This is a genomic window from Collinsella sp. LCP19S3_B7 (assembly GCF_052121795.1).
Classification (GTDB): domain Bacteria; phylum Actinomycetota; class Coriobacteriia; order Coriobacteriales; family Coriobacteriaceae; genus Collinsella.
Map to the genome: position 1 here is coordinate 1 of NZ_JBQKDO010000004.1, position 115,343 is coordinate 115,343.

Annotated in this window: 96 protein-coding genes and 8 tRNA genes (1 of these 104 running past the window's edge); 79 read left to right on the forward strand and 25 right to left on the reverse strand. The window is 60.8% G+C overall.

What is annotated here, in order from left to right; translation table 11 throughout:
* Positions 1-149: 149 nt before the first annotated feature.
* On the reverse strand, positions 150-635 hold the full coding sequence (locus tag ACTQW0_RS02510; protein WP_441566765.1) for a cob(I)yrinic acid a,c-diamide adenosyltransferase: 486 nt from the start codon (positions 633-635) through the stop codon (positions 150-152).
* A 92-nt stretch (positions 636-727) separates the two neighbouring features.
* Here ACTQW0_RS02510 and ftsH point away from each other — a divergent pair, with 92 nt between their 5' ends.
* Together ftsH and ACTQW0_RS02520 are read left to right on the forward strand one after the other, a co-directional pair.
* The gene (ftsH, locus tag ACTQW0_RS02515) at positions 728-2,620 is read left to right on the forward strand and encodes an ATP-dependent zinc metalloprotease FtsH (RefSeq protein WP_195838531.1); all 1,893 of its coding nucleotides are present in this window, start codon (positions 728-730) and stop codon (positions 2,618-2,620) included.
* A gap of 75 nt (positions 2,621-2,695) precedes the next feature.
* On the forward strand, positions 2,696-3,148 hold the full coding sequence (locus ACTQW0_RS02520; protein ID WP_441055772.1) for a DUF523 domain-containing protein: 453 nt from the start codon (positions 2,696-2,698) through the stop codon (positions 3,146-3,148).
* A 130-nt stretch (positions 3,149-3,278) separates the two neighbouring features.
* Here the strand turns inward: ACTQW0_RS02520 and ACTQW0_RS02525 are convergent, their stop codons facing one another.
* Positions 3,279-4,367, reverse strand: a complete 1,089-nt coding sequence (locus ACTQW0_RS02525) for an iron-containing alcohol dehydrogenase family protein (protein WP_441566767.1) — start codon at positions 4,365-4,367, stop codon at positions 3,279-3,281.
* Between the two features lie 510 nt (positions 4,368-4,877).
* On the opposite strand from ACTQW0_RS02525, the gene ileS reads away from it, so the two are divergent.
* The 25 genes from ileS to ACTQW0_RS02650 all read left to right on the forward strand — a co-directional run bounded on the left by ileS (position 4,878) and on the right by ACTQW0_RS02650 (position 30,813).
* Positions 4,878-7,655, forward strand: coding sequence for an isoleucine--tRNA ligase (gene ileS, locus ACTQW0_RS02530; protein WP_441566903.1), 2,778 nt, complete (start codon positions 4,878-4,880; stop codon positions 7,653-7,655).
* Between the two features lie 401 nt (positions 7,656-8,056).
* The gene (gene lspA / locus ACTQW0_RS02535; RefSeq protein WP_427717279.1) at positions 8,057-8,638 is read left to right on the forward strand and encodes a signal peptidase II; all 582 of its coding nucleotides are present in this window, start codon (positions 8,057-8,059) and stop codon (positions 8,636-8,638) included.
* Complete coding sequence (locus ACTQW0_RS02540) at positions 8,638-9,651, forward strand: RluA family pseudouridine synthase (RefSeq protein WP_441566769.1); 1,014 nt, start codon at positions 8,638-8,640, stop codon at positions 9,649-9,651. Before lspA ends, ACTQW0_RS02540 begins: the two co-directional genes overlap by 1 nt.
* 82 nt (positions 9,652-9,733) lie before the next feature.
* On the forward strand, positions 9,734-11,029 hold the full coding sequence (locus ACTQW0_RS02545) for a glycosyltransferase family 2 protein (protein WP_154515488.1): 1,296 nt from the start codon (positions 9,734-9,736) through the stop codon (positions 11,027-11,029).
* A gap of 77 nt (positions 11,030-11,106) precedes the next feature.
* A complete protein-coding gene (locus ACTQW0_RS02550) occupies positions 11,107-11,529 on the forward strand; it encodes a prepilin peptidase (protein ID WP_441535921.1) in 423 nt (140 codons plus the stop codon).
* 31 nt (positions 11,530-11,560) lie between these two features.
* Positions 11,561-12,808, forward strand: coding sequence for a deoxyguanosinetriphosphate triphosphohydrolase family protein (locus tag ACTQW0_RS02555; protein WP_441548349.1), 1,248 nt, complete (start codon positions 11,561-11,563; stop codon positions 12,806-12,808).
* 60 nt (positions 12,809-12,868) lie between these two features.
* Positions 12,869-14,218, forward strand: a complete 1,350-nt coding sequence (locus tag ACTQW0_RS02560; RefSeq protein WP_441548350.1) for a replication-associated recombination protein A — start codon at positions 12,869-12,871, stop codon at positions 14,216-14,218.
* A gap of 100 nt (positions 14,219-14,318) precedes the next feature.
* Positions 14,319-14,909, forward strand: a complete 591-nt coding sequence (locus ACTQW0_RS02565) for a hypothetical protein (RefSeq protein WP_441548351.1) — start codon at positions 14,319-14,321, stop codon at positions 14,907-14,909.
* A complete protein-coding gene (locus tag ACTQW0_RS02570) occupies positions 14,902-15,279 on the forward strand; it encodes an ATP-binding protein (protein WP_154515503.1) in 378 nt (125 codons plus the stop codon). The genes ACTQW0_RS02565 and ACTQW0_RS02570 overlap by 8 nt, the downstream gene beginning before the upstream one ends.
* Before the next feature lies 1 nt (position 15,280).
* A complete protein-coding gene (locus tag ACTQW0_RS02575) occupies positions 15,281-16,072 on the forward strand; it encodes an RNA polymerase sigma factor SigF (protein ID WP_427717298.1) in 792 nt (263 codons plus the stop codon).
* Positions 16,069-17,478 (forward strand): AI-2E family transporter, encoded by a 1,410-nt coding sequence (locus ACTQW0_RS02580; RefSeq protein WP_441566771.1) that lies wholly within the window; start codon positions 16,069-16,071, stop codon positions 17,476-17,478. The genes ACTQW0_RS02575 and ACTQW0_RS02580 overlap by 4 nt, the downstream gene beginning before the upstream one ends.
* 148 nt (positions 17,479-17,626) lie before the next feature.
* On the forward strand, positions 17,627-20,284 hold the full coding sequence (gene alaS, locus ACTQW0_RS02585) for an alanine--tRNA ligase (RefSeq protein WP_441566773.1): 2,658 nt from the start codon (positions 17,627-17,629) through the stop codon (positions 20,282-20,284).
* Positions 20,285-20,293: 9 nt separating this feature from the next.
* Positions 20,294-20,722, forward strand: coding sequence for a Holliday junction resolvase RuvX (ruvX, locus tag ACTQW0_RS02590; protein WP_035138185.1), 429 nt, complete (start codon positions 20,294-20,296; stop codon positions 20,720-20,722).
* Complete coding sequence (mltG, locus tag ACTQW0_RS02595) at positions 20,715-22,148, forward strand: endolytic transglycosylase MltG (RefSeq protein ID WP_441566775.1); 1,434 nt, start codon at positions 20,715-20,717, stop codon at positions 22,146-22,148. The genes ruvX and mltG overlap by 8 nt, the downstream gene beginning before the upstream one ends.
* Before the next feature lie 2 nt (positions 22,149-22,150).
* On the forward strand, positions 22,151-22,648 hold the full coding sequence (locus ACTQW0_RS02600; RefSeq protein ID WP_441566777.1) for a YqeG family HAD IIIA-type phosphatase: 498 nt from the start codon (positions 22,151-22,153) through the stop codon (positions 22,646-22,648).
* A gap of 8 nt (positions 22,649-22,656) precedes the next feature.
* Positions 22,657-23,190 (forward strand): shikimate kinase, encoded by a 534-nt coding sequence (locus tag ACTQW0_RS02605; RefSeq protein ID WP_154515515.1) that lies wholly within the window; start codon positions 22,657-22,659, stop codon positions 23,188-23,190.
* Positions 23,187-24,296, forward strand: coding sequence for a hypothetical protein (locus tag ACTQW0_RS02610; protein ID WP_441566779.1), 1,110 nt, complete (start codon positions 23,187-23,189; stop codon positions 24,294-24,296). The genes ACTQW0_RS02605 and ACTQW0_RS02610 overlap by 4 nt, the downstream gene beginning before the upstream one ends.
* Positions 24,297-24,428: 132 nt before the next feature.
* A complete protein-coding gene (locus ACTQW0_RS02615) occupies positions 24,429-25,559 on the forward strand; it encodes a M24 family metallopeptidase (RefSeq protein WP_427717316.1) in 1,131 nt (376 codons plus the stop codon).
* A gap of 159 nt (positions 25,560-25,718) precedes the next feature.
* The gene (gene efp, locus ACTQW0_RS02620; protein WP_154515524.1) at positions 25,719-26,282 is read left to right on the forward strand and encodes an elongation factor P; all 564 of its coding nucleotides are present in this window, start codon (positions 25,719-25,721) and stop codon (positions 26,280-26,282) included.
* Between the two features lie 24 nt (positions 26,283-26,306).
* Complete coding sequence (locus ACTQW0_RS02625) at positions 26,307-26,669, forward strand: Asp23/Gls24 family envelope stress response protein (RefSeq protein ID WP_154515527.1); 363 nt, start codon at positions 26,307-26,309, stop codon at positions 26,667-26,669.
* A 3-nt stretch (positions 26,670-26,672) separates the two neighbouring features.
* Entirely contained in the window at positions 26,673-27,257 is a 585-nt protein-coding gene (nusB, locus tag ACTQW0_RS02630; protein ID WP_427717322.1) for a transcription antitermination factor NusB, read from the forward strand.
* 2 nt (positions 27,258-27,259) lie between these two features.
* Positions 27,260-27,526 (forward strand): exodeoxyribonuclease VII small subunit, encoded by a 267-nt coding sequence (locus ACTQW0_RS02635; protein WP_441559259.1) that lies wholly within the window; start codon positions 27,260-27,262, stop codon positions 27,524-27,526.
* A gap of 8 nt (positions 27,527-27,534) precedes the next feature.
* Positions 27,535-28,338 (forward strand): TlyA family RNA methyltransferase, encoded by an 804-nt coding sequence (locus tag ACTQW0_RS02640; RefSeq protein ID WP_441566905.1) that lies wholly within the window; start codon positions 27,535-27,537, stop codon positions 28,336-28,338.
* On the forward strand, positions 28,335-29,195 hold the full coding sequence (locus ACTQW0_RS02645; RefSeq protein WP_441566781.1) for an NAD(+)/NADH kinase: 861 nt from the start codon (positions 28,335-28,337) through the stop codon (positions 29,193-29,195). The genes ACTQW0_RS02640 and ACTQW0_RS02645 overlap by 4 nt, the downstream gene beginning before the upstream one ends.
* Entirely contained in the window at positions 29,185-30,813 is a 1,629-nt protein-coding gene (locus tag ACTQW0_RS02650) for a DNA repair protein RecN (protein ID WP_441566783.1), read from the forward strand. The genes ACTQW0_RS02645 and ACTQW0_RS02650 overlap by 11 nt, the downstream gene beginning before the upstream one ends.
* Positions 30,814-31,033: 220 nt before the next feature.
* Here the strand turns inward: ACTQW0_RS02650 and ACTQW0_RS02655 are convergent, their stop codons facing one another.
* Positions 31,034-31,891, reverse strand: coding sequence for a MurR/RpiR family transcriptional regulator (locus tag ACTQW0_RS02655; protein WP_427795869.1), 858 nt, complete (start codon positions 31,889-31,891; stop codon positions 31,034-31,036).
* Between the two features lie 271 nt (positions 31,892-32,162).
* Here ACTQW0_RS02655 and ACTQW0_RS02660 point away from each other — a divergent pair, with 271 nt between their 5' ends.
* The 10 genes from ACTQW0_RS02660 to ACTQW0_RS02705 all read left to right on the forward strand — a co-directional run bounded on the left by ACTQW0_RS02660 (position 32,163) and on the right by ACTQW0_RS02705 (position 43,125).
* The gene (locus ACTQW0_RS02660; RefSeq protein WP_441048795.1) at positions 32,163-34,172 is read left to right on the forward strand and encodes a fructose-specific PTS transporter subunit EIIC; all 2,010 of its coding nucleotides are present in this window, start codon (positions 32,163-32,165) and stop codon (positions 34,170-34,172) included.
* 506 nt (positions 34,173-34,678) lie between these two features.
* Positions 34,679-34,942 (forward strand): HPr family phosphocarrier protein, encoded by a 264-nt coding sequence (locus ACTQW0_RS02665; RefSeq protein ID WP_022094575.1) that lies wholly within the window; start codon positions 34,679-34,681, stop codon positions 34,940-34,942.
* A 133-nt stretch (positions 34,943-35,075) separates the two neighbouring features.
* Positions 35,076-36,779, forward strand: a complete 1,704-nt coding sequence (ptsP, locus tag ACTQW0_RS02670) for a phosphoenolpyruvate--protein phosphotransferase (protein ID WP_427728175.1) — start codon at positions 35,076-35,078, stop codon at positions 36,777-36,779.
* A gap of 74 nt (positions 36,780-36,853) precedes the next feature.
* Positions 36,854-37,786, forward strand: coding sequence for a 1-phosphofructokinase family hexose kinase (locus tag ACTQW0_RS02675; protein ID WP_441566785.1), 933 nt, complete (start codon positions 36,854-36,856; stop codon positions 37,784-37,786).
* 225 nt (positions 37,787-38,011) lie between these two features.
* Positions 38,012-38,944 (forward strand): 1-phosphofructokinase family hexose kinase, encoded by a 933-nt coding sequence (locus ACTQW0_RS02680; RefSeq protein WP_427717343.1) that lies wholly within the window; start codon positions 38,012-38,014, stop codon positions 38,942-38,944.
* Positions 38,945-39,135: 191 nt separating this feature from the next.
* On the forward strand, positions 39,136-40,530 hold the full coding sequence (locus ACTQW0_RS02685; protein ID WP_441566787.1) for a CCA tRNA nucleotidyltransferase: 1,395 nt from the start codon (positions 39,136-39,138) through the stop codon (positions 40,528-40,530).
* A 226-nt stretch (positions 40,531-40,756) separates the two neighbouring features.
* Positions 40,757-40,833, forward strand: a tRNA-Glu gene (locus tag ACTQW0_RS02690).
* Positions 40,834-40,855: 22 nt separating this feature from the next.
* A tRNA-Glu gene (locus ACTQW0_RS02695) sits at positions 40,856-40,932 on the forward strand.
* A 152-nt stretch (positions 40,933-41,084) separates the two neighbouring features.
* A complete protein-coding gene (locus ACTQW0_RS02700) occupies positions 41,085-42,377 on the forward strand; it encodes a lysylphosphatidylglycerol synthase transmembrane domain-containing protein (protein WP_441566789.1) in 1,293 nt (430 codons plus the stop codon).
* Positions 42,378-42,513: 136 nt separating this feature from the next.
* Positions 42,514-43,125 (forward strand): TetR/AcrR family transcriptional regulator, encoded by a 612-nt coding sequence (locus tag ACTQW0_RS02705; RefSeq protein WP_441041102.1) that lies wholly within the window; start codon positions 42,514-42,516, stop codon positions 43,123-43,125.
* Between the two features lie 106 nt (positions 43,126-43,231).
* Here the strand turns inward: ACTQW0_RS02705 and ACTQW0_RS02710 are convergent, their stop codons facing one another.
* The 6 genes from ACTQW0_RS02710 to metK all read right to left on the reverse strand — a co-directional run bounded on the left by ACTQW0_RS02710 (position 43,232) and on the right by metK (position 51,852).
* Complete coding sequence (locus tag ACTQW0_RS02710; protein ID WP_441566791.1) at positions 43,232-44,446, reverse strand: ABC transporter permease; 1,215 nt, start codon at positions 44,444-44,446, stop codon at positions 43,232-43,234.
* Positions 44,443-45,216, reverse strand: coding sequence for an ABC transporter ATP-binding protein (locus ACTQW0_RS02715; protein WP_441566793.1), 774 nt, complete (start codon positions 45,214-45,216; stop codon positions 44,443-44,445). Before ACTQW0_RS02715 ends, ACTQW0_RS02710 begins: the two co-directional genes overlap by 4 nt.
* Positions 45,216-46,649 (reverse strand): efflux RND transporter periplasmic adaptor subunit, encoded by a 1,434-nt coding sequence (locus ACTQW0_RS02720; RefSeq protein ID WP_441566795.1) that lies wholly within the window; start codon positions 46,647-46,649, stop codon positions 45,216-45,218. Before ACTQW0_RS02720 ends, ACTQW0_RS02715 begins: the two co-directional genes overlap by 1 nt.
* Before the next feature lie 129 nt (positions 46,650-46,778).
* Positions 46,779-48,236 carry a L,D-transpeptidase gene (locus tag ACTQW0_RS02725; protein ID WP_441566797.1) on the reverse strand — a complete coding sequence of 486 codons (1,458 nt, stop codon included), beginning with the start codon at positions 48,234-48,236 and terminating at the stop codon, positions 46,779-46,781.
* 416 nt (positions 48,237-48,652) lie between these two features.
* Positions 48,653-50,260 carry an L-serine ammonia-lyase, iron-sulfur-dependent, subunit alpha gene (sdaAA, locus tag ACTQW0_RS02730; RefSeq protein ID WP_441566799.1) on the reverse strand — a complete coding sequence of 536 codons (1,608 nt, stop codon included), beginning with the start codon at positions 50,258-50,260 and terminating at the stop codon, positions 48,653-48,655.
* Positions 50,261-50,571: 311 nt separating this feature from the next.
* A complete protein-coding gene (metK, locus tag ACTQW0_RS02735) occupies positions 50,572-51,852 on the reverse strand; it encodes a methionine adenosyltransferase (RefSeq protein ID WP_427728191.1) in 1,281 nt (426 codons plus the stop codon).
* Between the two features lie 326 nt (positions 51,853-52,178).
* Between metK and gltX the strand changes: the two genes are divergently transcribed.
* The 5 genes from gltX to ACTQW0_RS02760 all read left to right on the forward strand — a co-directional run bounded on the left by gltX (position 52,179) and on the right by ACTQW0_RS02760 (position 59,431).
* Positions 52,179-53,654: a glutamate--tRNA ligase gene (gene gltX / locus ACTQW0_RS02740; protein ID WP_441566801.1), complete on the forward strand. Its 1,476-nt coding sequence runs from the start codon at positions 52,179-52,181 to the stop codon at positions 53,652-53,654.
* A gap of 88 nt (positions 53,655-53,742) precedes the next feature.
* Entirely contained in the window at positions 53,743-56,196 is a 2,454-nt protein-coding gene (gene priA, locus ACTQW0_RS02745) for a replication restart helicase PriA (RefSeq protein ID WP_441566803.1), read from the forward strand.
* Between the two features lie 18 nt (positions 56,197-56,214).
* Entirely contained in the window at positions 56,215-56,751 is a 537-nt protein-coding gene (def, locus tag ACTQW0_RS02750) for a peptide deformylase (protein ID WP_427717375.1), read from the forward strand.
* Between the two features lie 362 nt (positions 56,752-57,113).
* Positions 57,114-58,034, forward strand: coding sequence for a methionyl-tRNA formyltransferase (gene fmt / locus ACTQW0_RS02755; protein ID WP_441566805.1), 921 nt, complete (start codon positions 57,114-57,116; stop codon positions 58,032-58,034).
* The gene (locus ACTQW0_RS02760; protein ID WP_441566807.1) at positions 58,031-59,431 is read left to right on the forward strand and encodes an RsmB/NOP family class I SAM-dependent RNA methyltransferase; all 1,401 of its coding nucleotides are present in this window, start codon (positions 58,031-58,033) and stop codon (positions 59,429-59,431) included. Before fmt ends, ACTQW0_RS02760 begins: the two co-directional genes overlap by 4 nt.
* A gap of 390 nt (positions 59,432-59,821) precedes the next feature.
* Here the strand turns inward: ACTQW0_RS02760 and ACTQW0_RS02765 are convergent, their stop codons facing one another.
* The 7 genes from ACTQW0_RS02765 to glgB all read right to left on the reverse strand — a co-directional run bounded on the left by ACTQW0_RS02765 (position 59,822) and on the right by glgB (position 73,330).
* Complete coding sequence (locus ACTQW0_RS02765; protein WP_154518065.1) at positions 59,822-60,058, reverse strand: FmdB family zinc ribbon protein; 237 nt, start codon at positions 60,056-60,058, stop codon at positions 59,822-59,824.
* An 88-nt stretch (positions 60,059-60,146) separates the two neighbouring features.
* Positions 60,147-63,443: a 4-alpha-glucanotransferase gene (locus ACTQW0_RS02770; protein WP_441566809.1), complete on the reverse strand. Its 3,297-nt coding sequence runs from the start codon at positions 63,441-63,443 to the stop codon at positions 60,147-60,149.
* A gap of 219 nt (positions 63,444-63,662) precedes the next feature.
* Complete coding sequence (glgA, locus tag ACTQW0_RS02775; protein ID WP_441566811.1) at positions 63,663-66,053, reverse strand: glycogen synthase GlgA; 2,391 nt, start codon at positions 66,051-66,053, stop codon at positions 63,663-63,665.
* Positions 66,054-66,143: 90 nt separating this feature from the next.
* Complete coding sequence (gene glgD / locus ACTQW0_RS02780) at positions 66,144-67,271, reverse strand: glucose-1-phosphate adenylyltransferase subunit GlgD (RefSeq protein ID WP_441566813.1); 1,128 nt, start codon at positions 67,269-67,271, stop codon at positions 66,144-66,146.
* 4 nt (positions 67,272-67,275) lie between these two features.
* Positions 67,276-68,424: a glucose-1-phosphate adenylyltransferase gene (locus ACTQW0_RS02785; protein ID WP_441566815.1), complete on the reverse strand. Its 1,149-nt coding sequence runs from the start codon at positions 68,422-68,424 to the stop codon at positions 67,276-67,278.
* 105 nt (positions 68,425-68,529) lie between these two features.
* Positions 68,530-70,956, reverse strand: coding sequence for a glycogen/starch/alpha-glucan phosphorylase (locus ACTQW0_RS02790; RefSeq protein ID WP_441566817.1), 2,427 nt, complete (start codon positions 70,954-70,956; stop codon positions 68,530-68,532).
* Positions 70,957-71,050: 94 nt separating this feature from the next.
* Complete coding sequence (gene glgB, locus ACTQW0_RS02795; RefSeq protein ID WP_441566907.1) at positions 71,051-73,330, reverse strand: 1,4-alpha-glucan branching protein GlgB; 2,280 nt, start codon at positions 73,328-73,330, stop codon at positions 71,051-71,053.
* A gap of 331 nt (positions 73,331-73,661) precedes the next feature.
* Here glgB and ACTQW0_RS02800 point away from each other — a divergent pair, with 331 nt between their 5' ends.
* From ACTQW0_RS02800 to ACTQW0_RS02925, 26 genes are all read left to right on the forward strand, one after another.
* Positions 73,662-74,351 (forward strand): HAD family hydrolase, encoded by a 690-nt coding sequence (locus tag ACTQW0_RS02800; RefSeq protein ID WP_441566819.1) that lies wholly within the window; start codon positions 73,662-73,664, stop codon positions 74,349-74,351.
* Between the two features lie 9 nt (positions 74,352-74,360).
* Complete coding sequence (locus ACTQW0_RS02805) at positions 74,361-75,002, forward strand: thiamine diphosphokinase (RefSeq protein ID WP_441566821.1); 642 nt, start codon at positions 74,361-74,363, stop codon at positions 75,000-75,002.
* 70 nt (positions 75,003-75,072) lie between these two features.
* Positions 75,073-75,148: transfer RNA gene (locus ACTQW0_RS02810), tRNA-Ala, on the forward strand.
* A gap of 382 nt (positions 75,149-75,530) precedes the next feature.
* Positions 75,531-75,605: transfer RNA gene (locus tag ACTQW0_RS02815), tRNA-Val, on the forward strand.
* Positions 75,606-75,735: 130 nt separating this feature from the next.
* Positions 75,736-75,808, forward strand: a tRNA-Ala gene (locus tag ACTQW0_RS02820).
* A gap of 200 nt (positions 75,809-76,008) precedes the next feature.
* A tRNA-Ile gene (locus ACTQW0_RS02825) sits at positions 76,009-76,084 on the forward strand.
* A 317-nt stretch (positions 76,085-76,401) separates the two neighbouring features.
* Positions 76,402-76,474 (forward strand) — tRNA-Ala (locus ACTQW0_RS02830).
* Positions 76,475-76,549: 75 nt separating this feature from the next.
* Positions 76,550-78,580, forward strand: coding sequence for an ABC-F family ATP-binding cassette domain-containing protein (locus tag ACTQW0_RS02835; RefSeq protein WP_441566823.1), 2,031 nt, complete (start codon positions 76,550-76,552; stop codon positions 78,578-78,580).
* The gene (locus ACTQW0_RS02840; RefSeq protein ID WP_441554308.1) at positions 78,567-78,863 is read left to right on the forward strand and encodes a hypothetical protein; all 297 of its coding nucleotides are present in this window, start codon (positions 78,567-78,569) and stop codon (positions 78,861-78,863) included. Before ACTQW0_RS02835 ends, ACTQW0_RS02840 begins: the two co-directional genes overlap by 14 nt.
* A 9-nt stretch (positions 78,864-78,872) precedes the next feature.
* On the forward strand, positions 78,873-79,556 hold the full coding sequence (locus tag ACTQW0_RS02845) for a site-2 protease family protein (RefSeq protein WP_441566825.1): 684 nt from the start codon (positions 78,873-78,875) through the stop codon (positions 79,554-79,556).
* 84 nt (positions 79,557-79,640) lie between these two features.
* Positions 79,641-80,450 (forward strand): segregation and condensation protein A, encoded by an 810-nt coding sequence (locus tag ACTQW0_RS02850; protein ID WP_427748056.1) that lies wholly within the window; start codon positions 79,641-79,643, stop codon positions 80,448-80,450.
* Positions 80,451-80,461: 11 nt separating this feature from the next.
* Positions 80,462-81,190: an SMC-Scp complex subunit ScpB gene (scpB, locus tag ACTQW0_RS02855; protein ID WP_427748055.1), complete on the forward strand. Its 729-nt coding sequence runs from the start codon at positions 80,462-80,464 to the stop codon at positions 81,188-81,190.
* Entirely contained in the window at positions 81,177-82,163 is a 987-nt protein-coding gene (locus ACTQW0_RS02860) for a pseudouridine synthase (protein WP_441566827.1), read from the forward strand. The genes scpB and ACTQW0_RS02860 overlap by 14 nt, the downstream gene beginning before the upstream one ends.
* A 66-nt stretch (positions 82,164-82,229) precedes the next feature.
* Positions 82,230-82,916, forward strand: a complete 687-nt coding sequence (gene cmk, locus ACTQW0_RS02865) for a (d)CMP kinase (protein ID WP_441566829.1) — start codon at positions 82,230-82,232, stop codon at positions 82,914-82,916.
* Positions 82,917-82,919: 3 nt separating this feature from the next.
* On the forward strand, positions 82,920-83,648 hold the full coding sequence (locus tag ACTQW0_RS02870; protein WP_441566830.1) for a lysophospholipid acyltransferase family protein: 729 nt from the start codon (positions 82,920-82,922) through the stop codon (positions 83,646-83,648).
* 2 nt (positions 83,649-83,650) lie between these two features.
* A complete protein-coding gene (locus tag ACTQW0_RS02875; RefSeq protein WP_441566832.1) occupies positions 83,651-84,547 on the forward strand; it encodes a 4-hydroxy-3-methylbut-2-enyl diphosphate reductase in 897 nt (298 codons plus the stop codon).
* A gap of 2 nt (positions 84,548-84,549) precedes the next feature.
* A complete protein-coding gene (locus tag ACTQW0_RS02880) occupies positions 84,550-85,992 on the forward strand; it encodes a DUF512 domain-containing protein (RefSeq protein ID WP_441030928.1) in 1,443 nt (480 codons plus the stop codon).
* 10 nt (positions 85,993-86,002) lie between these two features.
* Positions 86,003-87,337, forward strand: a complete 1,335-nt coding sequence (gene der / locus ACTQW0_RS02885; protein WP_427748050.1) for a ribosome biogenesis GTPase Der — start codon at positions 86,003-86,005, stop codon at positions 87,335-87,337.
* Positions 87,330-88,013, forward strand: a complete 684-nt coding sequence (gene plsY, locus ACTQW0_RS02890) for a glycerol-3-phosphate 1-O-acyltransferase PlsY (RefSeq protein WP_427748049.1) — start codon at positions 87,330-87,332, stop codon at positions 88,011-88,013. The genes der and plsY overlap by 8 nt, the downstream gene beginning before the upstream one ends.
* 9 nt (positions 88,014-88,022) lie before the next feature.
* The gene (locus ACTQW0_RS02895; RefSeq protein ID WP_441566834.1) at positions 88,023-89,030 is read left to right on the forward strand and encodes an NAD(P)H-dependent glycerol-3-phosphate dehydrogenase; all 1,008 of its coding nucleotides are present in this window, start codon (positions 88,023-88,025) and stop codon (positions 89,028-89,030) included.
* 18 nt (positions 89,031-89,048) lie between these two features.
* Positions 89,049-89,720 carry a ribulose-phosphate 3-epimerase gene (gene rpe / locus ACTQW0_RS02900; RefSeq protein ID WP_441566836.1) on the forward strand — a complete coding sequence of 224 codons (672 nt, stop codon included), beginning with the start codon at positions 89,049-89,051 and terminating at the stop codon, positions 89,718-89,720.
* Between the two features lie 6 nt (positions 89,721-89,726).
* Positions 89,727-90,905, forward strand: a complete 1,179-nt coding sequence (locus tag ACTQW0_RS02905; RefSeq protein WP_441566838.1) for a cysteine desulfurase family protein — start codon at positions 89,727-89,729, stop codon at positions 90,903-90,905.
* Positions 90,902-91,711, forward strand: a complete 810-nt coding sequence (locus ACTQW0_RS02910) for a Nif3-like dinuclear metal center hexameric protein (protein WP_441566840.1) — start codon at positions 90,902-90,904, stop codon at positions 91,709-91,711. Before ACTQW0_RS02905 ends, ACTQW0_RS02910 begins: the two co-directional genes overlap by 4 nt.
* On the forward strand, positions 91,708-92,427 hold the full coding sequence (locus ACTQW0_RS02915; protein ID WP_441566842.1) for a zinc ribbon domain-containing protein: 720 nt from the start codon (positions 91,708-91,710) through the stop codon (positions 92,425-92,427). Before ACTQW0_RS02910 ends, ACTQW0_RS02915 begins: the two co-directional genes overlap by 4 nt.
* A 2-nt stretch (positions 92,428-92,429) precedes the next feature.
* Positions 92,430-93,644, forward strand: a complete 1,215-nt coding sequence (gene coaBC, locus ACTQW0_RS02920; protein ID WP_441566844.1) for a bifunctional phosphopantothenoylcysteine decarboxylase/phosphopantothenate--cysteine ligase CoaBC — start codon at positions 92,430-92,432, stop codon at positions 93,642-93,644.
* 80 nt (positions 93,645-93,724) lie between these two features.
* A tRNA-Pro gene (locus ACTQW0_RS02925) sits at positions 93,725-93,801 on the forward strand.
* Between the two features lie 506 nt (positions 93,802-94,307).
* On the opposite strand, the gene ACTQW0_RS02930 is transcribed toward ACTQW0_RS02925, so the two are convergent.
* Positions 94,308-95,126, reverse strand: a complete 819-nt coding sequence (locus tag ACTQW0_RS02930) for a DUF6273 domain-containing protein (protein ID WP_441566846.1) — start codon at positions 95,124-95,126, stop codon at positions 94,308-94,310.
* Between the two features lie 364 nt (positions 95,127-95,490).
* Between ACTQW0_RS02930 and ACTQW0_RS02935 the strand changes: the two genes are divergently transcribed.
* A complete protein-coding gene (locus ACTQW0_RS02935; RefSeq protein WP_441566848.1) occupies positions 95,491-97,647 on the forward strand; it encodes a hypothetical protein in 2,157 nt (718 codons plus the stop codon).
* Positions 97,648-97,821: 174 nt separating this feature from the next.
* Here ACTQW0_RS02935 and relB read toward each other — a convergent pair whose 3' ends face one another.
* The 4 genes from relB to ACTQW0_RS02955 all read right to left on the reverse strand — a co-directional run bounded on the left by relB (position 97,822) and on the right by ACTQW0_RS02955 (position 100,336).
* Entirely contained in the window at positions 97,822-98,043 is a 222-nt protein-coding gene (relB, locus tag ACTQW0_RS02940) for a type II toxin-antitoxin system RelB family antitoxin (protein ID WP_441566850.1), read from the reverse strand.
* Between the two features lie 112 nt (positions 98,044-98,155).
* A complete protein-coding gene (locus ACTQW0_RS02945; protein ID WP_441566852.1) occupies positions 98,156-98,917 on the reverse strand; it encodes a metallophosphoesterase in 762 nt (253 codons plus the stop codon).
* A gap of 528 nt (positions 98,918-99,445) precedes the next feature.
* Positions 99,446-100,000 carry a hypothetical protein gene (locus ACTQW0_RS02950; RefSeq protein ID WP_441566854.1) on the reverse strand — a complete coding sequence of 185 codons (555 nt, stop codon included), beginning with the start codon at positions 99,998-100,000 and terminating at the stop codon, positions 99,446-99,448.
* 54 nt (positions 100,001-100,054) lie between these two features.
* Complete coding sequence (locus ACTQW0_RS02955) at positions 100,055-100,336, reverse strand: hypothetical protein (RefSeq protein ID WP_147356446.1); 282 nt, start codon at positions 100,334-100,336, stop codon at positions 100,055-100,057.
* Positions 100,337-100,693: 357 nt separating this feature from the next.
* Here ACTQW0_RS02955 and ACTQW0_RS02960 point away from each other — a divergent pair, with 357 nt between their 5' ends.
* Complete coding sequence (locus tag ACTQW0_RS02960; RefSeq protein ID WP_441566856.1) at positions 100,694-101,083, forward strand: hypothetical protein; 390 nt, start codon at positions 100,694-100,696, stop codon at positions 101,081-101,083.
* Between the two features lie 138 nt (positions 101,084-101,221).
* On the opposite strand, the gene ACTQW0_RS02965 is transcribed toward ACTQW0_RS02960, so the two are convergent.
* A complete protein-coding gene (locus ACTQW0_RS02965; RefSeq protein ID WP_441566858.1) occupies positions 101,222-102,085 on the reverse strand; it encodes a DUF6273 domain-containing protein in 864 nt (287 codons plus the stop codon).
* A gap of 276 nt (positions 102,086-102,361) precedes the next feature.
* On the opposite strand from ACTQW0_RS02965, the gene ACTQW0_RS02970 reads away from it, so the two are divergent.
* Entirely contained in the window at positions 102,362-102,664 is a 303-nt protein-coding gene (locus ACTQW0_RS02970) for a hypothetical protein (RefSeq protein WP_441566860.1), read from the forward strand.
* Between the two features lie 12 nt (positions 102,665-102,676).
* On the opposite strand, the gene ACTQW0_RS02975 is transcribed toward ACTQW0_RS02970, so the two are convergent.
* A complete protein-coding gene (locus tag ACTQW0_RS02975; protein WP_441566862.1) occupies positions 102,677-102,862 on the reverse strand; it encodes a hypothetical protein in 186 nt (61 codons plus the stop codon).
* Between the two features lie 226 nt (positions 102,863-103,088).
* Here ACTQW0_RS02975 and ACTQW0_RS02980 point away from each other — a divergent pair, with 226 nt between their 5' ends.
* Genes ACTQW0_RS02980 through ACTQW0_RS03000 form a run of 5 tightly spaced genes read left to right on the forward strand, consistent with a single transcriptional unit; the run spans position 103,089 to position 110,578 of the window.
* Positions 103,089-104,549 carry an ATP-binding protein gene (locus tag ACTQW0_RS02980; protein ID WP_441566863.1) on the forward strand — a complete coding sequence of 487 codons (1,461 nt, stop codon included), beginning with the start codon at positions 103,089-103,091 and terminating at the stop codon, positions 104,547-104,549.
* A 1-nt stretch (position 104,550) separates the two neighbouring features.
* Entirely contained in the window at positions 104,551-105,201 is a 651-nt protein-coding gene (locus tag ACTQW0_RS02985; protein ID WP_441566865.1) for a hypothetical protein, read from the forward strand.
* Positions 105,202-105,204: 3 nt separating this feature from the next.
* Positions 105,205-108,480, forward strand: a complete 3,276-nt coding sequence (locus tag ACTQW0_RS02990) for a helicase-related protein (RefSeq protein WP_441566866.1) — start codon at positions 105,205-105,207, stop codon at positions 108,478-108,480.
* On the forward strand, positions 108,477-109,061 hold the full coding sequence (locus ACTQW0_RS02995) for a hypothetical protein (RefSeq protein WP_441566868.1): 585 nt from the start codon (positions 108,477-108,479) through the stop codon (positions 109,059-109,061). Before ACTQW0_RS02990 ends, ACTQW0_RS02995 begins: the two co-directional genes overlap by 4 nt.
* Before the next feature lie 29 nt (positions 109,062-109,090).
* The gene (locus tag ACTQW0_RS03000) at positions 109,091-110,578 is read left to right on the forward strand and encodes a MutH/Sau3AI family endonuclease (protein ID WP_441566870.1); all 1,488 of its coding nucleotides are present in this window, start codon (positions 109,091-109,093) and stop codon (positions 110,576-110,578) included.
* A gap of 9 nt (positions 110,579-110,587) precedes the next feature.
* On the opposite strand, the gene ACTQW0_RS03005 is transcribed toward ACTQW0_RS03000, so the two are convergent.
* Positions 110,588-111,082, reverse strand: a complete 495-nt coding sequence (locus ACTQW0_RS03005; RefSeq protein ID WP_441566872.1) for a hypothetical protein — start codon at positions 111,080-111,082, stop codon at positions 110,588-110,590.
* Positions 111,083-111,254: 172 nt separating this feature from the next.
* Here ACTQW0_RS03005 and dcm point away from each other — a divergent pair, with 172 nt between their 5' ends.
* The gene (gene dcm, locus ACTQW0_RS03010; RefSeq protein WP_441566874.1) at positions 111,255-112,517 is read left to right on the forward strand and encodes a DNA (cytosine-5-)-methyltransferase; all 1,263 of its coding nucleotides are present in this window, start codon (positions 111,255-111,257) and stop codon (positions 112,515-112,517) included.
* 32 nt (positions 112,518-112,549) lie between these two features.
* Here the strand turns inward: dcm and ACTQW0_RS03015 are convergent, their stop codons facing one another.
* On the reverse strand, positions 112,550-113,182 hold the full coding sequence (locus ACTQW0_RS03015) for a zinc-ribbon domain-containing protein (RefSeq protein WP_441566876.1): 633 nt from the start codon (positions 113,180-113,182) through the stop codon (positions 112,550-112,552).
* 85 nt (positions 113,183-113,267) lie between these two features.
* Between ACTQW0_RS03015 and ACTQW0_RS03020 the strand changes: the two genes are divergently transcribed.
* Positions 113,268-113,963: a hypothetical protein gene (locus ACTQW0_RS03020; protein ID WP_441566878.1), complete on the forward strand. Its 696-nt coding sequence runs from the start codon at positions 113,268-113,270 to the stop codon at positions 113,961-113,963.
* A gap of 532 nt (positions 113,964-114,495) precedes the next feature.
* Positions 114,496-115,343 carry the 5' portion of a restriction endonuclease subunit S gene (locus ACTQW0_RS03025; RefSeq protein WP_441566880.1) on the forward strand. 292 nt of this gene lie beyond the right edge of the window, so only the first 848 of its 1,140 coding nucleotides appear in the window; the start codon lies at positions 114,496-114,498; its stop codon lies beyond the right edge, outside the window.

Genomic DNA, 115,343 nt, shown 5'->3' on the forward strand with positions numbered 1-115,343 from the left:
ACGGTGAGCCCGGCGCCGCGAAGCGCCCTGGCCCTCTCCACCATTCTCCTACTGTATGCCATGCGGACTCCGTTCCGGACCTCAACGGTCCAACTTTTTGTCCGCAGTCCCTGTCGATGATTCGTTTTCCTCCGTCCCCTTTGGATCAATTAGTATTCGATGCCTTGACGGGCTAGGAGGCCTTCGTCGAAGTAGTGTTTGACGGGGCGCATTTCGGTTACGAGGTCGGCAAGGTCGGCGAGGGGCAGCAAGCCGCGGCCAGTGAGCACGAGCTCCGTGGTGGTTGGTTTCATCGCGATCAACGCTTCGACATCTTCGCGCGTCACAAAGCCCCGTCGCATGGCTTCTCCCAGCTCATCCAAGATCAGCACGTCGACTTGGCTAATATGCTCGCGCGCCAGCTCCATGATCTGTGCGGCACAGGCTTCGGGCGTGTCGCGGTCGGCTTGTACGATGCAAAGCCCCAATCGAGGAGCTGCGTCATGTTCGGCGCAGTGCAGCTTCTTGGCAAACTGAAGCATGAGCACGTTAAGTCCATAGCCCGTGGCGCGCAGCGCGAGCCCCAGCGCAGCCGTCGTCTTGCCCTTGCCGTCGCCCGTATAGATTTGAACCTTGCCGACTTCCAGTGATGCCATCTCTGTCCTTTCGTGCCCGGTGTCGGTTTATCGCCGGCCGGGTTGGGTATTCTAGTTAGCATTATCAACCCCAGTAGATGGAGTTCAAGCAGATGGAGATGGATGACAACAAACGTAGACGGAATATGATCCTCTACGTGCTCATCGCCTTCGTCGTCTACCTCGTGCTCTCGACCGTTCTGTTCCCCAACATCGGTCACACGCAGCAGATTACGAAGACCGATTACTCGACGTTTGTCAAAGCGCTCGACAAGAAGAGCGTCGATAAGGTCGAGTACAACACGGACGATTACTCGATTTATTACACCAAGAAGGGCGAGGACGAGAACATCGCCTACAAGACGACCGGTGTGCCGAATGATGCGGGCTTTACCGATCGCGTGCTTGAATCTGGCGCCTCGCTTGAGTCGGTCGTTCCCGATAAGAACTCGGGTCTGATGACTTACTACCTGCTCACCCTCATTCTTCCCATGGCGATTTTCTTCCTGATCGGCTGGTGGCTCAACCGCCGCATGAAGAAGGCCATGGGTGATGACGGCCCGTCGATGAACTTTGGCGGCGGCGGTTTTGGCGGCGGTGGACTGGGCAAGTCCGGCGCGCGTGTGATTGCCTCCAAGGACGTGGGCGTGACCTTTAAGGATGTTGCTGGCCAGGAAGAGGCCAAGGAGTCCCTCAAGGAGGTCGTCGACTTTCTGGAGAAGCCGCAGCGCTACGAGGAGATTGGCGCCAAGCTGCCGCGCGGTGCCCTCCTTGTCGGCCCTCCGGGTACCGGTAAAACCCTGCTTGCCAAGGCTGTGGCCGGCGAGGCTGGTGTGCCGTTCTTTAGTATTTCGGGCTCTGAGTTTGTTGAGATGTTCGTCGGCCGCGGCGCCGCCAAGGTTCGCGATTTGTTTAAGCAGGCCAAGGAAAAGGCCCCGTGCATCGTCTTTATCGATGAGATCGATACTATTGGCAAGAAGCGCGACGGCGGCGGCTTTAGTGGCAACGACGAGCGCGAGCAGACTCTCAACCAGCTGCTGACCGAGATGGACGGCTTCGATAACCACAAGGGTATCGTCGTCCTCGCTGCAACCAACCGTCCCGACAGCCTTGACCCGGCCCTGTTGCGCCCCGGTCGTTTTGATCGCCGCATCCCCGTTGAGCTGCCCGACCTGACCGGCCGTAAGAACATTCTTGAGCTGCACGCCAAGAGCGTGAAGACGCAGCCGCCGATCGATCTGACCGCGATTGCCCGCGCCACGCCCGGTGCCTCGGGCGCCGACCTGGCCAACATTATCAACGAGGGCGCCCTGCGTGCCGTCCGCGAGGGTCGCAAACGCGCCACGCAGGACGATTTTGAGGAGTCGGTGGAGGTCGTCATCGCCGGTCAGCAGCGCAAGTCCACGGTGCTGTCCGACCACGAGAAGCAGGTCGTTTCTTATCACGAGATCGGTCATGCCATCGTTGCTGCTCGCCAGAAGGGCTCTGCGCCGGTCACAAAGATCACCATCGTGCCGCGCACGAGCGGTGCTCTGGGCTACACCATGCAGGTCGAGGAGGACGAGCGCTTCCTGACCACGCGCCAGGAGATCCTGGACAAGCTCGCCGTCTATTGCGGTGGCCGTGCAGCCGAGGAGCTCATCTTTGGCGAGATGACGACCGGCGCCGCCAACGATATCGAGCAGGCCACCAAGCTTGCCCGTAACATGGTGACGCGCTTTGGTATGTCCGATGAGTTTGGCATGATGGCGCTCGGTACCGTGCAGAACGCGTACCTTAACCAGGATACGTCGCTCACCTGCGCCCCCGGTACGGCCGAGCGCGTGGACGCGATTGTCGCCAAGCTGATCGAGGATGCGCACGACCGCGCCCTGCAGATCCTGAAGGAGAATAAGTTTAAGCTCCACGAGCTGGCTCGTTATCTGTACAAGAAGGAGACGATCACGGGCGAGGAGTTTATGAATCTCCTCACGCGTGAGAATCCGTTGATGCCAAAGCAGCAGTAATACTAGTTGCGCAGTGCTTTCGCCCCATTTGAGTGTCCACCTCAAATGGGGCGTTTTGCTTGGGAAGAGTTGTATATGAAGATCGTGGTAAGTGCCTGCTTGATGGGCGAGAGCTGCAAGTATAACGGGCTCGATAATTACCATCGCGAGCTGGTCGAGGCTTGCGAGCGTACGGGAACCGAGGTGCTCCTCGTGTGCCCAGAGGTTTTTGGCGGTCTGCCCACGCCGCGCAAGCCGTCCGAGATTGTGAACGGCGAAGTCCGTTCCTGCGAGGGCGCCTCGGTCGATCGTGAGTTTCGCCTGGGTGCTGAGCGTGCGCTCGACATGTGCGAGCAGGCGGGTGGGCCGGAAGAGATCGCCGCGTGCATCTTACAGGACCGTAGTCCCTCGTGCGGTGCAGGTCGCATCTACGATGGCACCTTTAGCGGCACGCTCACCGCGGGCAACGGCGTTTTCGTCGACCTGCTCCTGCGTCACGGGTACCGTGTGATTCCCGCAAGTGAATTTGACCCGAGCATGTTGGAATAGCAAAAGAATGGGGGCGGCCATCGAGTAGATGGTCGCCCCCTTTACTGGCAAGCTAAACGATTTCAACAGATGTTCAATGGCGTTTGCCCAGATAAAACCTGCCAAAATAAACCTGTCCCTTTTTGGTAGGTTAGGCGAGGAGGGTGTGGCCGTAGGCGTTGGCTGCCTTGATGGCGGCGGCGAACTTCTCGTCGGTGAAGGGCTCGGGGTTACCCTGCTTCCACTCGTTGGTGGCGTGCGCGTACTCGCACAGGGCAGGGATATCGGCCTCGGAAAGCCCGACCTGCTCAAGCGTCACGGGCAGGCCCATCTGCTTGTTAAAGGCGGCATAGCGCTCAAGGTTCTCGGTGTCGCCCGTGTAGGCGAACAACACGAGCACGCCCAAGCTTACGACCTCGCCGTGCAGGTAGGTGCCCTCACGCGGAATGCTGCAAGTGGCGTTGTAGAACGCGTGTGCCACGCTCGAGTTGTAGTAGTAATCGTTCTGGTTGGTCAGGTTCGAGACATATCCCGTGTTGACCACGATGTCGAGCGCGATCTGCTTGACGGCCTCGCTCGACAGGTCCTGGCGCACGTCCTCAAGACCCTGGACGCCATAGGTAAACAGCGGCTCGGAGCAGGTGTGGGCGAGTGCCAGGCCAAGACCGGCGGTGTGCTCCAAATTTCCGGCGCTCGTGGCGTACTCGATCTCGGGCTGCTTGGACAGGGCATCGCCCACGCCGGCCCAGAAGTACTCTGCCGGTGCCTCGGCGATGATCTTGGGGTTGATGAAAATGTGCGCCGGTCGGTTGGGGTACGAATAGCCCTCGAGCGAGCCGTCGTCGTTGTAGACAACGGCAATGGCGGTAGCGGCGGAGCAGTTGGAGCAGATCGTCGGCACCGTAAAGACGATCTTCTTGAGCTCGATAGCTGCGGTCTTCACGGTGTCGAGTGCCTTGCCGCCGCCGCAGGCGATAAGCACGTCGGCTTCCTGGCAGGCGGGGGAGTTTACGACCTTGGCGATATTGGCGCGTGTGCTGTTGGTGCCGTAGACGCGCCTCTCCAGAACCTCGACGCCGGTGCATGCCAGCGCGGCTTCGATGCCGGGAAGTGCTGCAGCCAGTGCTCGCTTGCCACCGATGATTGCGACCTTGGTCGCACCGTATTCGGCCAGCGCGCTGGGCAGCTCGTCGAAGCAGTCCTCGCCGACGGTATAGTCGCTCATTCCGATCGTGCGCATAGCAACCTTCTTTCGTTCGATAAAGTGCTTTCAGGTATTTTGCTCCTAGAGAAGGTCCACAGCCGTGAGAAATTTCGAACGTATAAAACCAGTGTTGAGGGTTTTTCGTCGGCGCGGAACGTGCTAGCATACTCCGCATAAGCGTTGATGGGGACGAGTAGTCGGCCGTCCGCATGCTACAGAGAGCGGGGAGCGCTGAGAACCCGTGCATGCGACCGATGAAAATCACCCCGGAGCTGCGGTCCCAACGGACGTGCCGCGCAGGCACGTCTTAGTAGATATCGCCGAGATGGTCGTCGATACAGGCCAGCCGAGTAACGGATGCGAGCGCGCGGCGACGCGGGCGAGGGCATCTAAGCTGGGTGGTTAAGCGAAGAGCTTTTACGGGCAGACTGCCTGTCTTGTGGCGCTTCGTCCCAGCTTGCAGGGACGGGCGCTTTTTTGGTGCCCAGAGGGCGTGCGCGCCCATGACAAGAAAGGGGTACCGTGGCAAACGAGTACAAGCAGACGATGAATCTGCCCAAGACCGGTTTTCCCATGCGTGCCGGTCTTTCCAAGTCCGAGCCCAAGCGACTCAAGGACTGGCAGGACAACAAGGTCTACGAGCAAGTTCTAAAGAAGAACAAGGGTCACAAGAAGTTCGTGCTGCACGACGGCCCTCCGTATGCCAACGGTCCGATCCACATCGGCCACGCCATGAACAAGATCTCTAAGGACATGATCAACCGTTACTGGATGATGCAGGGCTATGAGGTTCCCTATGTCCCCGGTTGGGACTGCCACGGTCAGCCGATTGAGCACAAGGTCGAGGAGAAGCTCGGCACCGAGAAGTTCAACCAGACCTCCACGGCTAAGATCCGCGAGCTTTGCAATAAGTTCGCTGTCGAGAACATCGAGCTGCAGAAGGCCGGCTTCCGTCGCCTGGGCGTGCTTGGCGACTGGGACAACCCGTATCTGACGCTCTATCACCAGCATGACGCCGCCGACATCGAGGTCTTCAAGGCCATGTTCGACAAGGGCATGATCTATCGCGGTCATAAGCCCGTCCACTGGTGCAAGCACTGCCACACCGCGCTGGCCGAGGCCGAGATCGAGTACTCCGACGAGACGAGCCCGTCCATCTTCGTGCGCTTTGAGATGACCACTAAGCCTGCCGGTCTCGAGAACTTCGACGGCCCGGTTGACTTCATCATCTGGACGACCACGCCGTGGACCATCCCCTCCGACCAGGCCGTTTCCCTTAAGCCCGGCGCCGCCTATGTTGCCGTTGAGCACGATGGCCGTGCCGAGGTTATGCTCGAGGACCTGGCTCCCAAGTGCTGTGAGGAGTTTGGCTGGGAGTACACCCCGGTCATGGTCGACGGTAAGCCCTATGTGGTTCCCGCTGAGACCTTCCACCACATCCACTACAAGCAGCCGATCTTTGACGGTGTCGAGGGCGTGGCGCTGCTGGCCGATTACGTCGGCGTCGATGACGGTACCGGTATCGTCCACAACTCGCCCGGCCATGGCGTTGACGACTACTTCGCCTGCCTCAAGGAGGGCATCACCGATATCTGCATGCCGGTTGATGACGACGGTAAGTTCTACACCGGCGAGGAGTTTGGTACCGGTGGCCCCTTCAGCGGTATGGATACCGACGAGGCCAATCCGCGCATCATCGAGTTCCTGCGCGAGCGCGGCACCCTGGTCCTCGAGAAGAAGATCACGCACAGCTATCCGCACTGCTGGCGCTGCAAGCACCCGGTGCTCTTCCGTGCTACCGACCAGTGGTTTGTCTCGATGGACAAGACCGGTTTGCGCGAGCAGGCTGGCAAAGAGATCCGCGAGAACGTCAAGTGGTATCCGGCCCACGCGGCCAACCGCATCGGTGCCATGGTCGAGCAGCGTCCCGACTGGTGCATCAGCCGTCAGCGCAACTGGGGCGTGCCTATCCCCAGCTACACCTGCGCCGACTGCGGCGAGAAGGTCATGAACGACGCCACGCTCGACGCCGTCATCAAGCTCTTCCACGAGAAGGGCTCCGACGCCTGGTTCACCGACGCTCCCGAGAGCTATCTGGGCGAGGCCTGCGTCTGCCCCAAGTGCGGCGGCCATCACCTCAAGGCCGATAAGGACATCCTCGACGTGTGGTGGGACTCCGGCGTGTCCTGGAAGGCCGTCTGCGAGTATCGCCCCGAGCTTGAGTACCCGGCGGATGTGTACCTCGAGGGCTCCGACCAGCACCGCGGTTGGTTCCAGAGCTCGTTGCTCACCTCGGTGGGTGCCAACGGCCACGCTCCGTACAAGGCGGTCGTCTCGCAGGGCTTCACGCTCGATGGCCAGGGCCGCAAGATGTCCAAGTCGCTCGGCAACGTCATCGACCCCAACAAGGTCTGCGACGAGATGGGCGCCGATATCATCCGCCTGTGGGTCGCCTCGGTCGATACCAGCTCCGACGTCTCCATCGACCACGAGATCCTTGCTCGTACGTCCGATGCCTACCGTCGTTTCCGCAACACGCTGCGCTTCCTGCTCTCCGAGCTCGAGGGTCAGTTTGAGCCCGAGACCGACGGCGTCGCCTTTGCCGACCTGCTGCCGCTCGACAAGCTCATGGTTGCCCGTCTGACCCAGGTCCAGGCCGAGGTCGACGACGCCTACGCCAGCTACGAGTTCCCGCGCGCCTACCGTGCGCTCTACGACTTTGTGGTTACCGAGCTTTCCAACGTGTACCTCGACGCCCTGAAGGACCGCCTGTACTGCGACAAGCCCGGCTCGCTCGAGCGCCGCAGCGCCCAGACCGTGCTGGCCGAGCTCTTCTCGATGCTCATGCGCGACCTGCAGCCGATTCTGTCCTACACGGTCGACGAGGCCATGGCCTATGCGCCCGCCGGCTGCGTCGATCACCAGAAGTACGCCGCGCTGCTCGATTGGTACAAGTCGCCCATCACGTTCGACGAGGCCAATGAGTTCGAGGGCGTGCTCGAGGCCTCGCTCGAGCTCCGTAGCGCTGTGACCAAGGCCCTTGAGGATGCCCGCTCCGCCGGCACCTTCAACAAGAGCCAGCAGGTCCGCGTCAAGGCGGTCGTTCCCGCCGAGATGTATGCGCTGCTGACCGGCGACAAGGCCGTCGATCTGGCCGAGTTCTACATCGTCTCCGATGTTGAGCTGACCCAGGGCGAGGAGCTTTCCGTCGCTATTGAGGCCGCCGAGGGCGAGTGCTGCGACCGTTGCTGGAACTATCGCACCACCGTCGGCGAGTACAACGGTCACGCGCATATCTGCAAGCGCTGCGCGAATGCCTTGTAGTTACGCGGTTTTACCAAACCGCGTAACAGGTTGACGCTGCAAACCCGCCAGAGCGGCAATCTGCCTTTCAGCTTCGGCGGCATGACCAGAAGGTCTATGCCGCCTTGCTTCAAGGCACCTTGCTCGCTCTGGCGGGTTTCGCTGTCGTTAGTCTTTTTGGGACGGGGCTTTTTTAGCTGCCCTACCTCAAATAAGGACTTAATCTTCGAAAGCGCTGGACTGGGTAGCTAAAAAGCCCCGTCCCAAAAAGACTACCCGGTGAAGGGACAAGGGGACAGCCCCTTTGTCGCATTGGTGGATATGTCGTGCGTTCTGCGTATGGCAATATAAGATGGTTATTTGCGTTAAATGGAATTCGACGTTCTTGAGGGTAGGGGATTTCTTTGGGTCGTGGTGCGGATATGACGCCGCCTTTGCGTTGGCGGTTGGGTGTTGCTGGTGGGGTGGCGCTCTTTGTGTTGCTTGTTGACCAGCTGACCAAGCTTGCGGTTCGTGCCGTGGGCGATACCCTGCATATGACTGTTATCCCCGGCGTGATCGATTTTGTGTTTGTCCGCAATATCGGAGCTGCCTTTAGCATGGGCGAGGGCCATGGCATAGCGTTTGCCGTGCTGGCGCTTGCGGCCATTGCCGCCATTGCCGTGTACTTGCTCCGTGCTCCTCAGCTCGCTCGCCTAGAGGTCGTGGGTATGGCCATGGTTGCGGGCGGCGCCATCGGCAACGCGATCGATCGCCTGGCCATGGGCTTTGTGACTGATTTTATTGCCACTACCTTCATTGATTTCCCCGTCTTTAACGTGGCCGATATCGGCATTACCGCCGGTGTCGTTCTGGCGCTCATCGGATACATGTTCTTGAGTCCCGCCGCTCGCGAGGTCGATGCGACCGCCGAGCTCAACGCCCGTGACGAGGCCCGCGCCAAACGTAAAGCTAAGCAGCGTGGGGAGCGTGCCCGCAAGATTCGCGAAAGGAATGAGCGCTAATGGCCGACATCCATATTCTCGTTGCCGACGATTGCGCCGGTCAACGTCTCGACGCCTATCTGGGCGCCAACGATGGCTGCCCCACGCGCTCTGCCTGCGCGCATCTGATCGAGGGAGGCGCCGTTGCCGTCAACGGCGAGACCTGCCTATCTAAAAAGTATGCCGTACGCTCCGGTGACCGCATCTCGGTCGACCTGCCCGAGCCGCATGACCCGACCGACGTGATCCCCGAGGCCATCCCGCTCGACATTCGCTATGAGGACGACTATCTCATGGTGCTCTCCAAGCAGCGCGGCCTGGTGTGCCATCCTGCGCATGGTCATGAGAGCGGCACCCTTGCGAATGCCTTGGTCTATCACTGCGGCATCGACCATCTGGGTACCGTGCAGGGCGAGGACCGCCCCGGCATCGTGCATCGTCTGGATCGCGATACCTCGGGTCTTATGCTCGCGGCTAAAGACGACGACACCCAGCGCGCGCTCCAAAATCTCATCCGCACGCGCACGCTCGACCGTCGCTACATTACGCTCGTTCATGGGCACATCGCCATGGACGAGGGCACTATCAACACCGGTATTGCCCGATCGACGCGCGACCGCGTGAAGATGGCGGTTTCCGATGACCCCTTTGCGCGCCAGGCCATCACGACCTTTAAGGTCCTTGAGCGCTTTGATTCCACGCGTTTCGACGACGGCTACACGCTTGTCGAGTGTCACCTGTTTACCGGCCGCACGCATCAGATTCGCGTTCACATGCGCCATATCAACCACGCCTGCGTGGGCGATCCACTCTATGGTAAGTGCGATGCTCGTGCCGATCAGGGTTTGACCAGGCAGTTCCTGCATTCCTGGCGTGTGGCGTTCGATCATCCCGTGACGGGGGAGCACATCGAGTGCCGTGACGAGCTGCCATGGGATCTTGCGGCGGTTCTGGATGTTCTGGCCCCGCGTTCGCTCGGTCGCACTGCCGCTGGCAACGAAATCGTCCCTCAGCTCGGTCTGCTCGAGGCCTAGCCAGTATTAGGTGGTTTCTTGAACTCCGTAAGCCTGCGGTAAGATATACGGTTGTTTACGTCACGCGTTCCTGGGAGCCTGCATGCTCGCCTTTTTACAAACCAACACACCTATCGTGATCTTCAACCAGATTGTCGTCACGCTGCTTACGGTCTGTTTTCTGTACCAGGTGGTCTTCTTTGTCATCGGCGCTCTTCGTGGTGAGGTCGCGCCTCCCAAGGCCAAGAAGCTCCATCGTTATGCCTTCTTTATCGCGGCGCATAACGAGGAGGCCGTGATCGCCAACCTCGTGCGCTCCATTAAGGACCAAGATTATCCGTCCGAGCTTATCGAGGTCTTCGTGGTCGCCGATGCCTGCACCGACAACACGGCGCAGCTCGCGCGCGAGGCGGGCGCCGTCGTCTATGAGCGCAATGACTTGGCCCGTAAAGGCAAGAGCTGGGTCATGGACTATGGCTTCGACCGCATCCTTAACGAGTATCCCGATACGTTTGAAGGCTACTTTATCTTCGATGCCGATAACGTTATCGCCCGCGATTACGTGTCCAAGATGAACGATGCTTTTGACCAGGGCTTCCATGTTGTTACGAGCTATCGCAATTCCAAGAACTTTGGCAGCTCGTGGATCTCGGCAGCTAATGCCACGTGGTATCTACGCGAGGCACGCTTTCTCAACAACGCGCGCAACATCTGTAAGACGTCTTGCGCCGTTTCGGGTTCGGGCTACCTTATCTCCGCCAGCGTTATCGAGGGTATGCACGGCTGGCAGTTCCACACGCTGACCGAGGATATTCAGTTCACCACGTTCTGTGCCATTCACGGCATTCGCATTGGATATGCGCCGGCGGAGTTCTTTGACGAACAGCCCGTGACGTTTAAGGCATCCTGGAAACAGCGTATGCGTTGGACCAAGGGCTTCTACCAGGTGTTCTTTACGTACGGTAAGCACTTGGTCAAATCGACCTTCCGCTATCATCGCTTTGCCGCCTACGACATGTTTATGACGATCGCACCGGGCATGCTGCTCTCTCTGATCTCGATGCTCGCTAATGCGACGTTCCTCATCGTGGGCGGCCTTTCGCACGGTTTCTTGGCTACCGAAGTCGAGATGCAGGCGTGTGCCGCTTCGCTCATTATGACCTTCGCTATGATGTATCAGACTTTCTTTATCCTGGCGCTGCTCACGACTATCTTTGAATACAAGCATATTCACTGCGCACAAAAGTGGCGTCTGGTAACCAACCTGTTTACCTTCCCGATCTTTATGTTCAGCTATATCCCCATTACGGTGGCAGCGCTGTTCTTGAAGGTCGACTGGGTGCCGACGCAGCACGCCGTAAGCGTTACCCTCGACGAAGTCATGCAGGGTGCCAAATAACCACCATCAAAACCACCACAAAGGGGATAGAACCTTTGCGGTGGTTTTACGTTTGAGCGCTCAGTTGAGGGGTTTCGATGTTCTATATCCCGTTTTGGATTTGCATCTTTGCCGGCGCGGCGATTGATGCCCGCGAGCGGCGGTTTCCCAATGAGCTTGCCGGCGCGTGTGCGGTGGCGGCGTTTGCAGGCGTCTGGCTCGACAAGGGCGTTAACATGGCGCTTGACCACGCCGGTCTTGCGGTCATCGTCTACCTTGCCCTTGTGCTTACTGAGTCACTCTGGCGTCGCCTTCGCCATGCCCCTGGCGTTGGCATGGGGGATGCCAAGGCGCTCTTTGCCCTTTGCACCTTCGATCCCCTGGGCGGCGTCGTCGCGTTTGCGGTTGCGCTCCTGACCCTTGCCGCTGCCTGTCTCATCGTAAAATCGCGCTCGCTGCCTTTGCTGCCGTTTTTGGTGCCAATATTTGCCATAATCGAGTTCGTGGGTAGTACGCTATAACCGTTTGCGCGCCCTTTTTAAGGAGCATGCCATGGCAATCAATCAACAGACAGCCGCCATCAAGGCGCGCCTGGATCGCATTCCCGCGGCGTTGTCGCCCGAGCTGGTCGAGCGCATTGCCGCCGACCGCGCCTCGGGTGTCGTTAATCCCTATCGATGCGGTGACGACCAGGCCATCCGCCGTGTCGATCGAGCCGCAGACGAGGGCACGCTTATGCGTCCGGCCTTTATGCGCGATATCGAAAAGATTCTGCATCTGCCAGCATACACACGTTATGCAGGCAAAACGCAGGTCTTCAGTTTTCGCAGCAACGACGATCTGTCGCGCCGCGGCCTGCACGTGCAGCTTGTCTCGCGCATCGCTCGCGATATCGGGCGTGCTCTGGGGCTCAACTGCGATCTGATCGAGGCGATTGGCTTAGGCCACGACTTGGGCCACACGCCCTTTGGCCATGCCGGTGAGCGTTTCCTCAACGACATCTATCATGAGCGCACGGGGCGTTATTTTTTCCACAATGTGCAGTCGGTCCGCGTGCTCGACGCGCTGTACGGCCGCAACGTGTCGCTCCAGACGCTCGATGGCGTACTGTGCCACAACGGCGAGTACGAACAGCGTGTTTTTGAGCTTTCGGACATGGGTTCCTTTAACCAGTTCGACCGAACCGTCGAGGAATGCATTGCCACGGGTTATAGCGCAATTGAGCACCTGCGCCCCATGACGCTCGAGGGCTGCGTGGTTCGCATCTCGGATATCCTTGCCTACGTTGGGCGCGATCGCCAAGACGCCATTGCGGCGGGCCTGCTGTCACCCGACGCCTTTGACGATGACCTGGGCGGTGCATACAACAGCTGGATCCTTACGCATGCCTCTATCGATATCGTCGAGCACAGCTATGGCAAGCCGCGCATCGAGATGAGCGAGGACCTGTTTGAGGAGATCCGCCGGGCCAAGCGCGAGAACTACGAGAAGATCTATAGCAAGGGCGGCATAGAAGGCGACTCCGAAGCGGAGCTGCGCGAGGCCTTCGAAAAGCTCTATGGCCGTTGCCTGCGGGACATAAACGAAGGCGACGAGTCCTCGTATATCTTTAAGCACCACATTTCGCGCATTGAGCAGCAGCTTTCCTACTACGATCGCACCTATGCCTGGCAGGACGATAAGGACCAGACGGTCGTGGATTACATTGCGAGCATGACGGACGGTTATTTCTGCGAGCTCACGAGCAAACTGTTCCCGGGATTGATGTTTCCGCACCGTACCTATATTAACGAACGGTAGTTCGTATATATTCGGTATACTGTTTATGGAAAACGTTTTTGATTGATGCACGGGATGGCTATGGACGACCTTTTTTCTGCTTCGACGCGTGAGCGTTCCTTTCAGAATGCGCCGCTTGCGGTGCGCATGCGGCCCAATTCGCTCGACGAGTACGTGGGCCAGCAAAAGGCCGTCGGTAAGGGCTCGTGGTTGCGTGCCGCGATTGAGCATGACGTGCTGTCGAGTGTGATTCTGTATGGGCCGGCCGGTACGGGCAAGACGACGCTGGCCCACATTATCGCCAACCATACCAAGAGCGAGTTTGTCGAGGTCAGCGCCGTGACGGGCACTGTGAAGGACCTGCGCCGCGTGATTGACGAGGCCAAGACGCGCCTGAATACGTACGACCGTCGCACCATTCTTTTCATCGACGAGATTCACCGCTTCTCCAAGTCGCAGCAGGATGCCCTGCTGCATGCGGTTGAGAACCGTACCGTCATTATGATTGGCGCCACGACGGAGAATCCGTACTTCGAGGTCAACTCGGCGTTGCTCTCGCGCGGTCGCGTGGTGGAACTTGAACATTTAAAGGACGAGGATATCGCCACGCTTATCGAGCGTGCGCTCGAGGCGCCGCAGGGTTTGAACGGCAAGTTCTCGGCCGATGAGGATACGGTTAAGACCATCTGCACGCTGGCTGCGGGTGACGCCCGCTCGGCACTCACGACGCTCGAGCTTGCGAGCGAGATTGCCGTCACGCGTCCCGATACCGAGGGAACGTCAGCGCCGGCGGCGGGGGAGCGTTATCCCATTACCGTGGATGACGTAAAGATTGCCAATCCGCGCCGTGGTTTTTCGTATGACAAAAACGGCGACATGCACTACGACATCATCAGCGCGTTTATTAAGTCTATGCGCGGCAGCGACCCCGATGCCACGATCTATTGGCTCGCGCGCATGATCGATGCGGGGGAGGATCCTAAGTTTATCGCTCGCCGTATTATGATTCAGGCTTCTGAGGATGTTGGCAACGCCGACCCGCAGGCGCTATTGGTGGCCCATGCCGCGTTTAAGTCTGCCGAGGTTATCGGTTATCCCGAGTGTCGCATTAATCTGGCTCAGGCTGCACTCTATGTGTGCTTGGCGCCAAAATCCAACGCGTGTGAGGCCTCGATTGATGCGGCGTTGGCCGATATTCATTCAAGTGGGCTGCGCGAGGTGCCGAGCTATCTACGCGATCGTCATCGCCCGGGCAGCGACGAATACGGTGTGTATAAGTATCCGCATGATTATCCCGAAGGCTGGGTCGATCAACGCTATTTGCCCGAGGGGCTGGAGCGCGGTGCGTTTTGGCAGCCTGCCGGCCGCGGCTGGGAAGAGTGGCGTGTAGAGCAAAGCGAGCGCGACCGTAGCGGGAATGCACCGAAGTAGCTGCTGGTAATTTTGTCTCACGTTGCTGCTTTTGGCATGTTCGGTCCCCTTTGGGGTACCATGAACAGCGTCTGTATTTCGATTCCTTCGGGAGGCTTGTATGAGTCCCATCCAAATCGCCCTGCTGCTGCTCGCCGTTGCCGGCGTGTGGGCTGTCATCGAGCTCGCGCTCACGCTGCGAAAGACCCGCACTGTCGTTGATTCGCTCGACAAGACGGTGAGCGACCTTAACAACACCATCGCCGAGGCTCAGCCCGTGGTAGCAAAGCTCGATGGCGCCGTCGATGAGCTCACCCCCGCGCTGGCGCAGGTTGAGCCGCTCCTCAAGTCGAGCAAGACCGCCGTCGACGCTCTTACCTCCAATCTCGTAGAGGTCGAAGCCGTGGTTCGCGACATTTCCGAGGTTACGGGCAGCATGGCCGAAGCCAGCAATGCTGTGTCGAGTGTGACCGACTCTGCGGCCGGTGCCGTTCAGAAATTCTTTAACAAGGTGAAGGCCCCCGCGGTCGAGGCCGAGCATAATCTTTCCGCTGCCGCCGAAGCCGAGCAGCCGACCGAGCGTGTCCTGATTGGCGAAGCCGGGGACGATGCCGCTGCTGGTGACGATGATGCACAGAAGCCTGCTGCTAAAGCAGCCCGGTATTACACTTACACGCCCGCCGAGACCTCCGAGGAGTCCTGCGATGAGTAGTGAAGCAACTTGCTCTATCACGCTGACTGTTGCCGGGGATCCGCGTCTTGCACGCCTGGTGCGCATGACGGCGGCTAATGTCGGCGCGCTGTGTTCCATGTCCGTCGATCGCATCGAGGACATTCGTATGGCTGCCGAGGAGGCCTTCATCTTTGGCTGCACGGCCGTTGATTCTGACGTTATCTCGATCAAATTCGATGTCGATGAGTCTCACGTGGGCATGACCTTCACCTTTGGCGACCAGGCGACTGTCGATGAGGATGACCAGGCCGCCGTATATGCCGAGCTCATTCTGGCAAGCGTGTGCGATTCCTACGAAAAGACTGCGGCGCCTCTGACGCTTTCCCTCGATCTCAAGGCGGATATCTAATATGACCGAACGTTCCCGGAGCGGTAAGACCGCTTGGGACAAGGAGAAAACCCGCGAGCTGTTTCGTCGCTACAAAGAGACCGGTGATCCGGACGCCCGCGAGCAGCTCGTCATGTCCCATATGAACCTGGTAAGGTTTCTTGCCAACAAATTTAAGAATCGCGGCGAGCCGCTCGACGACCTCATGCAGGTCGGCTATCTGGGTTTGCTCAAGGCTATCGACCGCTTTGACCCCGAGCGCGGACTTGAGTTCACCACGTTCGCCACGCCCACCATCTTGGGTGAGATCAAGCGTCACTTCCGCGACAAGGGTTGGAGTGTGCGCGTTCCGCGTCGCCTACAGGAGCTCTCTGCCAAGGTTAACCAGGCCACCGACAAGCTCACTAACGAGCTGCAGCGCTCGCCTAAGGTTGAGGAAATCGCTGAGTACCTAGACGTGACCGTTGACGAGGTGCTGGAGGCCATGGAATCGTCCTCGGCCTATACCTCGGTGCCCATCGAGGCCCCCGGTGCGTCCGATTCTGACGACGCGCCTTCAATTCTCGACCGTTACGCCGACGATGACAACGAGCTCGACTTCACCGATGACCGCCTGGTGATTGAGGAGGCCATCCGCGATTTCTCGCCGCGCGAGCGCGAGGTTATCGAGCTGCGTTTCGTAAAGGGCATGACCCAGATCGAGATCGCCAAGAAGCTGGGCATCTCGCAGGTGCAGGTCTCGCGCCTGCTGCGCCGTACCCTTAAGAAGGTTCAGGATAAGATCGACCCCGACGGAGTGATGGTTCGTTCATGAGTGAACACCCCCAACAAACCGATCGCGCGCTGCGCGATACCCGTATTCTGACGCTTCGCATTTGGGCCGTCGTCGGCTGCATTGCCATCGCCGCCGTCATCTTTAACCTTATGGGTATCTTGGCGCCGGTTATCGAGTTTCTAGCTGTTGGTTCCATCATCGCTTTTGTGATGTCGCCGATCACTAACTGGCTCGAGCATCACGGTGTTAACCGTGGCATTGGTTCGCTCATCGCGCTTATTGTGGTCGTTGCTGTGCTCGTCGGTGTCGTTTGCATCTTGTCGCCGATTCTCTTTGGTCAGATCATGGAAGTCCTGAGCCGCCTGCCTGAGCAGCTTCGTGTTGCGGGCGGTGATCTCAACGAGATGGTCTCGCATGCCAAGACGCTCAACAATACGCCGCTCAAAGAGTATCTGGACGATAATCTTTCTTCGCTGGTTACCGTGGCGTCCAAGTATGTATCTCAGATTGCCGCCGAGCTTGGTCGCGGTGTATTCCCGTTCATTACCAATACGGCCTCGCAGCTGTTCGTCATCTTCCTGGGTTTGGTGCTTGCCTATTGGTTGGCCTGCGACTATCCCCGTATGCACCACGAGGTCTGCACCATCATTGGTCAGGAAAGGGAGACCTCCTACCGCTTTATGGTCGCGATTCTTTCGCGCTCGGTCGGCGGTTATATGCGTGGCATGGTCGTGACGTCCATCTGCGGTGGCATCCTGGCCTTTATCGGCTTTACGCTCATTGGCCATCCCTACGCGGCACTCATGGCCATCTTTACGGGCATTATGCACTTGGTTCCTGTTGTTGGCCCCTGGGTGAGCGCGGCGATCGCCACGGTGCTCGGCTTTATGTTCAGCCCGATGCTGGCGTTATGGACTTTGGTCGTGACCATGGTGGCGCAAAATGTCACTGACAACGTCATTTCGCCTAAAGTCATGCAGAGCTCGGTGCAGGTGCATCCCATCATGAGCCTGACGGCCCTCGTTATCGGTTCGGCGCTTATGGGCGCCATCGGCATGGTTATCGCCATTCCGCTGTGCGCGGCCCTCAAGGGCATTTTCGTCTACTACTTTGAGAACGAGACCGGCCGCCAGCTCGTGGCATACGACGGCGCCGTGTTTAAGGGCACGCCCTATCGCGATACCGAGGGCAACCCGGTTGCCGCTTATGACGCGCTTGGAGACGATACGTTCATCTATGAGTCCGAGCTCATCGGTAACGAGACTGCGCCCGAGGCGCAGGCCATGCCCAGGCCCGAGCTCGATAACCCCTGGATCAAGCTCTCGGGCCTTCAGCCCGATGCTACGGGCTTTTTCAAGAATCCCTTCGCCAAAGACGACGATTCCAACTCGGACGACGATACCAATACCGGCATCGACGGTTCCATGGACGATGATGAGCAGTAAGTCATTTCAAGTTCAAGTTCATAGGCAATAACGTGCAAATTCGCTGGAGGGTCGCTGTTTGGCGACCCTCTTTTTTGCACAGGCGCGGTGGGATGGTAATATCGTTACGTTTGAACTGTTTCGATGTGAAACCGAGGAGATTCCCTCTATGAGTGCTGACTACCCGTCAATGACTACGGCTGAGATTCGCTCTAAGTTCCTCAACTTCTTTGAGGAGCGCGGTCTTAAGCTCTATCCTTCTTCGTCCCTCGTCCCCGACGATCCTTCGCTGCTGCTTGCCAACGCCGGCATGAACCAGTTTAAGGAGTATTACCAGGGCAAGAAGACCATGAAGGAGATCGGCGCTATCTCCTGCCAGAAGTGCGTCCGCACCAACGACATCGACTGCATCGGCGAGGATGGCCGTCACCTGTCCTTCTTTGAGATGCTCGGCGACTTCTCCTTTGGCGGCGTCTCCAAGCAGCAGGCTTGTGCCTGGGCCTTTGAGCTCATCACCAAGGAGTTCAAGCTGCCGCTCGACCGCCTGTACTTCACCGTCTTTACCGAGGACGACGAGACCCACGACGTGTGGCGCTCTCTGGGCGTTGCCGAGGATCACATCTCGCGTCTGGGCGAGGACGACAACTTCTGGGCCGCCGGCCCCACCGGCCCCTGCGGTCCGTGCTCCGAGATCTACTTTGACATGGGCGAGGAGGTCGGCTGCGGCAGCCCCGACTGCAAGCCCGGCTGCGACTGCGACCGCTTCCTGGAGTTCTGGAACCTCGTCTTTACCCAGTACGACCGCCAGGAGGACGGCTCCATGCCGGAGCTGCCGCACCGCAACCTCGATACGGGCATGGGCCTGGAGCGCATGGCCGCTATCATGCAGCACAAGACCGCTAACTACGACGGCGATCTGATGCAGCACCTCATCAAGCTGGGCGAGGAGATCAGCGGCAAGACCTATGACGCCGACGATTACTCCGGTGCCAGCCGCTCGCTGCGTATCATCGCCGATCACTCCCGTGCCGTCGACTTTATGATCTCGGATGGCATCCTCCCCGGTAACGAGGGCCGCGAGTACGTCCTTCGCCGCCTGCTCCGCCGCGCCGTGTTCCACGGTCGCCTGCTGGGTATCGAGGGCGCCTTCCTGTCCAAGTTCATCGACGAGGTCAACGCTCAGATGGGCGAGGCCTATCCCGAGCTGCTCAAGAACGTCGCGCTCGTCAAGGGTATCGTCGCCTCCGAGGAGGAGCGCTTCTCCACGACGCTCGACAACGGCCGCGTTTACCTGGACGAGGCCCTGGCCGCGCTCGCCGACGGCGCTGTCCTTCCGGGCGATGTTGCCTTTAAGCTGCACGACACCTTTGGTTTCCCCATCGACCTGACCGTCGAGATCGCCGGCACCGCTGGTCACGACGTCGACATGGACGGCTTTACCGCCTGCATGGAGGACCAGAAGGCCCGCGCCCGCGCCAATGCCAAGGGCGACGCCTGGGGCAGCTTCAACGACGTGTGGGTCGAGCTTTCCGACAAAGTTGCCGCGACCGAGTTCGACGGCTATGACAACGACGTCATCGAGGGTGCCAAGGTTGTCGCCATCGTGCGCAACGGCGAGTCTGTAGAGTCCGCCGCTGCGGGCGAAGATGTCGAGGTTGTGCTCGACCGCACCCCGTTCTATGCCGAGATGGGCGGCCAGCAGGGCGACGCCGGTGAGCTTTCTGCCGAGGGCGTTGCGCTGACGGTTGCTGACACCAAGAACCACAACGGCCTGTATGCCCACGTCGCCCACGTTGCCGAGGGCACGCTGACCGTTGGTGCCACCGTGACCGCCGCGCTCGACGCCGAGCGTCGTGGCTTTCTGCGCCGCAACCACACCGCCACCCACCTGCTCGACGCCGCCCTTAAGCAGGTCTTGGGCGAGCATGTTTCCCAGGCCGGCTCGCTGGTGACGCCCGAGCACCTGCGCTTTGACTTCACGCACTTTGAGGCCCTGTCTTCCGAGCAGCTCAAGGCTGTCGAGGACCTGGTCAATCAGCAGATCTTCGCTTCCAAGCCGGTCGTGACCCGCGTCATGGGCATCGACGAGGCCAAGGCCGCCGGCGCTGTCGCCCTCTTTGGCGAGAAGTACGGCGACGTCGTCCGCGTCGTCTCTGTGGGCGCCGAGGACCAGCCGTTCTCTCGCGAGCTCTGCGGTGGCACCCATGCCGCCAACACTGCCGAGATCGGCCTGTTCAAGATCATTTCCGAGTCCTCTACGGGCTCCAACGTCCGCCGTATCGAGGCCGTGACCTCTAAGGGCGCCCTCGACTACATGGCCGACCGCCTGGCACTCGTCGACACTGCTGCCGCTGCGCTCAAGTGCCGCGTCGACGAGGTTCCCGCCCGCGTTGAGAACCTGCAGGCCGAGCTGCGCGAGACGTCCAATAAGCTCAAGAAGGCCCTGACCGGTGGCTCCTCCGACGCTATCTCCAGCGCCATCGAGGGCGCCGTCGAGCTCGATGGCTACAAGCTCGTCGTCGCTGAGCTTCAGGGTCTCGAGGCCGCCGACCTGCGCAACGTTTGGGATACCGTGCACCAGAAGGTCACCGGCCCTGTCGCCTGCGTTGTTGGCAGCGTGACCGAGAAGGGCACCCCGGCCCTGCTTGCCGCCGGCTCCGATGACGCCGTCAAGGCCGGTTTCCACGCCGGCAACGTGATCAAGCAGATCGCGGGTCTGGTCGACGGTCGCGGTGGCGGCCGTCCCAACATGGCCCAGGCCGGTGGCAAGAATGCTGCCGGTATCGCCGATGCCCTCGCGGCCGCTAAGACCGCGCTCGGCGCCTAGGTTGTCGCTGTGGTCGCGCTCGCGCTCGACATAGGGGAGACCAGGATTGGCATTGCCGTCTCGAGCCGTGATGGCAAGATGGCAATGCCCGTCAAGGTGCTTCCGGCCGCTGAGGTCACCGGTATGGCCAAGACGTTCCGTTACCTGGTTGAGGACTATGAGCCCGACATCCTGGTAAGCGGACGTCCCTTGACCATGGCCGGTGAGCCTGGCCCTCAAGCCGAGCGCGTTGCCGCCGTGGCACAAAAGATCGCCGACGAGCTCGATCTTCCGTTGGAGTTTGAGGACGAGCGTCTGTCCTCGCAAGAGGCAAAGCGTATCCTGCGCGAGCAGGGCCTCAACGAAAAGCAGATGAGGGGCAAGATCGACATGATTGCCGCCAGCCTGTTTTTGCAGACGTGGCTCGATCGTAAAAACGAGGAGGTTTCGCATGCCTAGCGCTTCCGATCCGCGCCAGCCGAATCGTACACGTCAGCCCGAGTCGCGCCCTGCCCAGCCTGGCCAGCGTCCGGCACAGCCGACGCAGCGCGCAGCTCAGCCTGGCGCGCGCCCGGTGCAGTCCTTCGCTCGTTCGGCCCAACCTGCTCAACGGACGGGTCAGCAGCCTTCTGCTCGTTCGGTTCAGCATCCGGCTTCTCGCGCGGCTCAGCAGCCCACTGCTCGTACGGCCCAGCCTGCAGGCGGTACCCGCTTTAAGCAGCAGGCACCTGTCCGGCGAACGCAGGCTACCCAATCTCATTCGCATCATGCTCGCGGTTTGCATGGCGTTGCTCCGGCGACCCGCTCGAGCTACGACACGCGTGCTCGACGCGGTGCTCAAAAGAAGAGTTCTCCGGTTCCCATGATCATCGGCGTTGTGGTGGCGGTGCTCGCGCTTGCTGCGATCGCTTTCTTTGTCGTGCCGGCCGTCAAGGGCTTCTTTGCCGGTGAGGATACGAAGGTTACGGCTGGTCAGCAGGTTACGGTGACCATTCCCGACGGTGCTTCGGGCGACACCATCGCCTCGATCCTCTCCGAGAACCATATCGTCGAAAATCCCAAGGATTACTATGCGGCGGTGAAAAAGCTCAATGCCGATATGTCGCTCAAGCCTGGTACCTATACGTTCACCACATTCATGGATGCGACCAAGGTTGTTCAGCAGCTCATGGAAGGCCCCAATGAGGGCTCCAATGCGCTTACTATTCCCGAGGGTCTAACGGTCGATCAAGTCGCCGACCGTGTGGCCCAGGCCTACGACAGCATCTCTAAGGAAGACTTCCTCAACCAGGCCAAGGCCTCCAACTACGTGGACGACTATAGCTTCCTTAAGGGCGCCGCCAACGATTCGCTCGAGGGTTTTCTGTTCCCCAAGACCTATTCGCTGGGCAAGGACCCGAGCGCCGATGACGTTATCCGTGCCATGCTCGATCAGTTCAACACCGAGTACAAGTCTCTCGATTTTGCCGGTTGCGAGGCCAAGATCAAAGAGCGTTACGGCGTGGAGATGTCCGATTACGACATCATCAATCTCGCTTCCATCGTTGAGCGCGAGGGTCTCAACGCCGAGCAGCGCGCACATGTCGCCTCGGTCTTCTACAACCGCCTTGCCGGCAAGCTCGACGGTCTGCGTTATCTCAACAGCGATGCGACCATGATGTATGTCACCGGTGGCGAGGTTTCCGCCGACGACCTGCAGAGCGATAGTCCGTACAACACCTATAAGCACGAGGGTCTGCCACCCACACCCATCTGCTCCCCGTCGCTCGAGGCACTCAAGGCCACGCTTGAGCCGACCGACTCCGATGACCTGTATTTCTACATTACGCAGGACGAGGAGTACTTCTCGCAAACCTACGAAGAGCACCAACAGTCTTGGAATTAAACATGAGGATTTTCAGCCCCAAACGATATGTTGCATCCGTCGACCGCATCGACCTTGATACCCTGTGGGCCGACGGCAAACGCGCCATTCTGCTCGATCGCGATAACACCCTGGTGCCGCGTGACACCGAGCAGGTTCCCGCCGCGGTTTCCGCTTGGCTCGATGCCGCCCGCGCCAAAGGCTTTAAGCTGTGCATGGTGTCTAACAACTGGCATCGCGACCAGGTCATGAGCTCGGCACGCGAGCTGGGACTCGAGGCCATTAGCCACGCCATGAAGCCGGCTCCGTTTGCCCTCAAGGCGGGTCTTAAGCGCCTCGGCGCCACGGCCGACGAGGCGGTGCTGATCGGTGATCAGCTCTACACGGACGTGTGGAGCGGCAATTTCGCCGGCGTCGATACCATCTTGGTAAAGCCGCAGTCCACTCAGGACCTGTGGTATACGCAGATCTTCCGTATCTTTGAGCGCCGGGCCCTGCGCGACCTTCCCTGCGAGGAATAGGTCTCGCTATGTCCCAGCACACCAAACACGGCTGCGACCATATCTTCTTTATCGGCTTTTTGGGCGCGGGCAAATCGACGCTTGCGCGCAACGTGGGAACTATGTTCAAACGTCGCTTTATCGATACCGACCGCCTTGTCGTGCGTCGTTGCGGTAAATCGGTGACCGAGATTTTTGAGACCGAGGGGGAGGAACGTTTTCGCGAGCTCGAGACCTCGGCGCTCCGTTCGCTCCAAAGCGAGCGCAGCCTGCTGGTTTCCTGCGGCGGAGGTATCGTCGAGACTCCGGTGAATATTGAGCTTATGCACCAGATGGGTATCTGTGTGTATCTCGAAGGCGACTTTGAGGATTCGATTCGCCAGATTCGTCGGTCCGACACGCGTCCCGATTTCCGTTCGCCCGAGCATGCCGCGCGCCTGTTTGAGCATCGCCGTCCGCTATATCGCCAGGCCGCCGATATTACCCTTGATATTCGCAACAAGTCCTTCGAGGACGTTTCCTACCTTTGTGCCGAGATGCTTTTGGAGCGTGGGCTGCTATGATTCGCCGTCAACTGATCAATTTCCAAAACCGCAGTGTCGATGTCCGCGTCGGATTGGGCGCGTTCGAGGAGCTGTCGCGCATGTTTGCCTCGGCTGTGGGCAAGCCTAAGCGCGCGTTGGTGGTTTGGAACGACGCCACGTCAGAGCGTTTTGGCGAGGTCGTCGAGCATGCGCTGGTTGATGCCGGTTTTGTCGTGTCGCAGCTCCCACTCGAGGTTTCGCCTGCTGGTGCCACGCTGGCCGATGCCGATGCCATCTTTGGCGCCCTATCTGCCAACGGCATTACCTGCGACGATCTTGTTGTCGCCGTTGGCGATGCCGCAACCTGCTCGGTTGTTAGCTGGTGTGCTAATCAGTGGTGCGGTCGCACCGAGTGCGCCTTGCTGCCGACAACGTTCGACGCCATGCTCACGGTCGCGACGACCATGAAGCCGCTCGTCGCCTCGTCGTCGAATGCGCTTCCCGCTATCGCGTTCCGTCCCGAATCGGGCTTGGTCGTGTGTGACCTCGACCTTGTTCGCGAGGCGGACCCCGAGGATCTCAAGCTCGGCTATGTGGTGCTTGTTGGCACCATGCTTTCGAGCAGCAAGTCCCGCTGGAATCAGTTTACCGAGACTGTTCCCGAGATTCTTTCCGGCGAGGAGGTCGCGCTCGTCAATGCTGTGCAGTGGTCCCAGACCGCGCGCAAAGATGTGCTCATGGCCACGAACCCCAGTGCTCGCCATGCACTCGATTTTGGTAAGACAGGGGAGCGCACCCTTCGCGCCTGCCTGGGCGAGGCCGCGGCTAACGTTCCCGCATACCAGCTCCTTTCCGAGGGTATGCGCTTTGAGGCGCGCCTAGCACATGATGCCTGCGACTTCGATATCGACAATGTGTTTGATCTCGACGATTGCCTGGAGGACTTTGGCATCGAAGAGCTTGCCTTCGACTTGGAGCCCACCGCGTTTATCGAGGAGTTCCGCAAGCAGCAGTTTGCCCGCTCAAACCGCAGCATGCTGCCGCTGCCCGCGGCGCTCGGCGCCATTCGCCTGACAAATGTCGAGGACGAGATTCTCGAACGCCATGCGCAGGCGTATCTTGCTTCTCGCAAGGAACTTTTTTAACTTTATTGACATCCATCGTCTTTCGTATCATTTTGAGGGACGGGTTTTCAATCGGTTGCGAATCGCTTGTGGTTCGGCTATTTGTTTGAAGCCCGTCCTGCTCTTTTTGAGGACAATAAGAAAGGAATCTGAATGTCTGAGTTTGCTGCCGGTCCTGCCGGTCGTATCGAGCGTGTCCGTGCCCTGATGGTCGAGCGCGGCTACGATGCTATCGTCGTGCGCGATGAGGCCAACCTCCGTTGGCTCACGGGTGTAAAGGGCGTCTTCGATTACACCTTCGAGTTTCCGCACGCCGCATTTATTACGGCCGATCAATGCCTGTTCCATACCGACTCGCGCTATCTCAACAGCTTTGAGGAGAACACGCCCGCCGGCAGCCCCTGGGTCTACGACATGGACGAGGGCACCATCCCCGGTTGGGTTGCCGACAAGATCGCGGCCAACAAGTGTCGTGTCTGCGCCGTCGAGGATGACATGCAGATTAACTTTTACCAGGGTATTCAGCGTGGTCTTGAGGATCGCTCCGTCGCCTGCATGCTGCCGCTGATGCATGACGACATTCGTAAGATGCGCGCCATCAAGGATGCCGAGGAGATCGAGCTCATGCGACACGCGCAGTCGATCACCGATGCCGCCTTCCAGCACATGCTCGGCTTTATTAAGCCCGGTATGACCGAGAAGCAGGTCCGCAACGAGCTCGAGAACTTTATGTTCGCCAACGGTGCCGACAGCTTGGCCTTTGGCTCCATCGTCGCGAGCGGTCCCAACACCGCCAACCCGCATGCCGTCCCGAGCGACCGTGTCATCGAGAAGGGCGATTTCGTCCTCATGGATTATGGCGCGGGCTACTGCGACTATCGCTCCGATATGACGCGTACCGTCGTGATGGGCGAGCCCACGCAGGAACAGCTCGACCTGTACGAGCTCGTGCGCCGCACCCACGAGGAGTGCGTCGCCGCTATCCATCCGGGCGTCGAGGGTAACGATATCTTCAAGCTTTCCAAGAAGATCATCGGCGATGCCGGTTATGGCGATTACTACAACCATGGCCTGGGCCATGGTGTCGGTATCGACATCCACGAGCTGCCCAACTTCAACCGCAGCAAGAACATCATCGAGGTCGGCTCGGTTGTCACCATGGAGCCTGGCGTCTACCTGCCCGGCGTGGGCGGCGTGCGCTTGGAGGATTACGGTGTTGTCACCGAGAACGGCTATGAGCCCTTCACCAAGACCCCGCACGACCTGCACGTCATCGACTGCTAAGCCATTCAGTTCGATTTTGGAAGCGGGGCGTCCGAAATGATTCGGGCGCCCCGCGTTCTCTTTTTATGCGCTCGCCGCAGGCGCCGCCTGCAAGTGTATAATTTCGCTCGTATGTAATTTGGACGCTTGTGCGTTCTACCCATAACAAGAAAGGTCGCTATGCCTACCATTTCTACCGCCGACTTCAAGAACGGCCTCGGTCTCCGCATTAAGGACAAGGTCTACACCATCGTCGAGTTCCAGCACGTCAAGCCGGGCAAGGGCGGTGCTTTTGTGCGCTACAAGACCCGCGATATCAAGAGCGGTCGTGTCGTCGAGAACACCTGCAACGCCGGTACCAAGTTCGAGAGCGTCATGCTCACCACCCGTGAGTTCCAGTACCTCTACAACGACGGCGCCGACTACATCTTCATGGACAACGAGTCCTACGAGCAGGTTCCCGTTCCCGAGGACATGGTGGGCGAGAACTCCAAGTGGCTGCGCGAGAACGACACCTGCCAGTTGCTCTTCGCCGACGACGAGCTCATGGGCGTGACCCCGCCGATGTTCATCGAGACCACCATCGTCCAGACCGACCCGGGCTTTAAGGGCGACACCGTTCAGGGTTCCACCAAGCCGGCCACCATCGACACCGGTGCTGTCATCCAGGTCCCGATGTACCTCAACGAGGGCGAGGTCATTAAGGTTGACACCCGCGACGGCAAGTTCGTCTCCCGCGTCTAGCAACCAACTCTTCTAGGAGGATTCATGCCCCAGGAAATCAAGATTGACGGCATCGGTATTTCGCCCGATGTTCTGACCGCCATCGTCTCGCGCGCCGTCACGGATGTCGAGGGCATCGCCTCCGTGGGCGTCAAGGACCTTGCCACCAACCTTGTCTCCATGATGCTTTCGTCCAAGGCCCCGGCTTCCGAGCCGCCGGTAGAGGCCGAGGTCATCGGCGACAAGCTCGCACTCACCGTGCGCGTCGTGGTGTTCTTTGGCTATCCGTTCAAGAAACTCGCCGAGGCCGTTCGCTCCGCCGTGGTCGCAGCTATCGATGCCCAGGTAGGCGTCGAGGTCGAGCGCGTTGACGTTTGCATCGACGGCCTCGTTTTCCCCAAGGAGTAACCTTTGAGCCTTAAGGTTTATCGCGGGCGTACGCTTGCCCGCAGTCAGGCGCTGCAGCTGCTGTTCCAGGCCGAGGCGACGGACAGCCCGCTCGAGCGCGTCCTCGAGGGCGATTTCCTGATCTCGAAGGGTCCCCTCGACCCCTACGCTCTGGAGCTGTGCCGCGGTGCCTACGAGTATATCGACCGCATCGACTGCGCCCTGCGCTCCATCGCCAAGAACTGGGATCTTATGCGCATGCCCGGCGCCGATCGCAATCTGCTGCGTATCGCCGTCTATGAGATGCGCTTCCTCACCGACGAGGAGGTCTCGGACGCCATCGTGATCAACGAGGCTGTAGAGCTTGCCAAGGCCTATGGCACCGACCAGTCCGCGTCGTTTGTCAATGGCGTGCTGGGCAAGATCGCGCGTAGCGAGGAGCTGCCGGGCGAGGACCTGTATCAGGAGCTGCTGGCCGAGGACCGCGCCCGCGAGGAGGCCCAGGCCGCCGAGGCTGCCGCCAAGGTTGCAGCCGCTCAGGCTGCGGCCGGCGTTCTCGACGAGGGTGCCGAGGTCGCCGAGGTCGAGACCGGTACCGTCGAGGAGTAGCCATGCCAGAGGGTTCCGTTCGCAACTTCGACGAGATCTCGGACCGCTTGGACCAGATCATCGCTACCGTTCGCTCCAAGGATACGTCCTTGGAGCGTTCGCTCGATTTGTTTGACGAGGCGATCGAACTTGGCTCCCGTGCGGTCGATATGGTCGACAAGTTTGAGTTAACGTCTCGTGAGGCCGATAAGCTCGAGCAGGAATACGATGAGGATGCGGCAAACGAATCCCAGGATAGCAAGGCCGCGTCTCCGGATACGAATGGTTGATGGCATTCATGAAACGCGTGCGTCTCGATGACGAACTGATTTCACAGGGCATCTGCGCCGACCGCGCGGATGCCCTTCGCACTCTTATGGCCGGCTCGGTCTCGAGTGGCGGCGAGCGTTTGACCTCGCCGGGCCTTAAGGTGACGCCCGGTCTGCCCCTGCACGTGAAGGGCCGTATTCCCTACGTGGGGCGCGGCGGGCTCAAGCTCGAGGGCGCGCTCGATGCGTTTGGGATCGATCCCATTGGCCTTGCTTGCCTCGATGTGGGCTGCTCCACGGGCGGCTTTACCGATTGCCTGCTCAAGCGTGGCGCCGCAACGGTCGTTTCGGTCGATGTGGGTCGCGCCCAGTTTGATTGGTCGCTGCGCCAAGACGAGCGCGTGAGGCTCCATGAGCGCACCAACGTGACACAACTGCCCGAGCTTGGCTACGGCGGCGCTATCGACTTGGCTGTCTGCGATGTGTCGTTTACGAGTATCGCGAATATCATCGACGCCGTGTTGGCGTGCCTGAAGCCTTTGGGTTCGTTCTGCACGCTCGTAAAGCCGCAGTTTGAGGCGCCGGCTGCGCTGGTGGGCGAGGGCGGTATCGTGACCGACCCCTCCGTCCGCCGCGATACGCTTGTGGCGGCGATTGAGCTCTTTGCCGCCAAGGGCCTGTTCCCGCTCGACGTGTGCGTGTCGCCCATCCATGGCGCCAAGGGCAACGTCGAATTTTTCCTGTACGGCACGAGGTTTGCCTCTGGCGAGCGTGCCGACGATGAGCTGCAATCACAGGTAACGGCTTTGAGCGAGAAAGCTGCAACGCTATGAAGGTCTTTCTGGTTCCCAATTACTACAAGCAAGAGGCGGTCGAGAGCGGCCTGATGCTCGAGCTTTGGCTTTCGCGCCAGGGCTACGAGGTCGCATGGGCTGCCGATCAGCGTTCCAAGATCCAGCGTGCGCCCGATGTTGACGATGCCGACCTGGTCATTACGCTCGGCGGCGACGGCACGCTGTTGCGTGCCGCCCGTATTCTCAACTACCGCGAGATCCCCATTTTGGGCCTTTCCTATGGTCATTTGGGTTTTTTGACGGCCGCGAGCCCCGAGGATCGCGATATTTTGCAGGTCGTGAGCGATGCCCTTTCCGGTGAGCTCCATGTGAGTCGCCGCGCCACCCTCGCCGCGGATATCGTTTCGGTGCGCGAAGATGGCACGAAGGATGTCGTGCGCACGTTTGCCCTTAACGATATGGCGCTTACGCGCGGGCCCCTGTCCGATATGGTTGAGTTCGACATCACGGTGTCCGGCCATCATATCGACCGCCTGCGCGGTGACGGCGTCGTCGTTTCGACAGCGACCGGTTCCACCGGCTACGCGCTTTCCGCCGGCGGCCCCATCGTCAGTCCCGATTACACGGGCATGGTTTGCGTGCCCATCGCCCCACATACCATTCAGGCTCGCGCCTTTTTGACCTCGCCAAGCGACGTCGTCGAGATTTTTATGTCCGATGACCGCCCGAGCGTGCCAGCGATTGCCATCGATGGACGGTTTATTGCCTGCGATGGCACGGTCGAGAGCGTGGCCGTGCGTCGCGGTCCCGGCGATGTACTGCTGCTGGATTACGGCCCCGAGAGCTTCTATAACTCGGTGAGCCGCGTGTTCTACGGAGTGCGTCATGATCGATGAGCTGCAGGTTTCCAACATTGCCCTCATTCGCGAGGCGACGTTGGTTCCGAGCGCGGGCTTAACGGTTCTGACCGGAGAAACCGGCGCCGGTAAGACTGCGTTGCTCTCTGCGCTTAAGCTCATTTTGGGCGAGCGCGCGGATTCGTCGACGGTGCGCGAGGGCGAGACGCTCGCCAACGTCGAGGCGCGCCTGTTTGACGGCCCGCACGACACGGAGGGCTTCACCGTGCAGCGCAGCCTTTCTGCCGAGGGTCGCAGCCGCGTAAAAATTGACGGCCGCATCGCCAGCGTGCGTGAGCTTTCGGAGCGCGTCGGAGTGATGATGGATCTTTGCGGCCAGCACGAGCACCAGCGCCTGCTCGACCCTGCGCATCATGTTGCCATGGTCGATGCGTGGGCGGGGCGCCCGGCGCTCGAGGCGCTCGATCGCTATCGTGCTTGCCTTAAGGCATCGCGCGCGGCTGCCAAAGAGGTCCGTCGCGTCGAAGAGGCCTCGCGTGCGCAGGGGAGTCGTGTCGAGGAGGCGCGCTTCGCTCTGGAGCGCATCGCCGAGGTCGACCCCAAGCCGGGTGAGTATGAGGAGCTCGAGGAGCTGCTGCCACGCTCCGAGCATGCCGAGGTGCTGGTGGCAACGGCCAACGATGCCCATGCGTCGCTTGCTGCCGAAGGGGGAGCACTCGATGCCGTGAACAGTGCCGTCGCGGAGCTTTCGCGTATGGCTACTGTCGATCGCAAGCTGGGTGTTATCGCCGATGCGCTTTCGGATGCCTGCATCTCGCTCGAGGATTGTGCCAACGAGCTGCGTGCCTATCGAGATGGGGTCGCCTTCGACCCGCGCGAGCTGGCTCGTATGCGCGAGCGGTATTCCGACCTTAAGGGACTTTTGCGTCAGTGGGGTCCCACCATGGAAGACGTGTTTGCCATGCGCGATAGCTCGCGAGAGCTGTTGTCGCTGGTAGACGATGGTGATGAGCAGATTAAGAAGGCGCGCGAAGCGCTTGGCGCGGCAGAGCGCGAACTGTTCGCCGCCGCCAAGGCACTTAAGCGCGCACGCAATACGGCAGCCCCGCGCTTTTGCCACGAGGTTGGCCGTCAGATGGCGCGCCTGGAGATGGGCGGCGCCGAGCTCGTTTGGGACTCGCGCGATCTTCCGCGCGCCGAGTGGACGCCGGCGGGCCCTTCGAGCTACGAGCTTTTGTATCGTAGCGGTGCCGGATTGACGCCGCGCCCCCTGCGCCGCATTGCGTCTGGCGGCGAGCTGAGCCGTGTCATGTTGGCGAGCAAGGTTGTTTTGGGTAACGCGGACGGCGTGGATACGTTGGTGTTCGACGAGGTCGATGCCGGTGTTGGCGGCTCTACTGCACGCGCCCTTGCGAGCGTTCTGGCAGATCTTGCCGCAACGCATCAGGTGATTGTCGTAACGCACCTGGCGCAGGTCGCCGTCATGGCCGACAAACATTACGTGGTGAGCAAAGAGCCCGGCGACGTTCCCCAAACCCATCTGGATGAGGTGGCCGGGGACGCCCGTACCGCAGAGATCGCCCGTATGCTGAGCGGCGATCAATCGGAGGCGAGCTTGGCCCACGCAAAGCAGATGCTCGAGGAAGCGCGTGCTTAGGCCGAGCCGTTACATGTATGTTCGACCCGGCCGCCACGAAACCGGCCCATCTACTACGTTTAATAGGCTATCGGCAACCACGCCTTGAATTGCAAAAAGAAAACCGCAGGTAGAACGCCTGCGGTTTTTCTATTTTCGGTATGTGGTTGGGCCATACTGATAAAACGTAGTAGATGGGCCGGTTTCGTGGCGAGTGGCGTTTGTCGGCTCGCCAAAATTTCTATTCCACGACCTTATCCGGCTGGATAAGCTCCTCGTAGTAGCTAATGTGCTCTCGGGCGTCCTCGATTTCGGGCAGCAGGAAGTTGTAGATAACCTCGATGATCATCGTGGCGCTGATCTTGGAGAACGCAAAGTCGCCCGTGGTGAGCAGCGCCTCGTGGTTCACGGTATTAAAGGTGTAGTCGGCTAGGCGAGCAAGCGGAGACTTGCTGTCGCTGCTGATGACGACTACGGTGGCACCACAGCCTCGAGCCGCTTTTGCCATGCGATTCAGTCGACGCGACTTGCCAGAGTTCGAGATCAGCACGATAACGTCGCCGGGGCGCAACGTGAGCGCAAAACCAATCGAGGTTTCACTGATGGTGCTTGACATACAGCGAAGGCCCAGTTGCGAAAACTTAAACGTCGCGTCAAGCGCAACGGCGTTGGTATTACCTACGGCTGCAAACTCGATAGCCCCTGCGTTCTTAAACGCGTGCACGACGGCTGCCAGTGTATCGTGATCAATGCCATCGATGGTCGCATTGAGTTCACTGACCTTTGCGGCGAGGATGTTTTTGAGGCTCTGCTCCATATTATCGAGCGAGACCTCGTCTGTGAGGCCTTCACTGCGCTGACTCTCCAGATCGCGCGCCAGCGAAAACTGAAAGCTGCGAAAGCTTCCAAAGCCCAGCTTGCGGCAGAAGCGCGAGACGGTGGCCTCGGAGGTTGCGGCGGCGCGCGAGAGTTGCGCGGCTGTTAGGAGCGGTGCCTCGGACTGGTGCTCTAGGATATAGTCGACAATGCGCTGCTCGGACTCGCTGTATCCCTTGTGCGTGCTAATAAGGGAGAGTGCGCTCTTGCTGCTATCGGACATGGATGACTCCTAGTTGGCATTAAAAGCTGTCTTGTTGTGTGCCGCTCTAGTATACGGGGAAATCAATTACAAGATACACCTTGCTGTTTCAATAGTTGATGGTAAACTTTCATCGACCGTTTACGGTTGTGAAAGAACCTTTCACCGGAGAAATAGGCTGGATTGCTTCTCATATAAGCGGTGGCTTGGTATCTTTCAGGAGTGGAAAAACGCGCACCGTAGCGCGTGTAGGGGAGCGCCCGCGGGCGCAGTACTCAAGAAGGAGGGACACATGGCTAAGTTTGACATCATCGCCGCCACCGGTTGCCCGACCGGCATCGCGCACACCTTCATGGCGAAGGAGGCGCTGGAGAAGGCAGCTGCCGAGCGCGGTCTGACCATTAAGGTCGAGACTCATGGCCAGGTCGGTGTCGAGAACGAACTCACGAAGGGTGAGATCGCCGGTGCCAAGGCCGTCGTCGTCGCAGCCGATAAGGATGTCCAGGCGGAGCGTTTCGCCGGTAAGCCCATGGTTTCCGTCGGTGTTTCCAAGGCCCTGTCCGTCGAGGCTGCCGGCAAGCTGATCGACCGTGCTCTCGCCGCCAAGGGCGACGACACGGTTGCGGCTGCTGCCGATGTCGAGGATGAGGTCGAGGAGAAGGAGTCCATCGGTCACATCATCTATAAGCACCTCATGAACGGCGTCAGCCACATGCTGGTCTTCGTCGTTGCCGGTGGTGTTCTGACCGCCGTTTCGTTCCTGTGGGGCATCACGTCCTTCGACTCGACGGCTGCCGACTACAACAGCTTTGCCGCTATGCTCAAGATCATCGGCGGCATCGCCATGAACCTCATGGTTCCCGTGCTTTCCGCCTATATCGCCGAGTCCATCGGCAAGCGCCCGGCGCTCGTTCCCGGCTTTGTCGCCGGTATGATCGCCATCCAGGGCCTGCCCGTTAATGCCGAGACCGGCATGATCGATGCCGGCGGTGCCGGCGTGGGCTTCGGCTTCCTGGGCGGCATCGTCGGCGGCTTCCTCTCTGGCTATGTCATCCTGCTGCTCGAGAAGGTTTTTGCCAAGCTGCCCAAGAACCTGGACGGCCTCAAGGCTATCTTCCTGTACCCGCTGTTCTCGACCGCCATCGTCGGTCTGGTCATGCTCGGCATCTCCGGCCCCATGGCTGCCATTAACACCGCCATGATGGACTTCCTCAAGGGTCTGTCTGCCTCTGGCGCTGTTGTCCTGGGTCTTGCCATTGGCTGCATGTGCGCCTTTGATATGGGCGGCCCGGTCAACAAGGCTGCTTACGTCACCGGTACCGCTATGCTCACCGAGGCCCTGGCTGCCGGTGTCGGCACCGACACCTATAACTTCGGCACCAACTTCATGGCTGCCGTCTCCGCCGCCTGCATCGTTCCGCCGCTGATCACCACCTTCGCCGTCATCGTCGGCAAGAAGTACTTCAGCCAGGAGGATCATGACGCCGGTATCGTCAACCTCATCCTTGGTTGCACCCACATCACCGAGGGCGCCATTCCGTTCATGACCAAGAACATCTGGCCCGTCATGCCCATCATGATGCTCGGTTCCTCCATCGCCTCGATCCTGACCATTATGTTCAACGTCCACGATCCGGCGCCTCACGGTGGTTTCCTGGTCCTGCCCGTTGTCGAGAACGGTCCGCTGTGGGTCCTCGCGATCCTCATCGGCGCCGTGGTCGGTGGCATCTTGTTCGTTGCTTTCAAGAAGTATGACTTCGAGAAGAATCAGAAGGCCGCTCCCGCCGCTGCCGCTAAGCCGGTCGAGGCTCCCAAGGCCGCTGCCGTCGAGGCCCCCAAGGCTGAGGCTTCCGACTTCGTGAAGGTCGAGAACGTTTTTGTCGCCGAGGATTTTGCTTCTCGTGACGAGGCCCTGAGCTTTGTCTCCAACCAGGCTGTCAAGGCCGGTATCGCTGACGACGCCGACGCCGTAATGAACGCCTTCCTGGCCCGCGAGGCCGAGGGCACCACGGGCATGATGGAGGGCTTCGCTATTCCGCATGCCAAGTCTGATGCCATTACCGAGGCCGCCGTCATCGTCGTCAAGGACGACTCTGGCGTGACCGGTTGGGACACCATGGACGGCGCTCCTGTCAACGTGGCTATTGCCCTGCTCATCCCCGGTGCCCAGGCCGGCACCACGCACCTCAAGATCCTGTCCAAGGTCGCCGAGGCGCTCATGGACGAGGGCTTCCGTGCCACCGTTAAGGGTTCCACCGACGCTGCCGAGATCGCTAAGACGATCAACGCCCGTCTGGTCTAATCCCGCAGCTTGCGAATAACATCGCCCCCTGTATATAAGGCGGAGACTCCATCAGGGGTCCCCGCCTTTTTTCAAGTAACCCGGTACTGAGGGACATTTCCTTCCTGCCGACAGTTCGGGATACTCCTCAGTTCACAGGAGGGTATAGACAACCGCATCAACCAGATCAACCAGGCGAACAAATTATCAGCCAGAATTTCGTTCGCACGATATTGCTCTGGACCGACCGAGTTTCCGCAGCTCGCCTGCCGGGCGGGGCGGTTAAGTTTGTCGCGAGTTCCGCACGCAAAGGAAAGCACTTAATGTGCTTTCCGTCTTGCGCAGGACTGTAGAGCAGCAAACTTAACCGCCCCGCCCGGCAGGCGAGCATGCAGGAACGACATCTGTCCAACAATTCGTGCGAAACATAATGAAAAACCGTTTGATGTGAGTTAATATAATCAACGTCGTGAATATGGCTCCTGTCGCATTGCTGATAGGGGTTAAACACAAAAAAGGAGTCAATTATGGTTTCTGAGAAGGCTACCCTCGTTAATCCTCAGGGTCTTCACATGCGTCCGGCTGGCCTCTTCGCCTCCACCATGGGCAAGTACGCCTGCGACGTGACGGTCGTCACCCCCGAGAAGGAGGTCAACGGCAAGTCCCCGATGGCCCTCATGGCTGCCGGCATCCCCTGCGGTACCGAGGTCGAGGTCAAGTGCGACGGCGCTGACGAGGCCGAGGCTCTGGCTGCTGCCATCGAGCTCATCAAGAGCGGTCTTGGCGAGTAGAACTCAAACGGGTCGCATGTTGAACAACTAAGTTCATATTTGGGGGCGCAGTGACCTGTTTAAAGGGAACTGCGCTCTTTTGTCATGGATATGGCAAAACGCTTTATCACATGACACGGAGAGAGGAATAGGAATGTATCAGGGAGTCAACGCTTCCGAGGGCATCGGTATCGGCACCGTCATGGTTGCCGTCGAACCCGACTTGACGTTTGAGCCGCACGAGGTTGCTGATTCGGCAGCTGAGAAGGAGCGCTACCAGACCGCCCTTTCGGTCTTCTGCGAGAAGACCCAGGCTCAGGCCGACCACATGAAGGAGACGGTGGGCGAGGCCGAGGCCGAAATCATGAGCGGACACATCGTCCTGGCTCAGGACCCGGGCATGACCGACGCCATCAACGCCGCCATTGACGGCGGCACCTGCGCCGAGCAGGCGCTCATGGACACCTCGACCATGTTTGAGAACATGTTCCTGTCCATGGACGATGAGATGTTCCGCCTGCGCGCGGCAGACATCGCCGACATCCGCACCGGTATTCTGGCCGAGCTTTTGGGCAAGGAGGTCGTCGATCTCTCCGTCTTGCCCGAAAACACTGTCGTTGTCGTGCACGACCTTACGCCGTCCATGACCGCCACGATCGATAAGGCTCACGTTGCCGGTATCGTCACCGAGACCGGTGGCCGCACGTCGCACTCCGCGATCATCGCCCGCGCCCTCGAGATTCCGGCTGTCCTTTCGGTTGCCAACAGCTGCACCGCGCTGCGCAACGGCATGACCGTTGTCGTCGACGGTGGCAAGGGTATCGTCGAGGCCGATCCCGACGAGGAGACGCTTGCCGCCTACACCGCCAAGGCCGAGGCTTTCGCTGCCGAGAAGGCAGCCCTCGAGGCTTTCCGTGGCAAGCCGTCCGTGACTGCCGATGGCATCAAGAAGATCATTGCCTGCAACATCGGTAACCCCGATGACGTGCCCAACGCGCTCGATCACGACGCCGAGGCCATTGGCCTGTTCCGCTCCGAGTTCCTGTTCATGGACTCCGCCGAGCTTCCTTCCGAGGAGGAGCAGTTCAACGCCTATCGCAAGGTTGCCAGCGCGCTCAATGGCGCTCCGGTCATCATCCGCACGCTCGACGTGGGTGGCGACAAAGAGATCCCGTACCTGCATATGGTCAAGGAAGAGAACCCCTTCATGGGTTTCCGTGCCGTGCGTTACTGCCTGGCCAACCCCGACCAGTACAAGGTACAGCTCCGCGCTCTGCTGCGCGCCAGCGCCTTCGGTGATGTCAAGATCATGATCCCGCTCGTCACTTGCGTCGAGGAGGTCTTGGCCGTTAAGGAGCTCGTCGAGGAGTGCAAGTCCGAGCTGACCGAAGAGGGCCGCAAGTTCAACGAGAACATCGAGGTCGGCATTATGGTCGAGACGCCTGCCGCATCGCTGATCGCTGACCGCCTGGCCGAGGTCGCCGACTTCTTCTCGATCGGCACCAACGACCTGATCGGCTACACCATGTGTGCCGACCGTGGTAACGACACCATTTCTAACCTGTACCAGGTGTACTATCCCGCCGTGCTTCGCTCGCTCAAGAACATCATCGAGAGCGGCGTCAAGGCTGGCATCATGGTCGGTATGTGCGGCGAGGCCGCTGCCGATCCGCTGCTTGAGCCGCTGCTGATCAGCTGGGGCCTCGAGGAGTTCTCGATGAGCGCTCCGTCTATCCTTCGCGCCCGCAAGACCATCAGCCAGTGGACCAAGGCCGAGTGCGACGATCTCGCCGAGAAGGCGCTCGCCTGCAACACTGCCGAAGAGGTCAAGGCGCTGCTTGAGGCTGCCGCTCGCTAATTTGGTATCAGAGGTAACCGCGTGGTTGGAATGGGCTGGCCGCGCGGCCCTCAAATATACAGGGGGTACTGTAAATGTTCTACACGCTAACCGCTAACCCGGCTGTCGACATGACGGTTTCGAGCTCTCCGCTCGAGCCCGACGAGAACGTCCGCACCGGCTCGGCCAGCTACACGGCTAACGGCAAGGGCCTCGACGTGTCCTTCGCCTTTAAGAAGATGGGCGTCGACACCGTCGTGCTCGGCTTCTTCGCCGGCTTCACGGGCAAGTTCATCGTCGAGGAGGTCATGAACCTGGGTTGCCTGTGCCGCCCGGTCTGGACCGACGGCATCACGCGTATCAACACCTATGTCAACGATGGCCAGCACGAGTACGGCATCCTTAACCCCGGCGCCCCGATTACGCCGGAGCACCAGAAGGAGCTCTACAACATCCTGGACACCGCGGGCGATCTTGAGTGCCTGATCGTCTCCGGCTCCGTGCCTCCCAAAGCTACGCCCGACTTCCTGGCTCAGGTCATGGATCACGCTCAGGCTCGTGGCGCCGACGTCGTCCTGGACCTGTCTTCCGACAAGCTCAAGGAGCTCGCTCACAAGAAGCCGCTGCTCATCAAGCCGAACCATCACGAGATGAAGGCCATCTTTGGCGTGCCGGTCGACACCGACGACGAGGTCCGCGTTGCCATGAAGATGGCTCACGATGCCGGCGTCCAGAACGTGCTGCTCACCCGTGGTAGCCGCGGCGACGCTTACTTCTCCAACGGCGAGGACATCTGGTACGCTAAGCGTGAGTTCAACATCAAGCTGGTCTCTTCCGTCTGCGCCGGCGACTGTACTCTCGCTGCGTTCCTGCACAAGTGGTACAGGGATCGCGACAACGTCGAGGAGGCCATGAAGCTCGCTATGGCCACCGGCGCCAACGTTGCCGAGTCCGTGGGCATCGGCGACTTCGGTCACGTCGATGAGTATAGCAAGCGTGTTGCTGTCCGCAAGCTCGATCGCAAGTAAGCGAAACGCTACATATTCTTGGCTATATGGCGCCCCGGTTTAAGCCGGGGCGCTTATTTGTAAATTGCAAATGAGCTTCAGGGCAAGCACTCCTGATTTTTGCCCCGCCTTGCTGCTTTTCTGGCGACCTGCACGCGTTCTACACCGTTCGCCGAGTTGCTATGGTTTTTTCACAAGGTGTGGAATATACTTTCATTATCACGTTGCTTTGTGAAAGGAACATTCATGATTTACACGCTCACTGCAAATCCCGCCATTGATTACAACATTTCCTGCGACGGACTTTCCGCCAACACCGTCACCCGCACGCGCAACGCGGTCTATACGCCCAATGGCAAGGGTCTCAACGTCTCGTTCACCCTCGATCACTACGGTGTCGACACCACGATCCTGGGCTTTTTTGCCGGCTTCTCAGGCGAGTATATCGTCAAGGGCGCCGAGGCCCTGGGTGTGCCCGTCAAGCCCGTGTGGACTGACGGGATCACGCGCGTCAACGTTTTCCTCAACGCCGGTCCCGATACCGAGTACAACATGGTCAATGCAGGCGCTGCCATCAATGCTGCCAACGAGCAGGAGATGTTTGAGCTCATCGACTCGCTCGACGACATGACCTGCCTGGTCATTAGCGGCTCGCTGCCCCCCAACACCTCCGAGGGTTTCCTGGCCGAGGTTCTTCGCCGTGTTAAGGCAAAGGGTGCCGAGTTCGTGCTCGATATTTCGAGCCATCAGCTGGCCGATCTCATTGCCATGGAGCCGTTGCTCATTAAGCCCAACGACGACGAGCTGCTCGACATCTTTGGCATTAAGGTGAGCGGTGGCGACGACGAGTCCGTTAAGTGCGCTATGGCTGAGCTGCACGCCAAGGGCGCAAAGAATGTGCTGCTGACCCTTGGTGGCGACGGCGCGTACTTCTCCAACGGCGAGCACATTTGGTTTGCCAAACGCACCTTTGAGGTCAAGCTGCTCTCGACGGTCTGCGCCGGCGATTCCTCGCTTGCCGCCTTCCTGTCCGTGTGGCACGATGCCCCCGAGTGCGTCGAGGACGCCCTGCGCCTCTCGATGGCAACCGGTGCCAACGTGGTCGAGTGCCCTGGTTTGGGCGATTTTGCCAAGGTGGACGAATATAAGAAGCACATCGACGTTCGTCAGGTCTGCTAACCGTTTAGACACATCGTTGCCGAACACCCGCTTTGGATCTCCGAGGCGGGTGTTTTTATCTGTTGGCCGCATGGGCTCTGCTGTCTCGTTCGCGCGAATCGACGATGTGATTTCATGTGCGCTCACGCTTGTTTCTTGCTAGACTGCTTGAGAACCATCGTTAACGCTTGCAAGCGTAGGAGGCCATAGGTATGTGTAATGTTTCGCTCAACGGTACGCAGCCCACAGATGCCTCCCTGCGTGTGCTACGTGCGCTTGAGGACGCCGGTCTCGAGGCCTGGTTCGTAGGCGGTTGGGTGCGTGACGCCCTGATGGGACGTCCCAGCCACGATGTTGACATGTGCTGTAGCGGCCTGTGGCAAGAGTCCAAGGCGGCGCTCGAGGCAGCCGGCATTGCGGTAGTTGAGTCGGGCATAAAATTTGGCGGCATTACCGCCCTTTGTGACGATGAGCGTATTGAGGTCACGACGTATCGCCTGGACGGTTTTTACACCGATGGTCGCCATCCCCAGAGTGTGGAGCGTGCGGCGTCGCTTGAGGACGATCTGGCACGTCGTGACTTTACCGTTAACGCCATGGCTTGGCATCCCCAGCGCGGTCTTGTCGACCGTTATGATGGCCAGGGCGACCTGGAGCGTAAGCTGATTCGTGCCGTTGGAGATCCCAAGCGTCGCTTTAACGAGGATGCGCTTCGCATGCTGCGCGCCGTGCGTTTTGCCTGCCGTCTGGATTTTATGATCGAGCCTAAGACCAAACAGGCGCTTGCCGAGTGCTCGCCGCTGCTCGATGCCGTGGCACGCGAACGCGTGGGCATTGAGCTCGAGGAGATTCTATCGACCGGACATGGGGGAGACGCGATGCTACGCTATCCCGAGCTTGTTTGCGCCGCCGTGCCCGAGCTTGCGCCGGCTCGTGGGTTTGACCAGCGCAGCGTCTACCACGCCTTTAATGTCTACGAGCATATCGCTCGCGTTTTGACGGTAGCGGGGGAGCTGGCGCTGTGTGACGGTGTGGCGCCTTCGTCGAGCTTAATGTGGGCAGCGTTTTTGCACGATGTCTCCAAGCCCGATTGCTTTGCGGTCGATCATGCGGGCAGCGGCCACTTTTACGGTCATCCTGAGCTTGGTGCCAAGAAAGCGCGCGCTATTATGGATCGCTTGGCGCTTTCGCACGATTTGATTCGCGACGTGTGTCTGCTTATCAGGTATCACGATAAGCCGTTGCGCCCCGAGCGCTCCTGTTTGCTCAATATGATGCGCTCGCTTTCGGGTGAGGGCGTCGACACGCCGCGTTTGATTGACGAGCTTATGGACCTTAAGCGTGCCGATACGCTGGGTAAGGCACCGTCGTGCTTCTATTACGTCGAGACGATCGAGGAGATGCGTTCGCTCGCACACGAACTGTTGGAAGCTGGGGAGCCCTATACGCTTAAGATGCTTGGCATCAACGGAGGGGACCTAATTCGCGCCGGCGTCAAACCGGGGCCTGAGCTGGGACAGCTTCTCAACGTTGCCCTCGACGCCGTGATCGAAGACAACGTCCCCAACACCCGCGAGGCCCTTCTTGCTCACCTCAACCTGGGGTAGCTCATTTGGGACGGGGCTTTTTTAGCTACCCCCGCTGTCAATAGGACGAACAATAGTGATTCTGGCAGGGGTAGCTAAAAAAGCCCCGTCCCAAATTAGCTACCAGGTTGACCTGTGTGTTCCATAACCTCACGACAAAATTTGGCCAATTTGGAATTTCTTCTTGCGCTCGCGTTTTTTGTCCCGTAATATATGTCCTCGCAGCACGGCAGTGCAGATGTCATGTGGCCCGTTCGTCTAGCGGTTTAGGACGCCGCCCTCTCAAGGCGGAGATCACCAGTTCGAATCTGGTACGGGCTACCACTTCTTTTCTGCTGAGGCTTATGGCCCGTTCGTCTAGCGGTTTAGGACGCCGCCCTCTCAAGGCGGAGATCACCAGTTCGAATCTGGTACGGGCTACCAAGTTTTGGATACCCGACCTTCTTTTCGAAGGGCGGGTTTTTTTATTACCTGCGGGCTTGTCTGTTAATCCCATTTGCCCCATAGCTTTACGTTTTGCTTGTCTCCCATACGGGTACAATAGGCCAGATACATTGACGGTCAGAAGGAGCCTCATGACGGAGTCCTCTCAGCATACCCCAAAGCCTCAAGTCGATGTTTCGGGCGGCGATGACAACAAGAGCGCACGTCGTGGTGCCATCTTTATTGGCATTGTGCTGGCGGGCTATATTGTCTATTTGGTCGTGACCGGTCAGATGGGTCAGTTCTGGGCCGCCATGGCTAGCGTTCAGGCGCCGTGGCTCGCTGCCGCGTGCTTCTGCATGTTCCTATACTTGTTTTTTGGCATCGTGGCGTACGCGATTGCCGTATGGCTCGATCCCAATTCGCCTGTCGGCATCCGCGACCTCATTTCGGTCGAGGCGAGCGGCATCTTCTTTGGCAATCTGACGCCCATGATGATGGGCTCCACGCCTGCCCAGATTTATCGCCTGACCAAAGCCGGCCAAAATGTGGGCGAAGCGGGTGCCACGCAGTTCACCCGCTTTATCGTGTACCAGTTTGGTTTGGTGGCATGGGGTGCCATTCTGCTGCTCGCCCGCATGCCGTTTTTCGCCGAGCGCTATGGCGACATGACGCTGCTTTGCGTCTTTAGTTTTGGCGGCCACTGCTGCATTCTTCTCGGCATCTTTGCCGTGGCGTTGATGCCCAAGACCGTCACGCGCGTCGCACATTGTATTATCAATTGGCTCGAGCGCATGGGTGTTTCCGCTACTAAGATCGAGGGCTGGCGCACCTTTGTCGATGGCGAGATCTACTCGTTCTCCGAGAAATTCAAACTCTCTGCCGGCCATTTTTCGTCCATGCTGCTCACGGTCGTCATCACCATGTTGCAGCTGGCGTTTTTCTACCTGGTTCCGTATTTTTTGATGCTTGCCTTTGGTCAGTACGATGTTGACTTTTTCTCGGTCATGGCGGCGAGTGCTTTTGTACAGCTGTTGAGTTCCGCCGTTCCGCTGCCTGGCGGCACTGGTGGTGCCGAGGGCGGCTTCGCGCTGTTCCTGGGTCACTTTTTTGGCACGGCAGCGACTGCCGGCTATCTGCTTTGGCGTCTGATCACCTTTATCGCGCCGACCATTTTGGCCGCCCCTCTTTTGGGCCTTAAGAGCGCTCATAACGAGAGTATCCATGCGCGCTGGGACCGAATGATGTGCAAGCTCGGGCGCACTCCTCAGAAGCCTTCTGCGTCCGTTAAGGCACATCCAACCTCTCAGGTTACCGTGGACCCCAATCAGCATGCTCAAAAGACTGCTGCGGCCTCTAAACCGGCACGGAAGACCTATGTTCGTCAGACTGGCGACGGTATCCGCGTTTCCCCTGCGGCGCTCAATAAAAAGAAGCGGCCCTAAAGCCCAGTTGGTGAGTCGTGCGTTCTTAATGATGCTCGTCATTGCGATGCTAGATGTAGGATAATCCTCTTACGTTGATTATCTCCCACTTGTACAGGAGCTATAGGTGGGCAGTTGACATGAAGGGGACACGTCTATGGCCACCACTAAACCGCGCCTTGACCGCCGCATCGTTCGCAGTCGCAATGCTATTCTTTCGGCATTCGAGCGACTGCTGATGGAAAAGCCCCTCGCCGATATTACGGTTAGCGCCATCGCGCGCGAGGCAAATGTCGACCGTAAGACCTTTTACGTGCACTTTGGCACGGTGGACGGCTTGCTCGATGCCATTGCCGTGGATGTGGTCGAGATGATTGTCGACTCAGTCGAGAAGACGCTTTCCTCTATGGGCGGTAACACCAACGAGCGTGCACTCGGAGCGGCGGCGACCTTCTTCAAAACCGTTAACGAGGCGCTGTGCAACAATTTGGTGCTCAATCGCCAGCTGATTGAAAACATTCCGCTCGACGACTTTATGACGCGCTTGCGTGTGCCGCTCGAGCACGAGATTGCCGAGCGCGACCTGCTGCCCGATGGCTTAAAGGACGAGCTGTTCGACTATTATCTGGCGTTTTTGCTTTCGGGCATTATCGGCATTTACCGCACGTGGGCACTCTCCGATGGCTCGGTGCCCATCGAGCGCATTTCGGAGGTCGCTAACAATCTGACGTTGAACGGGCTATCGAGTCTGGAATCTCGTTTCGAATAGCACTAGCGCCTTATCCCCTCCGAGTTGCGGTGAAATAAGGACTGAATAGGCCTTTTAACGGCTAAAACACTCCTTATTTCACCGCAACTCAGGGGGGGGGATTGCATTACTGGTAGCGCAGGCACTCCACGGGGTCGAGTTTTGCGGCCCGGCGGGCGGGGTAGAAGCCAAAGATTATGCCGATGCCGACGGAGACCGCAAAGGCCAGCAGCACCGTGGCGATCGAAAAACTCGGCGTTATGGTACCGCTGGCACCGAGTTCGCCAAGCACGCCGGAACCCGCGGCGAACATCGCTAGGCCCCAGGCAAGCAGGTAGCCAATCAGGACACCTAGCAGACCGCCGGTGATGCACAGCGCCGAAGACTCGGCCAAAAACTGTGCGGTGATATCGCGACGGCTGGCACCCAAGGCTCGACGAATACCGATCTCGCGGATGCGTTCGGTCACATTGGTGAGCATCATGTTCATGATGCCGATACCGCCCACGAGCAGCGAAATGCTGGCAACGGCGCCCATGATGAGCGAAAACGCGCCCATAAAGGAGTTGAGGGCGTCGATGGCGCTTTTCATTGAGGTCGCCGACACGCTGTCATATTCGTCGTCATCCGCGATGTCCTTCATGCTGCGCACCTTGGATTCAATCGTCTTGCACAGCTCATCCATGTCCGTACCCTCGACGGTGAGCGCCGTTACGCTGGGAAAAGACGGGTTCTCGTCGCCAAAGAGGCCCGAGATGGTCTCGCGCGGCATGTAGAGCGTGAGTGAGCCCATGGAGTCGCTGCCGCCGTCGATAACGCCGATAATCTGCACCTCGCCGTTCGACACCTTGATGGTCTTGCCGAGCGCGTCCTGTTCGTTGCCGTACAGCTGGTCCGCGCCGCCGCGGCTGATGAGCGCCACGCGTGCGCCAGATTGGGACTCAGCCTGGGTATAGGTGCGCCCCGCGACGAGCTTGCTGACGCCCACTGCGTCGAGCATGTCGCTATCGACGCCCTGCGCCATGACGTTATAGCTTTTGTCACCGGCCTTGTACTCGGTATAGGCACTGTCCACGATACCGATCTGCTCGATCTGCGGCACCATCTTGCGAAGATTCTCAACGTCCGACTCGGTGAGCTCTTGCGACGAATAAATCTGCACCATACGCGCGGCGTTGAGGCCCAGGCTGTTGACCAGGCTGTTTTGGATACCGCCGATAAGCGAGGTCATGGCAATGACGGAGGCGATGCCAATAACAATGCCCAGGATGGTGAGTAGGCTGCGTCCCTTGTTGGCCTCGAGGGAGTGAAGGGCTTCTTGGATAAGGTCGCGCGTGCTCATGCCTTCACTCCTTTCGTCGGATTGGCGTGTGCGGAAATCATGGGCAGGTTATCAATGGCGCCGTGCAGGGTCTGCGGTGCGTGCGCGATGTACGCGCCGTCGTGGATTCGGCCGTCGCGAATGGTTACGGCACGGTCGGCCTCGGCGGCGATACCGGGATCATGCGTGATGAGCACAATGGTCTTGCCACGTTCCTGGAGTTTGTGGAAGGTCTCCATCACGAGCGCTCCGGTGGCGGAGTCCAGGTTTCCCGTCGGCTCGTCCGCCAGGATGATGGGCGGGTCGTTGACGAGGGCGCGCGCGATGGCAACCCTCTGCATCTGTCCGCCTGAGAGCTCGGAGATGCGGTGGTCCCAGTGGTCGACCGGCAGCGTGACGGCTTGCAGCGCATGAACGGCGCGCATCTCACGCTGAGCCCGCGGCACGTTGGTGTACGACAGCGGCAGCATGACGTTTTCGATGACCGATAGGCGCGGCAGCAGGTTAAAGCTCTGAAAGACAAAGCCGATGCTCAGGGCGCGGACTTCGGTGAGCTCGTCATCGTCGAGCTCCGCCACGTTGAGGCCCTGCAGGTAATAATCGCCTGCCGTTGGCTTGTCCAGGCAGCCCAGGATGTTCATGAGCGTTGTCTTGCCCGAGCCAGAAGGGCCGGTAATGGCCACGAATTCGCCGGGATTCACTGCCAGGCTCACGTTATGCAGGATATGGGCGCAGCCGGCTTCGCTCTCAAAAATGCGATGCACGTTGCGGATGTTGATGACGGGACGCATTACAAGCCCTCGTCGGCAGACATGCTGCCAGAGTCGTCGCCGTCGGCCGTCATGCCTGCGCCGGTGTCCACGATGAGGGTGTCGCCGTCGCGCAGCTTGGTAACCGGTACGTCTGCGTTGATCTCATTGCCCTGGTCGTCGCGCTTGACCTGCGTCTTGCCGACCACGGCGTCGTTATCGTTTTGCGTCACAATGGTCACCTTCACGCGGCGCATCTCCTTGCCTTCACCGTCGGTTGCCACGTTGACGTAATAGTGCTCGCCATCCTCGGTCATGAGCGCCATGGTCGGCACCATCACCACATCCTCGAGCTGCTCGGTTACCACCGAGACCTCGGCGGTCATCCCCGGCTTGAGGCGCGCGTCGGGCGCGTCGATCAAAATATCGACGTTATAGGTCACGCTGCCGCCGCCACCGTAGGTGGAGTCGGAGTTTGCCACCGAAGCGATTGTCGTGACCGTTCCCTGGCTCACGATATCGGGAAAGGCCGGATAGGTAACGTTGGCGCTCTGGCCCACTGCGATCTTGGCGATATCCTTTTCGCCCACCTGAACGGTAACCTTCATCTTGGAGAGGTCAGCGATCTGCATGCACTGCTTGCCGCCGGTCGTATCGCCTTCGCCCATAATCATGCCGCCCGTCACCGTGGCGCCGACCTTGGCGTTGAGCTCGACGATGCTGCCCGAGCTGGGCGCGGTCACAGTGCGCTCGGCGGCTTTGGCGTTGGCCTGGTCCAGGGTCGCCTGGGCCGAGGCCAGGTTACGTTGGGCGCTCGAGATGGCGCTCGTGTCGGCACTCGTGCCGGTGCTGCCGCTGGCGCCACTTGCGCCTGCCGCATCTGTGTCAGTCGCCGGAGCGGCTTGGGCGGCAGCTACCGCTTTCTGCGCGTTGGCGAGGTCTTCCTGTGCCGCCGCCACCGCGCGCTGCGCCTCGGCAACGTTGCGATCGAGCTCGTCATTTTTAATGGTCATGAGCACATCGCCCTCGTTAACGGACTGGCCGGCTGATACGTTGATCGATGCCACCGTGCCGTCGACAGAAGGGGAGACCACCGAAGCCGAGATAGGCTTGAGCTGGCCTTTAGCCTCGACGGTGGTCGTAAATGTACCCTCGGTGACCATGTCGGTCACCGGCCCGTTGGTACCTGCGGGCCGTGCGTTAATGACGAAGGTTACGACAACGGCGATGAGCACAATGGCGGCCACGACGCCGGCCGCAATGCCGCGTCGGATGAGCTTTTTGCGCCGACGCTCGGCACGCTTCGCCTTGAGCTTGGCGTAGGCCTCTTCGTCAGAAATCTCGGTTGCATCGCTTGTGCTGCCGTTTTGCTGTGTGGCGCGCATGTTTGTTATGAGGGGAAGCGTTTCGGTGGCACCCTCGGGCGCTCGCTCGGTATCATTCGGTCCCGGGGTGATGGTGGGGACATTCGACATGGCGTCTCCTTTATAGAAAGTTCTTCGATAAGTATATGCGCCCGTCGCGAGAAGCGGGCGCATATGGCGGATTCTTTCGGAACTGTTAGATTGGAGCGTCAGTTCCCCGTTGTGCGAAGGCGTGTTTCCCTACGAGTGCACGACCACGCATAGGCCTACGTTGATGCAATCGTGGAGTGCCTTGGCATCGGCCAGGCGCAAGTTGATGCAACCGTGGCTGCCGCACCATTTGTACGAATTTGGGTCGTCAAAGCTCTGATCGTTTTGCCATGTTGCATCATGGAAACCAACCATGTTGCCTTCAAACGGCATCCAATATGACACGGGGCTTTCGTATTTTGGTTTTCCGGTCTTTGGGTCTTTGGCACCGATGAGCTTGCTTGCGCCGTCATTACTATTGATCTGCCAAACGCCCTCGGGGGTGGCATCCTCTCCCGGTTTGCCCGAGATAAAGTTGGCTTCCCAAACGATATTACCGTTCTCGTCATAGTAGCGCGCGTGCTGCTCGGACAGGTCGACGTCGATATACGCCTTCCAGTCGGGCTCTCCCTTTGCGGTATAGGTGTCGGCCTTCTGGGAGTACTTAATCTCGATTTCGCCGGTCTGCTTGTTGTTAATGGCGTCCTCGACCTGCTTGGCGAGTGCGTCGCTATCGACGGACCAGCCAAAGTCACCGCCCTCGACGGCACATTCTTTGCCGTCAGCACGCGTCCACCAGCGGGTGGTGCCCACGGTATTAAAGCCGTTGGCGAGCTCGGCTGCCCAGCTACCGATCTGCGACGTATCGAGTGTGGGGTTGGCCGGATCGGCAAAGCTGATCCACTGCAACACGGAGCTGCCGTCGACCTTGCCGGCATCCTCGCCGTTGAGCTTGAGGGTCACGTTGACGCCCAAGAAGTTGTTGGCGGCATCGCATGCGGCCTGAATCTGATCATTGGTCAGCGTTTCATTGAGCGGCTCATAGGCATCGTTGCCGAGCTTGGAAAGATCTACGGTCTCGGCCAGCGAGGCAAGCTCGAGCTCGGCATACTTAATGACATGCTCGCGGTTGAGTTTTTCGTTGGAGCGCGCCTTCTCGACGGTAAACTTGCCGGCTTGCTCGTCATAGGAGCTATTGGCCTCGAACGTGCCCGAACGGCCCTCGTTAAACTCGTCAATGGCGGCGCCCAGATCCTCCTCAAACTTCTTTTGGTCAAAGGTGTCAGAGAGCATGGACAGGTCGACGTCTTGTTCAAGATCGACTTCGTTGGAGGTAGCGGTTGTTTTGGTCTTGCCGCTTAAGGATTCCACAAGGTGGACCGGCCATATAAAGGCTTCGTTGCGGCTGATGATTTCTTTTGCGGCAGCTTCGCCGTCGACGATGGGTTCATCGGACTCGGGTTGATAGATCCAGTTAAAGTCATCGCCTGTCACGGTGAGCTTATAGTGCTTCCATGCCGAGTTGACCTTAGTGGCAGCAGACGAAGCGTTGGAGAACGAGACGTCGACGCCGGCAATGGTGGTGTTGGGGTAGGCTACCTGCGAAAACGCGACAACGCCAACAATGTAAACGACAACAATGAGGCCCAGAGCAACGAAAAGGGTCATTTTGGCCCCGGATTTTTTCCCGTTGGTGTGGTTCTCTGACCCACGGGGGCCCTTGTGATGGTTTTGCGTGTGTGAAGGCGCGTGCTTAGTCGCTTTATTGCTCTGACGCTGCTGATATGCATGAGGGTTCTGGCGCTGTGAGGTGTTTCCCGAACCATGCTTTGTGCTACGCGTTGGCGTAATGGGGCGCGGCGACTGGACGCCGTCGGTAGGCCTAGAAGGCTGTTTAGGATCGGGAATCAGTTGGGTGCGGTCGTTTTGCGACATCGTATGCATATCCTTCGAGTTTCGCCTTGCGGCTCATCGTGTTTTTACTGGGCTTGCATTATAGCGATTACCTAGTTGTTTGTGGTATTGAAACGGTGGCATTGGCAAGAGGTTGGACATTTGTCCCACCTCTTGTTTTGGACTGGTCTTTATCCGCACACACCGCATTTTGCACAGGCCGAAAGCGCGGCCGGAGCCTGCGCGATGCCGCCCTTTGCCGTCTCGCGCAGCGTGGCCGGCAGCGCGTGGCCCACCGAGAGCATGACGTGTGCCATCTGGTCAAACGGCACCAGGCTCTTAATGCCGGCAAGGGCGAGCTGCGCCGAGCTAAATGCGGCCGCCACGCCGATCGCGTTGCGGTTTTGGCATGGCACTTCGACAAGGCCGCCCACGGGATCGCATACAAGACCAAGCATATTGCTCAGTGCGATAGAGCTAGCGTCGAGTGCCTGCTCGGGCGTGCCGCCCAGCATCTGGACTAGCGCGGCAGCGGCCATGGCGGCGGCGCTGCCCACCTCAGCCTGACATCCGCCTTCGGCACCGGCGACGCAGGCGGATGTGGTGAGGTTGAGACCAATCGCGGCGGAGCAGTAGAGTGCGTCCATGACCTGTTCGTCATCGAGCTGTAGATGGTCGGCGAGCGCCAACACGCAGCCGGGCACGACGCCCGCAGAGCCGGCCGTGGGGGCGGCGACGATGACGCCCATGGTGGCAGAGCGCTCAAGCACGGCCATGGCGCGGGCTACGGCTTCGGTTTGGACGGCGCCCATCAGGTTTGTGCTCAGATCGTTGCGGCGTGTGGCGTCGACGAGTTTTGCCTCGCCGCCGATAAGCCCGCCGAGCGAGCGCTGCGGTGCGGCGATGGGCGCCGTTGTCTCCTCGCGCATGACCTCGAGTACGCGGCGCATGGCGGCGACGGCGTGCTGCTCGCCGGTCAGGCGGGCTTCGCGTACGGCCATGACGGCGCCAATGTTGAGGCCCAGTTCGGCGCAGGCGTCGAGGAGCTGTTCGCCATCGTCGAAGATTTCCTTGGCGGAAACGCCGGGGGAGAGCGATGAGGCCGAGCCGGGAAGCTCAATGAAGGTGGCGTAATCGACATGGTCGAGCATGCGTAGCATGGGAACGACGATGTCATCGGGGGTGCCGTCGGTCTCAAAGACGGAATAAGCTTGGCCGCCTACCTCGGTGCGGTAGGTGCGGCAGAAGGCAATGTTTACGTGTGCGTAGGCGAGCTGGTTCGTGAGCGCGGCGAGAACGCCGGGGACGTCCTGGTGCGCCACAAACAGGGTGGAATACATGCCCGAGATATCGACGCCGACGCCGTTGATGCGGCTGATGCGCATCTTGCCGCCGCCAAGGCTCTCGCCACGGACCTGCGCCGTGGCGCCCGTGTCATCGACCATGTCGATGTCGACGGTGTTGGGGTGGATGGAGGCGTCGTCGCCCTTAATGTCAAAGTGATAGCTGAGGCCCCGCTCGCGCGCGAGGTCAAAGGCCTGCTTGATGTTCTCGTCGTCGGTGTCGAGGCCCAAGATGCCCGCGACGAGTGCGCGGTCGGTGCCATGGCCGCGGTAGGTGTGGGCAAAGGAGTTCCACAGGCCAAAGGTGACCTTGGTGATGCGGCCTTCCAGCAGGCTGGCGGCAACCTGGGCGCAACGCAGGGCGCCGGCGGTGTGCGATGAGCTGGGGCCGACCATGATGGGGCCCAAGATCTCGAATGCCGAGGTCGTAGCTAGTGTTTGCGGCTTGCCTGCCATGGCTGCTCCTTTGCCTTGTCTCGTCGTCCCGAGGAGCGGGGCATAAGGTCGCCTGCTCGGACAGTCCTGCTCGCACGGAGAGCACATTAAGTGCTCTCCGGCTCGTGCGGAACTCGCGATCGACCTTATGCCCCGCCCCTCGGGACTAAGGATACATGGTTGGAGCTGCTAGATGGCAAAATTCATTAGCTAGGGATGTGTCTTACCTTGCGTATCGACACATCTTCACCACCGTGTAAATAAAAAGGTACCGGTTGTTCCGGTACCTCTTTTTGGTGCGTTTTTATTTGGCTGTGGCTTTTCTCGTTAGCTTACAGGCCGCAGGCTGCTTTGAGTTCGTCGATGCGGTCCGTTTTCTCCCAGGTAAAGTCGGCGTCTTCGCGGCCAAAGTGACCGTAGGCTGCCGTCTTTTCATAGATGGGGCGACGCAGGTCCAGGTCGCGGATGATTGCGCCCGGGCGCAGGTCAAAGGTCTTCTCCACGGCCTCGACGATCTTGTCCTCGGCAATATGCGCGGTGCCAAAGGTGTCGACCATGATCGACAGCGGCTTGGAAACGCCGATGGCGTAGGCCAGCTCGACCTCGCAGCGATCGGCCAGACCGGCGGCGACTACGTTCTTGGCGACCCAGCGAGCGGCGTACGCGGCAGAGCGGTCGACCTTGGTGCAGTCTTTGCCGCTAAAGGCGCCGCCGCCGTGACGGCCGTAGCCGCCGTAGGTGTCGACGATGATCTTGCGGCCGGTCAGGCCCGTGTCGCCCATGGGGCCGCCCACGACAAAGCGGCCGGTGGGGTTCACATAGATATCGGCGCCATCCCACGGCATGTTCTCGGCATCCATGACGGGTGCGATGACATGCTCGATGAGGTCGGCCTTGATCTTGCCCATGTCCTCAACTTCGGCAGCGTGCTGCGTGGAGATGACGATGGTTGTGACCTCCACGGGCTTTCCGTCCTCGTAGCGCACGGTGACCTGGGTCTTGCCGTCGGGGCGCAGATAGGGCAGGGTGCCGTCGTGGCGCACGGCGGACAGGCGTTCCGCCAGGCGGCTTGCCAGGTAGTGCGGCATGGGCATGAGGGTCTTGGTCTCGTTGGAGGCGTAGCCAAACATCATGCCCTGGTCGCCGGCACCGATCAGGTCGATCGGGTCGGTGGTGGCGCCGGTCTGGGTCTCAAATGACTCGTCGACGCCCTGGGCGATATCGGGGGACTGCTCGTGGATGAGGCTCATGACGCCGCAGGTATCGCAGTCAAAGCCAAACTTGGCGCGGTTGTAGCCGATGCGGCGGATGACGCCACGGGCGATTTCCTGCACGTCGACGTATGCCTGGGTGCGAATCTCTCCGGCGACGATGACGGTGCCGGTGGTCACGAGGGTCTCGCAGGCGCAGCGGACGTTTTCCACATTGGCGGGCACGCCGTTGGGCGCAATATAGCCCTGCTCCTGCAGCTCTATTTCTTTGGCGAGGATTGCGTCGAGGACGGCATCGCTGATCTGGTCGGCGATCTTATCGGGATGGCCTTCGGTCACCGACTCCGACGTAAACACAAAAGACCCCTGCTGGGGCGGGATGGAACGAAGCTCTTCTGACATGATTGTCCTTTCGAATAACGTGTCCCAGCGACCGTTACCATTCCGCTGGGCTCTCTATGCAGGGGCACATCATAGCGCGTAAATCCAACATTCACACCCTTTCCGCACCTACTCATTGGGTAGCTAATTTGGGACGGGGCTTTTTTAGCTACCCCGGCTGATTGTTTGCTGGTTTAGCCGATAGCCTGCCGGGGCAGCTAAAAAAGCCCCGTCCCAAATTAGCTACCCGGCTTCGATGACTGGGTCGGTGCCCTTTGTGCGGAGGTGGGCGTTGTTGCTTTATACTGGTGCGGTTAGACATCCATCCTGCAATCGAGGAGATTTCCATGGCATCAGACGTTCGCGTCCGCTTTGCACCCTCACCGACGGGCAAGCTGCACATCGGCGGCGCCCGCACCGCTATCTATAACTGGGCTTTTGCCCGCGCAAACGGCGGCACGTTCATCCTGCGCATCGACGACACCGATCCCACCCGCTCTACCGACGAGAACACGCAGATCATTCTGCGCGCTATGCGTTGGCTGGGCCTGGACTGGGACGAGGGTCCCGAGGTTGGCGGCGACTATGGCCCCTATGCCCAGACCGAGCGCCTGGACCTGTACAAGCAGGCCGCCCAGAAGCTTTGGGACGAGGGCAAGGCCTATCCCTGCTTTTGCACCAAGGAGCAGCTCGAGGCCGACCGTAAGGCCGCCCAGGAGCGTAAAGACCCCTTCCAGGGCTATCAGCGCCGCTGTCGCGATCTCGATCCCGAGGAGGCACGCCGCCGCATCGAGGCCGGCGAGCCCTACGTCCTTCGCATCAAGGTGCCCGAGGACCGCGGCGATGTCGTCATCCACGACGCCGTCCACGGCGAGGTGACCTTCGACGCCAAGGAGCTCGACGACTTCGTCATCTTCCGCTCGGATGGCACGCCCACGTATAACTTCGCGACTGTCGTCGACGACGCCATGATGAAGATCACCCATGTCATCCGCGGCGACGACCATCTGTCCAACACCCCGCGCCAGGTCATGGTTTACGAGGCCCTCGGCGCGCCCGTTCCCACGTTTGCCCACATCTCCATGATCTTGGGTGCCGACGGCAAGAAGCTCTCTAAACGCCACGGCGCCACCTCGGTGGAGGAGTACCGCGACGCCGGCTACCTGTCCGACGCGTTCGTTAACTACCTGGCGCTGCTCGGCTGGTCGCTCGACGGCGAGACCACGATCATCCCGCGCGATGTCCTGGCCAGTAAGTTCTCGCTCGACCGCATCTCCAAGAACCCGGCGACCTTCGACCCCAAAAAGCTCGACTGGGTCAATGCCGAGTACATCAACAACATGTCCGACGCCCAGTTTGCCGACGAGATCATGGTCCCTGAGCTGCACGAGGCCGGCATGATCGAGGGTAACATCGAGTACGGCGAGGACTGGATCGATGCGCTTGCCGCCATCGTCAAGCCGCGCACCAAGATGCCGGCCGACGCCGTGACCGTCGCCGCCCCCATCTTTGCCACGGCCGAGACGCTCGAGTATGACGAGAAGTCTGTCAACAAGGGTTTGGCTAAGGAAGGCATGGGCGCCATTCTGGATGCCGCCAAGGCCGCGCTCGAGGGCGTGGGTGAGTGGACGGCTGCCAACATCGACGCCGCGCTTGAGCCGCTGCCCGAGCAGATGGACCTCAAGAAGCGCGTGGTGTTCCAAGCTGTGCGCGTCGCCGTCTGCGGTAACATGGTGAGCCCCCCGCTGGGCGAGACCATGGCGCTCGTCGGCCGCGACGACTGCTTGGCGCGCATCGACCGCGCCCGCACGATGGCGCTGTAGCAGCTGCGTAAACGCATGTATCCGAGCCCCGTTCACCCGAGCGGGGCTCTTGTTTCTAAAGACGTATGGGATAGGAGGTGCTGGGGCCATGGCCGAGCAACTGTCGCTGTTTGGTTCGCCGGAACCGGATGAAGCTCCGAAGTCCGCGGCCCCTGCCGCCGCCCCGGCGCAGCCCGAGCCCGCACCCGAACCCGTCTCCGCCTACGCGAGCGTGGTCCTCGACATCCCGACCCGTGCGCTCTCCGAGCCATTCGACTACGGCATCCCGCAGTCCCTTGCCAACGATGCCCAGATCGGGTCCACGGTCCTGGTCCACTTTGGCAACCGTGCGGCCGCGGGCTATATCGTCGATATCGCGCCCGAGCTGGGCAACCTGCAAGGCAACGACGCCCTCGACCCCTTGCGCATCAAGCCCATCGAGGCCATCCTCAGCAAGCCGCTCTTTACCGCCGAGGCTGCACGCATTGCGCGCTGGATGAGCCACGAGTACGTCGCGACGCTTTCCGAGTGCCTGCGTCTGTTCTTGCCTCCGGGCGGCAGTCCGCGTGTCGTGAAGGGCGATGACGGCGTGTGGACCGTTGAGCGTCCCGCCGTAAAACCCATCCAAAATCGTTGGGTCATACTCACGCCCGAGGGATTCGACTACACGCCGCCCAAGACAGCGGTCCGTCAGCGTCAGCTCATCGACGCGCTCCAATGCGGCCCGGTCACGACGCGCGACCTCAACCTGCTCTACAACAGCATGTCGGCGACCATTAAAGCGCTCGAAAAACGCGGCGTCGTGGTGGTGGAGGAGCGCCGCGCCTGGCGTGGGTGTAGCGAGCAGACCACGTTGTCCTCGGCAAGCGGCAAGGCGCCGGTCTCTCTCACCAACGGCCAGCAGCAGGCGCTCGCGCAGATTGAACGCGCCCGCCTTGATGCCCATGGCGACGTGGTCCTTGTCGATGGCGTCACCGGTTCCGGTAAAACCGAGGTTTACCTTTCGGCCATTGAGCGCGTGCTGGCGGCCGGCCGTTCGGCCTGCGTGCTCGTGCCCGAGATCTCGCTGACGGCCCAGACCGTCGGCCGCTTCCGCTCGCGCTTTGGCGAGACGGTCGCGGTCTTCCACTCGCGTCTTTCGGCCGGCGAGCGTCTGGACCAGTGGGATATGGTTGCCAGCGGTGCCGCGCGCGTGGTCGTGGGCGCCCGCTCGGCGCTCTTTTGCCCGCTCAGCGATCTTGGCCTCATCATCATCGACGAGGAGCACGAGACCAGCTACAAGCAGGGCTCCAGCCCGCGCTACCATGCGCGCGAGGTGGCTGCCGAGATGGCGCGCCGCTATCGGTGCCCGCTCGTGTTGGGCTCCGCCACGCCCTCGGCCGAGGCTCTCGACCGCTGTCGCCGCGGTATGTACAACGGTGCCACCTGGACGCGTGTCGAGATGCCCGAGCGCCCGGGACACGCCGTGCTGCCCACGGTCCGCATTGCCGACCTACGCCGCGAGTTCGCGCACGGCAGCCGCTCCATGTTCTCTAAACCGCTGATGGAAGGCCTGGAACGCGTGGTCGAGCGCCGCGAGAAGGCCGTACTGCTGCACAACCGCCGCGGTTTTGCGCCGTTTTTGATGTGCCGTGAGTGCGGCTGCGTCCCCACCTGCAACCACTGTTCTACCGCGCTCACGTACCACGAGCGCACGCACACGCTGCAGTGCCACACCTGCGGATCGTCCTGGCGCGTGCAGCCCTATCCGGCGCCCACGAGTCGTTGTCCCAAGTGCGGCAGCCGCTACCTGGCAAAAATGGGCCTGGGCACGCAGCAGATCGAGGACGCCCTACGCCAGATGCTGCCCGAGGATGTCGCCATCATTCGTATGGACGCCGATTCCACACGCGGCAAGGATGCGCACAAAAAACTACTCGAGCAGTTCGATGCCGCCGATTGCGCGGTGCTGCTGGGTACCCAGATGATTGCCAAGGGCCTCGATTTTCCCGAGGTCACGCTCGTGGGCGTGGTCAATGCCGACTTTGCGTTAAAGCTGCCCGATTTTAGGGCAGGGGAGCGCGCCTACGATTTGCTGGAACAGGTCGCCGGTCGCGCCGGCCGCGGCGATCGCCCCGGCGAGGTTATCATCCAGACGTATCTGCCCGAGGACCCGGTCATTCGCGCCGTTGCCGAGCACGACCGCTCGATCTTTACCGACTACGACCTGGACCAGCGCCGAGACGCGCTGTACCCGCCTTTCGTGCGTCTTGTCAACATTTTGGTGTGGTCGGCGAATCGTGATAATGCGCAGGACTACATTGGGCGCATCGCAAAGCTTCTCAAGCGCCGCTGGCATGCCACTGCTCCTGACTTTTTGCGAGCGGGGAGCGCCGTGCCGCAGGTGTTGGGCCCCGCTTCGTGTGTAATCGAGAGAGCCAAAGACCGTTACCGCTTCCATCTGCTTGTAAAGTCGCCGGTAGGGTACCATGTCTCTGATGATATCGACGCCTGCCTCAAAGAGGTGGGCTCCGTGCGCGGCGTGAGCGTGAGCGTTGACGTCGACGCCTATGATTTGATGTAACAACCCGAAAGGATGGCCATGGAAGCCAACGGAATCGTATTGTCGCCCGACCCTCGTTTGCGCCAGGAGTGCGCCGTCATCGAGGAGATCACCCCGGCGATCGAGGCGCTTGCCGAGAAGATGAAGAAGATGATGTTCGACAACGGCGGTTGCGGCCTGGCTGCCCCGCAGATCGGCGAGCTCATCCAGCTCGTCACCATCGACTGCGACTACACCGACAAGAACGACTATGATCCCTACGTGCTCATCAACCCTGTCATTGTTGAGCAGAGTGACCATCTGGTGCCGTTTAACGAGGGCTGCCTGTCCATTCCCGGCATTAGCTGCGAGATCGAGCGTCCCGACCATGTCGTTGTCGAGGCATACGATCTGGACGCCAATCTGATTCGCTATGAGGCCTCAGGTGACCTGTTCTGCGTGTGCCTGCAGCACGAGATCGATCACTTGCACGGCAACACCATGTTCGAGCGACTCAAGCCGATGCAGCGCATCAAGGCCGTCAAGGAGTACCAGGACGCCCTGGCCCGCGGCGCTCGACCGGGCGAGACGGAGTAGGTCCCACCGTCCCCTTCCGCCGCAGGGCTTAGGTTTTGCTCCATGCTCAAACAGTCCTGCTCGCACGAAGAGCACATTAAGTGCTCTTCGGCTCGTGCGGAACTGCGCGTGGAGCAATAACCTAAGCCCTGCGGCGGAAGGGGACTGCGTTTTCGTGCTCCTTTTCGCTCGGGTGCCGTCGGGCCAGGGAGGGGCATCTTCGCTGATAATTGCTTTGTCGGAAGAGCTGCTTTTATTGCGGCTCTTTCTTTGGTTTTGGGTATATTTGTTCATGTTGAATTGTTATTGCGGATGGGCTTGCGACTTGGCTTTCCGCTGTTATTTGTAGCCGTCTCGGTTTTGTTTAAGGGGAGACGTTCTTTATGCGTATTGTGTTTATGGGTACGCCCGATTTTGCTGTGCCGTCGCTGACTTCGCTTGTTGAGGCTGGGAATGAGATTACGCTGGTAATTACGCGTCCCGATGCTGTTCGCGGGCGTGGTAAAAAGCTGGAGCCGTCTCCTGTTAAGGCCAAGGCGCTTGAGCTTGGTCTGCCCGTTGTTGAGGCAAATCGTATGACGCCGGATGTTATTGATCGCCTTAAGGTTGCTGATGCCGATATTTTCTGTGTGGCTGCCTATGGCTGCATTTTGCCCGATGAGGTGCTGCATATGGCGCCGCTTGGTATTGTGAATGTTCATGCTTCGCTGCTGCCCCGTTGGCGTGGCGCTGCTCCCATTCAGCGTGCCATTCTTGCTGGTGACGAGGTTGCTGGCGTTTCCATTATGCGCATTGGGCATGGCGTGGATACGGGCGCTTATTGCGCCCAGGCGTCGACCTTGGTTGCCGGTAAACATGCCGAGGCACTGACCATGGAGCTTGGTGAGCTGGGCGGTAAGTTGCTTGCCGATACGCTTCCCTCGCTTGCCGACGGCTCGGCTGTTTGGACTGAGCAGGATGAGTCACTCGTCACGCATGCTGCCAAGATTTCCAAGCAGGAGATGCGTCTGGATCCGCAGATGGGGGCGCTTGATTGCGTGCGTCATGTGCTTGCCTCTTCCGACACCGCTCCCGCTCGCTGCGTGATTGCCGGCAAGACCGTGCGCGTCCTCGATGCCGCGCCGGCAGATGTATCGCTTGGCGAGGGGCTCGTCGCCGTTCGGGCCAAGCGCGTCTACCTGGGCCTGTCCGATGGCGCGGTCGAACTGCTCGAGGTTAAGCCCGATGGTAAGCGTGCTATGGCTGCTTCTGCCTGGGCTGCCGGCCTGCAGGGTGTGGATCTTTCGTGGGGTGTTTTGTCATGAGTAAGCTTTCCCCCGCGCGCAAGCTCGCGCTTGATGTTTTGATGGAGGCCGATCGCCGCGGCATGTACGCGCGTGACGTGCTCTCGTCCCGCGCCTCGGCCAAGGCCATTGACCAGCGCGATTCTGCTTTAGCCGCTCGTTTGGCACTGGGCGTTGCAGCCACCCAGGGCATTTTGGATGAGCTGCTCGACCAGTTTCTCGATAAGCCCAAAAAGGTCGCGCCTCGTGTGCGCATGGCACTTCGTATCTCGGCCTTCGAGATGCTCTACCTGCATACCCCGGGTCGCGTTGCGGTGAGTCAGGGCGTTGAGCTCGTGCGCAGCGGTGCTAAGTCTGCCGCCGGCCTGGCGAACGCCGTGCTGCATAAGGTTGCGGACAACGTCGAGGACTTTGCCACTGCGGCGGATGCCGATGAGTCCGAGCGTCGTTTGGTTCGCCTATCTCGCCTGATGGGCATGCCGCGCTGGCTGTGCGCTCGCATTATGGCGTCGTTCGATACACCCGAGGGCGCGCTCGGCTTTGCCGGCAATCTGGCGCCCGCGCCGCTGGCTTTGCACGAGAATGCCTTTGCAACAAAACCCGATCCGTACATTTCGCAGCTTGTGGCACCCGTGTTCCCGGGTTGCCATGCGCCGGTCGACGCGCAGGCCACGGTTGCGTCGGGTGTGTTTGAGCGCGCAGCTGCCGTGGCCTCGGACCTTAACGCCCAGCTCATCGCTACTGCGGCGACCCGTCCCGGGCGTTGTCTAGAGATTGGCGCCGGTCGTGGCACCAAGACCTATGTGATGATGTGCCAGGCCAAACGTGCCGGTTACGACCGTCAGCACACCGCACTCGATTTGCACGACCGCAAGTGCGACCAGAATCTCGCGCGTCTGCATAAGGCGGGTATTACGGGTGTTCGTACGGTGTCGGGCGATGCCTGCGAGCTCAATGAGGTGCTCGCGTCCTTTGACGCGATGCTTGGCGAGCCTGTCCTGTTCGACACGGTGTTTATCGATGCTCCGTGCTCGGGCACCGGCACCATGCGCCGTCATCCCGAGATTCCCTGGCGTCTGACCGAGAACGACGTTACGACTGAGTTGCCCCGCCTGCAGCTGTCGATGCTCAAGGAAGCAGCCGCGCGCGTGGCTGCCGGCGGTGAGCTTATCTATGCCACCTGCTCGGTCTTCGATGAGGAGAACACGCAGGTCGTTGATGCCTTCCTAGCCTCTCCCGAGGGCGCCGGCTTTACCGTGGCGCCGCTCTCCGAAGCCCAGATTCTGCAGCTCCCCGAGTACGATCATGCCAAGAGCCTCGTCACCCTGCGCCAAAACGCTCGAGGCCTCTTCCAAAGTGTGCCCGTTAATGCGGACTCCTACGACGGCCACTTCTGCGCCAGACTGGTCCGCAAGTAAAACGGATTCCAAGGGTAGCTAATTTGGGACGGGGCTTTTTTAGCTGCCCTGGCCGCCAGTCGGCCAAACATTTGCGTTATCAGCTGGGGCAGCTAAAAAAGCCCCGTCCCAAATTAGCTACCCTACGTTTCAAGATGACCTGCCCGCCACGAAATGGGCCTATCTACTACATTAAACCCATTACCCTCAACCATGCCAAATTTAGCGAAATCAAAACCGCAGGTAGACGGCTCGTCGATTTTGTAAAAACGCAGGTGTGCTCGGACCATACGGGTCAAACGTAGTAGATAGGCCGTTTTCGTGGCGCAACCCCAGACCAGTCGCCGGGGCGTGGGACATTCCTGAAAAATTCGACCCCGCGATCGGGCTTGAACGCGGGGTCGCTTGTCGCTAGTGGTTATGTGGGCAGTCGGCGCAGCAACCGCTTGTGGCGCTGGTGCTGGACCCGCCACTGCGCTGGTCGGTGTTGTAGAAACCGCTGCCGTCGAACTTAATGCCGCTGGCCGAGAACGTCTTGGATGCCGGGGCGCCGCAGCTGGGGCATACAACCTCGGGAGTCTCGGACATGGGGTGCTCAACCTCAAAAACGTTGCCGCAGCTCGTGCACTTATATTCGTAGCGCGCCATAATACTTCCTTTTCAGCACAAAGCGGGCAGATCGCTCTGCCCGCAAAAATTCAAACAGCTGTAACTGTACCCCATATCGGGGGTTTTATCACGCTTCGCCCCAGAATCTATGGGTGCTGCGCAGGAGCTTCGCAGTTTTCTCTTCGGCCTCCGCAACGTCTGCCTCTTGTGCCTGCCACGTCCAGTTGCCTGTGGCTACACCCGGCACGTTCATACGTGCGTCGTCGCCCAGCCCCAGCACATCCTGCAGCGGCATCATCACCAGGGGGGCATCGCTTGCGAGCGCGTCGCCCATCAGCTTGGCCGCCACCTCAGCACCGCTCGGCTCGTCGCCGCCTGCAAAGGAGCGCGTGCACCAGCCAGCGAGCGTCGAAGTGTCGTGCGTCGAGGTGTACAGGATTTTGCCCGGCGTGGGATGAATTCCGCAGCGAACGTCGTAGTCACTAAACTCCAGTACGTCCATGCCGGGAAAACCGCAGGTCGAAGCCATAGCGCGAACGCCAGGCGTCAGATAGCCCAGATCCTCGGCAATAAAATTGAGCGGACCCAGCTCGTCGTAGGCGGTCTGGAACAGGTCCTTGCCTGGACCCGCAAGCCAGCGGCCGTCGGTACAGGCTTTGCCAGCGGGAATACTAAAGTAGTTGTGGAAGCCCAGGAAGTGGTCCAGGCGCACGCGGTCGTAGAGCGCGAACGCTCGGCGCAGGCGATCGAGCCACCAGCGATAGCCGCTCTCCTTCATGTGATCCCAGCGGAAGGTGGGGTTTCCCCACACCTGACCTTCGGGCGCAAAGTTGTCGGGTGGCGCACCGGATATCTCGATTGCCTTGCCGGTATCGGACAGCCAGAAGTTCTCGGGCTCGCTCCACGCATCTGCCGAATCGTCCGATACATACATCGGGATATCGCCGATGACCTCGATGCCCTTCTTGTGCGCATAGTTCATGAGCTCGCACCAAGCCAGGTCAAAGCGGTACTGCATGTACGCCTGAAGCTCGGCCTCGTCGTGGAAGCGCTTGTCGTCGATCAGATGCTCGTTGTAGCGCGCGACATCTGCCGGCCAATCGTGGCGCGACTCGCCCTCAAAGTATTTCTTAACGGCCATGTAGACGCAGTACTTCTCGAGCCAATCGGCATTGCGATGTTTAAACGCGGTGTACAGCGGGTCGGCATCTTCGCCACCGTGGGCCTTCCAAGAAGCGAAGTCGGCGGCCAGCTCCTCGTGACTCTCGGGCAGCAGGTCGATGTTACCCGCAAAAGCCGAGGGTCCGGCATAGGGGGAGCGGAAGAAATCCGTCGGGTTGACGGGCAGGACCTGCCAGTAGCGCATGCCCATGGCGGCCAGGTGGTCGATAAAGCGACGCGTGGGTGCGCCGATCGTACCCGGCTTGCCATCGTCAGTCGGCACCGAGGTGATGTGGCATACGACGCCCGCGCCATGATCGAGCGGCTCTTGCAGGCGCCTCTCGGCATGGTGATAGATGATCGAAGAGCCCAGCGGGTACAGGTCGAGCGTAACCGTGCCGCTGTGGATATCGCACTCGTGGCCGCTGATCACGTCACTCGCGCATTCACCGAGCGCCGGAATCGTCACGCGGTGCGAATTGCGCAGGCTGCGATTGACGATAACAGTCGCAGCTTCGCCGTCTTTGCCCGTGCGGGTGTAGGCTAGGACGTCGTCGTTAAGCGCGAAGGCCTTGATCTCGCCGTCAACCATAAAAGGCAACGCGCGGCGCAGGGCGGATGCGTTCTTCACGATGGCCAACGTATCGAAATCGTGGAGCTGGTCCATTGTCGGCAGGGTACGGCGGTTGCCCGGATCGGTGAGGCCCTCCAGGCCGTACTCATCGCCATAATAGATCGAGGGCACGCCGGGGAAGGTCATCTGCATGAGCGTCGCCAACCAAAAGCGCCTCTTGGCCAGGTCCATGGAGTTCTCGTCCAAGCGCCATTTGCTACGCTCGCTCTCGGGTAGCTGCGACTCGTCGGGACCACCGCCGAGCACCGAGATAATGCGCGGACGGTCGTGGCTCGAAAGCAGATTGAGCGCGCAGGCCAGTGCCTCGCGCGGGTAGTTCTCGCGCAGTGTCTCGATATCCTCGGCAGCCTGATAGGCGGTCTTGTAGCCCATCAAAAAGCCGATGACCATGTCGCGGAAGGGGTAGTCCATGGCGGAATCGAGTTCGGAGCCCTGCAGATAACGTCGCAGATGGCCATAGCTGATCTTGTTGGAGGCGTCCTCCCAGACTTCGCCGAGCAGCAGCGCATCGGGCTTCTCTTCGAGCACGGCGGCCTTGATATCGGCCAGGAAGTCATCGGAAAGCTCGTCGGCCACATCGAGTCGCCAGCCGTGGGCACCGGCGCGCAGCCATTTGCGAATGACGCCGTCCTTGCCCAGAAGCTTTTTACGCACGAGCTCGGAATTCTCGTTGAGGGCGGGCATGTTGCTCACGCCCCACCAGCAGTCATACGTGCCGTCCTCGTGGAAGGTAAACGCATCGCGCCACGGGGAGTCCTCGCTCTGCCACGCGCCGACGCCGGGATAGTTGCCGTAGCGGTTAAAGTAGATCGAGTCGTCGCCCGTATGGTTGAAGACGCCGTCCAGGATGATGGAAATGCCGAGCTTCTCGGCCGCCTTGCACAGCTCCGTAAAGTCCTGCTCGGTTCCCAGAATCGGGTCGATCTTGGTGTAATCGGCTGTGTCGTAGCGGTGGTTGCTCGCGGCCTCAAAGATCGGGTTGAGGTAGATGGCCGTAAAGCCCAGCTCGGCGATGCGGGGCAGGTCATTTTGAATACCCTTGAGAGAGCCGCCGTAAAAATCCCAGGTCTTGATGGATCCGTCCTCGGCACGCTCGTACACGGGCGGCTCGTTCCAGTCCTCGACCATGCGACGCTGGATTCCGTTACGCGGTTTTTCGACCTCGGCCAGCGTGCGTTCGCGCCAGTTTTCGTCGCGGGCGTAGCGGTCGGGGAAGATCTGGTAGACCATGCCGTGCTCGTACCAGGTGGGACGGTTCTCGCGGTGCTTGTAGACGGTAATCTGGAAGGACGGAACCTCGGCGTAGTTGTATACAACGCCCTCGCCGCCGGTGCGACCCTGCGGCGCACCCAAGCGGACCTCGGACTGGCCTTCGATATTGCATATAAAGCTGTACCATACGAGACAGGGCTCGGCGCAGTTGAGCTCACCGGTAAAGATGCCATCGCCCTTGTGCTCCATGGGGATCAAGGTCTCTCCGATGCCGTCGATCCAGGTGCGCAGGGTGAGCGTTGCCTGGCTGGGGTCGGCATCCTCCAAAATCACCGAAAGCGAAACGGAAGTTCCAGTGGTCACAGCGCCAAAAGGAGTGCGAAACTGCGTCAGGCGGCTGTTGTGTATCAATCTCATAGTACGGTCCAGTTCTATACAATCATGGCCAGCGGGTCATGGGCTTAACGCACAGAGCATAAGTATATCCGTTGCACTTTAGTTGTATAAACTACAGTCGCTCACTATCGGCGAACGGTTGTCCTAGAAAATCGTTTTACCAACTATCTACAGAGAAGGGGCGCCCGGTTGGAGCGCCCCTTGTTTAGGGTTTTTATTAGGTTTTAGATCGTCTGTGGACTAGCGGCGCTTGCGGGTGGCCGTTGCCTTGCGGACGGAGGTCTTCTTGGTCGGAGCCTTTTCCTCGGCTGGAGCGGCGGGGGAGACCGGGGCCTTCTTGGCGGGTTCGGTCTTTGCCGTAGCCTTCGGAGCGGTCTTGACCTCGGCGGACTTCGGTTCCGGTTCGGCCTTTACTGCGGGTTTGTCCTTGGCTTTAGCCTCTGCCTTGGGAGCGGCTGTCTTGGTCGTAGCCTTTTTGGCCGTTGTCGTGGCGCGCTTGCGTGTGGTGGTCTTGGCGGCCGACTTTGCCTCGACCGTTGCCTTGGCCTTGGGCTCGGAGGGCGCCTCCTCGACCTTGAAGGCGGGCTTTGCAGCAGCCTTCGGGGCCGTCTTCGCGGCGGCCTTCGTCGTAGCAGCCTTGGTCGCCGGCGACTTCGTAGCCGTGGCCTTCTTGGCGGTCGCGGTCGTTTTCTTGGCAGCGGTCTTTGCCGGAGCCTTTGCCGCGGTCTTAGCCTCGGCAGTGGTAGCCTCAGCGGTGGCCTCGGCCTTTACCTCGGGAGCGGCCTCGGCTTCGACGGCCTTCTTGGCAGCGGCGGTTGTACGCTTGCGCGTGGTGGTTGCCTTGGCAGTAGTGGTTTTGCTCGTAGCGGCCTTCGCGGTCGTGGCCTTCTTAGCCGTCGTCTTGCGGGTCGTCGTCTTCTTGGCGGCAGGCTTAGCCGTGGGCTTTACCTCGCCGTCGACAGCCGGCTTCTCCTCGGCCTTGGGCTCCTCGGCAGCAGCGGGCTCCTTAACGGGTGCCGCAGGCTCGGCCTCGGCAGCAGCGGGCTCCTTAACGGGTGCCGCAGGCTCGGCCTCAGCGGCAACCGGCTCCTCCACAGCCGCAGCAGCCTCCACAGCCACCGGCTCCTCCACAGCCGCAGCAGCCTCCACTGCCACCGGCCTCTCAATCTCTGGGTGCATAAAGAAGTACAGGTCCAGATACTTATCGGCCGAACGTGTCCAGCTAAAGTCCTGGCTCATGGCCTGCGTGACCAGCTGATCCCAGGCCTCGCGGTTATCCCAGAACAGGCGAGCCGCGCGGAACACCGCGTCGCCCATCTCGTCGCCGTTAAAGTGACTAAATGAGAAGCCCGTGCCCTCGCCGGTAAACTCGTTGTACGGTTGCACGGTGTCCTTCAGGCCACCGGTCTCGCGCACAATGGGCAGGGTGCCGTAGCGCATGGCGATGATCTGCGACAGGCCACAGGGCTCAAACTTCGAAGGCATCAGGAACATATCGGCGGCGGCGTACATGCGCTGCGAAAGTGCCGGGTCAAACTCGATACGCGCCGCCATGGTTCCGGGGTATTTGCCCTGGAAGTAGCGCAGGCCGTCCTCGTAGTCGCGGTCGCCGGTACCCAGCACGGCCACCTGAACGCCACCGGAAAGGATGCGGTCGAGCGCGTACATGACCAGGTCCATGCCCTTCTGTCGCGTCAGGCGCGTGACCATCACCATAAGCGGGCGGTCGTCGCGAATCTCGAGCCCCAACTCCTCCTGCAGTTTGGCCTTGCATACGGCCTTCCCCGCACGGTCATCAACCGTGTAGTTGGCGGCAATGCGCTTGTCGGTCGCCGGATCAAAACCCACAACATCAATGCCGTTGAGGATACCCTGCAGAGCGTACGAACGCTCGCGCAGCACGCCGTCCAGGCCCTCGCCAAACTCGGGCGTCTGGATCTCGCTCGCATAGGTGGGGCTCACCGTGGTGATGGCATCGGCATAGTGCAGCGCGCCCAGCATATAGTTAATGCTGCAGGCGTCACAGCGCAACTGCGTGGCGGCTGCCGGAATATGCGCCATACCCAGTATGTCTTCCATCACGGTGTCGCTAAACTGGCCCTGGAACGCCACATTGTGGATCGAGAACACGGTCTTGACGCGGTCGTACAGCGGCAGGCCTTGGTAGAACTCTCGCAAGAACACGGGCGCCAGCGCCGTCTGCCAGTCGTTGCAGTGCAGGATGTCGCACTCAAAGCCTTCGGGCAGGTGCTGCAGGCTCTCGGTGATGGCCTTGGAGAAAAACGCGAAGCGCTCGCCGTCGTCAAAGAAGCCGTAGGGATAGTCGCGCGCAAAGTAGTGCTCGTTGTCCACGAACATATAGGTGACGCCGTCGTGCTCGAGCTTCTCCAACCCGCAGTACTCGTTGCGCCAGCTCAGGCTCACGTAAAAGTCGGCAAAGTGCTCCATCTGCGCCTTGTACTCGTCCTTGATGGTGGCGTACTTGGGCACCATCACAATGACTTCGGCGCCAGCGCGCACGAGTGCCGCAGGCAGCGAGCCCGCCACGTCACCCAAGCCGCCGGTCTTAACAAACGGCGCGCACTCTGCCGAGGCAAACACGATCTGCATCTTTTTGCTGGTTTGTGCCATTATGTCTCCCATGTTGCAATTCGAGAATAGTCGCCTGGCGCAAACCGGGCGACTATTCTACAAGTTACGTGCGATTATGTGGTGCCAACGTTAACGAGCGATGGTGGTATCGGAAGTTAACGGAGCCTTGCCCAGCACCAGGATGTTCTCGGGCGTACCGCGAAGCTCGGTGTTGGTGGGAACCACGTTGTTCTTGTCCAGGATGGCGTTCTCAACACGGGCGCCGCTCTTGATGATGCAGCTCTGGTTGATGATCGAGTTGGTCACCGAGGCGCCTTCCTCGATCACAACGCCGCGCGACAGGATCGAGTTGCGCACGGTGCCCTTGATGATGCAGCCGGCCGAGATGATCGAGTTGCAGGCGTGGCTGCCGGTCGCGTAACGCGAAGGCGGCACGTCGTGGGCCTTGGTCAGGATCGGGCGCTCGGGGTCAAAGAGCCGATCGGCCACGGTCTGGTCGAGCAGGTCCATGCTGCGACGATACAGCGACTTCTCGCTAAACACGCCCACAACCTCGCCCTTGTACTTGTAGCTGCACACGTCGATGTTGCCAAAGTCGCCCTGGAGTGCCTCGAGCAGGTCCAGATAGTCGGCGGCCTGGTAGTGGTCGATGATCTGGAGCAGCGTCTCGCGGTTGACGATGCAGCAGTCCATAGAGGCGTTGTCGCCGTACGCGACGCCGGAGCTCACGCCCGTCAGGCGGCCGTTCTCGTTGATATCGAGCTTGGTCTCGTCTTCGACGTTGTGCGTGGCCTTGCAGTACACCACGGTCATCTGGGCACCGGATTTCTCGTGCGCCTCGATGATGGTGTTGAGGTCCATGTTAAAGATGACGTTGGTACCCATCATCACAACATAGGGCTTGTCCGAGCGCTGGAACAGCGTCTTGTTGGAGATGATGTCGCGGAGCAAGAAGCGCATGCCGCCCTTGGTGGTGCCATACGCGTTGCCGGGCACCATGAACAGGCCGCCGTTCTTGCGGTCCAGGCCCCAGTCCTTGCCCGAGCCCACGTGGTCGATCAGCGAGCGGTAGTTGCCCGGCATGACAACGCCGACGGTCTTAATGCCGGCATTCATCATGTTGGACAGCGGAAAGTCGATCAGGCGGTAGCGGCCCAAAAACGGAACGGACGCGATGGGGCGATCCTTGAGCAGCACGCTGCCGTAGGTCGAAGAGTAGTTAGCGGTGATATAGCCGATGGCCTTGCGATTGATCATCGGATCATTCCCCCTTCCCGACAACGACGTCATTTCCAACGACGGCCGTATCCTTGGTGGTATCGACAGAGCCGAGCTTCACGCCCTCTTCGACCGTGGAGTTCTCGCCCAAAATAGCGCGGCAAATGTGCGCGCCGCTCTTAACGTGCGCACCCGGCAGCAGCACGGAGTCTTCGACCACGGCGCGCTCCTCGATGACGACATCGGTCGAAAGGATCGAGTGGCGAGCGGTGCCGTAGATCTTGCAGCCATTGGAGACCAGGCAGTCGTCCAGGCGACCGTCCGGGCCAATGTAGTGCGGCGGACGCGTGGTGATGTTGGACATGATGGGGAAGCTCTTGTCAAACAGATCGAACTCGGGGTTGTTGCCCAGCAGGTCCATCGAGGTCTCGTGGAAGCTGGCGATGGTGCCGACATCCTTCCAAAAGCCGTGGAACTCGTAGCTGTACAGGCGCTTGTCCTCGCCGAGCAGCTTGGGGATGATGTCCTTGCCAAAGTCGTGGCTCGAGCGCTGGTCCAGAGCGTCCTCCTCGAGCGCCTTGACCAGCACGTCGGCCGAGAAGATGTAGATGCCCATAGACGCGAGGTTCGAATCGGGCTTCTCGGGCTTCTCCGTAAACTTGGTGATGCGGCCGTCCTCGGGGTCGGTGGTCAGGATGCCAAAGCGGCTGGCCTCCTCCCACGGCACGGGCATAACGCTCACCGTGAGGTCGGCGTTGTTCTCAATGTGCGTCTTGAGCATCTTGCGGTAGTCCATGCGATACAGATGATCGCCCGAAAGAATCAGGACGTACTTGGGGTCGTTGGACTTGATGTAGTCGAGGTTCTGCGTGATGGCGTCGGCCGTGCCCGCATACCATGCGCCACCGGTTTGCGTCTCGTACGGCGGCAGGATCGACACGCCACCGTCGCGGCTGTCCAGATCCCACGCCTCGCCAGAGCCCACGTAGGCATGCAGCAGATAGGGACGATACTGCGTCAGAACGCCCACCGTGTCGATGCCCGAATTGGAGCAGTTGGACAGCGAAAAGTCGATAATGCGGAACTTGCCACCAAAGCTAACCGCCGGCTTAGCGATCTTTTGGGTGAGTGCCCCTAATCGGCTTCCCTGTCCTCCTGCGAGGAGCATCGCGATGCATTCTTTCTTACTCATCGATTTCTCCTTCTGTCATCGATGTTCCTAAACCCATTAGCGACGGGCGCGGCGCTCGGTCGCGCCCGTCGAGTAATGCCGTGCGGCAAAGGGAACTCGCGGCCTTTACGCGTGCCAGATCTCGTCGCGGTACTCGCGAATGGTGCGGTCGCTCGAGAACCAGCCGCTCGAGGCGGTGTTGAGCAGCGCCTTGCGGTTCCAGGTCTCCTGGTCGCCATAGCTGCCCGTGAGCTTCTCCCATGCATCCACGTAGCTGCGGAAGTCTGCCATAACCAGGTCGGGGTCGTTGTTGTTCATAAGCTCGTTGTAGATGCTCTCAAAGTTGCCCGAAAGGCCGGCAAACGTGTTGTCCTTGAGCTCTTCCATCACGCGGCCCAGACGTTCGCGATCATTGTTGAGCGTATCCCACGCAAAGTAGCTGTTCGATGCCCAGAGCTGCTCGACCTCGGGAGCGGTCAGGCCAAAGATCGCCTCGTTCTCGCGGCCGGCCAAATCGGCGATTTCGATGTTGGCGCCGTCGAGGGTGCCCAGCGTAATGGCGCCGTTCATCATGAGCTTCATGTTGGACGTGCCCGAGGCCTCCTTGCCAGCTGTGGAGATCTGCTCCGAGATCTCGGCGGCGGGGTAGATGAGCTGGGCGTTGCTCACGCGGAAGTTGGGGATAAAGCAGACCTTCATGACTTCGTTGACGCGCGGGTCGTTGTTGATGACCTCGGCCACCGAGTTGATCAGGCGGATGGTCTCCTTGGCAAAGGTGTAGCTCGAGGCAGCCTTGCCGCTAAAGATAAAGGTCGTCGGTGTCACGTGGAAGTTGGGATTGGCGATGCGACGGTTGTAGATGTCCATCACCTTCATGATGTTCATGAGCTGGCGCTTGTAGGCATGAAAACGCTTTACCTGAACATCGAAGACGGTGTTGGGGTCTATAACCAGACCGGTCTCTGCCTTAACGTAGGCGGCAAGGCGCTCCTTATTGGCGCGCTTTGAGGCACCCACGGCCTTCAGGAACTCGGTGTCGTTCTGAAAACCTTTAAGTTTCTCCAGCTCAAAGGCGTCCTTGAGCCAGCCGTCGCCAATGGCCTCGGTCACGAGCTTGGCGTAGGTGGGGTTGGCCTCGGCAAAGAAGCGACGGTGCGAGATGCCGTTGGTCTTGTTGTTGAACTTCTCGGGCGTTAAGGCATAGAAGTCCTTGAGCACATTGTTCTTGATGATATCGGAGTGAATCTTGGCCACGCCGTTGACGCTGTGGCTGCAGATCACGGACAGGTTGGCCATGCGAACCTCGCCGTCCCATAGGATGGCGGTCTGGCGCAGACGCTCCTGCCAGCCCTCCTGCGTAGTATCGAACGACTCATGCCAACGACGGCTGATTTCGTCGATGATCTGGTACACACGGGGGAGGAGCTTGGAGAACGTGCCGATGGGCCACTTCTCTAGGGCCTCGGGCAGGATGGTGTGGTTGGTGTAGCTCACGACCTGCGTCACGATGTTCCAGGCGTCATCCCACTCGAGCTTCTTCTCGTCGATGAGGATGCGCATGAGTTCGGGGCCGCACATGGCGGGGTGCGTATCGTTGGTGTGGATGGCCACAAACTGCGGCAGCAGCTCCCAGTTCGCGCCGTGTTCCTTCTCAAAGGTGTCGAGCAGGCTATAGATACCGGCCGAGACAAACAGGTATTCCTGCTTCAGTCGCAGCAGACGGCCGTGCTCACCGGCGTCGTTGGGGTAGAGGATGGCACTGATGGCCTCGGCCTCGGCGCGCTCGGCGTCGGCCAGGGCGTAGTCGCCGCGGTTGAAGGCCTCCAAATCAAAGTGCTCCTCGACCGGCTCAGCGGCCCAGACGCGCAGCTTGTTGACGGTCTCGCCGGCATAGCCCACCACGGGGATGTCGTAAGGGACGGCCAGGATGTCCTGCGTGTCCACGGTTCGATAGAACGTGCGGCCGTTCTCCTCAAAGCCCTCGACGCGGCCACCAAACTTAATGGTCACGGCCTTGTCCTGACGACGGACCTCCCAGGGATAGCCGTTGGTGAGCCACTCGTCGGTGGTTTCGACCTGGCTGCCGTTGATGATCTCCTGTTTAAACAGGCCGTAGCGGTAGCGCATGCCGTTGCCGTAGCCGGCAATGCCCTCGGCTGCCATGGAATCCAGGAAGCATGCGGCCAGACGACCCAGGCCACCGTTGCCCAGTGCCGGATCGGGCTCCTGGCTCTCGATGACGGACAGGTCAAGGCCCATATCGTCGAGCGCCTCGGCGACCATGTCGCGCACGCCAAAGTTGAGCAGGTAGTTGTCGAGCAGGCGGCCAATCAAAAACTCGATCGAGAAGTAGTACACGCGCTTCTTGCCCTCGGCTGCCGCACGGGCGTCGCTCTTGGTGGCAACGGTGCGCGCCTTCTCGGCCACGAGCTTGGCCAGGGCGTTAAAGCGATCCAGGTCGCTGGCGGCCTCGACGCTCTTGCCGCTAATGCTCATGACGGCATCGCGATAGAGCTCGGTAAACTCCTGCTTGTTGTCGAAGATCTTATTCATACGTTCCTTTCCCCCGGGGATGTTTCTCCCGGAACGGTTGTGACTTGTATCCTACGCCCCGCTGGGGCGGGTAATTACAGCTGTAACGGCTTTGTTACGCATCCTTAGGTGACGACTTAACAGAAGTAGACTTGGCTTTGGTAGCGGCCTTTTTGGCAGCAGACTTCTTGGTCGCAGTAGCCTTGGCAGCGGGCTTTGGGGCGGCCTTAGCCTTAGCCTTGGTCGTCGTAGCCTTCGCCTTGGCCGGAGCCTTCTTGGCGGCCGCGGTCTTGGGCTTCACCGAGGACGCACGCTTGCGGGTCGCCTTCTTGGGCTCCTCGACCACGGGCGGCTTATAGCTGCTGGGGCCGCGACGCTTAAGCACCACGCCTGCCAGGCTGGGCACCTTAATCTCGATGGAGTCCATCTGCCCGTTCCAGGGATAGGGCTCGCTCGAGCAGGTGTAGGGCTCCTCGCCAGCATAGCCGCTGCCGCCAAACTCGGGACGGTCGGAGTCAAAGATGACCTCCCAGTCGCCCTCACGCGGCACGCCCACACGGAAGCTCTCGTAGGCCGCCGGGTCAAAGTTGATCAGGATCACGAGGTCGTCATCGACGTTCTCGCCCTGACGCACAAAGCTCACGATGGACTGCTTGGAGTTGTCCGCGTCGATCCAGGTAAAGCCGTCGTCATTGTAGCCGCGCTCGTACAGGGCAGGCTCGGCGGTATACAGGTGGTTGAGCGCCTTAATGAACGCCTGATGGTGTGCATGGGTCTCATACTGCTCGGTCAAGAACCACTGAATAGATTCGTAGTAGCGCCACTCGATAAACTGGCCGATCTCGTTGCCCATAAAGTTGAGCTTGGCACCGGGGTGCGTCATCTGGTAGAAGGCGAGCGTGCGCAGGCCGGCAAACTGGCGCCACCAGTCACCCGGCATGCGGCCGATGAGCGAGCACTTGCCGTGTACGACCTCGTCATGGCTGAGCGGGCAGATAAAGTTCTCGGTAAAGGCGTACATGATGGAGAACGTGAGCAAGCCATGGTTGCCGGGGCGCCACGGAAAATCGGTCTGCATGTAGTGCAGGGTGTCGTTCATCCAGCCCATGTCCCACTTGTAGTGGAAGCCCAGGCCGCCGTCCTGCGGCGGATAGGTCACAAGCGGCCACGCGGTGGACTCCTCGGCCATCATCATCACGTCGGGGTAGTGCGCCTCTACAGCGCAGTTGACCTGACGGATAAACGCGCTGGCGTCCAGGTCCTCCTCGGTACCGTACTTGTTGAACTTCTTTTGGCCAGGATCGTCAATGCCAAAGTTGAGGTACAGCATGCTGGACACGCCGTCCATGCGAATGCCGTCCACATGGAAGTTCTCGATCCAGTACAGCACGTTGGAGACCAAGAAGGAGCGGACCTCGCCGCGGGCGAAGTCAAACTTGTGCGTGCCCCAGTTGGGGTGAATCTCGTGCTCAAACAGCATGTGGCCGTTAAAGGTGGCAAGGCCGTGGGAGTCGGCGCAAAAACCGCCGGGCACCCAGTCCATGATCACGCCGATGCCCGCCTCGTGGCACGCATCGATAAAGTGCATGAGCTGCTGCGGGTTGCCGTAGCGCGACGTGGCGGCAAAGTAGCCGGTCGTCTGGTAGCCCCAGGAGCCATCGAAGGGGTGCTCCATAAGCGGCATGACCTCGATATGCGTGTAGCCCATATCGCGCACGTAGTCCACGAGCTCCACCGACAGGTCGTCGTAGGTGTAAAACTCGCCGCGCTGCGCAGGGAAGGGGTCCATGGGACCGGGGTAGTTGCCGTACTCGTCCGGCTCGCCCTGTGGCTCGTCTCCGTGGCGCTTCCACGAGCCGATATGCACCTCGTAGATGTTGAGCGGCTGCGACATGTGGTTGTGGCCGGCGCGGCGCTTGAGCCACGCGGCGTCGTTCCACTGGTAGCCATCGAGAGTCCACAGCACGCTCGCCGTTCCCGGAGGGCACTCGGCCTTAAAGGCGTACGGATCGGCCTTGTAGAGCTTTTCGCCCTCGTTGGTCTCGATGAGGTATTTATAGAGCTGGCCCTGCTCGGCGCCAGGAATAAAGCCTTCCCAGATAGCGCTCGTGTGTACGGGCACCAGCGGGTTGGCTTGTTCGTCCCAATTGTTAAATTCACCGATAACGTTGACGCTCTTAACGTCGGGCGCCCAAACGCAAAAACGCCAGCCGCGCGTGCGCTGCTGCGTGTCGGGATGCGCGCCCATCTTTTCCCAGCTGCGCTCCCACATTCCAATGCCAAACAGATAGACATCGTCCTTGGTGAGCTCCGGTGCGTGCGGGGCGGCTTTACGGGTAGCGGGCTTTTTGGTTGCTGGCTTTAGCTTTGTATCGCTCACGTTTGATCCCATCATGACGCGGCAGCGTGTTGCCTTGGTGACTAGATGCGAAAGGTCCAAGGCTGCACGAATCGAAGGGACGGCGATAGCTCTATGATTCGTCCCACCTCGCGTGCTCGGTGGAACTTTCGGCAAAAACCACAATAACACCTGTCCGTTAGTTTTATGGACGAAAGTGGATTTACGGTGGCGTTTAATCGGTGAGCGCCATGTTTATGCCACTGACAGAATTGCGATGGTAAAACTCTTGACAGTTTTACCAATTAGGGTTTCAAGATTCTTAGATTTACGTTTGGTAAAACGTTTTTAGCAGGTTGTTTACCATTTGACATTGAAAGGTTTGCGAATGAACCACACAGCCGCCTCTAATGTTGCTTTTATTTTTGATTGCGACGGCACACTGGTAAATAGCACCCCCGTTTGGGGCTATGCGCAGCCCGAACTATTGCGGCGTTACGGCATTGATGTAAAGATCGACGATTTTGCCCAGTTTGAGCATTTGTCGCTCGAGGACGAGTGCCAGGCCTACCACGACACGTGGGGCATTGGCGAAAATGGAGAGGAGCTGTATCGCGAGCTGAGTGACATCCTGATCGATGGCTACTCCAAGGTGCCGCCGCGCGAGGGGCTCCTGGCATTTTTGGAGCAGGCGAAATTGGCCGGCATTGCTATGTGCGTGGCCACGTCCACGCCGGCCGAGCTGGTGCAGTCCGCACTCGCGGGTGCGGGGCTCGACGCCTACATGGAGTTTATTACCACGACGGGCGAGGCGGGCCGCTCCAAGCAGTTCCCCGATGTGTACGAGCTGGCGCTGCGCCGTCTGGAAGGACGCCACGGGCACCAGTTTGAGCGCGCGTGGGTGTTTGAAGACGCCGTCTTTGGCCTTAAGAGCTCTGGCACTGCAGGCTTTAAGCGTGTGGGCATCTATGACCCGCACGGCCGTATGGAGCGCGACAAGGTTCGCGATAACTGCGATATCTTTATCGATAGCTATGAGGACCTGGACCTGGCCCGCGTGCTTTCGTTTGAGGGCTAGGCGAGGGCTGTGGCTTGCAAAGTATTAGTTGTTTGCGGCTCGCCCGTGGTGGCGAGCGCGGATTTGTTGCGTCGACTAGCGGGGGAGTGCGACCACGTTGTCGCCGTGGACCGCGGGCTCGACGCGCTGCTGGGTGCTGGCCTGGGTTGCGACGTGTATGTAGGAGATGCCGACACGGTGAGCGACACCGGTCGCGCGTTGGTCGATGCCGCCGAGGCCTTTGAGGTAGAGCGCCACGACCCCTACAAGGACTATACCGATCTGGCGCTGGCGCTCGATTCGGTCCGCCGTCGCTGGCCGGGTGCCGAGGTGGTTGCGACCTGCGCCACCGGCGGCCGCCCCGACATGGCCCTGTCTGTGTTAGGGCTACTGGCAGGCTATGCGGACGCTCCCGTCTGGATCGAAGAAGACGAAGTGACGGCCAGAATCCTGCACCAAGACGAGACCTGGACCATTGAGGGCGCCGAGGGCAAAATCTTCTCCATCATCGCCATAGCCCCTGGGACAGTAGTAAGTGAACACGGCCTAGAGTGGGAGCTAGACCACAGCCCTCTAGGCCTGTTAGCCGACACCGGCATGAGCAACGTTGTCAGGTCAACAGCCACGATCCAAGTTCACACCGGCACGGCCATCGCTTACCTATATCAATAGGTATTTAGAGTCTGACCCAAAAAAGTCCTTGCACGTCGCGCCAACTTCCCCTATAGTATCTCCTCGTCACGGGGGCGTAGCTCAGCTGGGAGAGCGCTTGACTGGCAGTCAAGAGGTCAGGGGTTCGATCCCCCTCGTCTCCACCATCGTGAATGTAAAGCCTTCGAAAACCGGAGGCTTTTTTCTTATAGATAGGCTCAATTGGTTGACTGTGTTCGTGGCGGGCGTTACGGCGCAAGTCTATAAAAAGGTTTAATCATTTCAATAAATGGTGGCGTGGTCCAGCGGGATTTACGAGTACGAGCATCCCAAGATCTTCGACACCTATTACGAGAAGGTCTTGCCGTATGAAAATTGGTTTAGCTGCTGGTTTTGACGACGAGTGTAGGAACAGGTCGTTGTGCTGCAAGTATGCCGTAAACACGGATTGTGTCGGAGTGGTCTGGCATACGATTTTAAAATCGAAGCCAAAAAGTTCTTGGTAATCCTCGCGTTGCTATGTTAGTATCTCTTTTGCCGAAAGGCGACGGGCGATTGGCTCAGGGGTAGAGCATATCCTTCACACGGATGGGGTCACAAGTTCGAATCTTGTATCGCCCACCATCAAAAGCACAGGTCAGAGGTGATAAGCCTCTGGCCTTTTTCTTTTTGACACAGAGAGTGTGATCAAAAAAGTTTCTTCAAAATTGTTCTTGCACCCTTGGAGGAGTTCCCGTATAGTACTTCTTCGCACGGGGGCGTAGCTCAGCTGGGAGAGCGCTTGACTGGCAGTCAAGAGGTCAGGGGTTCGATCCCCCTCGTCTCCACCCGAGCATTGAATGAGGCTCCAACGCAAGTTGGGGCCTTTTTTCATATAGGCACACAAGGTCAAAGGCAGGACCATGATCCTTCCGATCGAAAAGATCGTGCGTTGAATGACCATTGCGCGCATGGTAGTATTTCACGTCGTGGTGCAACGACACGCTAAATGGAACTTCGCCATTGCCTTTGCAACCACTAATATAAAGGGCTCTTGGCGCAACGGTTAGCGCAGGGGACTCATAATCCCTGGGTTCTGGGTTCGAATCCCGGAGGGCCCACCAGGTTTTTCAACAGGTCAGGCAATTTGTCTGGCCTGTTTCTTTTTCATGGCAACATTTTCTTGCAAGTAGCTTGTTTGCCCACTTCCAAACGCCTTGGGTCGCGTTCATGGCGGGAGGTCCCCGGGGGCGACCGGGCTGGAGCCGGAAAGGCGGGCTGCGGCAGCACCGCACGCCTTAGGGCGCGCCCCGCGGGCATGGCCAGGCATCGCGGACCCTCGATCCTGTGCGGGTCCGCGCCCCCGCGCCGCGACGGCGAAAGTTTTTCTAAAATTGTCCTTGCATCGCCGTCCGAGTTCCCGTATAGTACTTCTTCGCACGGGGGCGTAGCTCAGCTGGGAGAGCGCTTGACTGGCAGTCAAGAGGTCAGGGGTTCGATCCCCCTCGTCTCCACCCGAGCATTGAATGAGGCTCCAACGCAAGTTGGGGCCTTTTTTCATATAGGCACACAAGGTCAAAGGCGGCACCATGATCCTCCTGGTCGACAAGATCGAAAAAAGCTTTGGCGCGCGCGTCCTCTTTAGCGGCGCGTCCTTTCAGATCAACCCCGGCGAGCGCTTTGCGCTCGTGGGACCCAACGGCGCCGGCAAAACCACCATGCTCAAAATCATCATGGGTATCGACAGCCCCGACGCCGGCCAGGTCCAGTACTCCAAGGACTGTCAGGTGGGCTACCTCGAGCAGGAAACCAACCTGGAGCACAAGGACACGACCATCCTCGCCGAGGTCATGGCCGCCGCCAAGGAAATCCACCGCATGGGCGAGCGCGCCAACGAGCTGCAGGCCCAGATCACCGAGCTCTCTGAGCAGGGCAAGGACGTCGACGCGCTCCTTAACGAGTACGGCCAGGTCCAGGACCGCTTTGAGCACTTGGGCGGCTACGAGCTCGAGAGCAACGCCCGCAAGATCCTGTCCGGTCTGGGCTTTAAGGTCACCGACTTTGAGCGCCCGTGTTCCGAGTTCTCGGGCGGCTGGCAGATGCGCATCGCGCTGGCCAAGCTCTTCCTGCGCCATCCCGACCTGCTACTTCTGGACGAGCCCACCAACCACCTGGACCTCGAAAGCGTCCAGTGGTTGCGCGGCTTTATCGCCAACTACGACGGCGCCGTGCTCATCGTCAGCCACGACCGCGCCTTTATGGACGCCTGCGTCGACCACGTCGCCGCGCTCGAGAACCGCCGCGTGACCACCTACACCGGCAACTACAGCAGCTACCTCAAGCAGCGCGAGGACAACCTGGAGCAGATGCGCGCCAAGCGTGCCGCCCAGGAGCGCGACATCGCCCACATGCAGGTTTTCGTCGACAAGTTCCGCTACAAGCCCACCAAAGCCGCCCAGGCGCAGGAGCGCATCCGCAAGATCGAGCAGATCAAAAAGGAGCTCGTCATCCTGCCCGAGGGCCACAAGCACATCGACTTTAAGTTCCCCGACCCGCCGCGCTCGGGCGACATGGTCGTGGGTCTGGAGGGCGTGTCCAAGTCCTACGGCAACAAGCACATCTATAGCGATATCGACCTCAAACTATACCGCGGTGAGCATGTGGCGCTCGTCGGCCCTAACGGCGCCGGCAAGTCCACCCTCATGAAGATCATCGCCGGCCTGGAGCCGCCCACTACCGGCGCGCGCGACCTGGGTACCAACGTGGGCGTGGCCTATTACGCCCAGCACGCGCTCGAGGGCATGACCGAGTCCAATACCGTCCTGCAAGAAATCGACACCGTTACGCCCAAGTGGACCGTGCCGCAGCAGCGCAGCCTGCTGGGCGCCTTCCTGTTTAGTGACAACGATTCTATCGAAAAGCAGGTTCGCGTTCTTTCCGGCGGCGAAAAGGCGCGTCTTGCCCTGGCTAAGATGCTCGTGGCGCCCGAGGCACTTCTGTGCCTGGACGAGCCCACCAACCATCTGGACATCGACTCGGTGGACATGCTCGAGAACGCCCTGCAAAACTTCCCCGGCACCATTGTTCTGATCAGTCACGACGAGCACCTGGTGCGAGCCGTGGCCAACCGCGTGATCGATATCCGCGATGGCAAGGTCACGGTCTATGACGGCGACTACGACTACTACCTCTACAAGCGCGAGGACCTCGCGACCCGCGCCGCCGAGGCGGCAGGGGAGAGCACACCGGCCACGACCAAGCCCACCAAAGCCAGCGCCGCCCAGGCCGATACCCCCGCTGCGGCCCCCAAGCCAGCCGAGGGCAAAAAGACCAAGGAGCAAAAGCGTGCCGAGGCCCAGGCCCGCGCCGCGCTCAACAAAAAGCTCAAGGGCGTGCGCAACCAGCTCAAGAAGATCGAGGCCGAGCTCGACAAAAAGCGAGCCCGCTATGACGAGCTTATGGAATTGATGGCGAGCGAAGAGCTTTATGCCGATCAGGATAAGTTCAATGCCGCGCTGGGGGAATATAACGGGCTTAAGCAAGAGCTGCCCAAGCTCGAGGACGAATGGCTCGAGCTTTCCACCCAAATCGAAGAGGAGACCGCGCGTGAACTCTCGTAAGGCCGCTGCCGTGGCGATGAGCATCATCGCCATCGCGTGCCGCATCTGCGGCATCTTTATGAGCGCGATGACTGTGCTGCTGTGCTTTAGCGGCCTCTCCGCCAAGCTGCAGATTGTGGGCTTTGTCGTTGAGCTTTCGCGCGCGCTGCCGACCGCCATCGCCGGCTATGGCGTCATCACATCGCCCTTCGGCGGCGTGTTCCGCCTGGATTACGCCATCGTGGCCGTCATCCTGTTTGTGGCCGACTACCTGCTCACGCGCGCCTCGCGCCGCGTCCGCTAGGGGAGCGCCATGTCCAGTAGCTACCTCATGAACCTGCTCGCGAGCGCCGTCGCCGTCATCGTGGGCATCGTGATCCACGAGAGCGCACACGCCGCCGCAGCCTGGGCGCTCGGCGACAAGACGGCCCGTTCTCGCGGCCGCGTCTCGCTCAACCCGCTCAACCATATTGACCCGTTTGGCACCATCATCCTACCGCTGCTCATGCTCGCCGCCGGCGGCCCGGTGTTCGCCTTCGCCAAGCCCGTGCCGGTCTACCTCAACAACCTCAAGCACCCCAAGCGCGACGAGGTCTTGGTGAGCGCGGCCGGCCCCGTATCGAACATCGCACTGGCGTGCCTTGCGGCCGCCATCATGCACGCAGCATACGGCAACCTCTACACCAGCATGTCCTTTGCCGTAGCGTCCCAAATCATGAACTTCGGCGCCACCTTTATCGTGGTCAACCTGTCGCTTGCGTTCTTTAACCTCATCCCGATCCCGCCGCTTGACGGCTCGTCGATCATCGTGCCGTTTCTCAAAGGCAAGGCGCTCGCCAACTACTACCAACTGCAGCAATACGCCATGCCCATACTCATCATTGTGCTGTATCTGCTGCCCATGTGGACCGGCATCGATGTAATCGGCCGGTATTTCGACGTTACCGTGTATCCGCTGGCGGAGCAGCTGCTCAACTTCGCAATCGCCGGCATCTAGGGTAAACTTACAGGTCGGCCGTGCAAAACGGTCGCAGCATGCACCCAAACCGCGCCGCGAAGGCGCCGTCAAAGGAGGTCGAAGATGTCGTATCGCGTGTCGACGCAGGTCTACAGCGGACCGTTCGACCTGCTGCTGCAGCTGGTAACCCGCCAAAAAGTTGATATCGGCGCCATCTCTATCAGCGAGGTGGCCGAGCAGTACCTGGCCGAGGTCGAGCGTATTGAGGCGCTGGACCTGGACGTGGCGAGCGACTTTTTACTGGTCGCGGCAACCCTTTTGGACATCAAGGCCGCCTCGCTGGTGCCGCAGGAGGCCCCGCGCAAAGCCGACGACGATGACGAGATTGACGAAGACCTCGAAGAGCTCAGCGCACTCGACGGCGACGCCCTGCGCGAGGTCCTGATCCAGCGCCTGATCGCCTACAAGCAGTTTAAGGGCGCGGCGGCGGCTCTTGGCGCGCGCATGCAGGCCGAAAGCCGCATGCATCCGCGTGTGGCCGGTCCCGACCCCGAGTTTTTGGGCCTTATGCCCGACTACCTGGCCGGTATCACGCTGCGCGGCCTGGCCGTCATCTGCGCCGACCTTGACGGCAAGCGCCAGACCTTCCTGCTGGAGGCCGAGCACGTGGCGCCGCATCGCGTGCCGCTCGACCTGACGGTGGCCTCGGTCGACCGCTTTACCATGGCGCACCAAACTTGCACCTTCCGCGAGCTGCTGGACGGCGACGCCACCACCGAGCAACTCGTCGTCACCTTCCTGGCCATGCTGGAGCTCGCGAAGCGCGGCTCACTCACCCTGAGCCAGGACGAGATCTTTGGAACCATCCGCATCAACCGCGTCGAGGGCGCCGAGGCATACGTGCCCGGCGAGGGCCCCGAGCTCACCGAATAGGAGCGGCTACCATGTCAACCCTTTCCACGCTAGAGGCAAACAGCCTCAAGGGCGCCCTCGAGGCGCTCCTGCTGGTTTCGAGCGATCCCGTCAGTGCGCCCGCGCTGGCAGATGCGCTGGATATCGCCCCGGGCGAGTGTGCGTCGCTTTTGGCCGAGCTCAAAGTTGAGTACGAGGAGGCCAACCGCGGCTTTCAGCTGCGCGAGGTCGCCGGCGGCTGGCGCCTGTTTACGCATCCCGCCTACCATGACGTGGTCGAGGCCTATGTGCTGAGCTGGGATACGCAAAAACTGTCGCAGGCGGCACTCGAGACTCTGGCCGTCATCGCCTACCATCAGCCCGTCACGCGCGAGGTGGTCAAGGGCATCCGCGGCGTCAACTCCGACGGCGTCATCGCGTCGCTCGTTGACAAGGGTCTGGTGCGCGAGCTCGGCCGCGACCCCCAGCGCGGTCAGGCCATCATTTACGGCACGACCAACGCCTTTTTGGAGAAGTTCGGTCTGCGCTCCACCCGCGACCTGCCCGATCTGGAGCAGTTTGCCCCCGACGAGCAGTCGCGTCAATTTATCCGCGAGCGCCTGAGCGGCCGCAGCATTCAGTCTACGCTCGAGGAGCAGGTCGAGGACCTGGACGAAGAGCGCGAGCTGCTGGATACCGATGTTGAGGATGTCGAGGCAGTCGGTGGCGAGGAAACACTTGCCACCGACGACGCTGCGGAGGATACGCATGACGAGGACTAGCGAAGCAGGGGAGACGCGTACCTCACACGCCGCCGGCGGCACAGCGCCCAACGCGGATACGCACGAGTCCGTCTCCCAGCCCGTCTACCCACACACGATGCGCCTGCAGCGCTTTTTGGCGCGCGCGGGTGTTGCGAGCCGCCGCGGCTCGGAGGACCTGATGACCGCCGGCCGCGTGACTGTCAACGGCCAAGTCGCGACCGAACTGGGCACCAAGGTCGATGTGGACCGCGACCATATCGAGGTTGACGGCATGCCCGTCAAGCTCAACCAGGGCGCCGTGTACCTGATGCTCTACAAGCCGACCGGCTATCTCACCACCATGAGCGATCCGCAGGAGCGCCCCTGCGTGGCCGACCTGGTCCCGCGCGACCGCTTTCCGGGGCTCTTCCCGGTGGGCCGCCTGGACCGCGACACCACGGGCCTTTTACTCTTTACCACCGACGGTGACCTGTCGCAGGACCTGCTGCACCCCAGCAAGCACGTCTACAAGACCTACCAGGCGCTCGTGGACGGCCACCTGACCGATCGCGACTTGGAACCGCTGCGCCGCGGCATCGAGCTCGACGATGGCCTGTGCCAGCCGGCGATCTGCCGCGTCATTACCGCGCGCGAGGCCGAGGCCGTGGCTCCGCAGGGTGTGAAGCCCGGCACAACCGCCGTGGAGGTCATCATCCGCGAGGGGCGCAAGAACCAGGTCAAGCGTATGCTGAGCAAGATCCACCACCCGGTGATCCGCCTGCACCGCTGTAACTTTGCCGGCCTGGAGCTCAAAGACGTGGCCAAGGGCTCGTGGCGCGAACTCACCGACCGCGAGGTACAGATCCTCAAGGCCGGCGGCATCCCGCCCAAGCAGGCCGGCGCCAAGCGCGCCGCCGCGCCGGCGGCCAACCCCGCGACCCGCACGCGTCACCACGGCAGCCACGGCTCCGCGCCCAAGCGCAACACCTACCGCGAGCGCTACACGGGCTAGCCAGCCCGCCAAGCCGCAGCGCCCGCGTCCCATACCAGCACGTCAACCACCGAAAGGAAGCATTGCATGATCGTCGCCATCGACGGCCCCGCCGGTTCCGGCAAGTCCACCATCGCCAAGGAGATCGCCCGCCAGCTGGGCTTTAACAAGCTCGACACGGGCGCCATGTATCGCGCCGTCACCTTCGCCGCGCTCGACCGCGGCATCGACCTGAACGACGAGGCAGCCATCGATTCCCTCGCCGAGCAGATCGAGATCCGCTTTACTAACGGCACCGGCGAGGACACGCGCCTGACCATCGACGGCGCGGACGCCTCGGCTGCCATTCGCACCCCGCAGGTGGACGCCAACGTCTCCAAGGTCTCGGCCTACCCGGGCGTACGCGCGGCCATGCTCATCCATCAGCGTCGCGCCGCCGAGGACCGCGACATCGTGGCCGAGGGCCGCGACATCGGCACCGTCGTGTTCCCCAACGCGCAGGTCAAGGTGTTCCTGACCGCCGATCCGCGCGAGCGCGCCCGTCGCCGCGTGCTGCAGCGCCACCAAAACGACACCCAGCCGCTCACCCAAGAGCAGCTCGAGGCCGAGGTCGACGAGACCCTCGACGCCCTCAAGCAGCGCGACAAACTCGACAGCAGCCGTGAGGTCGCGCCGCTCGTGCCCGCCGAGGACGCCGTGCATGTCGACTCCACCGCACATACCATCGACGAGGTCGTCTCGATAATCGAGGACCTCATCAACCAAAGGAGGTAGCTCATGCGCCTGTTTAAACAGACGCCCGAGGATTACTACAACGCGCCTTATGCCGAGTTCCCCGTGCTCATCCGTGGCACCGTCTTTGTGGTCATGGGCATCCTTTGGGCTTTCTCCAAGCTCATGTGGCGCTGGAAGGTAGAGGACAGCGACCTGCTGTTTGAGCGCCAGGAAGGCCGCGGCAGCGTGGTCATCTGCAACCACACCTCGATGGCCGAGCTCCTGGCTGTAGAGACGGCGCTATTCTTTGGCGGCCGCCGCATTCGCCCCATTTTTAAGTCCGAGTTTGCCAAGAGCAAGATCGTGCGCTGGGCCTTTAGCCGCGTGGGCGGCATTCCCGTCGAGCGCGGCACCGCCGACATGAAGTGCCTGCGCGCCGCCCAGCATGCACTGCAGCGCGGCGAGGACGTCCTGATCTTCCCCGAGGGCACGCGCATCCGCTCGCGCGAGATCAAGCCCGAGGTCCACGGCGGCTTTGCGCTCATTGCCCAGATGGGCAAGGCACCCGTCAACCCGCTCGCCATCTGCGGCTGGTCCGATATCACGCCCGCGGGCAAAAAGCTCATGCGCCCCAAAAAGTGCTGGATCCGTGCAGGCAAGGCCATCTCGCTATCCGATGCACCGGCCGAGCTCAAGCGCAAGGAGCGCCTGGCATGGTTTGAGTCCGAGGCCATGAGCCGCGTCTACGCCATGCGCGACGACCTGTGCGCCGAGCACCCCGGCAGGTTCTAGCCATGGGCGAGAACGTCATGAATACCGCCGCGACCGCCGCTGAGGAGGTCCTCCCCACCATCGAGATCGCAGCGCATGCCGGCACCTGCTACGGCGTGCAGCGTGCACTCGACATGGCGCTGGCCGCCGCGCCGCAGGCAGGGGAGAGCGCTCAGGTCCACACGCTGGGTCCGCTCATCCATAACCCTATCGTGGTGCGCGAGCTTGCCGAAGCAGGCGTCGGTCTGGCAGACACCTTGGACGACGCCGCATCGGGCACCGTGGTCATTCGCGCGCACGGCGTGGTGCCGCAGGTCATCGAGGCTGCTCGCGAGCGCGGCCTTACCGTGGTCGATGCCACCTGCCCCTACGTCAAGAAGGTCCATGTGGCGGCCGAGCGCCTGGTGCGCGAGGGCTACCGTGTGATCGTCGTGGGCGAGCCGGGCCACCCCGAGGTCGAGGGCATCCTGGGCCACGCCGGCGATGACGCGCAGGTCGTGAGTTGCGCCGCCGATGCGGACGCGCTGCCGCTCAAGGGCAAGGTGGGCCTGGTTGTGCAGACCACCCAAACCGCGCAGAACCTGGCCGAGGTCGTGGCCTCCATCACTCCGCGTGTGCAGGAACTACGCGTGATCAACACCATCTGTGCTGCCACGAGCGAGCGCCAGCAGGCGGCCGCAACCCTTGCCAACCGCTGTGATTGCATGGTCGTCGTGGGCGGCAAAAATTCGGGCAATACGCGCCGCCTGGCACAGATTTGTGCCGATGTCTGCGAGCATACCCATCACATCGAGGAAGCCTCCGAGCTCGAGGCCGCATGGTTTGCCAACGCGCGCCACATCGGCATCACCGCCGGAGCCTCAACTCCGCAAGAACACATCGAACGCACCGTTGCGCGCATCAAGGAGCTTTGTCGCTAATCATGGACCAGACCGTACCCGCATACGCCGCCGAGGTGGCCGATTACGGGCGCAGCCGCGACCCCGAGCCGGGTGAGGGTGCGCTCGTAAAGAACGTGCGTCCCGAATCGCCCGCATGGGATGTGGGTATCGAGCCGGGCATGCGCGTACTCACGGTCAACGGCGAGCAGCTGACCGACATGATCGTGTGGCTCTGGGAGGCCGACGAGGACACCGTCGACCTAGAGGTTCTCGACCCGCGCGACGGCACCGTCACCCCCGTCGAGCTCGATCGCTTTCCCGGCGAGGACTGGGGCCTTGAGTTCGACGGCCCTATCTTTGACGGCATGCGTACCTGTGTGAACGCCTGCGTGTTCTGCTTTATGACCATGCTGCCCAAGGGCGGCCGCTCCACGCTGTATATTCGCGATGACGACTACCGCCTGAGCTTTTTGCAGGGCAACTTTGTCACGCTCACGAACCTTTCCGACGAGGACGTGCAAAACGTTATCGACCGCAACATGAGTCCCATGAACGTGTCGGTCCATGCCGTAAGCCCCGACGTCCGCCGCCGCATGATGGGCCGCAACGCCCAGCGCGGCATGGACGTGCTCGAGACCATCATGGCCGCCGGCATCGAGATTCATGCGCAGATTGTGCTGTGCCCCGGCATGAACGACGGCGAGGAGCTGCAAAAGACCCTACGCTTTTGCGAGGAACACGAGCAGATCACGAGCCTGGGCATCGTGCCGCTCGGTTTTACCAAGCACCAGAGGCGCTTTACCTGGTCATACAGCGACAAGCCCGAGCTCGCGCGCGAGACCATTGCCATGATCCGTCCCTTCCAGGATCGTGCCTACAAGCGCTTTGGCCGCCACACCTTCCAGATGAGCGACGAGTTCTATCTGGACGCCGGCATCGAGCCACCCCAGGCCGATTTTTACGACGGCTACCCGCAGTATTACGACGGCATCGGTATGATTCGCTCGTATCTGGACGAGACTGACGATGTGCTCACCGCCGATGCCGAGCGTCTGCGCCGCGTTCGCGAGGCAATCGCCGCCCGTGGCCAGCGCCTCCTGTGCCTCTCCGGCACCAGCGCGCGCGACACCGTGGCGCGCTTTGTGGAGTCGCCACGGGGCCTTGCCGGCACCGTCACGGCTATCGAAAACCGTTACTTTGGCGGCAACGTGGACGTCACCGGCCTCATCGTCGCCTGCGACATTCTGGAGCAGCTGCCGCAGGACCTCTCGGGGGTTATGCTCTTTGTGCCTAAGCTCATGTTCAACGCTGACGGCATGACGCTTGACGAGTATCATCGTGACGATTTACTCGCAAGCCTTGAAGCTCGCGGCGCCGAGGTTCATGTGGTATCGACCATGCCGCATGAGCTGCTCGATACCCTGGAGCATATCCTTGGCATTGTGCCCGCAGACTCTACTAATTCCGCTGACCCAACCCATTAAAGGAGTGCAGATGAAACCTATCGTCGCCGTCGTCGGACGCCCCAACGTGGGCAAGTCCACGCTCGTTAACCGCCTGGCCCAGACCTCGGACGCCATCGTCCATGAGTCCCGCGGCGTAACGCGCGACCGCTCCTACCACACGGCCGATTGGAACGGCCGCGAGTTCACCATCGTCGACACGGGTGGCATCGAGCCGCTCAAGAGCGATGACGTCTTTGCCACGTCCATCCGCGACCAGGCCCTCGCCGCCGCCGAGGAAGCCGCCGTCATCCTATTTGTGGTCGACGGCCGCACCGGCGTCACCGAGGAGGACGAGTCGGTCGCCCGCATGCTCAAGCGCTGCGACAAGCCGGTCTTTCTGCTGGTGAACAAGCTCGACAACCCCGATCGCGAAAACGACAGCATCTGGGAGTTTTATTCGCTCGGCATCGGCGAGCCAACGCCGCTATCGGCCCTGCACGGCCACGGCACGGGCGACCTGCTCGACGACATCGTTGCCCTGTTGCCCGAGGAGGAGGACGAGGTCGCCGACGAGTTCCCCGACGCGCTGAACGTCGCCATCATCGGCCGCCCCAATGCCGGTAAGTCCTCGTTGTTCAACCGCATCCTGGGTGCCGACCGCTCTATCGTGTCCAACATTGCTGGCACGACGCGCGACGCCATCGACACCGTCGTGGAGCGCAACGGCAAGCACTACCGCATGGTCGACACCGCGGGCATTCGCAAGAAGAGCACCGTGTACGAGAACATCGAGTACTACTCCATGGTCCGCGGCCTGCGCGCCATCGACCGTGCCGACGTGGCACTGCTCGTCGTCGACGCCTCCGTGGGCGTTACCGAGCAGGACCAGAAGGTCATGGGTCTTGCCATCGAACGCGGCTGCGCCATCGTCGTTCTGCTCAACAAGTGGGATCTGCTCGACGACGACCGCAAGCGCGAGGCCTGCATGGAGACCGTCGACCGCCGTCTGGGCGTCATGGCTCCCTGGGCCCAGTACCTGCGCATCTCGGCCCTGACTGGCCGTAGCGTCGAGAAGATCTGGGCGATGGTCGACGCCGCCGAGAAGACGCGCTCGCAAAAGATCACCACCTCGCGCCTCAACACCTTCCTCACCGACCTGCGCGAGTTTGGCCACACCGTGGTGGACGGCAAGCGTCGCCTGCGCATGCACTACGTGACCCAGACGGGCGTCAACCCGCCGACGTTTACGTTCTTCGTCAACCACAGCGACCTGGTCAACGACACCTACCAGCGCTATGTGGAGAACCGTATGCGCTCGACCTTCGATTTTTCCGGCACGCCCATTCGACTCTTCTTTAGGAAGAAGGAGCAAAAGGATGCATAATCCGATTCTGCTGACCGCCATCTGCGCCGTGGTCTCGTTCTTTATCGGAGCGATTCCGTTTGGCCTGATCCTGGGCCGTGTGTTCAACCACACGGATATTCGCAAGGCGGGCTCCGGCAACATCGGCACCACCAACGCCCTGCGCGTAGCCGGTCCCAAGGTCGCGGCGCTCACGCTGCTGCTCGACTGCTTGAAGGGCGCCATCTGCGTCCTTATCGCGCGTCCGCTCATCGCGAGCGTGGGCTATGGCTTCCCGGTGAGCATCATGGCTCCCGGTGCCGCCGGCGACTGGATGCTCGGCGTCATTTGCCTGGCTGCCGTGTGGGGCCACATATTCTCGCCCTACCTCAACTTCCGTGGCGGCAAGGGCATTGCCGTGGGGCTGGGCGTCATACTCGCCTGGTACTGGCCCATCGGACTTTCGCTGCTGGGCATGTTTATCGTGGCCGTCGCCATCACCAAGTATGTGTCGGTGGGCTCGCTTGCCGCGGCCATCGGTCTTCCCATCGCCGCCTGCGCGGTCTTTCCGTACAGCAGCCTGGGGCTCAAGTTTTGCATGGCGATGATCGGCATCACCGTGGTGTGGGCCCATCGCGCAAACATCAAAAAGCTCATGACGGGCAAGGAATCCAAGCTCTCGTTTACCAAGCGCGTCACCGAGCCCGACGATAAGTAGGAGAGAGTCATGAATGTTGCGCTGATTGGCTCCGGCTCCTGGGGAACCGCCGTCGCCGGCCTTGCCGCCGCGCGAGCCGAGCGCGTGACCATGTGGGCCCATAGTGAGCAGACGGCCGCCGGCATTAACGGCGAGCACCGCAACCCGCGCTATCTGGTGGACTACGTGCTGCCGGAAAACGTTGTCGCCACGACGGACCTGGCCCAGGCGCTCGACGGTGCCGATGCGATCATCTTTGCCGTGCCTTCGACGCACCTGCGTGGCGTCTGCCACCAGGCGGCGCCGTTCATCGCAGACGGGACGCCGGTCCTGTGCCTTACCAAGGGCATTGAGCCCGAGTCCGGCATGCTCATGAGCGAGGTCATCGCCAGCGAGATCGGCAACGAGGCGCGTGTGGCGGCGCTCTCGGGCCCCAACCATGCCGAGGAGATATGCCGCGGCGGACTTTCCGCCGCCGTCATCGCCAGCAAAGGCTCGCAGGTAGGGGAGACCTTTAAGGACCTGCTCCTATCCACGGCCTTCCGCATCTACCTATCGCAGGACATGACCGGCGTCGAGGTTTGCGGCGCCATGAAAAACGTCATCGCCATCGTGTGCGGCATCTCCGCCGGTACCGGCGCGGGTGACAACACGCTCGCCCTTATCATGACGCGCGGCCTCGCAGAAATCAGCCGACTGGTGCACGCCCGCGGCGGCCAGGCCTTGACCTGCATGGGTCTTGCCGGCATGGGTGACCTTATTGCCACCTGCACCTCCGAGCATTCGCGCAACCGCACCTTCGGCTACGAGTTTGCCCACGGCGTATCGCTCGACGAGTACCAGGCGCGCACGCATATGGTGGTCGAGGGCGCCGTCGCCGCCCGCAGCGTGAGCGAGCTCGCCCGTTCGCTGGGCGTAGACATTCCGCTCACCTTTGCCGTGGAGCAAACGCTCTACAACGGTGTTACTTTGGATAGGGCGCTCGAGATCCTTACCGACCGCGTCCCCTCTCAAGAGTTCTACGGACTCACCGACTAGCGCAGAAAGGCTACTACCATGGGTTCCATCAAAATCGCTCCGTCCGTCCTTTCGGCTGACATGGCCAACCTCAAGGGCGAGCTCGACAAGATCGCCGGTGCCGACTATGTGCACTTCGACGTCATGGACGGTCACTTTACCGGCAACCTCACCTTTGGCGTCGATATCCTCAAGGCCGTCAAGCGCTCCACCAAGGTGCCGGTCGACGCGCACCTGATGGTGTCGAACCCCGACGAGACCGTCGATTGGTACGCCGACGCCGGCGCCGATATGATCACCGTTCACTACGAGGCCTCCACGCACCTGCACCGCACGCTCACGCACCTACAGCAACGCGGCGTCAAGGCCGGCGTGGTGCTCAACCCCGCCACTCCCGTCTGCGTGCTCGAGAGCATCATCGAGGTCGTCGACATGGTGCTGCTCATGAGCGTGAACCCCGGCTTTGGCGGCCAGAGCTTTATCCCGGGCACGCTGCATAAGCTCCACGAGCTCAAGGCCATGTGCGAGCGCCACGGCGTGTCGCCCATGATCGAGGTCGACGGCGGTATCTCTTCCAAAAACATTGCCGAGGTCGTCAAGGCCGGTGCCGAGGTCCTGGTGGCCGGCTCCGCCGTATTTAAGTCCGAAGATCCCGCCGCCGAGGTTGCGCTGCTGCAGAAGCTGGGCAACGAGGCCGCACAGGAGGCATAAACCCTTATGACCGCAGGTCAAAACCGCATACCCGTGAATCTTGACTATGCCGCCTCGACGCCCATGCGCGCCGAGGCGCTCCTTGCGCAGCGCGAGTACGACGAAAGCGAGCTTGCAGGCGTCAACCCCAACTCGCTGCACTCGCTCGGCCGCAAGGCTGCCGCACGTCTGGAGGTTGCACGCCGCGAGATCGCCCGCAGCTTTGGCGCGCGCGTTCGCCCGTCCGAGATTGTCCTAACCAACGGCGGTACCGAGGCCAACCAGCTGGCGCTCCTCGGACTTGCCGAGGGTGCTCGTCAGCGCGATCGTAAGCGCGAGCGCGCGATCGTGTCTGCGATCGAGCATGATTCGATCCTGGACAACCTATCGCTGCTGCGAGCCGCGGGCTTTACCGTCGACCTGGTGCAGCCCTGCCGTGCGGGCTACATCGAGCCTGCCGCGCTGAGCGACTTGTTGGGCGACGACGTCGCGCTCGTGAGCATCATGGCCGCCAACAACGAGACCGGTGTGGTACAGCCTATCCGCGAGCTTGCCGCGGCTGCGCACACCGCGGGCGCCCTGTTCCACACCGATGCCATCCAGGGCTATCTGCATATTCCGCTCGATGTGACCGAGCTGGGCGTCGATGCTATGACCGTTGCAGCACACAAGATTGGCGGCCCCGTAGCCTCCGGCGCGCTATACCTAAAAAGCCGCACGCCGCTGCGCCCCCGCATCTTTGGCGGAGGACAGGAAGCCGGACGTCGTGCCGGCACGCAGGACCTGCGCACGCAGCTGGCCTTTGCCGCTGCCGCCTCGTCTCTGGCGCCCCATGTGGCTCAGGAGCGCGCCACGCTGCAGACCTTGTCCGACAAGCTCTACGCCACGCTCACGGCCCATCCGCGCATTCACGCCACCATGGGCGACTACACGCAGGCCGACCGTCTACCCGGCATGGTATCGATCTATATTGACGGCATGGACTCCGAGGAGCTCATCATCAAGCTCGACGCCGCCGGTTTTGAGGTGTCGGCCGGATCGGCTTGCTCAAGCGGCAGCATGGACCCGAGCCACGTGCTGAGCGCCATGGGCATTGGTCGCGAGCAGGCGCTGGGCGCACTGCGCATCTCCTTCGATGACCGCGTGAATCCGAGCGATCTGGACGACTTTGCCCAGACGCTGCTCTCGATTGTAGGTGCCGCATGATCGTCGCCGAGCTTGAGCGCGCCCTGCTGGCACGCTATCCCAAGACGGACGCCGAGCCCTGGGACCACGTAGGCTTATCCGTTGGCGACCCCGACGACGAGATCCGCGGCGTTGCCTGCGCGCTTGACGCTACCAGGAACAACGTGCAGCGCGCCTTGGAAGCCGGAACCAACGTGTTGCTCACGCATCATCCCGTCTACATCAAGGCGCCCGAGTCGTTTTGCCCGCCCAGCGCAACGCGCCCCCAGTGCAGCGCGGCGCTCTACGAGGCGGCCCGCTGCGGGGTGAGCATTATCTCGCTCCACACCAACCTGGACCGCTCGCACGAGGCGCGTGCCTGTCTATGCAAGCTGCTGAACGCCGTGCCCGTTAGCTCGCTGGAGCACGCGGACGACCCCGAGTCGACCGGCCTGGGCGCGCTTGCGACTCTCAACGACCCGTGCACGCTGTGCGATCTTGCCGCCCGTGCTGCCACGGCCTTCGGAAGCGACCCACGCGTATGGGGCGATGCCGAGCGCCCGTGCCGCACCGTTGCCATTCTGGGCGGCTCCCTCGGCGACTTTGGCGAGCTTGCCATCGCCGCCGGTGCGGATGTCATCGTGACGGGCGAGGCGGGCTATCACGTGGCGCAAGACCTTGCCTTGCGCGGGCTGAGCGTGATCTTGCTCGGCCACGATCGCTCCGAGGAGCCGTTCGTGGATATCTTGATGAACTCTGCGGTTGACGCCGGGGTCGACCCCCGTCATGCGATTAAAATACTGAACCCTTGCCAATGGTGGACTGTGACAAAAGGAGAGAACTTATGAGCGCCGGCGCTACGCTACTCAAGCTGCAACAGATCGATTTGGAGCTCGCCCGCAACAAGAGCGAACTTGCCAATATGCCGGAGCTCAAGGAGCTCGCCTCAAAGCGCAAAACCTATGTAAAGCTTAAGTCCGAAATGACCAAGCTCTATGCTCAGCGCAAGGACCTCGACATTGAGCTGGACGATCTCAACACCACCGAGATCCAGACCAACAACGCCATCGAGGCCGCCAAGAAACGCCACGTCGACGGCTCTGACTACCGCGAGATCCAGGATCTGGAAAACGAGCTCGCCACCCTGGCCAAGCGACTGGACAAGATTGAGCACACCCGCAAGGATGTCGTTGTCGCCCACAAGGAGGCGCTCGACCGTGAGGCTCGCGCGCAGGCCATCATCGCCAAATTCGAGGAGGGCGTAATGGCCGACACCAAGGCCGCCCGTGCCAAGGCCGCCGACCTGCAGGCCCAGATTGATGCCGCCACCAAGGAGCGCACCGCGCTCGCCGCCACGCTGCCGACCGACGTGCTCACCGACTACGAGCGTCTACTCAAGCAGTTCCGTGGCCTGGCCGTCGAGACCATCAAGGGCAACATCCCCACGGTCTGCCACACCGCGCTGCAGGCGTCGTCCATGAGCGACCTCAACCACGACGGTAGTGAGATTACGCACTGCCCGTACTGCCACCGCCTGCTCGTGCTCCCCAACAAGGAAGCCTAACAATGACGACGGCACCCGACAATTCAATGCAACTTGAGGGAAAAACGATCCTGCTGGGCGTTACCGGCGGGATCGCCGCCTATAAGTCGTGCAATATCGTGCGCCTGCTGCAAAAGCGCGGCGCCCGCGTTAAGGTCGTTATGAGCGAGCATGCCACGGAGTTTGTGGGCCCGCTCACCTTTCGCGCGCTCACGGGCGAGCCGGTCGCTGTGGGTCTGTTCGACGACCCCTCCGACCCCATCCACCATATCTCGCTGGCGCAGGAGCCCGATTTGGTGGTCGTGGCGCCCGCGACGGCCAATATCATCGCTAAGATGGCCAACGGCATCGCCGATGACCTCATCTCCACTACGTTGCTTGCCACGCCGCGTCCTATCGTGGTCGCACCGGCCATGAACAATGGCATGTGGAAGGCGCCGGCCACGCAGGCCAACATGACCACGCTGCGTGAGCGCGGTGTCCACGTTGTGGGTCCGGGTAGCGGCTACCTTGCCTGTGGCGATGTGGACACGGGACGCATGAGCGAGCCCGAGGACATCGTCGAGGCCGTCTGCAAGCTGCTCGACCCCGCTCCTCAGGACCTTGTGGGCAAGCGCATCGTGATCACCGCCGGCCCCACGCACGAGCCGATCGACCCCGTGCGCTTCATTGGCAACCGGTCATCGGGCAAGATGGGCATCGCCCTGGCGGGGGAGGCCGCGCGCCGCGGTGCCGCCGTCACGCTCGTGCTGGGACCGACATCGCTCGACGTTCCCCGCGGTGTAGCGTGCGTGCGCGTACAAACCGCCGCGGAAATGCTCCAGGCGGCGCTGAGCGCCTTTCAGACGGCCGACGCGGCCATTTGTGCCGCCGCCGTCGCCGACTACACGCCTGCTGCCCCGGCGGACCATAAACTCAAAAAGGCCAACGAGCGCCTGGATCGAATTGAGCTCGTCGAGACCGTTGACATCCTGGCCGAACTCTCACGCCAAAAGGGCGATCGCCGTGTGATCGGCTTTGCGGCCGAGACCGATAACGTCGTGGAGTACGCGCAGCGCAAACTCGTGCGCAAGGGTTGCGATGCCATTATCGCCAACGATGTCTCGCGCGCCGATTCGGGCTTTGGGACCGATACCAACAAGGCCTGGATAGTAAGTACAGCGGGCACGCAAGAACTTCCCGTACTAACAAAACCCCAGCTCGCAGTTACAATTTTAGACTTGCTTCAAAATTTGTAAAAAAGTTCTTGCACAAGGACAAAGTTTCGGGTTACTATACTCCCTGTTGCGAGCGAGAGCAGAGCAACAAACATAAGCTTCGGGACGTGGCGCAGCTTGGTAGCGCACTTGACTGGGGGTCAAGGGGTCGCTGGTTCGAATCCAGTCGTCCCGACCAGAAGTTTGCAGGTCAGGCACCTAGTGCCTGACCTTTTTTGTTTTAAGCAATTGCTTAATTTTGATTAAGCAACAGGGTGCCAATAATCTACCTACGCGATAATCGCTTTTTGCGGTTACTTGCGCGTTTTGCACACGCTTGAGCCGATTTATTAACGCGATATGAATCTACATACGCGTAGCTGGTATACAGCCGAGTACAGGCCATATTTATCGCGGCGATTTACGCAGATATAGCAACTGTAACGAACAAGCGTGTCGCTGTATTTATTCCAGTAGTTCACTTGATCGGTTGACAAGTTGGCTGTCGCAGCGAAACGCCAAGCGGGATGGGCTCTACACGAGGACGCCGAAGAGGTAATGGCGGCGAAGCGCGCCAGGCGCTCTGAGAGCCGCTGTATGACCCCGTTTACCCTCAACCCGATTACCCGTGCCACGAACCTCAAAACGTTCGTGCGGGAGCCAAAAAAGGCCCGCACGGGATCGCGCGGGCCTTTATCCAAATGACTAGAAACACCAAGCGGGGCAGACGCAATACGAGGTCGACGCGCCGCCGTAGCTGTTCGACGGATCGCCGTAGGTGCCGACATAGAGGAAGTTCGTAGAGCGGTCCGGAGTCACCGAACGCTCCCACCAATAGCCACCAAACACTAGGCAATCGTTACTCGAATAGTTATTCGTGACATTCCCCTTGAACGCCTCGTACTGGGTGCCCTCGGAGGAGGTCCAAGGGTCACTTTCCGCCCAATACGATGTCGGGACGATCTCGGAATAGCTGAGCAGAAACAGCTTGTCAACGGTGGTCGCGACGGCGGCATCCTTGTTCGCGCTGTCCCCACCTACGTTGTTCGTGAGCTTCCTGACCGGTTTCACCTTGGACTGGAAGTCGGACGGCATGAGGTTCCAGATCTCGCCGGAGTTTATCTTCGCGCGGAGCTCGGACTTCTCCCAGCCGCCGGCGTTGGTGTCCGTCGCGTTCATACGGGAGCTGATATTCGTCGATGTGGTGAGGAACGTGAGTCCAGCTTTGCCGCTACCGTCGGCGAGGTCGTCGTGGTTGATGCCGATAATGCGATAGGTTAGGGTCTTTCCGTTCGTGAGCTTGACCGACCAATTTGTCCTCGCCTTCATCGCCGCCTCGGCCTTGGCATAGACCACAGACGACGTGCCGTTCCTGGCGATGTCGGTGGCCGCCGCCTTCTGCTCGTCGAGGGTCCAGTCTTTGGCCTCTTTCTGTGCGACGGTCTTCATCGTCTCGCGGTAGGCCTTCTCCTCGGCCGAGATGAAGTTATCTCCCTCGGTGCCGGAGTCCACCGTGTTAGTCACCTGGTTAAACTGGTTTCTGATCGCGCCGGCCACACCGGGCCCCGCGAACACAATCACAAGACCGATGACGGCCGCAATCAGTACGTACTCGATAATCGATTGCCCTCGGAGGCGGGTATTCCTAGGAGATACCCCCCCCCGAAGGTTCCGCGCCGCTGCATGCATATGCGACACTCCCTTCGTATGGGGATTGATATTGCATGCGGGAGCGTACGATGTGGTGCGGGAGACGCGGCTTGTCATGCCGCAGCGGCAATACCGGCGACAGGGGAGGGTCGCAGGCATAAACCGCAAAGTATAATAACGCTCGTATGAGAAACAACGCGATTCGAACTGCCTGTTCGCCCACGAGAAAGAATCGTCCATGAGCATATTCGACAAAGGCTTCGACCCGCTGCGAGAGATTCAGAGGGCCACTAAGACCGCCGGCGAGGCGACGGCCATGATTGCCGAGGGGGCATCTGGGGTGGCAGCAGCGGCAGGCGCCGCGATCGTGGACGCGGTGACAACGGCGGGCGCTGCGGTCGCAGGGGTGGCGGGCGAGGCGAAGGCCGCCCTCGATGAAATAGAGGCTGAAAGACTCGATACGGAGAAGGCGGAGTACGCGCCCAAGGTGCAGGAAGCCCTGAGGGCGATTGAGGGCACCCGCGCACAGGAGCTACTCGACTCGTTCCAGGAGTCTCCGCTCCCGTTGACGGAAGCCAATACCGCCAAAGTGAAGTCAGCCTTCCCGATACCAAGGGAACAAACCGTCATCTGGGCCGACGCCGAGTTTGACCTCAGGCCCAGCGGCATCGCCATGACCGAAAAGGGCATCTACATCAAGGCAGATGCCGACGCGTTCGCCGTCCCGGGGAAGGAAAAGAGGCAGTCTCGCCTTTTCTACTTCGAGTGGGCGTACTTCGAACCCGGCTCCTTCATCTCCGACGGTGAAAACAACCTTGCGCTCACCGTCGACGAAGCGTGCCGGAGCCAGTTCGTATCCCGCTGCAAGGCGCTCCGCGACCTTGAGGATGACCGCGCCGCCGGCATCGACAGCGAGCTTGCCACGGTGGACGATACGGCGGTCAAAGCCGCGGCAGTCGCGGCGGCGGCGACCATCAACGGCAACGGGGAGGTCTTCGTCGAGCAGCGGGCCGCGGTCAACAACCCCGCGGGCCACGGAGAACTCGCCGAGGAAGCGAACAACATCATCGACAGGCTCCAGGGCCACCAGGCCGAGATTCTGGGGAGGGACAACGTGAAGAACGGCGCCGACCGATGTGTCGACGGCGTTCTGATCCAGACCAAGTACTACAAGACAGCACGCGGCTCCCTCGAGGCATGCTTCGATCCGAGCAGCCATCAGTATCGCTACCTAACGAAAGACGGCACGCCGATGCAGCTCGAGGTTCCGAAAGACCAGTACCAGCAGGTGCTCCGCGGTTTTGAGAAGAAGATTAGCCAAGGCAAGGTCCCCGGCGTCAGCGACCCCAAGGACGCCGAGAAGATAGTTCGCAAAGGCAAGCTCACATACGACCAGGCGGTGAACCTCACCAAGCCGGGAACGGTGGAATCGGTGACCTATGACGCCGCGACCGGCGCGGTCACATGCTCCTGCGCATTCGGCCTGTCGTTTCTAGTGACGACGTTCATGGCGTACAGGGAGACCAGGGACATCACCGGTGCCGTCCAGGCGGGCATCGCTGCCGGCGTCCAGGTTTTCGGCTTGTCCTTTGCCCAGCACATGGTCGTCTCGCAGCTCTCCAGAGCGGGGCTTTCCAACGCTTTGATGGCGCCCAGCCAGGCGGTGGTCGGCAAGCTCGGATTCAAGGCGTCCGCCACAATCGTCAACGGCCTGCGCGCTCTTACGGGCAAGACCGCCATCAGCGGGGCGGCCGCCTCCAAGCAGCTCGCGAAGATGCTAAGGGGCAATGCCGTCTCGGCAGCGGTGACCCTCGCCGTGTTCTCGGTCCCCGAGACCTACAAGCTCTTACAGGGCAAGGCGAGTGAAGCCCAGTACGCCCAGAACATGGCATGCCTCGCCACCTCGATCGCCGGGGGAATCGCCGGCGCTGCCGCGGCGGGTGTCGCGGCAGCGAAGGTCGGCGCCGCGGCCGGCACGGCGGTGTCGCCCGGCGTGGGGACCATCGTCGGCCTCGCGGGCGGTATGGTCGGCGGAACGGTCGGCACGGCGGCCGCGGGCGCAGTCGGCGGGATACTGTTCGAGGGCGACGGCGCGTCTTTTGGGCGGTACTTCAACGCCATGGTGTCGTGCATGGCGGTCGAGTACCTGCTCGATGGGCATGAGATGGACGAGCTGCTTGCTGTCCTAGACGGCGTAAAGCCGGAAGAGTTCAAGGCGCTGATGGAGGAAACGCTCCCATCGCAGTTCCAAGAGGCGAAGGTCCGGGCGTTCGTTGTCCCGATGTTCGATGAGATCGTGTCGCGCAGAGAGCGCTTCGCGCTTCCCACCAGCAGACAGATATCCGACGCCCTTGTCAAGTTCGAGCAGGATGCCGAGGAGAAACCGACGGCTTAGCACGTTGCGCTCGAAGGAATCGAAGAGGTTGGCATTCCTTGCATTCTTCCAGTCCATCGAATCGCTATCCGGCGAGTCGGACTCGTTCAAGAGTTTCGGGGTCCACGCCAAGATCGCGCAGGCACTGTTATACATGGGCCCCTCGTTCGAAGGGGATATGATGCGTGCGGACCATCACTCGGCCTCCTCCGCCATGCGCACGACCTCTTCCATCGGGTAGCGGGTGCCGTCATCCCCATTCAAGGCCTCGTCGTAGGCCTTGATGTCCGCCATGTCCTCAGCCCTCTCGAGCGCGGCACTCCTCACGAACTCGGAAAAGGACATGCCCGCGGCGTCCGCATGGCCCTGAATCAAGCCCCTTTCGCCCTCATCGAACTCGATCTCGCACATCGCCATGGCTGCTCCCGTCAACGCCGCCATCGAAGTGAATCCATTATCCACCCACCGCATACGCCCTGAACTCGAAATGCTAGCAGAGGAGAAAACCGAGAGCCTGAGGGCCTTATCCTCAGTCTAGTCCCGGTCCCGAGTACCTTCCGGTCTCCGAGTCGTAGGTCAGCACCGCGACCTCGCCGTGCTCCATGACGTTGGAGTCGACATAGTAGTGGCTCTCGCCGTCGAACCAGACCCCCCGGTACCCGGAGATACCGCTGACGGTCTCGGTGGTGACGTGGCCTGCGATGACGTCGAGGTCGAAGTGCTCGCCGGCATACATCGGCAGCATCGCGGTAAACCACTCCGGCGGGGTGCCCACGCGCCATAGGTCCGCGGCCTCCTCATCGATTCCGGCATGGACGAACACCTGCCCGAAAGGCGACTCCCAGTAGTACGGGAGTCGCCCGACCCATGTGATGATCTCCCCGTGAGCTTTCCTTATGCGCCCCACCGTGTAGCGGTATGCTTCCTCGAAGCGCTTCAGGACGAGGAGGTGCCGCATATGCTCGAACTCATCCGGCTCGAGGAAGGACCTCGCGGTCGCCAGGTTGCTGTCAGCGAGCTTCCACGCCTGCGCGAAGTCGGGGTTGTCAACATTGCTGATGTACTCCAAGAACTGCTCCTCATGGTTCCCCCGGAGCGCGATGACGCGCTCGCCGTAGCGCTCTTGGAGCCCCATGACGGTCCTGAACACCCCGAGCGAGTCGGGGCCCCTGTCCACATAGTCTCCAAGGAGGACCAGACTTGAGTCTTCGGACTCAAGGTCGACGGCCTCCAGGGCCTTCAGAAACGGCTCAAGGCATCCATGGATATCTGACATGCAGTAAATGCGCATACATTTACCTCCTCAGGATTAGCGTCTAGTCGTGGCGCAGCGGGGTGTTGATGACGGCGTACCGTTCTGTCTAACGAGGCACAGCCCCCAGCGTGAGCAATTTCAGTATAGACGCTCATCAGGACAGCCGAGGACATCCAGAACGCAGGAGAGTGCCACGAGATGCCCTCATCATTCGAAGCGGCGTCCCGTCACAAAACGTAAGCGGTTTCCTGCCCAAATATAGTCGTATATGCCGTATATACATACAGCTCGGCGGCGCACGCCGAGGTCGCGCCACCTGTGCCGCCGTTATGTCAGCGGTATAACTAACATAACGGCGGCATTCTTGCTGCTACATGGCTTGACACGCTTGTGCCTCGACCGCTTCATTATCCGCCTGATGACCCAACAGTGGATTCCTTCCACTTTTGGGCAAGCCATGTGTCGGCGCCGCTCATCGCTTGCGGCGGCGGCGCCGACACGGGACTGAGTCAAGAAGGGCTCTGGAACGGCTATAGAAACGCTCTTGATACGGGCGGTTCCGCGCTAGAACCAATCCTCCTCGCACACATACCCATTCGAATAGAGTGTGTCGACGAAGTTGAGAGTCTTTTTTATTGACCAGTCTCCCACGGAGAGGCTAAGGGCTGCCAGTGCGATGCTGTCGAGCAGGTCCACACCCCTCGTGAGGAGGATTCGCCCGGCCTCATCGGGGGCCGCCCTGAAAAGCTCGTATGGCATTCCCGTCATGAATGCGAGGTCCAGGTCGTCCAGGACGAGCCCGCCGACTCCCACGGAGGCAATGTTGACGGCGTTCGCAAGCTCCAGGAACGGGCCCCGCATAGATGGCGGGATGATTCGCGGCGAGGGGAAAGTGGCGACGATAATTCCCGTCTCGCATAGTCTGCATGAGATTTGGAGAGGAATCCGCGCTTCGACGGCGAGATGAGCCTGGTCCTCCATAACCTCGACGACGTTCCCGTGCATGACGACACCCAATCCATTCATGGGCTTGTACCTGCTGTCGGCCCGCACACGGTCCCGAACGACCCTCTTCAACAGCTCTTCATTTGAGAGCTGTCCGCCTTCGATGATCTCCATTGATAACCTCCCTTGATCGCCGATAGCACCGCCGGCGGGCCGTCATCGCCCGCCCTAGCCCTCGTCACCATCGCCCGAAACTGAGACGGCCATTGAAGTCCCGGGGCCGAACACGACATCTTTAGGCTTGCCGTATTCCTCCAGGAACGCCTCGTCGGAGAAATAGAAATAGTGATACAGGAGTTTGGCGCACTCCCTCTTGTCGCGCATGCGCTCGAAATGCCGAGCGAGATCAGCAGTCTTGAAATAAGTCACCCCAGGGAGGGTCTTCTCTGTATTTCGGGCGATCCACATCGGGTTCTCTATCACCTCACGGCCGAACACCGCTGCGGACATGCCGGTTATCTCCTGGGCCTGAACCCTCATTAGCTCCGGTCGGTCAATTTCTATGGCCCTGAGCCTTTCCGCGGCGCCTGCGGGGTCGTTCCAACGTCTTCTCATATTCTTATCTCCGGTCGATTTATCGCCGATTCTTAAACACAGAATAGCATATTCATTAGCTCAATACATATTTGAACTAGCGTTGATCTGAAAACTTGTTATACATCTGCAAAATGCTGCCTGGTATGCAGGTAGTTTATTTTCATTTACACTACATTCTATACATTATAAAAAGTAGCAGGGTTAGTTGCGAATATACTGGGTATTATATAGCCGTGTATTCATTCCTAAACTCATGAAGGAGTAATTGTAATGAGAGTTTTGTTTACACCCGCAGAAGAACGGCAGATAGAGAGCTGGGCTCGGATGAGAGGACAGGGGGTCGCGCAAGCTGTGTACGAGCTGGTGATGGAAGAGATCCGGGCAGTCCAGCCTCGGCTCAACCCAAACATCGCGGCAGCGCAAGCGCTTGCAATAATTAAGAACTACAAAAGCGGAAAGGAGTTTAAGACAAGAGAAATCATCGAAGAAATCGATAAAAACCATAACTTCCTCTATACGGTGACCCCAGCGGGCGAGCGGAAGCCAACAACAGATCATACGATCCTCGGGAAGAAGCTCGCCAGCCATTCCAGCATGCTAAAGGGGGGTTATAAGATAGAACGCGTCGAGGGAGAGGTCAATGTTTACAAGAAGATTTAAAATCACCGTATAGCAAATAAAAATTCGAAAATAGAAATCTGAAAACAGAGGGGGCTACAATGTGGCCCCCTCTTAAATTGCAGGCTAACGCCTGTAAAGAAAAGCCCACGCGGTATTGCGCAGGCTTTGTGGCCAAGGCTAGAAGCACCAAGCGGGGCAAACGATACGCGAGTTCATCGCGGGGGTGTTGAGTGACGGATCGCCGCGGTCGTTGACATCAAGGAAACTGCTGGAAGCGAGCGGACGCACTGAACGCTCCCACCAACTGTAGCCAATCTTCAGGGATTCATTGCCCGAACAGTTATTCGTCACCTTGTCCCGGAACGCCTCGTACTGGGCGCCCTCGGAGGAAGTCCAGGGATAGCTGGATGCCCAGTAGGAGGTGGGGACGATCTCAGAGTAGCTGAGCAGGAACAGCTTGTCGACCGTTGCTGTGACGGCGGCATTCTTATCGTTTCCGCCGACATTGTTCGTGAGCTTCTTTACGGCCTTAACCCTCGACTGGAAATCGGATGGCATGAGGTTCCAAATCTCGCCCGAGTTCATCTTCTGGCGGAGCTCCGACTGCTCCCAGCCGCCGACGTTGGTGTTCGTCGCGTTCATTCGGGAGCTGATGGTCGTAGAGGTGGTTAGAAAGGTCAATCCTGCCTTGCCGCTACCATCGGCCAAGTCATCATGGTTGATGCCGATGATTCTGTACTCAAGGGTCTTGCCGTTCGTGAGCTTGGTAGAGAACTTCGTTCCCGCATCCATGGCGGCCTTGGCCTTGGCGTAGACGACCGAGGACGTTCCGTTCTTGGCGATATCGGTTGCCGCGGCCTTCTGTTCGTCGAGCGTCCAATCTTTCGCATCCTTGTTAACGACGGTCTTCATCGCCTCGCGATATGCCTTTTCCTCGGCGCTCATGAAGCTATCGCCGTCGGTGCCGGAGTCGACCGTGTTCGTCACCGTGTTGAACTGGTTGCGGATTGCGCTCGAGACCTGAGGGCCGGCGAAGATCACTGCCAGACCGATGACGGCTGCAATCAGTACGTACTCGATGATTGATTGCCCTCGGAGGCGGGTATTCCTAGGAGATACCCCCCCCCGAAGGTTAATTGCCGCTGCATGCATATGCGGCTCCCTTCGCTCAGGGTTGATATTGCATGCAGGAGCGTACGATGGCGGGCCATGGCCACGCCCCAACGTGCCGCAGCGGCAACTGCATCGATGGTAATCCGCCCTTCAATGCACTATAATAGAACATGCGTTCGTTATTAATTCGAAAGGTGTTCCGTCATGGGGGAGAGCGAGAAGTCTATCCGTCTGGTCACGGCCCTCGTCGAGTGCCGCCCCGACGGCGAGTATGTCCCCTGGGGCATCAAATGGTACGACGGCACCGTCTACCCGTTCGACCGCATCGAGTCCTACAGCCCCCGCTCGTGGGCGCTCGGCAGGAACAGGCAGTCCGAGTCCTGGCGCGTTGTCGTCGGGGACGGAACCTGCCGCGACATCTGCCATTACCAAAACAGCTGGTACGTTGTCCACGACCCCGGCAACGATGCCCCCGCGGCGCTTCCGAAACGGGGACCATGCAAATAGAACCAACGGATATCAATCCCGCCGGCTGCCGACGATTGCCGCCGCGAGCATATCCGAAAGTCTTGAAATCTGCTCAGACGCATACTCGACTATCAGCTCCGGCTCGGCCATGTCCCCGTGGGCGGCGTCAAGAACCGAGGCGAGTCCGCGCATCTCATGGCAGACGTCGTAGACCCTGCCCTTGGCCCGCTCGTCCATATTCTCACCTCCCTTCGGTTGGAAACGCGATAGACCATACTTCATCCGGCACACCCCGGGTACGCCCGGAACGCGACCGTTCGCCAGATAGAATTTGTTGCTCAATAAATCGAGGGGCGCAATAAGTAAACTTATGGCGTATGGCAACGAATGCGGGGCTTGCGGCGCGACTGCGCCCGCCGGCCCCCGACGATTATTTCCGGAGGTCCCCATGGGGAGTCGCACGGTGAAGAACTACCCTTCGCCGCGCCTGATGGCGAACATCGGCGCGACCAACCAGTCGGTTCCCGAGTCCATCGGCGAGCTGGTCGCGAACTGCTTCGACGCTAGGGTGGGAAATGAGAAAGTCGAGGTCGCCGTCTTGCTCGGCGACGACAAGATCAGCGTCATCGACAACTGCAGGGGCATGACGGGCGACATCCTCGAGAAGGCGGTCTGCATCGCCGAGGACATGTCGCGCCATCTCGAGCGCGGCGAGGACGCCAAGGGCCACTTCGGCATGGGCTTCAAGGCCGCGTGCTCGGCCCTCGGCGCGTACTACGAGATCTTCACGCGTCCGGTCGGCGAGGACACCGAGTACCACGTCGCGTTTGACATCAACGACTACAGTCGCAGGGACTCGGGCGCGGACGCTTGGGACGTCGTCATCGAGGACGGGCCGGTCGACGGCACGGGCGTGCTCGCCAGGGTCCCCCACGGCAGCGCATTCATCATCAGCCGTCTGAGGAACCCCGACCCGATGCCGGGCGCCATCGTCAGGTACCTGGGCGCTGCCTTCAAGGGACACCTCGAGACGGGCGACCGCATCGTGCTCGTGCAGGGGCGCGACAGGACGGAGATCGAGCCCGTCAGCTACAAATACCTACCCGGTACCAAGGTCGATATCGATACCGCCTGCGGGCCGAACGGCAAGTACCGCATCACGGGCTGGATGGCTCTCAGCGACCAGACGCACAACGACGGCATGTACGGTTTCAACATCTACCGCCACGGGCAGCTCGTCATGCCCTGGGACAAGTCCTGGTTCAAGGCGCACCTCATGACGAGCCGTATCATCGGCGACGTCGAGCTCGGCTTCATCGACTCGACCTTCTACAAGCAGGGGCTTCAGGAGACGCCCGAGTGGAAGCTGGTCTCCGGCTACATGAAGGAGTACCTGAAGACCCTCGTCGCGGGCTCGCGCCATCTGTCTCGCTCCGGCAATGTACACGACGCGCAGGAGGTCCGAAGGGTCGCGGAGAGCCTCGCCGAGCAGTACGGCGGCGATTCGATCCTGCCCGATGACGAGCTGACCGCTCCCGTTGAGGAGAGCACCGCGGCGGACACGGCGGGCATCAACACGACGGTGCGAAACGTCGTGACCGAGAGGTCCCTCGAGCTCGAGTCGGGCCTCACCGTCAATATCACGATCGTCAACAGGGGCAGGGGCAGCGACGTCAACGCGCCCTTCGACTACATCTACGAGGAGGGCGACGACGACGGCGACCCCTCGGCGCTCCAGGTGATCGTCTACGAGGGCCACCCGCTGTGGAAGAAGAAGGTCAGCGACGAGGTGAGGCAGGTGCTGGCGGCATCCGACGCCATCTACCGCGTGCTCGTGGAGAAGCTGTCCGTCGCCCCGGCGGAGGCGACCAGGATGCGCAACGACTGGGTCGCGGTGCGCTGCGGCATGAAGGGAGAGGAGTAGCATGAACAGGCTTGATGCGCTCGAGTCGATCAAGAGGGCATGGGACGACGCCGGAATGCCGCTGGACGAGAGGGCTTCGTCCGTCTCGTCCGACTTCTACTCGGCGGGACTCGACCTCGGCACCGCCGCGGCCTATATCAACGCGACGCCATCCGAGCTGGAGGCGCTCCTCGAGCTGGGCGGCCTAGACGAGGACCTCCTCTCCGAGATCGCCGCCGCGAACCCGCCGAGGACCGCGTGGACGTTCCTCAACTGCGCGAGCGAGGACGAGGCGAGGCGCTCGCTGGAGGCGCTGACCGCCCAGCGCGGGCGGGATTCCCGCGACCGTATGGATGCCGCCGAGGCAATGTACCGCTCCATGGTCGCCATCGCGGAGCCGACCGCCGACCAGAGGGTCGCGGCGCTGTCCGGCGCCGACATCAGGCACGCCCTCGAGAAGGCCAAGCAGTACAAGGCGGACGACAAGTTCATGGTCAAGTTCATGACGAGCGTGGCGGGACAGAGGGGCAGGGGCAAGGTCCTGTCTGACAAGCAATCGAGCAAGCTCCGCGAGCTCCTCGAGAAGATCGCGGACGCGGGCGCGATATGCCGCGACAGCATCGACGGCGACGCCGACGCCTGCGACCGCATCCTCGACGCGCTGGGAAGGTAGCCCATGCCCCGCGACCCCAGGCGGGAGGGCTTCCCCTCCCTCGGCATCGGATACGTCTACACCGGACGCGGCAGCAGGCTGCTCTCCGAGTTTCTCCTGCCGCTGCTCGGCGCGGCGGACGAATACGACCGGGTGACGAGCTACTACACGCTCGACTCCCTCATCGCCATCTCGGCGGGGGTGGAGGGGCTGTACGCCCGCGGCGGCCGCATGCGCCTCATCGTCGGCATCCACAGCATCCCCGGCGAGCTGGCCGCGGCGGCGGACCCTGCCAAGCCGCTACGCGCCAAGGCGGAACGCATCGGCCGCGAGATCGGGGAGGGCATCCTCGGCCTATCCGACGCCCTCCAGCGCGAGCGGCTGGCGACGCTCGCGTGGATGATCGCCGACGGGCTGCTCGAGGTGAGGGCCGCCGCCACGGACGACGGCGGACTATTCCATACGAAGCTGTTCCTGCTGCGGGACTCCCAGGGCAACTCCGTCATCGCCTCGGGGAGCGCCAACGAGACGCGCTCGGGGCTCGGCGGCAACTACGAGACAATCATGGTGCAGAAGTCTTGGGAGACGCCCGGCGTCGAGAAGGGCTGGCGCGGGGTCTTCAAGGGCCTGTGGGAGGGTTCCGCCGAGGGCGTGACGTCCTGCGAGATAACCCAATCGGTCGCATCCGCCATCGAGCGCGGCTTCGGCGGGAGCGTGCCCCGACCCGTCGCGGCGCATGCCGCGGGCGCGGAGGGCGCTATCGCGACGGCACGTAGGATGCCCTCGTACTTCTTCGTCTCCGGCGACATCCCCGGGCTCTACCAACACCAGGAGCGAGCGGTCGTGGACGCCCTGTCCCGCTGGCCCGTCAGGGTCCTGCTCTCCGACGAGGTCGGGCTGGGGAAGACGTTCGAGGCCGCGGCGGCCATGGCCTTCATGGTCAGGTTCTGCGGGGTGCGGAGCGTCGTCATCCTCACGCCCAAATCCGTCCTCTCCCAGTGGCAGTCCGAGCTGCGCGACCGCTTCGGCATCGAGGCGTGGCTCTACGACTCCACCAGGGGCCTCTACGTGGGCGCGGACGGGACCGAGCGCCCGCAGGCGGGAAACCCCCTCGGGGCCGGTCGTCCCGACATAGCCCTGGTCTCCGCCCAGTACGCCCGCGGGAGCCGCAGCAGGCCCGGCTGCCTCGAGCGCGGCGACGCGGTCCTTCCGGACCTGCTCGTCGTGGACGAGGCCCACGCTGCCCGCGTCAGCAGGCAGGCGGGCGGGCGCAAGAAGAAGACGAGGCTCTACGCCATGCTCGAGTCAGTCTGCGCCCAGATACCGCACGTGATCCTCGCGACGGCCACGCCGATGCAGAAGGAGGCATCCGAGTACCACGCGCTCCTGCGGCTTCTCGGGCTGCCGAAGAGATGGAGGAAGGAGAGTCGCTTCCTGGGATCCCTCGAGACGATAGCTTCGAACGCAGCGCCCGACCTCACATCCGCAGCTGAATCGGCGAAGCTGCTCCTGTCGACCCTCGACGAGATGCGCCCCGACCTCTCCGAGCTCAGTCACGCGTCAAGGGCGTCGGTGGCGGCGCTCGCCGGCATCGACCGCGCCGACTCCATCGCGCTCGCCGACTACGTCCAGAGGAACTGGGGCGCGGTGCGCGAGGCGCTCACCATGCTCCACCCCGCGCACCTGCTCACCGTCAGGAACACCAGGCGCTCACTGGAGGGGGTCGGCTATCGCTTCCCGAGGCGCAACCTGCACGCCGTGTCGCTCGACGGCCAGCGCGAGGTCATGTCGTTCTACGGCAGGGTCGACGCATACATCTCGAACGAGTACTTCTCGATCGAGGAGGCGATGCGCCCCGGCAGGAGGAACTCCACCGGATTCACGAGGGTAGGCTACCAGCAGAGGATCTCGTCCTCGCTCTGCTCGTGCTACAGGAGCCTGAAGCGCCGACTCGCCAAGCTGAATTCAGTCAGGTCCGGCCTTTCCGGAACGGCGGACCCCGACTGGGGGATCCTCGCCGACCTCGGGCTCGGCACCGACCCGGATGACGACGCCGACCTGTTCGAGGACGGGGATGCCGCCTCGGCGGACATCCCCGACGACCTCGACGGCTTGAGCGCGGCGAACGTCGCCGCCACCGCGTCCATCGAGGCGGCGGCCATCAGGCCGCTAATCGAGGAGGCCGAGAGCCTCATCAGGCGCGGGCTCGACATGAAGGTCAAGGAGTCGGTGGACATCGCCCTCAAGAGCCTGGCGGCCGGGGACAGGGTGCTCCTCTTCTCGCGCTACACCGACACCGTGGACGCGCTGGCGGGTGAGTTCCGCTGCCGCGAGGGCTCGGACGCCTACGCGTACGGCATCTACAGCGGCTCGGCATCCGAGATCCACCGCGGGGACGACGTCCGCGCATGCGCGAAGACCGAGATGACCGACGCCCTCAGGCGCGGCGACCTCAGGCTGCTCATCTGCTCCGACGCGGCTTCAGAGGGCCTCAACCTCCAGGCGGCACGCGTGCTCGTCAACGTCGACGTCCCGTGGACGCCCTCGGTCCTCGAGCAGAGGATCGGCCGCGTCGCGCGACTTGGACAGAAAGCCGACGAGGTGGACATCTACAACGTTTGGTACCCCCGCAGCGTCGAGCAGCGGATGTACACGAGAATCCAGGAGAGGTTCCATACCGCCAACCTCGCGGTGGGCGAGTTCCCCGACGTCGTGGCCACGGAGATCCGCGACGCCATCCTCTCCGGCTCGCCCTCCATCGACGAGGGGATGGAGTCGTTGCTCGAACTCAGAAACTCCGCGCAGACGAGGGCGCTCGAGAGGCTCTTCGCCGGCAGCGGGGGACCGGGCGAGACGGCGTCGGACTCCATCCGCTACGCCCTCATGGACGCGGCGGAATCCTCCTTCGCCCACACCGACCTCGGCGCGGGCCTCATGAGCTTCTCGCTCGCGGGCGGCGGCGAAGTCGAGCTCACCGCGGAGGTGGGGTGCGACCAAACGGTCTCGCTTTCGTCCGCGCTATGGCGGGAGAGGGACTTCGGAACCGACGACCTAGCGGTCATCGAGGACCCAGACGGCCGTCCCGCCGCCTTCTCTTCGGCCGGAGACCCGTCGCGCCCGCTGGACAACGCGGTCCTGACCGACATCCTGGAGGGCAGGGGCATTGCGGAGAGGGCCGGTGACGGCAGTAGGCCCGAGACCCTGCCTGACCCCTCCGCGCTGTCGATGGCGTTCGCGTGCGGCGAATGCCCGCCGAGACCCGAATTCTGGAAACCCGAAGCAACGGAAGGGGAGAGATGAGACTTCGCTACACCGCCGCGCCCTGGGCCGCGCCCGAGTTGACCCCCGAGGCGGTCGAGCTCGCCGACATCCTCGCGGACGACGTCTGGTCCGAGTCGTCCGTCGAGTTCTACGCCGAGCGCGACGCCAAGATACGCCTCGGGAAGAGGGCCCCCAAGGGGATGCAGAAGACCCTCAACGCCGTCATCGACCGCAAGCTCACCGAGGCGGGCTGGCTTGGCGACTCGGGATACTACGTGAAGGGCTCCACATGGGCCCGGATAACCTTCAGGCATCAGATGAGCATCGGCTCCGATTTCCTCGATGCCTTGAAGGTCTGCAAGAAGCAGGGGATGGAGCTCGCCGTCATCATCGCGGCGAACCGCGAGACGCTCGACGTGATAACGCCCAACGACGCCGCAGCGCTCGTCTCGTTCGAGAAGCTGCGCTCGCTGGCGCTCGACCTGGACGGCGCCATGGACATCCCCCTGCTGATAGGCGAGCTGACCCCGATGACCTTCGCGCCCTCGGACATCGATGCCGAGATACGGAAGTACCGCCCGCGCGACACGACGGTGTCATCGGAGTCGCTTCCCTCGTAGACGCCCCGATAGGCGAAAGATCGCTATCCTTGGGCCCAGGGGAGAAAGGGGAGAGCATGGCCAAGGGCAACCACAGCTTCACCGAACAGGATATCCGCCGGCGTTTCGGCGGCATAGTCGGACACACCGTGGCCGATGTCGATACGGCCGGCGTCCTCGCCGCATCGGGGGCATCCCGCAACAAGGGCAGGATCGGTGCCATCATCGAGCAGTCTGTGCTGGGCTACCCCGCAGATTCAGATCGCCGCCCCGATATCCTCATCGACGGGCAACCGTGGGAGGTCAAAGCCACGGGGCTCGTCGAGGGCGCCCGAGGCGGCTGGCGGGCGAAGGAACCCATGTCCATCACCGCCGTGGCGCCCGAGGGCATTGTCGCGGAGAGCTTCTCCACCTCGGCCTTCTGGCACAAGGCCGAGCGCCTGCTGGTCGTCTACTACCTCTACGTGCGCCCCGGCAGGGGAGTGGCGGTCGAGTACGCCGGCTTCGAGTTCAAGGGCTACGACCTCCATACGTGGCGCGAGGTCGACCGATGCCGCCTGGAGGCGGACTGGACGGTCGTGCGGGAATTCGTCCGCACCGCCCTCGAGGGCGATATCGATGCCGAGCTGCCGAACCTCTCCACGCTCGTCAATCCCCAGCTGCTCTACCTCGACACCTCGCCGAAATGGCCCAACAGGCCGAGGTTCCGCCTGAAGGCGTCCCTCGTCACCCAGATGGCTCGCGAGCGGCTGGATGACGATATGGGGATGATTCCCGACCAGGGCTGGCTGTCCTCGATGGGTTCGCTCAGGGCGCACCTGCACGGTATCTCCGATACCTGCGCCGGCAAGACGCTCGAGGACCTTGCCGCACAGTTCGACCTGCCGATTAAGACGAAATCCGGACGCGAGAATAAGTCACTCGCCGAGCAGGTCGTGGTCAGACTCTTCACGGGGCATGCCGGCAAGATCTCTCAGGTCCCGCTCTTCGCCAAAGCCGGTCTCGTCTTCAAGACGATGACGCTGACGCCCACGGGCGGCAGAACCGAGGACATGAAGCTGAACCCCTCAATCGACTTCGACGAGCTGTGCGACCCCTCAGTCGAGTTCGAGGACTCCGCATTCGCGGCGCCTTTCATAGACTCCACCATGGTCGTCGCCGTGCTCGAGGAACAGTACCGCGACTGCCCGCTGCGCCAGTGCCGCTTCATGGGTTTCAAGACCCTTTGGCTCGGGACCCACCTCGATGCCGCCAGGGCACTCTGGGACGGCATGCGCGACCTTGTATTCAGCAACGATCTTGTAGACGCGCCCATCCTGAAGAAGGACGGCACGCCGCGCGTGACGCCCAAGACGGGGATACCCATGACGGCGCCCAACTGGCCGAAGAGCCGCGACGGCGTCCTGTTCGTCCGCGGCACGGGCACCGATGCGAACGACAAGCCTGTAGAAGTCAACGGCGTGAGGATGTATCGCCAGAACGTCTGGATCAAGGGCAAGGAGCTGATTGAACAGCTCAGCACGGCTCTGTATCTTTAGCGCATCGTCCTATTCCAGATTAAAAGTCTGGTCAACCTCATTTGAACTGCCATGCGGATTGGTGATTTTGACCTCGACCGGGGAAAGGTCTTCGATTTTATAGACATCAACGCCGTCGAACTCTCCACCGGGAGCAAGTTCTTGAATACCGGGATCATCGATATCTTCAGCAGTGCCAACGAAAAGCGCCCTTTTGTTCTGGTAAACCTTCATTATTGGACAGGCCCAGGCATCAGTTGAACCGACGTTCCTGGCGTGCCACCGAATAGCGACCACTTGTCCAACTTGTCCAGGGTCTTCGCCCACAAATGAAATTTGCTTATGCAACTCTACGCCGGTAATCGAGTATTCAACTTTGCCATCAGCTAGGGTTGTGCTGCTCTCGGTCGTCTGCGGGCTGTCGACTCCGGTTGCGGGGTTGTTGCATCCTGAAGCTCCGACCACGGCCACCGCGATCAGACCGGCGAACCCAAGCGCCCGAGCGGCAGTACGTATCTTTGTCATAGACCATTTCTTTCGGACATGTTTACCAGCTCGTATAATCTATCGAACACAGGTTGCGCCTCGGTAGTCTTGCCGCTGCGGCAATCGCCCTCTAGCCGTTCCCCTTGATCTTGTCCGCGAGATCGGTTATCATCGATCACGCAAGAACGGACACAGCAGCGATTGGAGAAACGTGTCTGAGATCAAAATCGCCGAGCTCTTCGCGGGCGTCGGCGGGTTCCGACTTGGCCTAGAGGGCTATGCGGACCCCAACCATCCCGAGTTCTACATGGAGCCAGCCGGCCCCTTCACCACCGTCTGGGCGAACCAGTGGGAGCCGCCAGGAACCGATTCCAGGCAGTTCGCCGCCCGATGCTACGCCGAGCGCTTCGGCGAGGGCTCCGTGGTGAACGAGGACATCAACAGGGTGTTGGACATGGCCGAGGCGGGGGAGACCCAGATCCCCGACGTCGACATGGTCGTCGGCGGCTTCCCGTGCCAGGACTACTCCGTGGCGCGTCCCCTCAACCAGGCACACGGCATCGAGGGCAAGAAGGGCGTCCTGTGGTGGGACATCTACCGCTTCCTCGAAATGAAGAAACCCCGATTCGGCCTGTTCGAGAACGTCGACCGCCTGCTCAAGTCCCCCGCGTCCCAGCGCGGGCGCGACTTCGCCATCATCCTGAGCTGCCTCGCCGACCTCGGCTACACGGTCGAGTGGCGCGTGGTCAACTCCGCCGAGTACGGCTTCCCGCAGCGCCGCAAGCGCATCTACATCTTCTGCGAGAAGGATGCTGGCGATATCGATTTCGTTGAGCTCATGCGCCGCGGTGTCATGGCCAAGGCGTTCCCCGCCGTCTATCCCGACGAGATGGCAGAGTTCGATGTCCTGCCCGACCCCTACGAGAACTCGACCCGCTTCGGCGTCGGCCAGAAGGTATCGCAGTTCAAGACGGCGGGCGTGATGCAGGGATGCCATGTCCTCACCTGCGACTTCGCCGAGGACTACCGCGGCGAGCGGCGCGTGCTGCGAGACGTGCTGATAGACGAATCGGACGTCCCCGAGCAGTTCTACATCGCCGAGGAGAAGCTGCCCGACTGGCGCTACCTCAAGGGCGCCAAGCGCGAGGAGCGCACCAACAAGAAGACGGGCTTCACCTACACCTACTCCGAGGGATCCATGAGCTTCCCCGACTCCATCGAGAAGCCGAGTCGCACGATCCTCACCGGCGAGGGCGGCACCGGCGCGAGCCGCTTCAAGCACGTCATAGAGTGCCCCGACGGCCGCTTCCGCCGTCTGGTGCCCGACGAGCTCGACCGGCTGCAGGGATTCCCCAAGGGCTGGACCGACACGGGCATGACCGACGGGCACCGCGCCTTCTGCATGGGCAACGCCCTCGTCACGGGCGTCCCGCACCGCATCGGCGAGGCGATGGCCGAGGTCTACGGCCTATAGCTAAAGATAGGGGAGGGCTTGGACCCTCCCCTCTACTTTCCGCAGACGGGGCAGCTGCCCCCGCCCGCCTTCCTCCTGTATATGATGGCCTGCCACTCATGCCCCTCGGAGCATCGCCACCAGACCCTTTTAGATGAACCCGCCACGACGTCGGTGGGCCTCAGCTCCCCGTTGCGCTCGTAGTCCCACTCCGCCGCGATCTCGGGATGCGTGGTCGCTAAGTCGTTGACCCCTTCCACCGCGACGCGGTTGGTACAGCAGGGACAAGAGCAGGAGCGTAGTACGGTCGCGGGGAAGGCATCCCACGAGTAGCCGCAGTTGCGGCAGCGGACGGCAAGCCTCGTGTTGGCGCCCATGTATTTACCGACGATTTCGATATCCGGGCAGGCATCGGCCGCACGCCCGGCGAACGCCTCATGCGTCAACGTCCTCGATTTCCCCGAGGTCTTGCCCGCCGCCCTGCGCCCGCATTTCGGGCATCGGGAGTTTCGGCGCAGCATCGAGTCGGGGTTGCCATCCCAGACGTTACCGCAGACCAGGCAGCGGCACCGAAGGGGAGCGCTGATGCCGCCGTAGCTGCCGATAACCTCGAACTCGCCGGCGGCATAGTGCGAGTTTCGCTCACGCAGCCGCCCGAGGAACTCATCATGGCTCAGTTTTCCCATCTTTCCCTCCCCGAGATCTGGACGACCGATTGCGACAGCGATAGACTCTTAATCGACGCAACTTCCAAGGAAAAGGTTAATCCAAATGGAACAGAACGAGAATACCGGCAAATCCGCAATCGCCGTCTGGGTGACGGCTGCCGATGGCGCGTCCTTCGAGACCTATCGTTCCGACCCTAGCGTCGGTGCCGAGATCCGCCTGCCGCTGGCACCCGCCGCGCTGGCGGACGCGCTCGCACGCGAGGCCGGGCGTGAGGGAGTCGAGCCGGGTTCCCTCCGACTCCGCGCATGGAAGTACCTCGGACGCTTCGCGCCGTTCGAGTGGCTCCCCCTCGATGAGTTCGGCACCGTCGAGGACGCTAACCTGCTCGCCGCGGCGGTCATGCATAACCCCGAGATCGACTGCGACGTCCTCTTCCAGTACTGCGACCTGCACGAGGTCTACGAGCCGCTCGAGTACCTAAACGTCGCCCTCCAATACGATGCCGTCCCGTACCGCAAGTGGTCGTCCCCGCTCGACTTCGGGGAGATCGGGATGGGTGACCTCAGCCTGCACGAGAAGTGCGCTCTGCAGCTCGGCTGGGAACTCGCGGGAAAGGACGGTTCGCGCGACCGCGCCGACATGTCCGTTGAGGAACTGATCGGGCTCGGCGAGAACGAGACGGAGGGCCGCGAGCTGGTCGTCTGGCTCCACGGCTACATGGACCCCTACGAGAGCGAGATCGACACCGCGAAGTATTCCAAAGAGCAAACCGCCAAAATGCTGTTTCCTAATGCTTAGGTCCTTCGCATTTGTCATCAGTTATTGATGCCGATTCCAAACATAATTCCACTTTCAAAGAGATAGAGGCCTTCTCGCAAGAAACGAGGAGGCCTCTCAACTTATAGGAAAAGCAGCTCCAAAAACTGCGTTTCGGTACAAGATAGCGCCCTACATCGCTACACACCTACCGAGCTACACGCAAAGCGTCTAGCACAACAGCGAAAGTGCCCTCCAAAGGCACTCTCAAGCCAAGCGCTTTGTTATTATTCAAGATCCTAAGCAGCCGAAACGAACGACCTACCAGCTCAGGCTACCCGTTTGAGCCCAGAAAGCCTATTCGGAAGTACCCGTATCACAATCGGTTTTGACTACAGCACAGCACACACATCGGTAACTGATGAACTCATTAAGATAGTCTCCTGTCACTGATGTTGCCGCTGCGGCAACACTCCAGAGTTTCCCACGCCTTCCTGCACACTTCAAAGAGCAATCGACTCGATTGGCGGCCACGCGGCGACCCCAACGCCGTGCCCGCTTGAAGGCAGGAAGCATGAGCAGAATCAACACCCTGGTCGCCGAGCTTTGCCCTGACGGGGTGGAGTACAAAGAGATCGGCGACGTTCTCAATTACGAGCAGCCGACAAAGTATCTCGTTGCGAGCAAGGATTATTCAGACGAGTTCACTACTCCCGTCCTGACGGCGGGAAAGACATTCATTCTCGGCTATACGTCGGAGGAAGACGGAATCTACCCAGCAAGTGCCGAGAACCCAGTCATCATCTTCGATGACTTCACGACCGATTTCAAATGGGTCGATTTCCCCTTCAAGGCAAAGTCCTCAGGCATGAAGATGCTGACCGCGGCGGATGAGAATCTCGCAACCATCAGGTATGCGTACTATGCGATGCAGATGATTTCATTCTCGCCGCTCGACCATAAGCGACACTGGATCAGCGAATACTCGCATTTCGAAATCCCCGTCCCGCCTATCGAGGTGCAGCGCGAGATCGTCCGCATCCTGGATACCTTCGCCGAGTTGACCGACACCCTGACCGAAGAGCTGGACTGCCGCAGGCAGCAGTACGCCCACTACCGCGACCGCCTGCTGTCGCTGGAGAGCCTGGAGGCGCTGGACGGCAAGCCGGTCGAGATGAAGAGGCTGGGAGATGTCGCCAATATCAAGAGGGGTAAACGAGTCGTAAAGAAACACCTGTCCGCAAGCGAGGGCTACCCTGTATTTCAGAACTGCCTCGCCCCACTCGGATATCATACAGATTTCAACGAACCCGCTGGCACTCCGTTCGTCATCTGTGCAGGCGCTGCCGGCGAAATAGGGTACTCGGAGTCTGAGTACTGGGCGGCCGATGATTGCTATTCAGTTGAATGCAATGAAGGAAT

Excerpts from the sequence above, each read along its gene's own strand:
- ACTQW0_RS02510 (WP_441566765.1), bottom strand. The coding sequence starts at position 635 with ATGGCATCACTGGAAGTCGGCAAGGTTCAAATCTATACGGGCGACGGC.
- ftsH (WP_195838531.1), top strand. The coding sequence starts at position 728 with ATGGAGATGGATGACAACAAACGTAGACGGAATATGATCCTCTACGTG.
- ACTQW0_RS02520 (WP_441055772.1), top strand. The coding sequence starts at position 2,696 with ATGAAGATCGTGGTAAGTGCCTGCTTGATGGGCGAGAGCTGCAAGTAT.
- ACTQW0_RS02525 (WP_441566767.1), bottom strand. The coding sequence starts at position 4,367 with ATGCGCACGATCGGAATGAGCGACTATACCGTCGGCGAGGACTGCTTC.
- ileS (WP_441566903.1), top strand. The coding sequence starts at position 4,878 with ATGAATCTGCCCAAGACCGGTTTTCCCATGCGTGCCGGTCTTTCCAAG.
- lspA (WP_427717279.1), top strand. The coding sequence starts at position 8,057 with ATGACGCCGCCTTTGCGTTGGCGGTTGGGTGTTGCTGGTGGGGTGGCG.
- ACTQW0_RS02540 (WP_441566769.1), top strand. The coding sequence starts at position 8,638 with ATGGCCGACATCCATATTCTCGTTGCCGACGATTGCGCCGGTCAACGT.
- ACTQW0_RS02545 (WP_154515488.1), top strand. The coding sequence starts at position 9,734 with ATGCTCGCCTTTTTACAAACCAACACACCTATCGTGATCTTCAACCAG.
- ACTQW0_RS02550 (WP_441535921.1), top strand. The coding sequence starts at position 11,107 with ATGTTCTATATCCCGTTTTGGATTTGCATCTTTGCCGGCGCGGCGATT.
- ACTQW0_RS02555 (WP_441548349.1), top strand. The coding sequence starts at position 11,561 with ATGGCAATCAATCAACAGACAGCCGCCATCAAGGCGCGCCTGGATCGC.
- ACTQW0_RS02560 (WP_441548350.1), top strand. The coding sequence starts at position 12,869 with ATGGACGACCTTTTTTCTGCTTCGACGCGTGAGCGTTCCTTTCAGAAT.
- ACTQW0_RS02565 (WP_441548351.1), top strand. The coding sequence starts at position 14,319 with ATGAGTCCCATCCAAATCGCCCTGCTGCTGCTCGCCGTTGCCGGCGTG.
- ACTQW0_RS02570 (WP_154515503.1), top strand. The coding sequence starts at position 14,902 with ATGAGTAGTGAAGCAACTTGCTCTATCACGCTGACTGTTGCCGGGGAT.
- ACTQW0_RS02575 (WP_427717298.1), top strand. The coding sequence starts at position 15,281 with ATGACCGAACGTTCCCGGAGCGGTAAGACCGCTTGGGACAAGGAGAAA.
- ACTQW0_RS02580 (WP_441566771.1), top strand. The coding sequence starts at position 16,069 with ATGAGTGAACACCCCCAACAAACCGATCGCGCGCTGCGCGATACCCGT.
- alaS (WP_441566773.1), top strand. The coding sequence starts at position 17,627 with ATGAGTGCTGACTACCCGTCAATGACTACGGCTGAGATTCGCTCTAAG.
- mltG (WP_441566775.1), top strand. The coding sequence starts at position 20,715 with ATGCCTAGCGCTTCCGATCCGCGCCAGCCGAATCGTACACGTCAGCCC.
- ACTQW0_RS02600 (WP_441566777.1), top strand. The coding sequence starts at position 22,151 with ATGAGGATTTTCAGCCCCAAACGATATGTTGCATCCGTCGACCGCATC.
- ACTQW0_RS02605 (WP_154515515.1), top strand. The coding sequence starts at position 22,657 with ATGTCCCAGCACACCAAACACGGCTGCGACCATATCTTCTTTATCGGC.
- ACTQW0_RS02610 (WP_441566779.1), top strand. The coding sequence starts at position 23,187 with ATGATTCGCCGTCAACTGATCAATTTCCAAAACCGCAGTGTCGATGTC.
- ACTQW0_RS02615 (WP_427717316.1), top strand. The coding sequence starts at position 24,429 with ATGTCTGAGTTTGCTGCCGGTCCTGCCGGTCGTATCGAGCGTGTCCGT.
- efp (WP_154515524.1), top strand. The coding sequence starts at position 25,719 with ATGCCTACCATTTCTACCGCCGACTTCAAGAACGGCCTCGGTCTCCGC.
- ACTQW0_RS02625 (WP_154515527.1), top strand. The coding sequence starts at position 26,307 with ATGCCCCAGGAAATCAAGATTGACGGCATCGGTATTTCGCCCGATGTT.
- ACTQW0_RS02635 (WP_441559259.1), top strand. The coding sequence starts at position 27,260 with ATGCCAGAGGGTTCCGTTCGCAACTTCGACGAGATCTCGGACCGCTTG.
- ACTQW0_RS02640 (WP_441566905.1), top strand. The coding sequence starts at position 27,535 with ATGAAACGCGTGCGTCTCGATGACGAACTGATTTCACAGGGCATCTGC.
- ACTQW0_RS02645 (WP_441566781.1), top strand. The coding sequence starts at position 28,335 with ATGAAGGTCTTTCTGGTTCCCAATTACTACAAGCAAGAGGCGGTCGAG.
- ACTQW0_RS02650 (WP_441566783.1), top strand. The coding sequence starts at position 29,185 with ATGATCGATGAGCTGCAGGTTTCCAACATTGCCCTCATTCGCGAGGCG.
- ACTQW0_RS02655 (WP_427795869.1), bottom strand. The coding sequence starts at position 31,891 with ATGTCCGATAGCAGCAAGAGCGCACTCTCCCTTATTAGCACGCACAAG.
- ACTQW0_RS02660 (WP_441048795.1), top strand. The coding sequence starts at position 32,163 with ATGGCTAAGTTTGACATCATCGCCGCCACCGGTTGCCCGACCGGCATC.
- ACTQW0_RS02665 (WP_022094575.1), top strand. The coding sequence starts at position 34,679 with ATGGTTTCTGAGAAGGCTACCCTCGTTAATCCTCAGGGTCTTCACATG.
- ptsP (WP_427728175.1), top strand. The coding sequence starts at position 35,076 with ATGTATCAGGGAGTCAACGCTTCCGAGGGCATCGGTATCGGCACCGTC.
- ACTQW0_RS02675 (WP_441566785.1), top strand. The coding sequence starts at position 36,854 with ATGTTCTACACGCTAACCGCTAACCCGGCTGTCGACATGACGGTTTCG.
- ACTQW0_RS02680 (WP_427717343.1), top strand. The coding sequence starts at position 38,012 with ATGATTTACACGCTCACTGCAAATCCCGCCATTGATTACAACATTTCC.
- ACTQW0_RS02685 (WP_441566787.1), top strand. The coding sequence starts at position 39,136 with ATGTGTAATGTTTCGCTCAACGGTACGCAGCCCACAGATGCCTCCCTG.
- ACTQW0_RS02700 (WP_441566789.1), top strand. The coding sequence starts at position 41,085 with ATGACGGAGTCCTCTCAGCATACCCCAAAGCCTCAAGTCGATGTTTCG.
- ACTQW0_RS02705 (WP_441041102.1), top strand. The coding sequence starts at position 42,514 with ATGGCCACCACTAAACCGCGCCTTGACCGCCGCATCGTTCGCAGTCGC.
- ACTQW0_RS02710 (WP_441566791.1), bottom strand. The coding sequence starts at position 44,446 with ATGAGCACGCGCGACCTTATCCAAGAAGCCCTTCACTCCCTCGAGGCC.
- ACTQW0_RS02715 (WP_441566793.1), bottom strand. The coding sequence starts at position 45,216 with ATGCGTCCCGTCATCAACATCCGCAACGTGCATCGCATTTTTGAGAGC.
- ACTQW0_RS02720 (WP_441566795.1), bottom strand. The coding sequence starts at position 46,649 with ATGTCGAATGTCCCCACCATCACCCCGGGACCGAATGATACCGAGCGA.
- ACTQW0_RS02725 (WP_441566797.1), bottom strand. The coding sequence starts at position 48,236 with ATGACCCTTTTCGTTGCTCTGGGCCTCATTGTTGTCGTTTACATTGTT.
- sdaAA (WP_441566799.1), bottom strand. The coding sequence starts at position 50,260 with ATGGCAGGCAAGCCGCAAACACTAGCTACGACCTCGGCATTCGAGATC.
- metK (WP_427728191.1), bottom strand. The coding sequence starts at position 51,852 with ATGTCAGAAGAGCTTCGTTCCATCCCGCCCCAGCAGGGGTCTTTTGTG.
- gltX (WP_441566801.1), top strand. The coding sequence starts at position 52,179 with ATGGCATCAGACGTTCGCGTCCGCTTTGCACCCTCACCGACGGGCAAG.
- priA (WP_441566803.1), top strand. The coding sequence starts at position 53,743 with ATGGCCGAGCAACTGTCGCTGTTTGGTTCGCCGGAACCGGATGAAGCT.
- def (WP_427717375.1), top strand. The coding sequence starts at position 56,215 with ATGGAAGCCAACGGAATCGTATTGTCGCCCGACCCTCGTTTGCGCCAG.
- fmt (WP_441566805.1), top strand. The coding sequence starts at position 57,114 with ATGCGTATTGTGTTTATGGGTACGCCCGATTTTGCTGTGCCGTCGCTG.
- ACTQW0_RS02760 (WP_441566807.1), top strand. The coding sequence starts at position 58,031 with ATGAGTAAGCTTTCCCCCGCGCGCAAGCTCGCGCTTGATGTTTTGATG.
- ACTQW0_RS02765 (WP_154518065.1), bottom strand. The coding sequence starts at position 60,058 with ATGGCGCGCTACGAATATAAGTGCACGAGCTGCGGCAACGTTTTTGAG.
- ACTQW0_RS02770 (WP_441566809.1), bottom strand. The coding sequence starts at position 63,443 with ATGAGATTGATACACAACAGCCGCCTGACGCAGTTTCGCACTCCTTTT.
- glgA (WP_441566811.1), bottom strand. The coding sequence starts at position 66,053 with ATGGCACAAACCAGCAAAAAGATGCAGATCGTGTTTGCCTCGGCAGAG.
- glgD (WP_441566813.1), bottom strand. The coding sequence starts at position 67,271 with ATGATCAATCGCAAGGCCATCGGCTATATCACCGCTAACTACTCTTCG.
- ACTQW0_RS02785 (WP_441566815.1), bottom strand. The coding sequence starts at position 68,424 with ATGAGTAAGAAAGAATGCATCGCGATGCTCCTCGCAGGAGGACAGGGA.
- ACTQW0_RS02790 (WP_441566817.1), bottom strand. The coding sequence starts at position 70,956 with ATGAATAAGATCTTCGACAACAAGCAGGAGTTTACCGAGCTCTATCGC.
- glgB (WP_441566907.1), bottom strand. The coding sequence starts at position 73,330 with ATGATGGGATCAAACGTGAGCGATACAAAGCTAAAGCCAGCAACCAAA.
- ACTQW0_RS02800 (WP_441566819.1), top strand. The coding sequence starts at position 73,662 with ATGAACCACACAGCCGCCTCTAATGTTGCTTTTATTTTTGATTGCGAC.
- ACTQW0_RS02835 (WP_441566823.1), top strand. The coding sequence starts at position 76,550 with ATGATCCTCCTGGTCGACAAGATCGAAAAAAGCTTTGGCGCGCGCGTC.
- ACTQW0_RS02845 (WP_441566825.1), top strand. The coding sequence starts at position 78,873 with ATGTCCAGTAGCTACCTCATGAACCTGCTCGCGAGCGCCGTCGCCGTC.
- ACTQW0_RS02850 (WP_427748056.1), top strand. The coding sequence starts at position 79,641 with ATGTCGTATCGCGTGTCGACGCAGGTCTACAGCGGACCGTTCGACCTG.
- scpB (WP_427748055.1), top strand. The coding sequence starts at position 80,462 with ATGTCAACCCTTTCCACGCTAGAGGCAAACAGCCTCAAGGGCGCCCTC.
- ACTQW0_RS02860 (WP_441566827.1), top strand. The coding sequence starts at position 81,177 with ATGACGAGGACTAGCGAAGCAGGGGAGACGCGTACCTCACACGCCGCC.
- cmk (WP_441566829.1), top strand. The coding sequence starts at position 82,230 with ATGATCGTCGCCATCGACGGCCCCGCCGGTTCCGGCAAGTCCACCATC.
- ACTQW0_RS02870 (WP_441566830.1), top strand. The coding sequence starts at position 82,920 with ATGCGCCTGTTTAAACAGACGCCCGAGGATTACTACAACGCGCCTTAT.
- ACTQW0_RS02875 (WP_441566832.1), top strand. The coding sequence starts at position 83,651 with ATGGGCGAGAACGTCATGAATACCGCCGCGACCGCCGCTGAGGAGGTC.
- ACTQW0_RS02880 (WP_441030928.1), top strand. The coding sequence starts at position 84,550 with ATGGACCAGACCGTACCCGCATACGCCGCCGAGGTGGCCGATTACGGG.
- der (WP_427748050.1), top strand. The coding sequence starts at position 86,003 with ATGAAACCTATCGTCGCCGTCGTCGGACGCCCCAACGTGGGCAAGTCC.
- plsY (WP_427748049.1), top strand. The coding sequence starts at position 87,330 with ATGCATAATCCGATTCTGCTGACCGCCATCTGCGCCGTGGTCTCGTTC.
- ACTQW0_RS02895 (WP_441566834.1), top strand. The coding sequence starts at position 88,023 with ATGAATGTTGCGCTGATTGGCTCCGGCTCCTGGGGAACCGCCGTCGCC.
- rpe (WP_441566836.1), top strand. The coding sequence starts at position 89,049 with ATGGGTTCCATCAAAATCGCTCCGTCCGTCCTTTCGGCTGACATGGCC.
- ACTQW0_RS02905 (WP_441566838.1), top strand. The coding sequence starts at position 89,727 with ATGACCGCAGGTCAAAACCGCATACCCGTGAATCTTGACTATGCCGCC.
- ACTQW0_RS02910 (WP_441566840.1), top strand. The coding sequence starts at position 90,902 with ATGATCGTCGCCGAGCTTGAGCGCGCCCTGCTGGCACGCTATCCCAAG.
- ACTQW0_RS02915 (WP_441566842.1), top strand. The coding sequence starts at position 91,708 with ATGAGCGCCGGCGCTACGCTACTCAAGCTGCAACAGATCGATTTGGAG.
- coaBC (WP_441566844.1), top strand. The coding sequence starts at position 92,430 with ATGACGACGGCACCCGACAATTCAATGCAACTTGAGGGAAAAACGATC.
- ACTQW0_RS02935 (WP_441566848.1), top strand. The coding sequence starts at position 95,491 with ATGAGCATATTCGACAAAGGCTTCGACCCGCTGCGAGAGATTCAGAGG.
- relB (WP_441566850.1), bottom strand. The coding sequence starts at position 98,043 with ATGGCGATGTGCGAGATCGAGTTCGATGAGGGCGAAAGGGGCTTGATT.
- ACTQW0_RS02945 (WP_441566852.1), bottom strand. The coding sequence starts at position 98,917 with ATGCGCATTTACTGCATGTCAGATATCCATGGATGCCTTGAGCCGTTT.
- ACTQW0_RS02950 (WP_441566854.1), bottom strand. The coding sequence starts at position 100,000 with ATGGAGATCATCGAAGGCGGACAGCTCTCAAATGAAGAGCTGTTGAAG.
- ACTQW0_RS02955 (WP_147356446.1), bottom strand. The coding sequence starts at position 100,336 with ATGTCCGCAGCGGTGTTCGGCCGTGAGGTGATAGAGAACCCGATGTGG.
- ACTQW0_RS02960 (WP_441566856.1), top strand. The coding sequence starts at position 100,694 with ATGAGAGTTTTGTTTACACCCGCAGAAGAACGGCAGATAGAGAGCTGG.
- ACTQW0_RS02970 (WP_441566860.1), top strand. The coding sequence starts at position 102,362 with ATGGGGGAGAGCGAGAAGTCTATCCGTCTGGTCACGGCCCTCGTCGAG.
- ACTQW0_RS02975 (WP_441566862.1), bottom strand. The coding sequence starts at position 102,862 with ATGGACGAGCGGGCCAAGGGCAGGGTCTACGACGTCTGCCATGAGATG.
- ACTQW0_RS02985 (WP_441566865.1), top strand. The coding sequence starts at position 104,551 with ATGAACAGGCTTGATGCGCTCGAGTCGATCAAGAGGGCATGGGACGAC.
- ACTQW0_RS02990 (WP_441566866.1), top strand. The coding sequence starts at position 105,205 with ATGCCCCGCGACCCCAGGCGGGAGGGCTTCCCCTCCCTCGGCATCGGA.
- ACTQW0_RS02995 (WP_441566868.1), top strand. The coding sequence starts at position 108,477 with ATGAGACTTCGCTACACCGCCGCGCCCTGGGCCGCGCCCGAGTTGACC.
- ACTQW0_RS03005 (WP_441566872.1), bottom strand. The coding sequence starts at position 111,082 with ATGACAAAGATACGTACTGCCGCTCGGGCGCTTGGGTTCGCCGGTCTG.
- ACTQW0_RS03015 (WP_441566876.1), bottom strand. The coding sequence starts at position 113,182 with ATGGGAAAACTGAGCCATGATGAGTTCCTCGGGCGGCTGCGTGAGCGA.
- ACTQW0_RS03020 (WP_441566878.1), top strand. The coding sequence starts at position 113,268 with ATGGAACAGAACGAGAATACCGGCAAATCCGCAATCGCCGTCTGGGTG.